We start from the raw sequence: 109,461 nt of genomic DNA, 5'->3' as shown, positions 1-109,461 counted from the left end.
AAGCACCTCTTCGTTTCCGCTCGACTTGCATGTGTTAGGCCTGCCGCCAGCGTTCAATCTGAGCCATGATCAAACTCTTCAATTAAAAGTTTTTTCTGTCCCGAAGGACATGCTCAATGAATTCTGAATTTTGATTCTTTCGAATCGAATTGACTGTGCTGAAACAAGTAAACTTGTTTCCGTTGGTCACTCAGTTCAATTGAGACTCTAAATTTGTTTGCGTCATCTAGCGAACTAGAATCGGCTGTTAGAACTCAATCTGTACGAGTGCCCACACAGATGATTGCTTTATATTGTTAAAGAACGTTGCGACGTTGTCGCTAGGGATGCGTATAATACATCCTTAATTTTTCGAGTCAACACTTAATTTTAAACTTTCCTTTTAGACCGTTTTAAACCGAAGTTTTACTTAACTCTCTGCTACGTTGTTCAGCGTCTTTCGTTGCTGCCCGCCGTGTCAGTGGGGTCGCATTATAGGGAGATGGATTTTTTACGCAAGCACTTTTTGCAGGTTTTTTTGCTTATTTTCAAATTAGCTAGATACCCACCAAATGCAAACAAGTTACTCACAAACAACTGTGGATAACTGACGTTTTTTAGCAGAATAACTAAACTCTCCTCACTTGTTATGGTAACTTGCGCCGCAGATTTTCCACTCGCTCACAAGGCAAGAAAAATGACAGACATTATAAATAGTATAAGTGGCCTCATTTGGGGCCACATTCTGGTTTACCTCTTAATAGCTGCGGGGCTATTTTTTACACTTCGACTTGGTTTTATTCAATTCACGCAATTCCCGCATATGATCAAAGTTATGTTTCAGAGCCGACAAGGTTCTGGCGACGGCATTTCTTCATTCCAAGCATTTTGTACTTCATTAGCAGCTCGAGTGGGTACGGGTAATATGGCAGGTGTTGCCGTTGCACTTTATTTAGGTGGCGCAGGCGCAATTTTTTGGATGTGGCTTATTGCATTAATAGGTATGGCAACAAGTTTTGCAGAGAGTACCCTTGCCCAAGCATATAAAACGGTCGATGAAGAGGGCAACTTTCGTGGAGGTCCTGCTTATTATATGGAATATGGTTTGGGTAAACGTTGGATGGGAGTCATTTTCTCGCTTTGTCTTATTCTTGCTTTTGGTTTGGTATTTAATGCTGTTCAATCAAACTCTATAGCAGCTGCATTTAATGTCGCTTTTGGTATTCCAAACTATGTTGTTGGTATCGCCTTAGTATTAGGTTCTGGCATTATCATTTTCGGCGGCTTAAAAACCATTTCACGTTTTGCAGAAATGGTTGTGCCCTTTATGGCATTGGCGTATTTGTTAGTTGCACTTTATGTATGTGCCATGAACTACGATTTATTACCAAATGTATTTATGCATGTTATTAATAGTGCCTTTGGTATAGAGCAAGCAGGCGCTGGTGCTATTGGTTATGGTGTAATGCAGGCCATGATCCAGGGTATTAAACGTGGTTTGTTCTCTAATGAAGCCGGTATGGGTAGCGCTGCGAACGCTGCTGCAACGGCAACACCGAACCCACCGCATCCTGCCTCACAAGGTTATGTGCAAATGTTAGGTGTATTTGTAGATACAATAATTATCTGTACAGCAACTGCAGCCCTTATTTTATTATCACAACAGCTAATACCTGATTCAGGAGTAACAGGTATTGCGTTAACACAAGCTGCACTTGAAGAACATGTTGGTAGTTGGGGAGCAACGTTTGTTGCAATTGCCATTTTGTTTTTTGCATTTACATCTATTGTTGCTAATTATTCTTATGCCGAAACCAATTTATTGTTTTTAGAGCATAACCATGCATCGGGTATGTTGATCTTCCGATTACTAGTACTTGGTATGGTGATGTTTGGTGCTCTAGGCGAATTGCCACTAGTGTGGACCCTTGCAGATGTTTCAATGGGTTTAATGGCTATCGTTAACGTAATCGCTTTATTTATGTTATCGGGTGTCGTTATTTGGTTAGCGAAGGATTACAATACACAACGTAAAGAAGGTAAATTACCTACTTTTGATCCTTCGCAAAACAAAAAACTCGATCAAACCATTCCTAAAGGCGCGTGGCGCAAATAATCAAGTTTAATTAATGTTTAATTGGGGAGCGTTTGTGCTCCCTTTTTTGTATCTACTAACTTTTCAAAAACAGACAATATGAATGTAATTTGCTGTTCGTTAAGCTTTGACTCGAGTTGCATGACAAGCTGCTCTTTGATTTGCGCTTTTAATGTTTGTCTTTGCTTGGCAGTTAATAATGGCTGCGATTGTTGATGATAAGCTTGCACGGCAGTGAGCGTATCCATCACCACGTCATTATCAAAGTCAATTAACGCTGTTTTAGCATTACTGATAGCCCGTTCAGATTTTTCAAAGACTGTGGATACTTGACCAACAAGCACGCTGACTTCATGAATTTTAAGTACATCGTTAATGTTCGACATAATAATAGCAACAGGAATAAGTACTAATGAGATTGCTAAACATAGCCCAAACACTGCACCAACCCAGAACTGATTTAAACCACCTTTAAATTGCTCCATTATCTTTCCTTGATCCCATTTATTTAATTCCGTTGTACCAGTTCAAAGTTTTATACTGCAAACTTTTTAACTAATTTGAAAAAGAATAAGGAAACTATAAAGCTATTTAGTGAAATAAAAAACAATTAGATTAATTTATAAACTGAAGTGTTAATGAAATAGATAGGAGGTATTGTATATAAATGGTGCCCGGGGCCGGACTTGAACCGGCACGTCCTTACGAACGAGGGATTTTAAATCCCTTGTGTCTACCAATTCCACCACCCGGGCATCGGGTCGCTCGTATGAGCATGTGGAGTATTATATGGAGGCGGAACCCGGAGTCGAACCGAGGTAGACGGATTTGCAATCCGCTGCATGGCCACTCTGCCATTCCGCCTTATCGCTTCCAAATAATTGGAGCGGCACACGAGGCTCGAACTCGTGACCTCAACCTTGGCAAGGTTGCGCTCTACCAACTGAGCTAGTGCCGCAAATTTATTTCTATCAGTGATTTGTCCGTTGGTTCACAACCTTGAAGGTTGCGATGCTAACGTTCTGGCAACTGAACTAGTGCCGAAAACTTGAGTCTTTATCCAATAAACTATTTAAGTTTAAATGGTGCCCGGGGCCGGACTTGAACCGGCACGTCCTTACGAACGAGGGATTTTAAATCCCTTGTGTCTACCAATTCCACCACCCGGGCATCGGGTTTGCTATTTAAAGCAAGTGGATAAAGTTAATATGGAGCGGCACACGAGGCTCGAACTCGTGACCTCAACCTTGGCAAGGTTGCGCTCTACCAACTGAGCTAGTGCCGCATCATATTAACTCTAAAAAAAATATTTTTAAAACTACATTTGGTGTTGTAGTTAACCACAAATGGTGCCCGGGGCCGGACTTGAACCGGCACGTCCTTACGAACGAGGGATTTTAAATCCCTTGTGTCTACCAATTCCACCACCCGGGCATCGGGTTGCTCATAGAGCTGCGTGGAGTGTTGATGGAGGCGGAACCCGGAGTCGAACCGAGGTGGACGGATTTGCAATCCGCTGCATGGCCACTCTGCCATTCCGCCACATTAGATAATTGGAGCGGCACACGAGGCTCGAACTCGTGACCTCAACCTTGGCAAGGTTGCGCTCTACCAACTGAGCTAGTGCCGCTTTCTTTATCTTGGGGGCTATGCCCTCTCAACACGGACGCATTCTACAGAGATTATTAAACGCGTCAATATAAAAAATGCTAGTTTTGAACTGTTTGCTTATTTTTTATCTAAAATGGTGTGTAATTATACGTTTAGGATCAATTTTTGGTCAATTCAGACCATGCGGCAACTAAATACTGCAACATAGAGCTTAGCGTCAAGAATGTTGCAATGTATAAAAGACCATAGCTTAAGTAGATCATCCATGTATCAAACTGCCAAATCAAACCAATAATGGCTAGCATTTGTGCCGCAGTCTTAAACTTACCCATGTTTGATACAGCCACGTTATCACGCTTACCCTGCTCTGCCATCCATTCTCGTAATGCAGAGATTACAATTTCACGGCTAATAATAACTAATGCCGGTATCGTCATATATAAAGTTTGGTAATGACTTGATAAGGCAACTAATGCCGCACACACCATTACTTTATCAGCAACTGGATCTAAGAAAGCACCAAAAGGCGTTGATTGATTTAAACGACGCGCTAAATAACCGTCAAGGATATCTGTGATTGACGCAAGCCAGAAAACAAACGCAGCTGCGAAAAACGCCCATGAAAAAGGCAAATAAAATATCACCAAAAAAATGGGGATAAGAAAAAGTCTAAAGGTTGTGAGTGTGTTTGGAATATTCCACATAACTACTTGGAGATGTCTTTTTTTCTATATTCGCACGAAGGCTACGCCTTGTCATGCAAATGATTAAATATCTTTTCAGCCATTTCAGGGCTGATCCCAGGAACTTGTTTTAATTGGTCTATATTAGCAGCTTTTACCCCTTGCATGCCCCCTAAATATTTTAATAATGCTTGTCGGCGCTTTTGTCCAACACCGTTAATTTCTTCTAATAATGATTGAGTACGTTGTTTTTGACGTTTATTGCGATGTCCAGCAATAGCAAAACGGTGCGACTCATCGCGAATGTGTTGGATTAAATGCAGCGCTGGTGCATCTGAGTCAAGTGGAATTGTTTTGCGCCCACCATCAATTAATAAAGTCTCTAAACCTGGTTTTCGACTTGTGCCTTTTGCAACGCCCACCAGCAAAGGAATCTTATTATGTGGCCAGTTTTCAAAATATTGCTCAGCACGAGATAATTGTCCTTTACCACCATCGATAAATATGACATCTGGAATTTTTTCTTCATCAACTACTTTGTTGTAGCGCTTGTTAAGTGCAAACTCCATCGCTGCGTAATCATCGCCACCAGTTATACCCGTAACATTAAAGCGGCGATATTCTTTATTATTTGGACCTTGTGAATCAAAGACCACACAACTTGCAATGGTGTTTTCACCCATTGTATGGCTGATATCAAAACATTCCATGCGATTAATATCATCAAGACGTAATGTTTCTTTTAGTTGTGCATAGCGTTTATTGATTGAGTCCTGCGTACTTTGTTTTACGCTGATGCTGTTAAGTGCATTTTTATTTGCAAGCTTTAAATACTGCGCCCGCTCTCCACGATTAGCAACTTTTAAACTGACTTTACGCTCAGAGATTGCCGTAAGCGCTTCACTTAAAGGCTCACTTTCTTCAATACTGAATGGTAAGATAATTTCTTTGGCAATGCGCCCTGTTGCACCGGGTGCTAAATAATACTGACCTAAAAAAGAGGTTAGGATTTCTTCTTCACCAGAGTCTTTTGGCACTTTTGGAAAATAGGTTTTACTGCCTAGCACTTTGTGGTCGCGGATCATTAATAAGTGAACCGCATTTAATCCATTTAAGTGAGCAAAGCCCACTACGTCCATTTCGGCATGGTTACCTGAAATAGATTGTTGCTCCTGCATTTTCCTGAGCAACAAAATTTGGTCTCGTACTTTTGCAGCAAGCTCAAATTTAAGTTCTTTGCTAGCTTGTTCCATCTTTGCAATTAAATCGGCAATAACTTCATGGGACTTGCCTAATAAAAACTTACGAACAAAATCCACTTCTTGCTGATACTCATCATCGGAGATTTTATTTACACAAGGCGCTGAACAGCGTTTTAACTGATATTGTAAACATGGACGGCTTCTGGCTCTATAATAAGCATCTTCACATTGACGTACAGGGAAGATTTTTTGCATTAAACGCAAACTTTCAGATACTGCCCCCGCACTTGGGAATGGACCAAAATACTCGCCTTTTATTTTACGGCTACCACGATGAAAAGCTAGGCGTGGGTGTTTGTGAGCAGTTAACAGAATATACGGATATGACTTATCATCTCGCAACAAAATATTGTAACGAGGCTGATATTTTTTAATTAGGTTGTTTTCAAGTAATAAGGCTTCGGTTTCAGTGTTGGTCAGGGTGACTTCAATACTGCAAATATTGCTTACTAGTACACGCGTTTTACTATCAGTAACATTACTTCGAAAATAACTACTTACGCGCTTTTTTAAGTTTTTGGCCTTACCTACATAAATGACTTGCCCTTCACTATCAAGCATTCGGTACACACCGGGTTCACTTGATAGTGTTTTGAGAAAACGGGCTGGTTCGAAATCAGACATTGAGCAAATTAATGCGAGCTATCAATGTCGATCATTTTGTGGCGAATTGCTAAATGTGTAAGCTCAACATCACCACCTACATTTAGCTTTTCAAACATGCGATAGCGATAGCTATTCACTGTTTTTGAACTAAGATTCAAACGCTCTGCGATATCTTGCGCTTTCTCACCTTTGGTGATCATCAGCATAATTTGTAATTCTCGCTCAGACAAACTCTGGAATGGGTTTTCATCTGTACGGCCGCTGACCTGTGCAAGGGCAATTTGCTGTGCTATTTCAGGTGCAATATAGCGTTGCCCTGCATTTACAGCACGAATGGCGTTAACCATTTCATCAGAACCGGCACCTTTGGTTAGATAACCGTGAGCACCAATTTGCATTACTTTACTTGGGAATGGATCTTCACAATGCACAGTAAGTACAATAATTTTTACATCTGGGCAGTAGCGACAGATTTTCTTTGTCGCTTCTAAACCGCCAATACCTGGCATATTCATGTCCATCAACACGATATCAGGCGAATGTTGACGGCAAAATTGCACCGCTTCTTCACCAGTTTTAGCTTCACCCACCACTTTAAAACCACGAACATCATCAAGTATACGTCTGATCCCTGTCCGTACAAGTTCATGGTCATCAACTAAAAGTACATTAATCAATGGAACACCCTCAAATAACCCAAATAGCTGCTTTCGCACAATTTAATGTGCCACATTAGCACAGAAAAAGTGAAACGATAAATCAAAATATCGTTCCACTCATTAATTTTAAGCTGATGCTTTCTCGCTGAAACGATCAACCCATAAAGCAATGATACCATCACCTGTTACATTACAGGCAGTACCAAAACTATCTTGTGCTAAATAAAGTGCAATCATTAATGCAACAGCGCCTTCATTAAAGCCAAGCATACTTGTTAAAAGGCCCAATGCCGACATAACAGCACCACCTGGTGCACCAGGAGCTGCAATCATTACAACGCCTAGCATCATAATAAATGGCAACATACCAAACAATGATGGTACATCCATATTAGGAGATAAGAACATCACAGCCATCGCACACGTCACAATAGTAATTGTTGAACCTGACAAATGAATTGTTGCACATAAAGGTACCGTAAAGTTAGCAACATCTTCTTTTACGTTATTTGCTTTACTTGAGCGAAGTGAAACCGGAATAGTTGCTGCACTCGACATTGTACCTAAAGCAGTAAAATACGCGGGTAGCATGTTTTTTACAAGCTCTAATGGGTTTCGCTTTAGTAGCAGTCCTGTAGATACATATAAAACCGTTAGCCATAACCAATGCATAATTAATGCAGCCAGCAGAACAATACCAAAAGTTTGTAGTGTATCAACCACAGTACCAGCGACTGTCATTTCAGCAAATACACCAGCAATGTAAAAAGGTAAAGCTGGAATAATTACTTTTGCTAGTAAGCCATCAATAACATCACGGCCCTGATCAGACACTTTCTTTAAAGTATCAAGCTGTAACTGGCTCATTCCAATACCAAAAATGAATGCTGCAGCAAGAGCTGTCATTACACTCATTAGAGGTGGAATTTCTAAATCAATAAAGCTACCCACTTCTGTGGCGACTTCAGCTTCAAACGTTAAGCCCCCATCAAACAATGGGATCATAGCGCTGACAAGTAAAAACGCTAAGGTACCTGCAATAACGGTTGAACCATATGCAAAGCCAACCGTTTTTCCTAACAAGTGGCCTGACCCTTTTGGTAAGCCAGCAATACCTGATGCGATAAAAAATAAAATAATTAACGGAATGGTAAAGGTGATCAACTGACCTATTATTTCTTTTACTGTGTAAAGGAGTTCAACACCTGTTAGTGGCACATACAAGCCCACTAAAATACCGGCAACAATACCAGCAATTAATTTTAAAATTAAATTCATAACGATCACTTCAATTTTTAGGTGGTAATCTTTTACCACGTTTTAGTTTACTTTTGTTATAAAACAGCCAAATTAACGTTTAACTGCGCAATTTACCACCAGAGCTTGGCAGAATCTAATTTGAACGTAAATATATGCGGCCTGTCGCGTTGCATTTGTTAACAAAGTTGCAAATTAATAACATGCTCGCAGTTTTGAATACCCATATAGTGCTTATGTATAAATCAATGTTGAGTGCCGCTCTGTTGAGTGTGCCTTTTACTAGCTTGGCCATCAGCCAACCTATCACCCTTCCTTTTATTGCAGAACAGCCAACAATTGACGGTAAGCTTGATGAAGCAAGTTGGCAACGTGCAAAAAAAATTACAATAGATAACGTCACTTGGCCTTATGAGAACAGTAAGAGCCCTGTTACTACCTACGCTTATGTCTATGAAGATGGCGAAACGTTATTTATAGGTTTTGAAGCGAACGACCCTAACCCAGAACTTATTCGTGCTTTTTACCGTGACCGTGACGCAGCTTGGGATGATGACTTAGTCGGGCTAAAAATTGATTCATACAATAACTCTCAATTAGCGTATCAATTTTTTATTAACCCACTTGGCGTACAGCAAGATTCAATAGAAAACGAACTAACTAAACATGAGAGCTCATCATGGGACGGTATTTGGGATAGCGTCGGTGTTATCCATGATAAAGGCTACACAGTTGAAGTTGCTATTCCCTTACGCGTACTAAATTTTGACGACAGTGTCGCAAGCAAAACCATGGCAATGGAGTTTTTACGCTTTTTACCGCGCAGTGAACGGTTGCGTATCTCTAATATGCAGATTGACCACGGTAACAATTGTTGGATTTGCCAAATGCCAAGTTACCAAGGTTTTGAACAAGCCAAACAAGGCAATAACGTGGCGATTATCCCATCTGTGGTGCTTGGCAAAAATGAGACCCGCGATATTGATGGCGCTCGAGTTGATGATTGGGAGTCAGAGAACAATACTGAAGCCAGCCTAGATGTAAAATGGGGGATCACTCCTGATATTACCCTAAATGCGACCATCAACCCTGACTTTTCTCAGGTTGAAGCGGATGTCGCACAATTGAGTGTGAACAATAATTTCAGTTTGTTCTTCCCTGAAAAGCGCGCCTTCTTTTTAGATAACGCTGACTACTTTGCCTCAACTCTCAACCTTATTCATACCCGTAATATTGCCCAACCAGATTACGGAACAAAGATCACCGGCAGCAAAAATGGCCATACATTTGCCGGCTTCATTGCCAATGACACACAAACCAATGTGTTGATCCCTGGCAATTTAGGCTCATCTCTTGTTGCCCTTGACGAGAAAAGTGAAAATGGCGCTATGCGTTATCGATACGATTTTGAGTCAGGGTTATCGCTCGGTTCAACTGCAACACACAGACAAAGTCATGATTATAAAAACACGGTTTACAGTATTGATAGTAAATACAAGCCAACAGTGAACGATGTTTTCTTAGTCCAAGTATTAAAGTCACAAACACAATACAGCCAAGATTTTATCGACGAGTTATGTGATGGTGATAACTGCTTACATCCCGAGCAAGTAATTTGTGAATTAAATAGTGACTGCGACTATAACGAAGGCGTACTTCGTGTTTTAAGTAAAGAACAGCAATCAGGTACTGGCTACTACGTAAAGTATCAACACGACGAGAAGTACTGGCGTGCCTTTGCTGACTATAATTATCGCGATGCTGATTTAAGAGCTGACTTAGGCTTTATCTCACAAGTTGATTTTAAAAAGTTTACGACTGGCGGTGAATACCGCTGGTATGGCGATAAAGGCAATTGGTGGAATCGCGCTAACCTTTACGCCGATTGGGATATTACCCACAACGAAAATAATGAACTTCTCGAAAAAGAAGCACAAACTAGTTTTTCAGTCAGCGGCCCGTTGCAGAGCTTTTTTGAGCTCTCTGTTGAGCACCGTAACCGCACCGGCCTTCGCCACGATAAATCACGTTTAGATATTGATGGTAACACTGACTTGTTTAGCGAAAATGGCGTTGGTTTTTACAGTGACTTTAAACCAACCGCAGGGGTATTTGCCTCTTTATATATGTATACAGGTAATGCCGTTGACTTAGCTAATAATCGTGTTGGTGATAAGTTCCATATACGCCCTGTGCTGAATATGAACCTTGGTAAGCATTTTGAAGTGCGTTTACGCCATACTTATGAGCAGCTTGAAGCCGACGGCAGTGAAGTATTTACCGCCAACCTAAGTGATGTGCGTTTAACTTACCAATTTAATGTGAATAGCTTTTTACGCCTTGCAGTCATTTATACCGATTTAGAGCGCAATCAGGCTAATTACATTGATGATGTAGATAGCCAATATAAAAAGTTAGCCACTCAGCTGCTGTATTCTTACAAGCTGAACCCGCAAACGGTATTCTTTGCAGGTTATTCTGATAATGGCTATCAAGATGATGAGCTTTCATCAATTACTAAAGAGCAGCGTACGTTGTTTGCTAAATTTAGCTACGCTTGGTTGCTTTAATACCTTATTAGCGCATCTTTTGGTGCGCCCTCCCCTTTCTTTGTTTGCTTATTCCTAAACTATACCCAAGCCACCTCAAGATGCAGAATTCAGCGTTTCGCAGGTGCTTAATATCAAGGCGTTATTTGCAAGAATGGCAGTCCCTTTTAAGAAGTAACAACGATGAGAGTAAGTGCCTGTGAAGCGCCCAACGGGTTGGTTTAAAAGCGATTTATACTGCGTTATTGATTTTAGCAATAGAACCACTATTACTTGCAATCAATGCCTTGCCTAAATCGCTTTTAATTTCAACTGAAACTCGCACCTTGAGATGGTTTGGGTATATAAGCCTATTCGCTATATGTTATAGCCAAACTTTACTTTCGTTTTTTATTCACCACAGTAAAGTGTGACTATTACAGATCGCTAGCCTAAGCTATTCGATCACGATTGAATAAATTGCTTCCAAAGGAACACTATGTCTAACATTTTTGAAGATAATTCATTAACGATTGGTAATACTCCAATCGTAAAGCTTAACCGCGTAACCTCAGGTAATGTTTTTGCTAAAGTAGAATCACGTAACCCAAGTTTCAGTGTTAAATGCCGTATAGGCGCTTCAATGATCTGGGAAGCAGAAAAGTCAGGTGTATTAACCAAAGACAAAGAGTTAATCGAGCCTACTTCGGGAAATACCGGTATTGCACTTGCGTTTGTTGCTGCTTCTCGTGGTTATAAGTTAACACTGACTATGCCTAACACTATGAGCCTAGAACGTCGTAAATTGTTAAAAGCGTTAGGTGCTAACCTAGTTCTAACTGATGGCGCTAAAGGTATGAATGGCGCAATTGAGAAAGCAAAAGAAATTCAAGCAAGTGACCCTGAAAAATATATTCTTCTACAACAATTCGAAAACCCTGCAAACCCGAAAATTCACTTTGAAACCACGGGCCCTGAAATCTATGAAGCAATGGATGGTAAAATTGATATCTTCGTAGCAGGTGTTGGTACGGGTGGTACTATTACGGGTGTTAGCCGATACCTTAAACTTGAAAAAGGTTTAAATGTTCAGTCAGTTGCTGTTGAACCAACTAACTCACCAGTGATCAGCCAAACCTTAGCTGGTGAAGAAGTAAAACCGGGTCCTCATAAAATTCAAGGTATCGGTGCAGGTTTCATCCCTGGTAACCTTGATTTAGAAGTTGTTGATGCCGCTGAGCAAGTATCAAATGAAGATGCAATTGCAATGGCGCATGAACTGATGAAAAATGAAGGCATTTTAGTAGGTATTTCTTCTGGTGCTGCAGTTGTTGCTGCAAAACGCCTTGCTGAAAAGCCTGAAAACGCAGATAAAAATATTGTGGTAATTTTACCAAGTGCAACTGAGCGTTACTTATCTAGTCCATTATTCGCTGAAGAGTTCAGCGATAAAGAGCTTGTTCAGTAAGAACGACTAAGTTGTCTAAAAAGGATGCAAAGATGCATCCTTTTTTATTACCTAAAATAGATAAAACCAATAAATTTACCGAGTTAACTTTACATCATGCTAATTTAGTCACACACTTAATATTAAGTTCACTCGTAAAACAACAAAAATGAAAAATATACTCTTAATTTTTATTCTGTTAAGTAGCAGCGTCCTTTTCGGTTGCGGCTCCGAAGACGCTCCAAAAGGCGAACAAAATACGCCAGGTAATGTGGCTACTCTCTATTTTGATGCCTTATATAACCAAAACGATTTGAATCTTGCCATGGAATACTCCACTCCAAAAATGGCGCGTATTATGAAATCTTATGGTACTGCTGGGCAGTTCGCTCGTAACCTTGTCAATATGCAATACGATGAAGTCGTAATTGAAGTCGATATGACCAATATGAGTTTACGCGAGCAATATGGCGATAAAGCCAATATCAATTTAATTTTTACTGGTTATTTTAATGGTAAGAAAGTTGATGATATGCGCAGTGTGAAAATGATACGTAAGAAAGGAAAATGGTACATAGAAAAAATTAATGCCGATCCATTTGCACGTTAATTTAAAACTAAAAAAGGGCCTGATGGCCCTTTTTTAGTATAAGAGTATTGATATTACTCTTCGTCAAACTCTTGATGTTGACGCTGTGCAGGACGCGCTAAGATCTCAACGTAAAACGATGTAAGCCCTTTAGCTTCGATATCGCTAATACACTTATTAATCTCTGCCACGTGAACGACATTGGCCTCATCCGCTGACTCACCAAACTTACAGTCAAATGCCCAATAGTCAGCACCTGCTGGGAGTGTTTTATTACGCTCACGTTTTAAGTATTTTTTTACTTCGTGCTTGGCTGCATCAACCATACGAGGATATTTAATTTTCTCGTGGTTTAGCGTGAATGTTTTCTTCATTATAGTCCTAGTAACTTGGTTCAATGACAATGGCATTAAGCCATAGGCTGCTATTATAACAAGCACATCTTAATTTAGCTGTACTTTTTGCCATTTTACTTAAATATAGTTTATTCAGAGTCTATGACAATTCGATTAAGCCGCTAATACTTAGGCTGTTGCTAAATGTAGAGGTTGATGTATAGCTTCATCATTTAGGCTGTCATAAAAGGCAGCTGCATCTATTTGTGGCCGCTCAACTGGTTTATTCTTTTCGTAAAAACGTTTTCTAACTGCAGGTTCACAGTTATCAATCACTTCAAGTGGTACATGCTGCCTATCATCACGTATATTCAGTGGTTCAGGATTTAAGCAATTACGCAACCTGATATCTGATAAACCACCTTGCAATAGCCTGTAAGCATTTTCTTGACCAATCAGCATGTCAAACTGCTCAGGTGCCAATGGTTGTGCTGGCCCTGCTCCTAATTCAGTTCGCAGAACAGATTCAGACACATCAGGGTTGGTTAATTCAGTTTTTGGTAGGTGAAACTGACTAAAATCGAGCACATCATGAGAAAGCATTGCTAGTAATAAAGCAAACTCCCCAGGGCGTTTCTCTTGAACACTTTTATTTAGACGATTATCGAGTTGACTCTCTGTGAGCAACAAACCATCAATTTGCATAGTCTTTAGCCAAATAGTTTCTTGATTAACCAGTTATCGGCATTTATGTAATTTTCTTTAGTTTTTTTCTTTACTTAAATAACCAGTTTGCTATTATCAGCGCCGTTGCATTGGAGGGGTTCCCGAGCGGCCAAAGGGATCAGACTGTAAATCTGACGGCTCAGCCTTCGCTGGTTCGAATCCAGCTCCCTCCACCACTTTTCTTATTTGAAAAGTGGGGCCAAATGCAATAGTAAAATCTGTGTGGAGGGGTTCCCGAGCGGCCAAAGGGATCAGACTGTAAATCTGACGGCTCAGCCTTCGCTGGTTCGAATCCAGCTCCCTCCACCACTCTTTACTCTTTCTAACTTTACTCTTTCTAACTTTACTCTTTCTAACTTTACTCTTTCTAACTTTACTCTTTCTAACTTTACTCTTTCTAACTTTACTCTTTCTAACTTTACTCTTTCTAACTTTACTCTTTCTAACTTAAGCTACCAACTCAAACTACTACCATTTGCTTTTAGCCAACTTTCTGCTTTTTTATAGTCAGGATAAAAATGGCACACTCGCTGCCAGAACTTAGCGCTATGATTCATATGTCTGAGGTGCGCAAGTTCGTGAATAATGACATAATCAATCACCCATGTCGGCGCGCTTGCTAAATGTAAATTAAATGCAAGCTCTCGGCGCTTATTACAACTGCCCCAACGACGTTTATAATGTTGAATCTTTAACTTTGCAGGTAAAGCTTCAGTCATTTGCAAACAGTAGTCATGAACACGCATTTCAATATAGCTCTCAAGCTTTTCATGTAAAAACCGTTCTAGCAGAGCTAAGTAGTTAGCTTCTTGATATTTGACCCGTGATGAAATAGATAAAGTGAGCCGAGATTGTGCATCTTGTTGCCAAGTGCTTTTAGGGCCTTTAGCAAAAATTATCGGCACACTCTGACCGAATAACTTAATAGTCGCGTTTACAAGAGGAAGTTGACGTCGTTCAGCTTGTGAGGATTGTCTCGCGATTTGTTCTGCGACCCAATCCTGTTTTGTCTTTAGCCAACCATCTATCTCAGTTTGTGAGACATAAAAAGGCGCATAAACAGTGAGTTTCTGCTCAGCAACTTTAATTGCAACTGTTGTTCTGCGTTTACTGCGCTTTAAGGTGTAATCTAACAAATATAAGCCAATTCAATTAATAAAAATGAGAGATTCCATTTTACCCTGCTAAATAGCTGCTAATCTATAAAGATGACTAACAAATAAGTTTTCGTCCTTATGCCTGATAAACCATGTTGTAGTTATACCTCACCAACAGGTAACAAGTGCCAAGAAACAGATATGGGCTCTGGATTTTGCTTTTGGCATGATAGTAAATTTGATAAATCAGGGCTAGACCTCACCCAAAAATTAGAGCGCTATGCAAAAAAAGGGGGATTATTAGAAGGCCTGCAACTGAAAAGAGCGAACCTTTCAGGACTAAACTTAATCAAACAGGATGACGAAGAAGGCTATGATCTCTCTTATTGTAATTTTTACCGCGCGAATTTAACGGGCGCTCACTTATTTAATAACAAAATCTCCAACGCCTCATTGATGAAAGCCAATTTACATAGCGCTAGTTTGCATTACTGTGATTTAAAAAATACCAACCTACTGGGTATTAAACTCAATGACAGCCGTATTGATAATATCGAACTGGGCGATCAATTATTACAAGAAGCGGCTGCATTTAAAGCTCGTAAAAATAAACAATTCGCAGAAGCCCGAGACTTATTTGAACAATCAGAAGAAATATACCGAAACTTAAGGAAAGCCTCAGAACATCAAGGGCTATTTGAGCTAGCCGGTAACTTTACATACAAAGAATTACGGATGCGCCATGCGCAGTACCCTAGAGGTTCAACCAAGCAAATTACTTCAAGTTTTATTGACATGCTGTGCGGTTATGGAGAAAAACCCGAGAATGTTATTCGCTTTAGCTTGTCACTAATTATTTGCTGTGCCTTTTGTTATTTCTTATTTGGGGTAAGTTATCAAGATTCAGTGATGCAACTAAGCGTTGAAAACTCATTTACAAGCAATTTATCGGCATTATTAAATAGTTTTTATTTCAGTGTGGTAACTTTTACAACCCTTGGTTATGGGGATATTACTCCGATTGGCTTTTCAAGGTTGATTGCAGCAATAGAAGCATTCTGTGGCAGCTTCTCGCTTGCTTTGTTCGTTGTTGTCTTTGTAAAGCGAATGACCCGCTAGCGCATAATATATGAGCCTATATGCTCCTTCGCTTGATACATTTTCTTATCAGCACGATTAATTAACTCCTCAGCATCTACTGTGCTATCAAGTGGTGCTGCTATAAGGCCAAAACTTAAATGAAGCTCAGGGTACTGTTGTTCGAATGCAGCTATTAGTTTTTCACAAATATTAACACCACTGTCTATCTCGCAATCAGGCAAAATGACACAAAACTCATCTCCCCCGTAGCGACAAGGAATATCAATCTCGCGTATATTTTCAAGTAAATATTGGCCTATATATTTAAGCACTTCATCGCCTTTTAAATGCCCTTGCGTATCATTTACTGACTTAAAGTCATCCAGATCAAAATACACAATGGTTAATGGTGATTTGTGCCGTCTTGCTCTGGCAAGATCCCGTTGTAATAACTCTTGCATGACACGGCGATTATATAGGTTGGTGAGTGGGTCAAGCTTCGCTAGCTTCTCAAGCTCTTGAGTACGCTGCGCAACTTTTTCTTCGAGGCCTTTTGCGTAAACTTCGGTGCGACGTTTCGCATTTTCAATTTCGCCCACCAAACTATCAATATAAGTGTCAAAGACCAAGGTGGTATCAAAGTAAATTAGCTTATCTATGATGTTTAGCGTTTGATTCAATTCAGCTTGATCGCTTATTGTCGCCCTAAGCACATTAAAAATGAGTTCTTTTAAAGTACACACTGCCGATAAATAGAGTTTTGGTTCAACCCCAATACGCTTATGTACCATGCCAATACGTAAGCGGTTATTAACATATTCATGTTCGTAACGACCACAAAATAGATCAATAATATATTGGCGTTGCGCATCTCTTAGTCGCGTTAAAGTATCCGCATCACCAATTAATAAAGAAATTTCATCAACTTCGGTTTGCTTTTTATAAAATTCATTCACTACATTTTCGATGGCTGATTCGATAATAGGTTTGTAGTTCAAAAGAGATGAGAGACTGTTTGAACTCAGCCCCAATAAGCTCATCCTATGCTGAATTTCGACATCATTAATTTGCATTTGCTCAACTAAAGTCTGCTCAGTTCTTCTCATCTACTCACCTCGGACTACTCCTTTTTAATTAAATATAGTCAAGGTTTTCAATACTACGTACTTAAGTGATAGGTTTTTCTCTAATTTAACAATAATTTGTATTAAACTAGCTTTATAAGCCGTTTCAAAAAAATATTATGCTCGCAAAATTTTTTATTACCAATCAAGACCCCAGCCTAATTGTCAGCGGTGTTTATGATCCAAGCTTAGTTGTACTTTCTATTGCTACCGCTATCTTTGCTGCTTATTTTTCACTCCATATCATTGATTTAGCGAACAGAACTCACTTTAATTCATACCGAAAATTAGGCAGTGCAACCGGTGCTTTGGTTATGTCAGGCGGGATTTGGAGCATGCACTTTATTGGTATGTTAGCTTTTTCTTTGTGCACCAACGTTGAGTACGACCCAACTCTGACATTTTTTTCATTCATACCTGCATTTTTAGCCTGCTACACCGCTTTTTCATTTTTGAGACGCAAAGATTTAAAGCAAATTCCAAAAACAATTAAACTTCTAATTGCTTCTGTGTTGCTGGGGTCAGGTATAGGAACCATGCACTATTCAGGCATGGCTGCCATGCAAATGAGCCCTCTACTTCGCTACGATCCAGTTTGGTTTGCAGCATCAATTGTGGTGGCAATTGCTTTATCTTTTGTAGGCTTATATGCGCGCTTTCATCTTAGCGAACATTTTAAAAAGCTAACCATGCTACAAACCCGTGTCATTTGCGCCATTATTTTTGGCTTTGCAGTCGCAGGAATGCATTACATGGGCATGGCGGCAACACGTTTTGTCGCAACCTCACCTTTGTTATCCGAAAACGTGCAAACGTCGCAACTTACTTTTATCGCCATTAGCGTTTCATTTGCCACCGTATTATTAACCGCTCTGGTTGGGATTATTAATGGCATGGTGCGTTTTCGTTTATTACTTGCAGAAAAATCAGCAGAAGAGTCGCGCCTAGATGCCATTTTAGGCACTGCAATAGATGGCATCGTCACGATTAATATTCATGGCATTATTTTAAGCTTTAATAAATCAGCAGAAACTATTTTTGGTTGGCGCCAAGACGAAGTACTAGGCAAAAATGTAAAACTATTAATGAACGACGATATTGCTGCTCAGCACGATGATTATTTAGCTGATAGTAGCAGGCATGAAGTTAAAAAAGTCATTGGCGTTAACCGAAATGTCTATGCAAAACATAAAGATGGTCACTTATTCCCTATTCGCCTAGGACTTGGTGAAGTAAAACAGCCTAATGCAGAAACACTATTTGTTGGCTTTATAACCGATCTAACAGAGCAACGTGCACTGCAGCAAAGTCTTGAAGAAAAAGAGAAGCAATATCGTACGTTAATGAACAATACCCCCGGCGCTGTATTTCGTTGCTTGTTAGATGAACACTGGACGATGAAATTTATAAGCCCAAGTGTTGCTGACTTAACAGGATATAGCCCTGAAGAGTTTACCAATGGCACAGTTACATTTGCTCAAATCATTAATAATGATGATGTAGTGCATATTGATGAAGTTATTGAAAAAGCCATAGCAGAAAAAAACCAATATGCTGTTGAATACCGCATTCGCCACCGAAGTGGAAAAGTTGTGTGGGTTTTAGACCAAGGAACAATTAACGAAAATAGTGACTCTGACCAAAAGTGGATCGATGGTGTACTCATTGATATCACTACTCGTCACGAATATGAAGAGTCACTTAAACAAGCAAAACAAGAAGCTGAAGCTGCAGCACAAGCAAAACAATCATTTATGGCAAATATGAGTCATGAAATACGCACACCAATGAATGCAATAATTGGCTTTAGCGACATATTAATGGATAGCCCACTCAGTAAAGAGCAACAAAAGCATATTATTACAGTGAATAAATCAGCTCGCTCACTGCTGCATTTACTCAATGAAGTCCTTGATTCTGCAAAATTAGAAAAAGGCAAACTCGATATTCACGCTGAGCACTTTAACTTACAAGCGCTACTCGACAACATCGTATCGACCTTTTGGCTCGAAGCTAAGCGAAAAGATATCCTGCTTGATTTGATCATCGCTGATAATGTTGCGCCTATTTATATTGGCGATGAATCCCGAATTCGCCAAGTGATGAATAATCTCATTGGTAATGCCATTAAATTTACAGAACAAGGTTCTGTAACGATTACTGTAAGTCAAACTCCAGATAAGCAATTACTTTTTGAAGTGCAAGACAGTGGTATTGGCATAGCGAAGCACCGCTTAGATGCTATTTTCCAGCCATTTGAACAAGCTGACGGTACTATGACACGCCGCTTTGGTGGCACAGGTTTAGGCACCACTATTAGTAAACAGCTTGTTGAATTAATGGGCGGTTCAATTGATGCTAATAGTGAAGAAGGAAAAGGAAGTTGCTTTTACTTCACCCTTCCTTTGCAAGAGGGTGATATTAACAAAGTAGATGTATTTTCTTGTAATCAATTGAATTTACCAAAGCTTCAAATATTAGTGGTTGATGATATTGAGCAAAATATTGAGCTGCTCAATATTTTATTATCTCAAGCTGGGCACACAGTAGTTACCGCTCAGAATGGCCTTGAAGCCATTGCTGCATTTGAGCAACAAAACTTTGATGTGATTTTAATGGATATACATATGCCAGAATGTGACGGAATAACTGCCTGTAAGGAAATCCGTGAAATTGAAAAAGTCAGATGCTTAAAAATTACTCCTATCATCGCTTTAACGGCGAGTGTTTTACAACAAGATAAAATTACTACAAAGCAAGCCGGGATGAATGGTTTTGCAAATAAACCTGTTGATATTAACCAGCTGAACCATGAAATCGCGAAAGTGCTTGGTTTAGAAGTAAATAAAGTCACTAGTAATAAAATGCGTGATGAAAGAAAACACATCAACTACGACAAAGGTGTTTTGATGTGGGGAAGCAAAGAGAAGTTAAATATGGAAATTGGCTTATTCCTAAGCAATCATCAACAGAGCATTCTACGACTGAAGGATCAAAAACTCAGTGAAAACGAACAAAAATTAATTTTGCATACTCTTAAAGGAGTCGCAGGTAATTTAGCCCTAGCAAAATTATTATATTTGTTATCAAACGCTGAGAAAGAACGTGAAAAGGAAAGCTTCCCTTCACTCATTGCCGAATGCGAACAAGAATGGCAAACTCTAATTGCATTGCTTGCAGATCAGCAGCAGCCCAGTTCACAACAGCAACGTATACACGAAGTGTCATTGGACGCATTTATTAGCCAAATTGACACACTGCAAGAGCAAGCTGAGCATGCAGAAATAGACGATGATTTATTAAGCCTGGTGCAATCCCAAGCACCTACAACCTATAAAGAGCAGGTTGTTGAAATTTGTGCGCATTTTGAAAACTTTGACTTTGATGCAGCAAGTACCGCTTTATTAACTTTAAAGCATACAGTCCAAGCTGCTAAGGAACACCTATGACACAACTCTCAGAACGTGCAAAGATTTTGGTCGTCGATGATGAACCTGCAAATTTAAAAGTGATCCGTGAAGTACTTGCTAACGATTATCGCTTATCGTTTGCTAAATCTGGGGAACTTGCTCTTCAACTTATTGAGAATGAACCACCTAAGTTGATTTTGCTCGATATTATGATGCCCGATATGAGCGGCTTCGAAGTCTGTAAAGTGTTAAAAGCAAATCCTAAAACAGCGCATATTCCTGTTATCTTTGTTACGGCACTTTCACATGAACAAGATGAATCTGAAGGCTTTGCTCTTGGTGCAGTCGATTATATTACCAAACCAATTAGCCCCGCAATTGTCAGGGCTCGGGTTAAAAATCACTTATCTCTGGTGCAAGCTGAGCAACTGCAATTAGCTCATATTGATTTGATTCAACGTTTAGGTCGAGCTGCCGAATATAAAGACACTGACACCGGTGAGCATATCGCAAGAATGAGCCGCTACAGTAAAGTACTCGCCCTTGCCTATGGCATGAGTGAGTATGAAGCCGAGCAGCTTAAACAGGCTGCCCCAATGCATGATGTTGGTAAAATCGGTATTCCCGACGCCGTGCTTTTGAAACCTGGGCGCTTAAACGAAAACGAATACGAGCACATGAAACAACATGCTTTAATAGGTGCGAAGATTTTAGAAAACTCACCTTCGCCGCTATTACAATTAGCTCATAAGCTTGCCCTTGAACACCATGAAAAGTGGGATGGTACGGGTTATCCGTATGGCCTTAAAGGCAAAGAAATCAGTATTGAAGGACGTATTGTAGCTATTGCTGATGTATTTGATGCTTTAACCTCAAAACGCCCCTATAAAAAAGCCTGGTCGATTGAAGAAGCCCTCGACTTATTAAAAGATGAGGCAGGTAAGCATTTTGATCCGCAATTAGTTGATTTATTTATCGGCCAAATAGATAGCATCATAGAAATCAAAAACACTTATACCAGCTAATGGCGAATTAAAGGCCTCATTTGAGGCCTTTTTTAATTGCTTCATAATCATGCGAAGTAATTTCATGGCTATTACCAGCACAATCTTTAAAATACATTGAGTAAGTAACACCATGGTCGGCAACAACAGTTTTAATATCAAATTGAGCTAAATGTTCAAGCCATTCTAGAAACTGTGCTGCATTTGCGCCAAAAGCAATCCCCTTGCTTCTACCCTCAGCTTCAAACAGTGCCAGACGAATCGTTTTTGCTTGATCTTCTAGGGTTAACGGACCTTTTCCTTCATCCCAAAAAGCAAGCTCAGGAACGACGGTAAAACCAAGTACCTGTTGATACCAGCCAACAGCTTTAGCTAAATCATCAACATTTAAGTGGCAATGGTCAACACCACATAAAGATGGAATAGCCATATTACTCGCCAATTTCTGTTTTTAACTGTTCTAAAAATTCGAGCATATAAGCTGTGCGTCTTTTGGCTTCATCTTTCGCTGATGGCGTGTTCATACTCTCGCTAATGTTTAACAGCTTAATGAAAAAATGATCGAGGGTGTATTTTGTATCATCGGGTTCGCGGTTTAAGCAAAATGGATCGTCTTTATGGTACAGATAGCGACCAATTGAGCCCCCTACCTTCATACAGCGGCTAACACCGATTGCACCTAATGCATCCATTCGATCTGCGTCTTGTACTATTTGCGCTTCGACACTTTCGACTTTGATATTGGCACTAAAGCTATGTGCCACAATAGCATGATGAATGGCACTGAAATACTGCTCTGGATAATTAATTGAGGCTAAAAAACTTAACGCCTTGTCTGCAGCCATGGTCGATGCTTTTGCCCGATCTGGGTGGTTTTTTGCAACCGCAACACAATCATGTAACCAAGCTGCAGGTAACACCACAGCCATGTTGGCCTGCTCTGCAATACATAACTGTTTAGCAACCCTAACTACTCGCTCAATATGGCTAATATCGTGTGCGACATCGGCATGAAGTAAAGACAAAATAAAGTCTCGACACTGAGTTTCTAAAACTGCAAAGTCTATTTCTGGCTGCATATACAGGCTATCACCATTAACTAATTGAAATTATGCTTACTTTAGCGTGGTTGCTGGATTTGTTCAAAACATTCATTGTATGTTTGTCAGCGCTTCATTAAACTATGCCCCCTTTTGTTTGACGCGAGAATCCCTATGTCATCTGCTATTTACCTGCAAGCTGGACGAGAAAAATCATTAAAAAGAAAACACCCGTGGGTGTTCTCAAAAGCCATTAAGAAAGTAAAGGGTAAGCCAGGACTAGGTGATACTGTCACTATCTATGATAATGACGGTAAATTTTTAGCCATTGCTGCTTACAGCCCGCAATCGCAAATTCGTGCTCGCGTATGGAGCTTTGATAAAAACGAAGTGATTGACCAGGCATTTTTTGAAAAGCGTTTACGCCGTGCTTATGATGCTCGACAGCAGGTGATCAGTGAAGGTGGTTTAACAGGTTTTCGTTTAAGTGCCGCTGAATCTGACTATTTACCAGGCATCACGATCGATAAATTTGACAATGTACTGGTTTGCCAACTCCTAAGTGCAGGCGCAGAGCGACATAAAGGTGAAATAGTCGCTGCACTTATGACTATTTTTCCTGGCTGCGATGTCTACGAACGCTCAGACGTTGATGTTCGTACTAAAGAAGGCCTTGAACCAATCAAAGGTATACTTTGGGGTAAAGAGCCAACTGAACCAGTACTAATCGAAGAAAATGGCTTAAAGCTTGAAGTAGACATTATTGAGGGCCATAAAACAGGTTTTTATTTAGACCAGCGTGACAGCCGCGCTGCGCTTGAACGCTTTGTGAAAGACAAAACAGTATTAAACTGCTTTAGCTACACAGGTACATTCTCACTTTATGCTTTGCGTGGCGGTTGTAAACACGTCACTAACGTCGATGTATCACAACCAGCGCTTGATACTGCTAAGCGTAATGTTGAGCATAATAACCTTGATTTATCTAAAGTTGATTTCGTCAAGCAAGATGTCTTTAAGCTGTTACGCCAATACCGTGATGAAGGTGTGCAATTTGATACTATTGTAATGGATCCACCTAAATTTGCTGATAATAAAGCACAATTGACCGGAGCATGCCGTGGTTATAAAGATATCAATATGATTGCGATGCAAATCTTAAAGCCTGGGGGAACCTTACTGACATTTTCATGTTCTGGGTTAATGGAACAAAATTTATTTCAGAAAGTGGTTGCGGATGCTGCCCTTGATGCAGGTAAAGACTTATTGATCATGGAGCGACTAAATCAAGCTGCCGACCACCCGATTGCTGGCAGCTACCCTGAAGGTTTTTATCTTAAAGGCCTAATCTGTAAAGTATACTAAGCAAAGAGATTAGTTAAAATTTACAATTTCTAAACCGGCACTCAAGGAGCCATCTTGCTCCTTGGTTGCTCGTATCACCCGTGCTGTAGCATCAAATGAGGTAATAGCGGTGCTAGTCGAAGCAATTAACACGCGATAAAGACGGCCTATTTCTAAAGCTTCATCAAGATGAATTGCAAGCCCTGTTGCACTTAAGTCAGTGCATATCGCCTCAATTTCTGCGCCATTAGCAACATCTAACGGGATAAGTTTTGCAGGGGTATGAATTTGCATGCGGCGAAAGTCGCGTTTCTCCTCATGAAACATATGGCCTCCTATACCAGTGTTTTTATTTTCTCTATTAATGTTTTAACAGAAAAAGGCTTCACTACATAGGCGTCGCACCCAGCATCAAACCCCGCTTTTTGTTCAAGCTCGGTTTCAAGGCCAGACACCATGACAACAGGGATTTGCTCTGTTTCTGGGGTGTTTTTTAGTAATCGACAAGTATCATAACCATCTAAGCCCGGCATACAAACATCTAACAGTATAGCATCTGGCGGCTCAGCTATGGCTGACGTTAAACACGATGTGCCTGAGTTTGCATAGCTTAACGAAAACTCATCTCCAAGGCTTGCTTTGAGCATTTCAAAATTAAAATATTCATCATCAACGACCAAAATGCTTGGTCGCGGTCGATTTACCGCTCGCTCAGGAACTGAGATCGGTCTTTCCTTTTCAATGCCCACATAATCTCCTTTTAGCATTTGTGTTTGTAACTTAAAGCAAGGAAGCGCTTAGCTCACTGCTCATTCCTTAGTATTATAACTCACATTCTTTGATTGCGTTTAAAACACGTTTAGCAGATACAGGATAAGGCGTCCCTAGTGTTTGTGCAAATAAAGAAACACGTAACTCCTGTTGCATCCAAAATATCGCGCTTATTTCTTCGGGAATAGGCATACCCTTAGGAATTTTATTCGCTAACTTTTGATATTGCTCAGCCACTTTTTCAAGTTCAAGCACGCACAGCCTGTCACGATTAGGGTCGACTGGTAATTTTTCTAAGCGTCGTTCAATGGCTTTTAAGTAACGAATTAAATCCGTCATTTTTGCTGCACCATGCTGGCTGACAAAGCCTTTAAACACCAAGCTTTGTAACTGTGATTTAATATCACCGTGCGCCGTGATCATAGTTAAATCAACACGACCTTTCATACGTTTATTTAAGCCATGAGCTATACTCAGCACTTGCTCTACTTGGGTGGCAATCTCAACAACAGTATCACCGAGCTCTCCGCGAATTTGCTCCTTCGCTTTTTCAAATGCATCTGCAGTACGGATGTTGCCATATTTAGTTAATAGGCTATCCACTGCTGCGGCGATACAATCATTAATTAGGTCATTCACCTTACCAAAAGGGTTAAAGTACAAACCTAATTTAGATTTATTTGGTAAATTTTGCTGTAAATATTTAATCGGTGATGGCACATTTAATAATACTAAGCGACGTAAACCTTGTTGGTGCGCCTGCTGTGCTTTGTATTCATTATCAAATAGCTCAACCGCTGCAGAATCTTTCTTATCCACGAGTGCTGGAAAGGCTTTGATTTCGTATTGACCCTGCTTTTTCACATAAGAGCTTGGTAACTCACCAAAGCTCCACTCGGTCAAATCGGCTTTCTCTATGCCCTTGTCGGCAACTTTCGATAAGGTATCCGTTACCTTGCCTTGTAACTGGGCTTTCAGCTTTGCCAAGTTTAAACCACGAGCGAGTAACTTATTGTGTTCATCACGTACTTCAAACTGCAAGCGTAAATGCGGAGCAAGGGTTGATAAGTCCCACGCATCAGACTCCACACGAACCCCTGTCATACGTAACAAACGAGTGCTGATTGCATCAATTAGGCTGCCTTGCATAGGCTCAATTGCAGCGAGTACGGCGTCGGCGTAGTTTGGTGCAGGCACAAAGTTGCGACGAATTGTCTTTGGTAGCGACTTAATTAGCGCACAAATTAACTCATGTCTAAATGCTGGAATGTGCCAATCAAAGCCTGTTTCTTGTACTTGGTTTAGAAGCGCTACCGGAATTTGTACCGCAACACCATCGACTGCCTGACCCGGATCAAAATGATAAGCCAGAGGTAATAACAAGTTGTCCTGCTGCCAAGTATCAGGGTAGTCAAACTCAGTGACATGATCAGCACCATGCTGCATTAACTCTTCTCGAGACATGTGCAAAAAGCGCTTATCCTTTTGCTTTTGGCCTTTCCACCACTTATTAAATGCGGCACGATTATTTATATCTTGTGGAATTTTCTTGTCGTAGAATTCAAATAAGGTTTGTTCATCGACCAAGATATCACGCCGACGTGATTTATTTTCGAGTACCTGAATATCTTCAATTAACTCTTGATTATACTGTAAAAACCCTTCATTTTGACCCAGCTCTTGTTCTACTAAAGCTGTACGAATAAACAACTCACGACTGACTTTAGGATCAATATTGCTATACACACAGCGGCGCTTATTAACAATTAACAGCCCATACAAGGTTTGCTGTTCAAACGCGATAACTGCACCAGGCTTTTTCTCCCAATGCGGTTCGCTGTAGCTGCGCTTAACTAGATGTTGCGCAAAGCCTTCAACCCATTTCAAGTCTATACGCGCGTTGATTCGAGCATAAAGCTTGCTCGTTTCAACAAGCTCTGCCGACATAATCCATTTTGGGCTCTTTTTAAATAAGCCTGAGCCAGGGAAAATATGGAACTGGCTATTGCGTGCACCTTTATAAAGCTGTTTTTCATCCTTAAAACCAATATGGCTTAACATACCGCTTAATAAAGATTGATGGATTCGGTCACTATCAGCAACATTGGTGGTAGCCTTCATGCCCATTTCATTACAAACCGTCGATAGCTGATAGACTATATCTTGCCATTCACGGATGCGCATATAGGCTAAGAAGTCCTTTTGGCATAACTTTCTAAATTGGCTATTGCTCAATTCTGATTGCTGCTCTTCAAGGTAATTCCACAGATTTAGAAAAGCGATAAAGTCTGAATCTGGATCATCAAAACGACCATGTTTTTCGTCTGCTGCGCCACGTTTTTCTTGCGGTCGTTCTCTTGGATCTTGAATAGACAATGCCGCAACAATAATGATCACTTCACGCAGTGCACCTAAGCTATCAGCAGTTAGCACCATTTTCGCTAGACGTGGATCTACCGGTAATCGACTTAAGCTCCTACCTGACTTAGTCAGTTCGGTTTTCTTGTGACGTTTTGCAGGCTTAATGGCTTCGAGTTCTTCAAGCAACGTCAAACCATCGTTAATATTACGACTATCAGGCGCTTGCACAAACGGAAACTGCTGCATGTCGCCAAGTCCCAAACCGAGCATTTGCAAAATAACAGAGGCTAAGTTGGTGCGTAAAATTTCAGGATCAGTAAACTCTGGGCGCGAATTAAAGTCTTCTTCACTGTATAAGCGAATACAGATACCCGCTTCAATACGACCACAGCGGCCTTTTCGCTGATTGGCACTTGCCTGCGAAATTGGTTCGATCGGAAGCCGTTGTACCTTAGTACGATAGCTATAACGGCTAATGCGCGCAGTGCCTGGATCGATAACATAGCGAATACCTGGCACCGTTAATGACGTTTCAGCAACGTTGGTGGCTAAAATAATATGACGGCGGCTGTGCGGCGCAAAAATTCGGTTTTGTTCAGCGTTTGATAAACGCGAATAGAGCGGTAAAACATCCGTGCCTTTGAGGTTTCGCTTTGATAACGCATCAGCAGTATCGCGAATTTCTCGTTCACCATTCATGAAAATCAGAATATCGCCGGGGCCTTCATCGCAAAGCTCATCGACAGCATCAAAAATCCCCTGTAATTGGTCACCATCCGCTTCCATATCATCTTTGTTGATTTCAGTAGTTGGTCTATAGCGAACGTCTACTGGGAAAGTACGGCCTGATACTTCAATAATTGGCGCATTATCAAAATGTTTAGAAAAACGCTCAGGGTCAATCGTCGCTGAGGTGATGATAACTTTTAAGTCTGGTCGCTTTGGCAGTAAATTTTTTAAATAGCCTAAGATGAAATCGATATTCAGACTTCGTTCGTGGGCTTCATCGATGATAATAGTATCGTACTGATTTAGGTATCTGTCTTGTTGAATTTCAGCCAGCAAAATACCGTCTGTCATCAATTTAATGTAGCTATTGTCAGAGACTTGGTCGCTAAAGCGAATTTTAAAACCCACTTGTTGACCTAGCTCGCACTGCATTTCTTCTGCAATACGATTCGCTACACTGCGTGCAGCGAGTCGACGAGGCTGAGTGTGGCCAATGTATCCATCAACACCTCGGCCAAGCTCTAAACACATTTTTGGGATCTGCGTGGTTTTACCTGAGCCTGTTTCACCGGCAATGATCACGACTTGGTTATTGGCGATGGCCTGTTTAATGTCATCTTTCTTTTGGCTAACTGGTAGTTGCTCTGGGTAAGTCACTTTTGGCAAGGCAGCCAAACGTTGCTCGCGCAATTGCTGAGAACGGCTAATATCTTCTGCTATTTTTTGCGCTATGTTTGCTTGCTTAGTTTCATCGTTGATTTTTTTGATGCCATGAAGGCGTTTTTTGAAGATGAATTGATCTTTGCGTAAACACGTTTTTAATTCGCCGAACAGCGGACCTAGGTTAACCACCCGATACCCTTATATTTCTTAACCAATAGATTGATATTGTATCAAATAATCTATCAGGTGGTCATGGCTTTATTTATGCCAATTCGCTTAATTAAGTGAACCGTTTTGAGGCAATAAAATCTCGTTGATAACAAGGCAAAAATTTCGTTGTTTAATTGTTCTCGGCAATTGCTCCTGCATTGCTCTACTTCCTGCATCCATGCAGTCGTAAATAAGTAATATTTAACGCAGTTAGCGACAGATTTAATCCCTCAAAATGATTAAGGGTTATTGCGAGTTGGCATCACCCTCTCTGTTGGGATTGGCATTGCACAAACATTGATGTAATCAGGGCTTTCAACAAACCACGCTTCAACGCGATTTTTACGCGCTTCAATGAGGGCTATAAACGCATTTGAGTCTGTTTTCATGACCCGAAATTTACTGTTGTCTGTGTCTTTAATATCTGCTAATAGTTGCATATCTGTGATGGGGTTAAATGTCTGACCTTCAGTGGCTTTACGCTGTAAGAGATTAAAATGTTCCATCCCTTCTAAAACGCGACCAAATACAGTGATGTTACGGTCTAAATAGCGCTGGCTATTCCCTATGGTCACATAAAATTCGGTACCACCTGAATTGATATCATTATCGCGAGCCATAGCAAAAACACCAGGGCAATGTACTTGCCATGTTTCAGTTTGGCTTTGGTTTTGTGCCACAGCAAAGCCGTTTAAAAAGCCCGTTTTAGCTGCATAACCATCAGGTCCTTTGAGCTCTGTAATCTTTAGAGAAGTCTCGGTACGTAAGTAAAACTCAGCGGGTAAGGCTTTTTTAGCATTTTTAACAGATTTGCTTTCGCTGACATCGCCTCCTTGTGCTACAAATCCTTCAACAAAGCGATACACACTCAGGCCTTGATAAAACCCTTCTTTGGCAAGCTGTCGCATGTTGTTTGCGTGCGTAGGCGCCAATTTATCGTTTAGTTCAATATAAGCAGCACCCGTAGGTAGGGTTAGTTTAATGATGTTCTGGGCACTAACAGTTCGCCATTCACTATCGCTGGCAGTTTTAATGATTTCGCCAGCAGAACGTTTTTGAGTGGTTTCTTTTCCATGAGTTGGTGCAATTAATACCGCACCAAGACACAAGGTTAATAGTCTTAATTTCATTGTTATTATCTTTTAAGTAATTGACAATTCAGCCTATTAATTTATGCCCCAATAAGCAAGTAAAAGCGACTTATTAAGGCAATGCTCATTATTAATCCCAATCAAATTTATAGAGAATATCAACATTTTGATAAAGGCCACTGGTCACCTCAATGTACAATTGTGACAACAATTGATAGCGCACAGCAACTTCACTTAACGAATCAAAAATACCAACACTGTATTTGACTTGAATGCCCGGTGTAAGATAGCCAGAGATCTCAACTTTTGTATCGTCACCACTACCACTCGAACTTAAGCTTACATCTGACAAACCAAAACTTTCGCCTATCTTAGACACCACCCCCTCACTGCGGTTTACACCTTGGGCAAGCAATAATTGTGTTAACATGGCATCGGTCGAGCTGTCACCTTCATCAAGAGGTTGTCCATTTAGCAAATAAGCCAGGGCTTGACCCTGATCCATCGCTGGCTCTGAAAATACTTTTAACGAAGGCTGTTCAACATTACCTGTTAAGGTGATCCCTGCCACAACACCATTTGAGGTGTTATCAGGGTTACGAATCGCTTTGATATTTAAGTAAGGTTTATCAATTGAGCCACTAAACCCCACCTGACCAGTACGGATTTGCAAGTCTTGTCCAAATGCACGGTATGTACCGTCTACTAGGTTCAATTCACCCGTTGCTATCATAGGAGTGACTTGGTCCATACTTATATTTAAATCACCTTCAACTTTTGACTTAAGGCCAAAAGAATCTATTCGTACATCATTCTCAACCAATACTTTTAAATTTATCGCATAGTCAAATGGCACTTTCTCAGATTGTTGCTGCTCAATATCAACAATCACTTCATCATCGCTGACTTGTACTGCGCCCTCTGGTAGCTCTTCAATAGCAATTCGACCCCATGGCACCACGACTTGGCCATCGAGATTAAACGCATTGTTCTTCAATGACATAGTTAAATCTGGTGATACTTTAAAGGTAACATCTTGCTGGGCACGCACAAAAAACTCTTTACCGTTCAATTTCACGTCAACGTCTGGTAAATCTTGCTGCCAATCGACACCGCCAGATAAGTTAAGTGCGCCCCCTTCAGTGTCTTTCAGCTCACCCGTGAGCTTTGCACTTTGGTTATTAAAGGCAATGTTTACATATGAATTTTGCAGCGATACGGGCAATGTTGCCCCTTCTAGATTGATTTTTTCAACATCAAATTCACCATTGAGTAATGGCTCTTTCAAGGTGCCTGCGATTGCTAAACGGCCTTTAATATCGCCTGTTAATTGTTCAAGTGATGCAATAAAGGGTCTTAAGTTTGTTAACTCAATTTTCTCAATAACCAAGTCGCCCGCTAAGGTCTGTTTATTTTGTATATCATCAATGTTGAGCTGTGAAGTCACTTTACCTAATACGGATGAATCAAGGGTGGCATTAAGTTTACCAACTTGCGCATCACTCATTGCCGAGATATCTAAAACCTCTACCGGTAATTTATAGACATTTGCACCATCAATTAAGGATGCTTCTAGCTGCTGTGTTTTGATATTGGCACGAATCGTTTTCAATGCGCCATTATTCCAATTAGCAACAAACTCCCCGTTTGCATTGCCAATTACTTTCAAATTATCTGGTAAGAAGTGTTTAAATTCAGCAATAGATAACGCAGCAAGCTTTGCATTAAACTGACCTAATTGTTTAGTTTGCTGCAAGGTCTCAAAACATAGTTTTGAGTTATCGCTTTGCCAGCAGTGCGCGGCTACATTAAAGTCAAAGGTTTTGGTATTTAGTTGAATATTAACCGGCTTATTAGTACCAAAGCGCACCTGATTATCGGTTACAAGAATCTGACTTAACGCACCTTGCCAGATTTCTTTATTAAATTTACCGTCAACATCAAATGATGCTTTCCCTTGATCTGCATCGAGTAAAAAAGCTAAATGGTGATCAGTTTTATCTCCACTGGCATCTAACTCAATTTGATTAATTTTATGTTCGCCTACACTTGCAGAATCAAGAATAAGTGACAGGTCAGTTTGCCAGTCTGCGGCATAATCGAATTGCCCTTTTAATGTTAAACCATCGACCTGGATATCTTGATAACTCAACGTATGAAGTACCATATTTAAATCAACCGTTGGCGCGAGTCGCTTTCCACGTAAAGTCAAATCAGCAAACCCCTTACCTTGCATAGGCAAGATATCTTGACCACTTGCATCTAAACGCATTTTACCTTCGACGCGCCATACATCATCTACCTGACCTGATAAGGCTATTTCATTTTTACCACTTTTCACTTCAAGCTTTTTAAAACTCGCATGTAAGCTGCTATCAAGTTCAAAATCCGATAGTAAGGTCACAGGAACTTCATTTATTGAACCATTTAATTGCGTGTTATCTAACGCAAGCTGCCATTCACTTGCCTGTAAATTGAATGAACCATTAAACTCACCGGATAAGTCACTGCTCAGTGCATCCGTTAAGTATTGTGCTTTTAAGTGACTCAAAGTTCCTTTAAATTGACTTTTTACCCCATTTGACCAATCAACCGAAGCGGTTACTACTGCGTTACTGTCATTCGCATTAAGGTTTAATTGCTTCAGTTTTGCACTTGTTAAACTACCCTGTAGTTGCGATTTCACAGTCATTGCCGGTAACGCGTCTAACTGTGTGACTAAGCTCAAATCGACTTCATAAGCATCGGCGTGGCCTTTGGCTTGTAAATCAAAGTCAGTTAATTGCAGGTTTTGTGTATTAGTTTCAATTTGCCACTTTTCTATCTGGCCTGTTAAATCAAATGGAAAATTTGTTTCTCTTAAATTCACAGTCCCTTTTAGCTTTGCTGGGTATGTCCCCTGAGTTACTAAATCTAACTTTAAATTAGCAAGTGGGCCTAAAACAGTTAAATTAGCTTGATGCTCAGTGTTACCTACCGACAGCGAGCCACTAACAGTATTATCACCAGAGAGTTCAGCCGTTAGCTTGGTTTGTAATTGCCATTGCTGATAGCGTGCAGCAAGTTTTTCAAGGTTAATATCACTGCCATTAACTGAAGCGACCAATTCAATATTTTCAACCAGCTGAGCCTCTTCTACCCCAGAAGGTGTAATAGCAACCTTGCTGATTCGAAATTGATTAACTTGGAGGTTAACCGGGAGCGTAGTATCGATTTCTGGTAGTGCCGGTACCTCCTTTAGTGGAGTCGACTTAGGCTGCTCTTTAGTTTCATGCAATAACACCTCTATGTCAGCAATATTCAATGAATTCACTGTGACGTCTGATGCTTCGGCGCGCCCCTCAAGGCTTAATTTATTTACTGTTACGTCGGCACTGGCATGCACTAAACTAAACCGATTAATTGCAACTCGGTTTAGAGTGATTTTTATTGGTAAGCTAATTTGTGTGGCTTGTTCTACTTCTTGCTCTGATTCATTACGAGGTTCAGTTGATGAAGCTTGCTTTTTAATATTTAAATCAATCGACTGGGCGCTTAAATTTTCAATACAAATACCATCACAACGCCACCAGAACAAATCAACTTTTAGTTGCTTTGCATCAAGCATGATACCTTGGTTTTCAAAGAAAACATCAAACGCATCGTTATATAAAAAACGCCCTGATGGCAACTTAATTGTTAAGCCATCAACTAGCTTATTAGCAGAGTATGCAATAAAGTGATTACCGGGTGCTGTGAACAACAAACAAAACACAATGACTGCCAAACTTGTCAATGTAATTGATAGAACCTTGGTTATCTTTTTTAACATCTTCATTAGATTTCAGGCCCTATGGTAATACTTAGTCGAGTGCTTTTACTTTCTTTTGTCAGACCCCAAGCATGGTCGATACGCACAGGACCAACCGGTGTTAAATACCTAAAACCAAAACCAGCCCCAACTTCTACACGATCAGTAAAATCATTTGTCGCGGTACCACTATCAACAAATAAGGCTGCTCGCCAATGCTCGGCAAATTGGTAGTTATATTCAACGGTTCCGCTCATTAAATATTTACCACCTATCAAACGTCCTTTTTCATCTTCAGGCGAAATAGATTCATAAGCAAAACCACGCACACTTTGGTCACCACCCGCATAAAAGCGCAAAGATAGAGGAACTTCATTGATATTATCGACCAGCATTGCGCCTAGGTTGGCTCTTAAAAACAGCATATGGCGATCTGCAAACGTGGTTAACCAAGCATTTTGCAGTTGTAATCGCAAAATGTTAGTTGAAGACATCATATCTTTTAAACCAAATTCGGCTGACATCATCCATTGATAGCCTTTATATGGCGTTGTGCCTCCTTCAGTGTCTTTCTTGGCATAACTGATGCCAGGCATTAACATTTTTGCACTTTGCTCTTCATCACCAATACGGTAAGTTTCATAGTCACGCCTTAAAAATGCAGTGCGTACCCAATCGTCGTCTGTTAGCCATTGGCGCTGTAATTGGCCTGTAAATATGCGGCTATATAAATCATTGGTTAATTCGTCTTCTAGTTTGTAGCCCAAAGAAAAACGCCATAAATCATCGTTAGGGTCATCTACAGGTACCGTATAGCCGATAGAGATATCTTGCTGACGTTCTGATACATTCAGATTGCTCTCTAAGTAATGACCATCTTCAGTGATCCAGGGTTTTGTCCATTTAAAGCGAACTTTTGGCCCAAGGTCGGTGCTATAACCGCCACCCACTTCGAAGCTATTTGCAGGTTTATGTAACACATCAACATTAATTGGCACTTGATTATTTTTACGTTTAGCAATGTCAGCATAAACACGCACACTCGCAAAATAAGGCGTGCTCGACAATGCTAAATTGTAATCAGAAATCTCAGTCGCTTTATAAGGCTGGCCTTGTTTAAACTCCGCTAGTGAGCGAATATATTTTTCAGCGGGAGTCTCACTGCCGATTGTGATATCACCAAACTGGTACCGAGGCCCAGTATCAACATTAAAAATGACTCTCGCGTTATTATTTTTCAAAGACACCGCTAATTTATGCTCATGCCATTTTGCATCAAAGTAACCTAACTCTAATAGTTGGCTTTCAATGCGTTTTCTAGCGGCCTCATATTTACCGTGATTTAAAAAATCACCCTGTTTTATTTTGATGCTGTTGACTACAGACATGAATTCAGCGTCATCTTTACCTGAACCAGTGATAGTCACTTTGATATCTGCAACTCGTGTAACAGGGCCGCGTTCAACATTAACTATCAAAAGCTGCTCTGCGTTATCGAAGCTAATTTTAATGGTAGGTTTATAGTAGCCAAGAGCTTTTAAACTCATTTCAACTTGGCTTTTAGCATGACGCTTTAGAGCCTTAGAGTTTTTTTCATCGACAAGTTGTTTAATGTAAAGCTCAACGTTCCCCTCAAGCTCGCCACTAATCCCTTGTATTTTATAATCTTTAATAATCCCTTCCGTACCAATTGAGTACTGGCTATACGAAGAACAGAAAAGCAAAAAGACAAAATAGAGATGCCGAGTATACAAAAATTATCCTTACTTTTTTGGAAGAGTCATAATCTAAAATGAGTACAAAATGATATTAACACAGCGTTATAGCCACTGACATAATTGAAATGTTAAAATTAGTACGCGTTAAACTTTTATTTTCGCTACAATAGCGGATAATACCTAGATTTATAATGAACGAGCGACTAAATGCACTTCCCTGATGACGAAAACGGTCAATTATTAGCTGAAATTGCTGAAGCTGGTGTCGACTTAACCAGTATGCAAACCATCGATTTCTATATTCTTTTTGAACAAAAACCAGAAGCAGAAAAATTTTCAAAAGTAATTGAAAGTGATGAGCTTGCACCTTCTACGGAATTAAACAAATGCCCTGATACAGGGGTGTGGGAAGTAATTACTCGTGTGAAAATGGTGCCAGATCACACTTTACTTAGCCAAACAGAGCAATACTTAGAGAGCATCGCAAATGGTCACAATGGCTATGGTGACGGCTGGGGTTTAATGGCCGAAGAAAAATAGGTCTGCCCCAATTTCGTAAAGCGAATCAACTCAATTGATTCGCTTTACGGTAACTCCCCTGATAATCAAATAGCTTTTCAGCCACTTTCCAACCGTATTTTTTATTTTTACGGGCAATCACAAAGTCTGGTGCAAGTAGTTGCTTCTGTAATTCAACAACTTGTTCTGCGCTTTGCCATTCAACGGGACTGTAACCGGGTGCCGCTCGTTTGCCAAATTGCTTATTAAAGATAAACCGCCCCGTATCGTTGGTTAAATTAAATACTTCATCACAACTTGCACCGTCTTCATCATAGTAACTAATTTTAAGTAAACCTTTAGCAAGCAACTGTGCCGACAAACCACTACACCTTAATACCAAAGCATCTTTTAGATTAAGCGCTTCTCTTAGTTTATCATCAGGATCTGCCATCATAGCACCACATGACTGACACTGCCTTGCTGCTATGTCATTTTGTTCACCACAGTGCTCACATTCTTTAAAACGAAAACGATAATCACACTGTACTTGCACTTCATCATTTTCCAGCAACCCTTGGCAACGCCTGCCAAAGTGCTCAACAACTTTACCTTCGCTATCAGTTTTACCCCAAAAAATATTCGCAAACCCACAACCAGGGCAGAGTACTTGTACTGGCTCATTATCACTATGTGCTTTGATACTACCTACCTCAGGATAAAACAAATCAAAGCCATTACCAGCATAGTCAATAACTAAGCAATCTTCTTTACCTTCGCTTAAACGAAGTCCCCTACCTACAATTTGTTGGTATAAACTCACCGATTCTGTAGGCCTTAAAATTGCGATGTAATCAACATGAGGGGCATCAAAGCCTGTCGTAAGTACTGATACATTGACTAAATACTTTATTTTTTTTGCTTTAAATTGATTAATAATCCTATCGCGTTCTTGATTATCGGTATCACCAGTAATCAGTGCAGTATTATGCTCAGGTAAGTAGCCTGTTATTTCTTTGGCGTGCATCACAGTTGCAGCAAAGATCATTACACCATGACGCTGCTCACTATATTCTATTACTTGGTTGATAATAGCTTTTGTCGCGCGAGTGTTATCTTTCAATAACGCATTCATATTCTCGACACTGTAACGACCAAATGAATCACTCGGCAGTGATGAAAAGTCATAATGACTAATCGCAGCATCCACCTCGTGAGGCGGCGTTAAATAGCCATTTTTGATCATATATCGCAGTGGTAACTCAAAAATACACTTTTTAAATGGCGCATCGCTATCACCTCTAACAAAGCCATGATAGTGATGATGATAAACCCACCCCATGCCCATTCGAAATGGAGTCGCGGTTAGTCCAAGTACTTTAAGACTAGGATTTTGTTTTTTTAGACTCGCTATCACCCGTCCGTATTGGCTTTTTTCATCACCGCTTACACGGTGGCATTCATCAATGATCAATAATGAATAGGCGTCGGTTAGCTGTTTTGTATTTCGCGCCAGTGACTGCACACTTGCAAAGGTGACTTGTTCAGTTAAAGACTTTTGCTTTAAACCCGCTGAAAATATGCTGGCCTTAAAACCAAAGCTGGTGTATTTCTCAGCGTTTTGCTCTACCAACTCTTTAACATGAACAAGCACCATAATTTTTTGTTTGGCAATACGCGCAAGTTCAGCAATAACAAGACTCTTACCTGCACCTGTTGGTAACACAATAAGTGCTGCATCATCAGTTTGTCGAAAGTGAGCAACTGTCCGTGCTACGGCCTCTTGTTGATAGGGTCTGAGTACGTACTTCATTTTATCTGACTATTATCGACATAAAAAAAGGGAAGCATACGCTTCCCTTCCTATTCTTTAAAGCAAAAATTAAGCGAGGTGTTTTGTTAGATCTACACCTTGGAAAGCTTTAGGACGTTTACCACGGCCTGTCCATTCAACAATTTCACCATTAAATTCGATGCGATATTTTGGTTTTACTTTAGTACGCTTATCAGTTGTTGCTACATCCTGTAGATCTTCTAATGTAAGTCCTTTTTCTTTTAGTAGATCGAGTACTTCTTTTTTAGCTTCTTGCTGTTGAGTATATTTCTCGATTGCTGTGTCAATTAGCTGTTTTGCTTTTTCTAATTCAGATAATGACGCAGATTTCACAAAAGATCGGATTTCTTTCATTGAGAGCTCTCTTAAGTATTAAAAGTTAAGTTAAAAGTTTAACAGTAGCTAGTATATGTGGATTTAATGAAATAATCTATTCCATGTTTATTTTTTATCCTATCTTTTTATTATAGCCATAGCTTTATTTTATCTATTACATCGCTTAGCTCTGCAATTAACTTTTCGACAATTAATGTATCTTGCAGTTGATTAAAACGACTCTCGGTCGTTACGATAAGCTCAGATAAAGGAGGATATTGAAGCATTACAATAGCGCCTTTAAGTTTATGTATTGCGCCAGAAACCTTTTCTAAATTTTGATTTTTTATTTGCTCTTGTAAGGAATTTAAGTCTGCTTGCAAGCTAGTAATAAATACCTCTGCGAGCATTTTTGCATCATTCTCATTGCCGAAAACATTTAACCAATGCTGTTTATCTTTTATACCTTGTAAGCTTAAATCGGGATTATCATCTGTAATTGGCAAATCATCACTACTTAACTCTATAAACTCAGCTAGTCGATTATATAATTCATTGAGTTTATATGGCTTAAATAACACACAGCTCATTCCTGATTTTAATGCTTTATTTAAACACTCTTTAGAATCATCCGCAGTAAAGCCAATAATTGGCAAATTTTTAAACTTCTCTTGACTGCGTAATTGCTCAGTTAATTGAAATCCATCTAAATCAGGCATGTGACAGTCTGTTAATAATAAATCATAATGCCCTGTTTCAAGTGCTCTTAGAGCAGCAATACCATCGTCAACCATGACCGCTTTAATTCCTAGTTTTTGGCATTGTTTTTCGAGCAATAACTGATTTGTTTTATTATCCTCAGCTATTAATATTTTCCCATGTAACGGATAGCTTTGCGTTAGCATCTCATCATCCAAGCGAATGTGTGCACTATTTATAAGCTCTCTCAAAGTATCTGGATACAATGGTTCAATAGGTAGAATATGGCAGCAACAATTTGCTGGTGTATGCACTTTGTTAGCGCATGCTACTAAAATATAATTATTACTTGCATTACTAATTGATTGCTGCCAATTAGCGCCCCACAGTGCATTAACATAACTCTCGTCAATGAGAATATTATCAGCTTGTTCAAATGCGTCTTTATCAATTGGCCAACTTAATTGATAGTGTTTCACCCCCATACTGGCTAGGTTATTTTGTAATTGATCGTGCTGGGTACAAACAGCCCAATTAACTGACAAAGCTCGTAACTTCTGTTTACTTGCGTTTTTAAGTGGTACTGAAATATAAACATTAGTGCCTTTACCATAGGTGCTTGATAGGGAGATTTCACCCTGCATAGCTTCAACAAGTTGCTTTGCCAAGCTTAAGCCTAATCCAGTACCACCATAGCGACGTTGAATAGAGTTATCTGCCTGCTCGAAAGGGGTAAATATATTAGCCAACTGCTCGGCTGTCATACCTTTACCTGTATCTGATACTTCAATCTTTAAAGATTGCTTATCAAATAAAACATCACAGCTTATTGTCCCTTGCTCTGTAAATTTCACGGCGTTATTTAGTACATTAGAAAGCACTTGCATCAAATGACTTATATCGACCAAAGCCAAATTAAAAGTAGCTTTACGCCATAGTACATTGAAAGCGAGCCCTTTTTGCTTAGCGAGGTACTCATGAGCACGCATAACACGGCATAAATGCGCCTCAAGGTCGGTTTCTCTTAAGTCGACTTCGATATTACCTGTACTACTGTTTGCGAAATATAAAATATCATCGACTAAAGTGCGAAGCTTTGTTACTGAGCTCTCTATGTGCTCGATTAAATAGTGTTGCTCTTCATCAAGTGATGATGATTTTAAAAGCTCTATAAAGCCATTTACTCCTGACATAGGTGTTCTTAGTTCATGGCTCATAGTGGCAATAAAACGACCTTTCGCCAACTGAGCTTGATGTGCAAGCTCCGTTGCTTTATTCAAATCTTCCTGCTGACGTTTGAGTATGCTGATATCAAGCAAAATACCATTCCAACGCACACCCTGCTTATTTTCGCGCTTATTAGTTTCTGCATTGGCAATAAAACGACACCAAATTTGCTGGCCTAGGTTGTTTATCCGAAACTCAATATCAATCATTTTGTTGAGTTTACTCGCTGCTTTAAAACTCTTTGCAATTTGCACTCGGTCTTCATCAACAATAAGCGGCGAAATACATCCCGTCATGCCGCGCTGGTTAATCATTCGCGAAGTAATCCCTAATAAACTCTGTGCACCTTTACTAATATAGGTATAACAACCCTCACCGTCATCGTAGTACTCATACTGAAATACACCTCCAGGTATTGTGTCCGTAATGGTTTGTAATAGTTGCTGTACAGATTGATTCTCACGCTGAAGGTGACGATGTTCAGTTACATCAGTGATCACCGTCATAATACCTGCAAATTCACCCCCTGAGCCCAAGTATGGCTTTTTGGTGTAAAGTAACTCCAGCTCTTTACCCGATTTATTCGTGTAATTTATATGCTGATTGATTACCTTGCCTGAATTTAAACTTTGCTCATTTTGCGAAATCAGTTTTTTTACGACTTTAATATCTCCGCGCAAATATTGGTTTTTTTCATCCCATAAGTGAGCAAAATTTTCTTTATAAGCTCTGTTCCACATAATACGCTTTTGGTGCTGATCTTGTATCACCACCATAGTGGGTAAGTCATCTATCAGTTTTTGGGTAAAATTAAGCTTACTTAAAGCCACTTCTTCAGCATCTTTGCGCTTTGCAATTTCACGATTAATAGTTAATCGCCAGCTAATAAAATAAATTACCGACACAGCAATCAAAATTAAAATGAGAATAGCTGTGGTATTAACAGTTTTACGGTCGTAACCACGTTCAATACTAAAAATGCCGTGACGACTAACAACATAGTTAAAATCATTGCTGGTCAATGTTTTAAATAGGCTGTCTAGCAGAGTCGCAAATTCTGAGAAGTGTTTATTCACTAAAAAATAAATAGGCTGGGTATAACGGTATTTTGGATTGATATAAAACTCACCAATATAAAATTGGTTTAGCTGATACGCCGCAATACTTTGCGGTAGTATCACCGCATCTATGTTGTCATTTCTCAATGCATAAAACAGCGTTTTGATTGAATCAAATGAGACTGTTTCGACTAATTCATTGGTCAATAGCTTTTGTTTAGGATCGGCGAACACCTCTAAATAGCCAATTCGCTTGGTTTGACTAGCTCGTTTAGAGATTAACACCATCTCTAAACTATAGTGAGAAGGTAACGCAATTAACACACCTTCTTCTATTTTTGTGGGGTTCATAGTTGGAATTAAATCAATTTTATTAGCTAAAAAGAGCCTTTCTAGCTCTTGAGAGTTGGCAGCTGGTATATATTTAAATTGAAAATCACTTCGTTGTGCTAATAGTTCCAAAGTGTCGTTTAAATAGCCTTTTGCTTCGCCTATATTACTGGTTGCGTGAATTGGAAATAAGCCATCTACAAAAGAAAAAGTGAGTAAGTAATTATTATCTTCCACTTTGTCAATCTGATTGAAATCACGCTTAAATTGGCTATAAGCTTTTGCTGCTAAATACTCTTCACTGGCAGAGCTTTCCCATAGTTGTTTAGTTGTAGGAGAAATAGCAGCTAATACCGAATTAACCTGATTACGTAATGCCGTATTATTTTTATTAAACATAACATGCAGGGTTTCACTGGATAACCAAACTGGACTTACAACTTTCAGGTTTTCTTGGGAAAGGTTTTTAAGTTGGTGAGATAAAACCGAGTAATCACCCATAAACGCATCAAATGAGCCATCAGCTACTTTTTTAAAGGCGTCCTCTGGTTTTATAAAACGGTTGATAAATAGCGCACCATTTTCTACTAGATATTCACAGTGCGAACTCCCCGTAATACACACCCATCGCAGGCTAGCCAAATTTTTTAATGCATCATTCGCGATGGACTTATTCGCAACAATACCTCTTGGCGCTTCCATGAATGGCGTTGAGAATAAAAAGTGCTTTTTACGTTGTGAGGTTTTATTTAAGCCGACGGCAAAGTCAACATCACCAGCTTTAAGGGCATCTAAAAGCTCATCTAGGCTATCATAAACGCGGTATTCGAGATCAGCTTCGGCCAAACGAGCGATTTCATTACTGTAACCAACAATTACACCTGAGAACTGGCCATCAGCGTCGCGAGTATGGTAAGGGAAAAAGTTATAGTTAACGATACCCGCTTTGAGTTGTGTTGCAAACACATCACCAGAAAATGAAAGCGTAATAATAGAAAAGTAAAACAGAAGTAGTCTTATCAGAGCCTGACCATTTAAAAAAGCAATAACTAAATATATTCTAGCAGTGTAATTTGAATACACAATTATTGTTTATAGCTTGAAGTTGAAATTCATTTAGCCAAATTCTTACAATACCAATACACTGTATTATTAAAGCTTACACTCTACACAATTATGTGCTTAGCGAAAGATATCAGTGTTTTTCCTGTAACTTTTTAGCTCTTAATACCCAACAGAACAATTCTCCATCAATTTTTTTGGGCGTAATATCAAAGGTTTCCCAGCTTGAGCTCATATTAGAAATGATTGCCTTTTGATCATCTTCGCTCCAAGAGGCTTCGATTTGCTCATTTATCCGTAATTTATAATTAGCAAGTTCCTCAATCAAACTCTCAACTTGATGAACAGCTACTTCCCTCCAGTTTACTATCATCGGAATAAAACTTTTTGCTAACTGCCCAAACCAATCTTGTTCAATTTCAGAGTTAAAATTAATTTGAACTTTTTTAAAATCTAATAACAGCTTCTCATTATTTTGTAGGAATTCATTTTGTTCTTTTGCCGTTGGCTTTTCTATTAGACGATAATTACTACAGAAATTAACAAAGTTTCTAACTTTATATGCGAGCCCATCTTGATTTACGAATTGTGAAATTACTTTAATTCCTTGTTGGCAATCTTGGGTAATGAAAGAATTTCTATGATGAACTAAAGCAATCAGTTCGCCACCACTTTTAAGTACTCGATTAGCTTCAAGAAAAGAAAAGTTTAGATCTGAATATTCAATGCCAAATTGACTAATGAGGTAATCAAAAGATGAATCGTTAAAGTTTAACTTTTCACAACACATTTCACTGTAAAAATTGATGTTTTTTAGTGAAAGAGAAACTTTTTCATTGTCGTTAAAATGCTTAGTAGGATCTATATTCGCAGCATCAATTGCCGTAATTTCAAATTCATTTGGATATTGTTCAGCTAAAACAGCCAAGGCACCATTTCCGCAACCAATATCTAAAAGTTTGGCTGATGATTGAAATTCTCTAAAAATGGCATTCCAGAAATTTAAAACATCTCCTTGATAACCATCTTTGTGATTACTTTGGGCAAAACTGCTTAAAGTTTCAGTCGATAGCCAATATGAGTCCCAATGTTTCACACTTACTCCAAAAAAAGGTGGGCTTAAGCCCACCCCTCATATTGTTTTATTTAGAATGATTGACGGAAGCGAAGGTATGTAATACGTCCGTATGCGTCATATAAATCGAAGTTATAGTTACGACCGCCAAATGGGCTTAATTGCGGCTCTTTCTCAAAGGCATTTTGCATACCTAGAGAAATCTGCGTACCCGTAGACATGTTATATGTAACTTGTAAATCATGTGTTACCCAAGTTGCAATATTACCTGTCTTATCTAAAGAACCATCATCATTTTGAGTCACGTCTTCATATTGCTTACCAATTAAATTGATATTCCATACAAAGTCAAAGTCACTCCAAGTATACGTATTGTTAAGAACAGCACGGTCTTGAGGCTCACCTGGATCTTTAAGTGTATTACGGCCGCCATCTACAACGCTTTCAAACTGGTGACTCCATTGTAGAGTTTGCTTGAATGTACCCGCATCACCAAAATCAAACGTTGTATTCAAGTTCAAGTCTAAACCATTTATAGACCAGCTACCTTCGTTAGCATAACCTTGAGTGATTAAGTCGATACCACCATTGCTTAAGCGCTCTACACCTAAACCTGCAGGAATTGGGTCACCTGTTTGTTCACGGTTAAGAATAGTTGTTGCGCCAAAGAAACGGATCATATTTGATATTTCAATATCATAATAATCTGCAGAGAAGTTTAACCAATCTGTTGGTTGATAAGCTAAACCTATTGACGTTTGTTTAGATGTTTCAGAACCAATTTCTGGGTTAGCAAGCGTAACTGCGTTAACTTGAACGTCACAACCAGCTTCAAGACCAAAGTTTAGACAAGAAGGGTCATCGCTAACATTTGGGTTGTCAGGTGCTGGCTTAGCTGTCGTGATATCAAGTGTTGGAGCACGGAAGCCTTCCCCATAAGAAGCACGAAGAACTAAACCTTCCATTACATCGTATTTAAACGAGATTTTTGGCGAGAAATCACTACCGTAATCTGAATATTCATCATAACGGCCAGCAAGAGTCATCTCAAGATCATCCATTAACGGGAACAATGCTTCGAAGTAAGCACCTTTAACGTCACGAGAGCCACCCGCACTGTTACCTGATGAACCACCGACTTGACCAGCTTCTGAAAGTGAATCATAAGTATCTTGATACTCTTCTTTACGGTATTCTGCACCGACTACCGCTTGAATCATACCACCACCAATTTCAATGACATCGAATGATGCTGACGCGAATAGCTCTTCTTGATTGAATTCACCAATACGAGAAGTAGTTACTTTAAGACCGCTTAAAAGCTCTTGATAATCGCTCTTCTCAGTATCCGTTGTAAAACGATCACCAAATGGGTCATTTAACATATAAGCGCCACTATCCATTGCAGCACGGGCATTACTACCCATTAAGTAGTTGCGACCGATTTCGTATGTTTTAGTTTTAGTCTTACGTGCACCAAAATCAACAAAAACATCACCAATTGAACCTTCAGCACCGAATAAGAAATCTGTAGACCAGTTATCTACGTTGTTATCACGGTTACCCAATGCAGCAAAGCGGTGACGGATTTGAACTAAACTTGGATCATCGCCATTGGCAATTTCACCAGCTCGTTTGTCAGCCATATAGCTTGCAAATTCTGCATCGTAAAAAGGGCTATTTGGGTTAATAGGGTTGTTAGGGCTATCATCTGATAAGAAAGCTGCATCACCTGCATCATTCAAAGAAGGAGCATATCGACCAAATGATTTTGTTTTAGAAACAAGAGTATGCGAGAAGATTTTCCAATCGTCATTTATCTCATATTCTGCTTTTAGGAAAGCAGATTGGTTACCTGTTGATGCTTCATTAGCATTGGTTGCGTTGAAGTTATAACCACAGGCACCCGTAGAGCCATACATGAAGTTTTCTAAGCTGTCACATTCTTCTTGAGAAATGATAGATCTGTAACCAGCTTCTTTTAAAGCGTTCACACCAAAGCTAGATGCACCAGGTTGAACCCAAGGGTAATCGTGTTCATAAATAATATCGCGGCTATTCCAAGAAATACCACCAATCACTGATGCATTATCGCTTGATGAGCCGAAAACTACAGAGCCTTCCTCACGGTCACCACCTTCTTCAGGAAGACTTACATCGCCCGCACCTAGACGTACCTCAACACCATTAAAGTTTTTTCGAGTAATAATGTTGATTACACCCGCAATCGCATCAGAACCATAAACAGCTGAAGCACCATCAGATAAAATCTCGATACGCTCTACAGCAGCCATAGGGATTGAGTTTAAGTCTTGAGAATTACCAGTTGATGGTGATTTAGGAAGACGACGACCATCTACAAGGATTAAAGAGCGAGATGCGCCTAAACCACGTAAGTTAACTTGCGAAACACCTTGAGCTGAACTACCAGATTGAGGTCGGAATGAACCTGCTGAGTTAAAGCTTGTATTACGGATCAAATCAGAAACTGAAGTTTGACCTGAAAAGTCGATTGAAGCACGGTCAATAACTGTTACAGGAATTGAGCCTTCTAAGTCAGTTCGTTTAATACGTGAACCTGTTACGGCGATACGTTCAACTTCTTCTACACCTTTATCATCAGCAGCATAGCTCGTTGCTGAAAATGCAGCAGTTGACGCTGCACCAAAAGCAATCGCTAAGCGAACTGCTTTTGAAACTTGATTATTTAACATTTGATTCTCCCTGGTCATATCCATGTTATGACTTTATTAATTTATTTTAACCCTTAAAGAGGTACTAGTACCCTATAAGGGAATTAAATACTAATATCAGGGACAACTTTTGGTCAACAGTTTTTTAACCTTTGTTTTTTAATGTAAAATCCAGTAATTCGTTATATCTAAAAATACTCCCAAAACCATTCATACACCATTAACCGCTATTTTAAAAATAGGGACAAACTAATTTTAAAATATCCGACACAGCCTTTTTAATACAATAAAAAAACCATTAAAGCTCTAAAAGATAGTTCCAAAAAACAAAACCAATAAGCTTTCGTTTTTGCGAAAACAACAACACTATTTACTGGGAACTTTATTCGATAACTTAAAGATTTTTCTTAGAAAGAACGACTGTTTGCACAAAATCAGACTAAGACAAAAGGTTTGTAATTAAGTTTTTGCAAACCGAAGCACAGCAGTTTTAACAACAACTAATATTGATGAATCCATTTTTAAGTATTGAGAAACGAGAATTAGACAAAAAAAACCCCGCGATGTCGCGGGGTTTTATTGCTTATACTAATTTGTTTTCAAAGTTTAGAATTTTTGTTCTAAACGAAGGTACATTGAACGACCTGTTTGATCGTATAATGACCAGCTTGAATCACGGTAGTCACGGAAGCCGTCATACCAAGAAGGAGCTTTCTTATCAAATACGTTGTTAACACCTACAGAAATTTTAGTATTTGTTGGTGCAGTATATGTGAACTGAGCATTATGCTTGAAGTATGAAGGTACATCAGCAAGGTAATCAACACCCCACTCTTCATTACCAGACTCTTGTGCACCTACGTAGAACATAGTCCAAGACGCACTGTAGTCTTCATAAGAGTAGCTAACACCTAAATCAGCTTTCCAATCTGGGTAATCTTGAAGACCTGCATAATCAAATGGTTCTGCATCTTTGTCAGCTTTCTCTTCAAATTCCATAACTTTAGAAACGTTTAGCATAACACCGAAGTCACCGAAGCTAGTTTCATGCTTGTAACGAGTTGAGAAGTCGATACCAGACGTTTGTAGTGATGCTTTATTGATATAACCTGTGTAGATGTAATCAATTTGACCATTACCATTAGCACGGTCGATAGCATCTGGCGTAGAACCTAAACCACCCTCTTCTTGTTCAATACGTAGAAGCTCAGTAGTGCTTACGTCATCAATACGGTTCTCGTAGCTGATATCGTAGTAAGTTAATTCTACGGCTAAACCATCAACGATATCCCATACGAAACCAAGAGTCGTAGAATCACCTGTTTCTTCAGTAAGATTTGCATTACCACCGAACCATGTCGCTACTTGCTCACCAGCGTCAGAACAGTAACCTTCTAGTGCTTGACCTGGGTTAGCATCACACCATGCTGTATCACGAACAGTTGGGAAACTTAATGCATAAGACTGGAACATTTCGCCCATGTTAGGAGCACGGAAAGACTCACCCCAAGAACCACGGATTAATAATGTTTCAGTTGGACGCCAAGTAACACCTACTTTTGGAACAACTTTATCGAATGTAGTGCTCTTTTCACCAAGGTTTGTCATACCAGACTGTTCGTATTTCTCATAACGACCAGCAACTGTTACATCAATTTCGTATGGTAAGCTTGCTTGGATTTCCATGTAAGCAGCAGTACGGTCACGAGTTGCATACACGTCATCACCGCCTGAACCACCAGAGATGAAACCATTTGCAGATTCAGGATCAGATACTTGAGTGAAATCAATTTCTTCAAATTCAGCACCAACAACACCAGCAATAACGAAGTCACCGTTATCAACAAAAGTAGTAGACACTAAACCATCAATTTGTTGACTTTCGTAACGACCTTCATAAGTACCAGTGTGCGCTGCATATTGGTATAAATCAGTTAATTGAGTGTTCCACTCATCGTAGCTCATACCAGTAGTATTAAGAATATCGTACTCACCAGAATCAATCGCGTTTTGTAACATTACGTCGTTAACTAGGTTACTACCGAAAACGTTTGTTTTAGAAATGCTATTTTGGTAGTTGATTTCCCAATCAAGGCCATTGCCAATATCAGTGAAACCTTCAAGACCTAATACGATATCAGTTGTAACAACTTCTGTTTTAGTGTCACGGTTACCAATTGGTACAGAGCGCATGTAAAGACGGATGTCTTCGCCTTCTGGGTTATACTGGTTGTCAGCGTCCATCCATACAGCACCCGTAGATACTGGAGTACCAGCATAACGTGAATTTGTTTCGTTGAAACTTGCCATTGCACGGCCAACAAAACGGATGTTATCAGTTAGTTCATAGTTAAAGTTTGTTAAGAATGAGTTATTTTCTACGTCTGGGTAGAATTTTGTAACGTTACCGTAGTTATATAAACAACCGCCAACGCCATTTTCATCCATAGCATTCACTACGTCAGCTGTTTGATCACATAACTCTGGGTTTGAGATGTAGCTACCTGCACCACCAATTCGATAGTTTGGTACATGGCTATAACCACTGTACGCACCGTACGTAGGATCGTCCATCGCCCAAATTTCTTTGTCGAAGATTGCGTTGTCACGTGAGTTCTCATACGTGAAAATGATATTACCTTTTTCAGATGTATAACCTGAAGTAATTGAGAAAGTTTTGCTTTCGCCACCTTCTACTTTAGGTACCTCGTAATCGTATTTAACGCTAACGCCATCAAAATCTTTCTTAGTGATGATATTGATTACACCAGCAACTGCAGATGAACCATAAACAGCTGATGCGCCATCACGAAGGATTTCAACACGCTCAACAACTGCCATTGGGATAATTGAAGTATCTGCTGATGAACCTGAAGATGAACTTGTACCAGGCATACGACGACCGTCTAATAATACAAGTGTCGCATCAGAACCCAGGCCACGTAAGTTGATGTTAGAAGATGCTGCACCACCTGCGCCGTAACCAGATACACCCTTCCAAGAACCGAAAGAGTTAGAAGCAAGGTTATTTAAAACGTCAGCAACTGTAGGCTCACCTGAAAGGCTAATTTCTGCAGCTGATAAAACAGTTACTGGAGAGCTGTTTTCAAGGTCTACTTGTTTGATGCGTGAACCTGTAACTTGAATACGTTCAACTTTTTCTGCGTTTTCTTCGTCTGCTGCAAATGAGCTTGCAGAAAATGCAGCAGTAGAAGCTGCACCAAAAGCAACCGCTAAGCGAACAGCTTTTGAAACTTTATTATTTAACATTTGATTCTCCCTGGTCCATGTTATTCATGGAATATTTATAGTTATTCAAAATAAATGCATATTACACAGTCATTTTGAGCCATGATAATAATACTCGCGACTCTCAAAGGTCAACACTTCAGTAACGCAAAAGTTCAACTTTTAACAATAAATATAAGAACACCCAAATTAAAAAAACAACATTAACACCTTTAAATCCCTTGAATTACAAAGAACATAACAGTGTTTACAACAAGTTATAAAAGAATTTAAAAATCCACATTTTTGGCATTAATATAGGTACAGGCACAAAACCAACCAATCAATTGCAAAAAAAGCAATAATTAAAGCTTTGCTGTTTTAGATTTTTTATCTGGTAAAAAATAAAAATAAAAAAATAAACACCCAGCAATTACGGTCAATTCACAATTAAACAGGTCAAATTAAAGGGTAATGATAAAATCAAGACTTAAAAATGCAAAAGTTAATAGAATGAACATTCTATTAACTACAAACAGGAAGACAACTTAACCAACAATTTACAACACCTCCTTATTTACTAGGGTAAACATTGGATCCAGTTATATATTCGGTACATGTTCACTTGAAAAAAATGTAACAATCAGCAATAGTTAGATTGTTAAAACAACAAGGAAAAACCATGATTAAACAATTATTACTAATTACATTTACTTTTTGCTCACTTTCTTCGTATGCAAAAATAAATGAACTCCCAGAAGAGTTTTCTGACTTTAGTCTCAATCGTGACATTAAAGTCTCGTACGAGGATCTCGATAAGCTACTTGAAATGACCGTAATAGATATGGGGAAATCAGATCGAAGTTCTCGTAAATCTCAATCCTCTATTGGCACACGCATGAAATCCCACAAAAATAATGATACTGCGCTTGAAGCCAATCGTTTTTTCTTCGAAGGGGTTGTTAAATCAGACATAAAAGATGGATTTCACAAAATTAGGCTTAGCTTAGAAAAGGTACCGAGTGAAGTGTCATTAAACGATTTAAGCCTTGATGAACAATTGGCATATTGGCTTAACCTATATAATACAGCGATGGTTGAAAAGTTAATTGAACACTACCCTGTTCGTGATACGGAAGATCTTCTTTTTGGTGATGACTCAATTTTAGAAGATGAGTTTTTAACCGTTGCCGGTTACAAACTTTCACTCAATGATATTCAACATAAAATTGTTTTTGAAAAATTCGGTAAAAAGAAGCCAATTGTTATGTATGGCTTTTATCAAGGTAACATTGGTAGCCCAAACCTTCGAGATGAAGCGTATAAAGGTAGCAAGGTTTACCATCAACTTGTTGAAAATGGTGAAGAGTTTGTAAACTCAAATCGAGGCATGCAAATTAAGCGTAAAAACCGCCTTTATGTGTCTAAGTATTATGAACAAGCTGAGTCTTTATTTTCAGATTTCGAAAATGACTTACGTGAGCACTTAGAAGACTATGCTGAAGGTCAAATGAAAAGCGATGTTAAATACGCCAAGCGCTTCAAAATTGATATTGAAGATTGGAGTATCACTGATTTATATGGCACCGACCGTGACTATGGCGGTTCTGCATCAACTAACCCTGCGGCAATGCTAAATGCTGTTGTAAGCAACTCTGCAGTACCTATCGGCCCTGAAGGTAGTGGCGCTGGTATTGGGGCAGTAAACGTTAGTCACATTACTGATTCAATTATGATGCGCACCATGGATTTTGGTCGTTTTTCTCCTGAAATGTTAGAAAAAATCAAAAAACTTAATTTAAAGCGCCAAGACAACAGTGGCTCTGTTGAGATTAAGGATCTTGATTCAAAGAATTAAAATAAGATAGCCACTCGTCAAAAGAATGTGATGGGTGGCTTTTTCTGAACAGGGAGTTCGCTATGCTTAAACCACTCTTATTAATTACCACAATTTTCTTTACTGCATACTCGTCAGCAAAACTAGACACTCTACCAGAAGAATTTGCCGATTTCGGCTTAGATAATGATTTAACAATATCTTATGGTGATTTAGATCAGTTGCTTAAAATCACTGTTATTGACTTAGGCCGCTCAGACCGAGGTTTTCGAAAAGGCCAATCAAGCATTGGGACACGCACCCGAGCACATAAAAATAACGATACTGCTTTAGAAGCAAACCGTTTTTATTATGAAGAAGTTGTAAAGGCAAACCTGAAAACTGGTTTTAGAAAAATACGTCTGAGCCTTGAACAAGTTCCTGAACAAATCCCTCTTAATGAGCTCGTCCTATCTGAGCAACTCGCTTATTGGCTAAATTTATATACCACAGCATTATTAAAGAAACTCATTGAGCACTACCCTATCTTCAGTACTGAAGATTTATTATTTGGTGATAATTCATTATTTGGTGATAATTCATTATTTGGTGATAATTCATTACTTGATGAGGAATTTATTACTGTTATGGGACATAGCCTGTCTTTAAATGACATACAACACAACATTGTCTTTAAAAAGTTTGGCAAAAGTAAACCGATTGTAATGTACGGCTTTCATCAAGGGAATATCGGCAGCCCAAATCTTCGCCCAGAAGCCTATATAGGAAGCAAAGTGTATTACCAACTAGCAGACAATGGTGAGGAATTTGATAATTCTAACCGAGGTATGCAAATTAAAGGGAAAGATAGGCTTTACCTATCCGTCTACTACCAGCAAACAGAAGCCTTGTTTGACGACTTTGAACAAGGTTTAAAGTCTCATATTGAACACTATACTAATGGCTCTTTAAAAGATGCTGTAGAGTCATCTAAAGGGTTTAAGCTTACAATAGATGATTAGCATATCGTGGATTTATATCGCACGCATAGAGCCTATGGAGCCTCTTCAGCTATTAACAGGGCTCCGTTAGAAGGTATAGGTGGAATAACATATGGATATCGTGCAGCAGACGGAAGCTATATCACCGATCCCTTAATGAAGCGGCTAGCTCAATTTGGTCGATATCCACCACAAGTTTGGAAGAAAATTCGCAAGCTTTATAAACAAAGAGAACGCATTAAAGGTACAGTAGAAATCAAAGACCTTGATGTAAATCAAGAGTAATATTTTACTTTACTGTACGCCCTGTTAACATAAAGCAAAAACAGGGTGTACGAGTGAATAATACATTGCAAAGAGCTTTGCACGCATTCAATCAACAACAATATGTGCAGGCATTACAACTCCTTTCTTTACATACAAATAAAACCGCTGATTGGTATACATTGAATAGCTTATGTTTATCAGCTGTAAACAAAACTATTGAAGCAGAGCAGTGTTATTTAAAAGGCCTTAGCCAATTTAGTAATCATGTTGGCCTTTTAGACAACTACACCAATCTACTTTGTAAACAAAAAAAGTATGCAGAGTGTATTCAGTTTTGTGAATACAACACAGCTTCTTTGTCACTCGAAAAGCCACGACTTAATTATATCGAAAGTCTAATTAACCAAGACGAATTACTGAAGGCTGAGCTGTTTATTAACGAAACATCCCCTTCGCAAACTTCATTAGTTCGATATCACTGGCTCGCTCTAGAGCTTTTCGAGCGATTGGGTGATTTACAACGTATCGAAGACTATTTTCAAACAAAATTACCAGCCCAATTAAAGGGGCAATTTCATTTCGTTTATAAAGAAGCGTGTAATTATCGTAATTTGGGTAAATTTGACAAAGCATTGGAGCTTTTGAAAATGCTTTTAAAACAGCAACCAAGTGCTGAATTACATTATATAGTTGGTTGTACACATTATGATTTACAACAATATGAACATGCACAAGCTCACCTCAAGGCATGCTTAGAGCTTGCTCCTAACTATGTACCTGCACATGAAAGTCTTAATAAGCTCTACTGGGAACACTCACAAAACCAGTTGATGAGTTCATATGCCCATACTTTTAAAAACTATGATGCTAACCCTGTTTTAATCCATTCTCAAATTGGTCAATTGCTGCAATTAGACAAGTTAGAAGAAGCGTTACTTATAAGTAGTAAAGCAACACAAAGCCATCCGCAGAACTTAGATTTACTTCATGCCCATAGTATTCTTCTTGATAAAACAGGAGAAGCAGAAAAAGCATTTTCACTCCTTCAGCAACTAGTCAAAGCAGCCCCACAAAATGCTCGTTACTGTATTGATTTAGCAAACTTTTACATACAACAAGGCGATTACAGCTCAGCGATCTCTCATTTAGAAACCGCAGTAAAATTTAATCCTAATAACCAAGAGCTTTGGGCATATTTAAGTATTGCTTGGCGACTATCAAATAATGATAAATATCATTGGTTAACTAACCTTGATAAATTCGTTAAGGTAATGGAGCTTCCTGCCCCGCATGGTTTTAAAACGTATGGCGATTTCAATAAACAACTGCAAGAGCTAATGATTGGCCTACACACCAATAAACTACAACCATTAGATCAAAGTGTGCGCAGTGGCAGTCAAACGCAGGGTCACCTGTTGCACCGCTCTAATCAACTCATTGATTTATTTAAGTCATCAATGACGACATGCATAAACCAATATCTGCAGCAGCTGCCAGAAGATGTTAACCATCCTCTATTGGCACGTAACCATCAACGCTTTGTTGCCAAAGGTAGTTGGTCTGTCAAACTAGAACAAGGTGGTTTTCATGCTAACCATATTCACCCACAAGGTTGGTTATCGGCTCCGAGCTATATTTCTATTCCTGATGAAATGAGTAAAGATGATCCGACTAAAAATGGTTGGTTAAAACTGGGGGAAACAAGTCTTAACTTAGGTGATCGAGAATCTATTGCTCGTGAAATATGCCCAGAAGAAGGTCATATTATTATTTTCCCTAGCTATATTTGGCATGGCACTTACCAACTCAAAAGTAAGAGTCCTAGGCTAACAATTCCTTGCGATATCATGCCCTTAAAATAGTGAAAAAAGACCATCAAACTGATGGTCTTTTCCTCTAATTAGCTGTTATCTATTTAAAAGCGCTTTTGCATCTAAATAGGATTTCTCATCAGCCTGTATATGCTTTAGATAATTTACAAAACGACCTGACGAAGACTTATAAAGTGGTTTTCTAACCTGCCAGACACTCGCTGTACTTACAGTGCCAGATTTATTATGAAACCGCTGGGCTTCATCAGAGTATTCTAGCCCTAAAAAACTAAACAACTGTTCTAACACTTGCTCAGGTGAGCAAACGAGCTGGTCGTAATTCAGAGTAAAAATATCATCGCCAAAACGCGACTGCCAATGTGACTTAATTCGTTGTTGCTGCTCGTAATGATGCAATGTATCGTTTAGCGATACAGCATAATTTAAACTTGGACCTAAATGCTGGAAAAAAGCTGATAAGCTATTGTCTTTAATATCTCGCTCTGTCCAGATAATCTTAGCTTTTGGATATAGCTGCTTGATAATGTCTAAGTAAAGGTAATTTTCAGGGCGTTTATCTGTTACATAAAGCGCACCTTCAGCTCTTAAGGTTAATTGTTCTTTATAACCATCAATAAATTCAGGCTCTTTAGCCTTATTAGCAAGAGCCTTTTCATCGCCAATTAAATTGAATAACGATGAATGTAAATAGGCAATTTCACCACCTGCCGCTATTTGCTCGTTAGAGCTGATGATTTGTTCAATTAGTGTTGAGCCAGAACGAAACATACCGCAAATTATAATTGGTGTTATTGAGCTATTCGCTTCTTGCAGAACAATATTACGAGCTAAGGTGTAGTCAGTAATCTTCTCAACAGATTGGCGATCATAGGCTGGTAAATACTTTTTATTGTAATGATTAGCTTTTACATAATAATGCCAAGCTTGCTGATAATTTTTGCAATCATTAAATACTTTACCAAGTGCATAATAAATATCAGCACACGCTATATCATCTGATTCCCGCTGTAATATGGCTAAGCTTGCTCGTTCATAGTCAATTGCATCGCGTTCAGTGAAGGTTTCAATATCGGCCAATCTTGCTTGAGCCATCGCATTAAATGCATCTATTTTTAAAACCTGTTGAAATCCCTTCTTAGCCTTGTCTTTATCACCGAGTTGTTCATAAATATTTGCCAATGCAAAGTGGGCTTGCAGATTATTACTATCAGCACTAATTGCCTGTTCTAAATACTTTATTGCTGAATCTGGCTGATGTAGTTGATCATTATGGACAAAAGAGATTTCGATTAAAGCAGGTACTTTAAACTGCTCAGACAAAACCCTCGCTTGATCTAGATAAGTTAATGCTGCATCTGCGTTATCAAGCTTTCTTTCTATTTTACCTAGCTGAAAACAAATATCAGCTTGCTGCGGGTTTGTCTCATATAAAGGTAATAGCGCGTTTTTTGCAATTTCTAGCTCACCACAACTTAAACTTAATTGTACTAGGGTCAGTACGTAATCAAACTTTGTAGGAGCAATTGATACCAGTTGCTGGCAATAAGAAATGGCTGTTTCAGTGTCTTGTTGCTGCATAGCAACTTTAAAGAGAATCTGTAACGCTTTTTCAGCAAACTCACTGTTATGTGTTAACGGTTTTAATAATTCTATCCCCTGGCTAACTTTACCTTGCTGAAGTAAAGCAACAGCTTGGGTAAACGTGTGTTGTTCTGATGTCATTGTTTCCCCATAAAAAAAGCTTCCCCATAAAAAAAGCGAGCCGAAGCTCGCTTTATCATACATTAATTAATTCAAATTAGAATTTTAATGAAACGCTTGCGTGGAAGTAACGACCAAGTGTGTCGTAGTAACCAGCTACTGCGTTACCATTTGTAGATAATGTACCGCCTACTAATGGTGGCTCTCTATCTAATACGTTATTCACACCAACAAGAACACGAGTGTAATCATTGATTGTGAATGAACCCTTAAGGTCAAGGTAGCTTTGTGAACCGATACCGTCTTGAACTAATGTGTCAGAACCAGTGTAATCGTTCACGCCACTAAAGAAGCGCCATTTAGCTGTCGCTTTCCACCAGCTGCCAGTGTCGTAGCTTGCGCTAAGAACATGACGCCATTCTGGTTGTGGGAAACAGCCATTGTCTAGTGTATCAACACAATCATACGGTTCACTTACACCTGGAATATCTTCATATTCTTTAGTCATCATGTAAGTACCGATTAGGCTAGTCGAAAGTGTACCACCGCCAATTTCCATGTCGTAGTTAGCACTTAAATCGATACCTTCAAAGTGAATGTTACCTAAGTTAGTGTTAGTTGCAACAACTTGACCAGAACCAACCCATAAGCTACCGCTACCAGGTGTACGTTCAATCTTATCACAGAACTGTGCATCGCCTGTTAGACCACATTGACGAACGATTAACTCAGGGTCAATTGCACCGATTGCGTCTTCAAGGTCGATATCCCAGTAGTCGATTGAGAAGTTGAAATCTTCAAATGGGTTACCAACAACACCTAGGGTGATTGTGTCTGCAATTTCAGGACGAAGTTCTGGGTTACCACCGAAGAAACCGTTGTACTGATCCGCAGGGCTCTTACCGATGCTACCATACTGAGAAGCTGAAACACCTGTGTTTGCACAAGCTGATTGGCTAAGTTCTGGAGTTGCAGTCGCACATGGATCTACACCACCCCATAAGCCACGGCTTTGTTGAGCAAATAATTCACCATTGTTTGCTGAACGTACTGCACGGTTGTAGCTTGAACGGATTTTCCAGTTTTCAGTTACATCCCAGTTCATTGCTACTTTATAAGTAGGCTCTGAACCTGAAGTGCTGTAATCAGACCAACGATAGCCTAAGTCGATTAATAGGCTTTCAACACCAGTGATGCCTTCAACGATTGGTAAGCTTAACTCACCGAAGAATTCTGTTACATCGTACTCACCGTTAAGGCTCTTAGTTGGACCACCTTGACCAAGTAGTAGACCTTGCGCGTAAACTTCATCCGCTGTACGGCCGAATGTCTCTTCGCGGTACTCAGCACCAAATACTGCTGCAATTGGGTAATCAGAAGAAGGTAGACCAAATTCAAATTCACCTGTTACGAAACCACTTACGATAAACTGTTCTGTTACACCGTTAAGGATCGCAGTACCTGTTAGTGCACCAGCCGCTTCAGCTGAAACACCTTGGTAAGTAAATACTTCATAAGGAATACAACCTGAAGTTGCCGCACAATCTTCACCATTTGCAGAAAGAGCTGTACTGATACGTGGACCGAAGAAGTCATTTTCGTATGCAGAAGATGAAGAAGTTGAACCATATTGCATGAACGCTTCATATGACCAAAGGTCACTAATTTCACCTTTACTACCTAATACTAAACGGAATGAGCTATGCTCAAGTTGGTTAACACGAGGACCACCTTCAACGTTACGTTTACCGATGTAAGTTGCAAATTGGTCACCTGAAGTTAAACCGAAACGGTCAGTTAGGTTTTGACGCTGTGCATCAGTTAGTAATGGGCTATCATAATCCATTACATAATTTTCGTTGAAGAACGTACCAGATTCTGCGATTTGTGCAGAAGTACGGTCACGCATGAACATAGCTTCAATGAACGGGTGGAAGTTATCATTTACTTCATAGTTAGCAAATAAACCAAGTGTATGACGTTCATCTGGACGCATAAAGTGGTTAACTGGCGCATAGTTATATAGGTTGCCGCTTGAAGGAATGAAGCTGCTATCAGTACCTAGTGTCCAGTAATCGTAATCATCCCAATTGAAGCCACCAGCATCTGTAACACCAGCGATATAGAAGTTAGGAACAACTGCGTTACCAGAACCACCACATGAAGTACCTGTAGAAGATAATGCACAAGATGAGTAATCACGTGAACCTTGACGTAATTCGTTTTGTTTGTTGTAAGTAAAATAACCTACAGCATGACCTTTACCGCTATCGAATGAACCACCTAGCGTAGCAGAGAAATCAAACGATGAACCATCAAAACCAGTATTACCGCTTTCGTATTCAAAACCTTTTTCATCCATTAAACCTTGGATGTACTCGTTATCGTTATCATGTTGATAAGCTGTTGAGCCTAAGTTTACTTCGAAACCTTCGAATTGATCGTCCATTACGAAGTTTACAACACCCGCTACTGCGTCAGCACCATAAGTTGATGAACCACCACCAGTCATAACATCAACACGTTTGATAAGTGCTGCTGGGATTTGGTTGATATCTGCAGATTGGCTATAGATACCACCTGCTTGCATACGACGACCATTGATAAGTACTAAGGTACGTTGTGAGCCCATACCACGTAAATCAAGAGTAGCAGTACCAGAAGCACCATTTGATTGGAATGCAGTACTTGAAGCTTCAAGTTGAGGCAAGCTGTTCATCATGTCTTCAACACGAGTAAAACCAGCAACTTCGATATCTTCAGCTGTTGTAACTTGTACTGGGCTTGCAGTCTCAATATCAGTACGTTTGATACGTGAACCTGTAACTTCAATACGTTCAACTTTTTCTACTGCTTCTTCTTCGGCAGCATAAGAGTTTACAGAAAACGCAGCTGTTGAAGCTGTACCAAAAGCAAGCGCTAAGCGAACTGCTTTTGAAACTTTATTATTTAACATTTGATTCTCCCTGGACCACTATGTTGTGGCTATATTTAGCATAAGCTTGTTTATTATTTGTATCGCATCAGGACTGCGACAAACAAATAATAAACAAATAAAACAAAATATCCAGCTCTTTATTTACAATTTTTTAATGAAGCAGCAAAAAGTTTACTTTTTCTGTTTTTGTGAACAAAAAACAGCCAAATAAGCATTTAAACCTGCCCACTTGATCATTCATCGCAATAAAGAATCAAAAAAATGTTAATTTTTTTAAAAAAGCTGTATTTGACGGTCACTTAGAGATGAAACTATAGTACCCAAATCAACAACAATCATTTCAGCTATTGGTAGCAATTGTTTATTAACATAAATGCTATAATCATAATTATGCTCACCTATGAAGTACTCTGCACCACTAGGGGTGTAAACGTATTCAATTATTTGACCACGCTGAAACGCCAGGTGGGGATTGTCAGCTAAATGCTGTTTCGCAGCTTTTACATGGGGAGGGATGTTTTTTTGATAATCAGTTAAATGCTGACCTAAACGCTTACGATAGATAAGGCTTGAATCAAACTCACCCGCATAGAGTTTTTTAACATACCTATCAAAGGCTTGCACTATTAATTGTGGACTGTAATTTTCTGAAAATAAAATCTCAAATAATTCTGTCTGAAACTTATGAGCAAGCTCTGTCCAATCACTTCTCACAGTTTCCATGCCTTTAAAGACTAATTTTGAAGCGCCATTTTTTTCAACTTTTCCTACATAGCGCTTTTTAGAACCTGTTGTTTTTCCTCTAATTGTAGGCATAAAAAATGGACTATAGTGGGTTTCGAACTCAATTTCCAAGAAACTGTCTATTTTATAATCTTGTAATAATTTAATTTGCCAACATTTGTTAATTTTTTTTGCCAGTTTCGTACCGATTTCATTACAGTTATGCGAATTTAGATCATCATCAAGCCTTACAAAGGTCGAATCTGTATCACCATAAATGACTTCGTAGCCCCACTCTTCTATCCACTGCTTGGTGGTTTGCATAATTTCATGACCACGTAAAGTGATAGAGCTAGACAATCGAGGATCATAAAAGCGACAACCTTTTGAACCAAGTACACCATATAAACTATTCATAATGATTTTAATCGCCTGTGAGAGCATAGGCTGATCTTTGTCTTTGGCTATTTGTCTTGTCGCTGCAAGTTCACGGATCAGTTCAGGCAGGTGGTGTTCAGTGCGTGAAAACTGTGCTTGGTTAAATCCTTCGATTGCATTATCTGGCTTTTTTAATCCCTCTATAAGCCCAAGAGGATCTATACAAAAGGTCCTCATGATCGATGGATATAAGCTTTTGTAATCAAGCACAAGTATATTCTGATACAAGCCTGGCTGCGATGACATAACATAACCACCTGGGCTGTCAAAGCTTAGCCCGTGATCTCCTAAATTCGGGGCAACATAGCCACTTCTATGTAACAGTGGTAAATAGAGATTAGTAAAGGCAGCAACTGAACCCCCCATTCTCTCTAATTCGAGGCCTGTGAGCTGGCTTCTTACAACCGCAAAGTCGAGCAGTTTAAGCTTCTCAAAGATGCGTAGTACCAATATACAATCTTGTCTGTTGTAGTTAGCAAGCGAAAGCTTCTCTTCATTAAACTGACGAATAATCTCTTCAAGGCGATTATCAGTGCTAATCAGCTTTTCTTCGCCAAGTTCAATGCTTGCTACATTGGCAAGGCTAAAACTGTCGTAATGATAAGTGGCATTTTTTAAGGTATCAATACCATCAACCACAACGCGACCAGGTATTGTAATGCGGGTAAAGTTTCCCTCACGCAAACGCATTTTTTCTTTATTACGCCCAAGCTTTAGTGAAATACCTAGTGCCTCAGCCCTTGCATGAAGTACACTAAAGTCAAATTCAATAACGTTCCAGCCAATCAATACATCTGGGTCAATTCGCTGAATTTCAGTCTCAAACTGAGAAAGCAGGTCAATTTCATCTTCACACCAGTTAATTTGATAATCTAATTCGGCAGTAGATTCTGGGCGCCCTATCATTAACACTTTGTCTATGCCGTCTCCGACTAAGCCAATAGAAAATAGTACGCCATCACCATTACACTCTATATCAATAGAAATGAGCTTAAAATTAGGTTTAAATTCATTGTTTGGTTTTAATTTTGCTTTCTTTAGCAGTCTAAAATCGCTTCGTGTATGAATTTCACCTTTAACCCATACAGAGCCTTTTATAAAACGTTCCATCAAAAATCTGTCAATTGGCCTAACATCATCTTCAAACGTCACTATTTGTGAACTTTTTAAAATTTTGATGGCACGGTAATAGTCTTTTAATGAATTAAAATAACAACAGATCACCGATTGATTTTGAAAGTTTTTTAATTTGGCATCTGCAAAACGAACATAAATGTTTTGACTTTGCAAAAGCCTTTCTGCAGCAGACACTTGATTGTCAGGGATGAAAAACACCACTTCTTGCTGTTCAACGAGCACTTTTAATGGGCCGTGTTTACACCACAACCAAAACACAAAAGTAACCCCTGTTGAGCTATCGAAGGCCTCTTTTGAAAGGATAAAACCTGTATCTGTAACCATTTACTTCAAATATCTATCACGGTAGAGGTATAGTACACCCTAACTATAAAAAATTATAAGAGCCAATTATGAGCCCAATTAATGCAATTAAAAGCGCAAAAACACTCGTTGCTACTGAACCACATAAGGCAAAAGCTTTGTTGCTAGACATACTCAAACAACACCCTGAATATCATGATGGCTGGGCATTACTCTCTGAAACTCACAAAATGCTGCAAGAGCACGAACAACAGCAAAGTGCTTTAAAACAATATGAGATGATTTTTTGGTTTAACAAACAATTAGAAACTGCTAAACAACAGTTAAATAACCATAACCCTCGCCAAGCAGAGCAAATCACTAAGCAACTACTACAACTCGTGCCTAATGAGTATAGAGCACTTCAAACGCTGGCTGATATCGCACTAAAGGTGGGAGATAGCAAAGCGTACTTGGACATATCAAAACATAACCTCGAGAACAACTCGCAAAAACAAGCAGTCCTAGAAAACTACTGCCAAGCCTTACTCAATACCAAGCAATTTGAAGAGTTACTCACATTTTATCGCACATCGATCCCCTCTCCTACTTTATTTATTGAGAGTTTAATTGCTATCGCTCATGTAAAAATGATGCAATTTGATAAAGCAAAGGCCATCTATAACAAGTTACTCGATGCAAACTATTACGCAGCCCATTGCCACCTTCGACTTGGTAACATAGAAAAAATCAAAGGTGATACTGAACTTGCTATAACGCACTATAAACAAGCACTCCAACTAGATAACAGACTAGGTGAGGCCTATTGGAATTTAGCTAATTTAAAAACATATACATTTAATAATAGGGATATAGACAGTTTAGTACAACAAACACAATCTGCTGTTCAAAACCTCAACAGTGCTCAACTTTACTTTGCTCTCGCCAAAGCCTATGAACAATGCCACAACTACGAACTCTCATTTAAGACATTAGAAAAAGCAAACAAAATTCAAAAAGCACTAACACCATACAAGCCAAGCAACTTTACTTTTCGTTGTAAAAAATATTTAACTCAAAGATCTATTAATAATCTTACATCTAATGAATCGCTACAGCTGATTTTTATCGTCAGCTTACCGCGAAGTGGCTCTACCTTAGTTGAGCAAATTTTAGCAAGTCACCCTGATGTTGATGCAAGTTACGAGCTCACAGAAATAAATGCAATCGCTCGAGAGTTAGAAAGTAAAAAACTCTCAGATGTTCCTTATGGCCTTGATAAGCTAACTGATAAAGATAAAGCACACTACGCTGATAGATACCTAAAATTTATTGCTCCTTTACGTGGAAAAAACAATATATTTATCGATAAGCAACCAGTGAACTTTCATCATATCGCGTTAATTAAAACGCTCTTCCCAAATGCGAAGATACTCGAAGTAACGAGAGATAAAGCCGCAACTGCGTGGAGTTTATACAAACACTCTTTCTCTGAGGGTCACGCCTATAGCTACGACTTTACATCTCTTGCAGAATATATAAATGATTACACTGATTTAATGTCGCACTGGCATTGCTTATATCCTGACGAAATATTTAAAGTCGACTATCAAAATCTTGTTAATGATTTTTCCAACACCGTGAGTGAGTTACTAACTTACTGCGATTTAGAAATGCATGAAAGCTGCATGAATTTTTATAATCATAAACGCCCAATTATGACACCAAGCTCAGAACAAGTAAGGCAACCCATTTACAAAGATGCATTAACAGAATGGTCTAATTATCAGGTTCATCTTGAACCTCTATTAAAGCTAATAAAATAATAATCGAACAAGTCGCTTGTAGTTGCCCAGTTAAATCTCTAAAATTCATTACTGTAATTATATACATACTTTAGGTTTTCTGGGCATGCTATCTGACTCTTTAAAAAAAACAATTCGGCAAATTCATAAGCATGTTGCTGATAACCTTACTGACTACCGCCCTAGAAGCAGTCAAAACTATTTAGTTGCCGAGATAGCAAAAACCCTTGCCGGTGAGTATCACAAAAGTCAACGTATCTGTGTCATTGAAGCTGGCACAGGGACCGGTAAGTCACTCGCTTATTGTTTAGGTGCATTACCATTGGCGATGGCCAAAAAAAAGAAATTAGTGATTTCGACGGCAACTGTTGCCCTACAAGAACAGTTAATTAGTAAAGAACTGCCGTTTTTTAAAGAGCACTCTGGGTTAGATATTAAATTTGATTTAGTTAAAGGTCGTCAGCGTTATATCTGTGCACAAAAACTTAGTGCTGCAGTTAATGGCGACAGCCAAACGCAAATGGAGTTTATGCCAACCCTGTCATCACCACTTTCAGATATGGAAACCAAGTGCTTAAAGCAACTTTATGATGCTTATTCAAACAAACAATGGCAAGGCGATCGCGATAGTTGGGCTGATACTATTCCGGATAAAGTTTGGAATTTAATTGCCTGTGATAAACACTCATGCCAACGACAAATGCGCGCTCATCAGCTCTGCCCTTTCCATATGGCGCGTCAGCGTCTTATGCAAATGGATGTGCTAGTGATCAACCATTCTTTGTTACTAGCTGATCTTGATTTGGGTGGTGGTAAGATTCTACCTGAACCTGACGATACTATTTATGTTATTGATGAAGCCCATCACTTAGCGCACATCACTCGAGACTTCTCATCTGCTGCGGCAACAATCAAAGGCACCATCGACTGGCTCGACAAGCTTGTTAAATTCGCAGGGAAAATGGCGAATGTACTCGTGGGTCAAAAAGCGATTGGGCAAAATTTTAAACTCAGTGACAGCATCAATGATGCGGGCAAAAACCTAAAAGTAGTCCGTGACATTCTTGATAATGCCGACTTTAACTACAATAGTGATGATACCTATCGCTTTGAGCATGGTGAGATTCCAGCGGCTTTGCATGCTAAAGCAAAAGATATTAGCGATGCCACCCTTGATGCACTAAGAGCACTTAACAAGATGCACGACACCCTAGTGCAAGACGTGAGTGATGGCGATATTAAACCTTATGTGGCCGATCCAATATTGGCTGAAAGTGGCCAGTACATTAATCGCCTAGAGTTATTAAACAAGCTATGGTTTAGTTACGCTACAAAAGGTGAAGGTATTCCCCATGCTCGATGGATAAAACGCCTAGAGTATAAGAACCATCACGATCATTTACTCAGTGATTGCCCTATTGAAGTTGGCTATTACTTAAAAGATAAATTATGGAACCAATGTGCAGGTGCTGTTCTGTGTTCAGCGACATTAACGGCACTTGGCTCATTTGATCACTTTGCATATGAATGTGGCCTTGCCAAAGAAGAAGGTGTCAAATACATTAAAGTTCCTTCTCCGTTTGATTATCCAAAACAAGCCACGCTGCATATTCCTGCAAGTCATATTGAGCCTACAGAGAAAGCCTTTAGCGACCACTTAGCTGAACAGTTACCTAAATTCCTTAACGATAAAAAAGCTAATTTAGTGTTATTTGCCTCTTATTGGCAAATGGACCATGTCGTCAAAGCGTTGAGAAGCAAAGGGATTAATGTATTAGTGCAAGGTGAAATGTCGCGTGAGGCACTTTTGAAAAAGCATAAAGCGAATGTAGATTTAGGCCGTGCTAGTTATTTATTTGGCACTCAAAGCCTGTCAGAGGGTCTTGATTTACCGGGTAAATACTTAGAAAACTTAGTTATAACAAAGATTCCATTTGCGGTGCCGACCTCCCCAATAGAAGAAGCGCAGGCTGAGTTTGTACAAAGTAAAGGTGGCAACCCGTTTCTTTCGATAACCGTTCCTGATGCTGCAAAGAAATTAGTACAAAGCTGTGGTAGACTGCTTCGCAAAGAAAATGATCAGGGTCGTATTACTATTCTTGATCGCCGATTAGTGACCAAGCGATATGGCAAAGCCATGCTCGATACCTTGCCACCCTTTAAAAGACAAATTGATTATTAATGTTTGAATTAGCTTTAGACCCAACAACATGGGCACTATTATGCGCAGTGGCGCTGGCAGCTGGCTTTATTGATGCTATCGCAGGCGGTGGCGGCATGTTAACTGTGCCGGCGCTATTAACTGCGGGCTTACCTCCCCATCTCACATTAGGCACAAATAAACTTGCAGCAAGTTTTGGCTCATTAACAGCCAGCGTGACCTATTTTCGTAAAAAGTTATTCAACCCTCGATTTTGGGCCGCGTCAATCCTAGCAACAGCCATAGGTGCGCTTATAGGTACCCTTGTGGTTGATTACTTAAGTATTGAATTTCTGAATAAATTATTGCCAGTGGTAATTATTCTAGTAGCTTGTTACAGCTTATTTGGCAGTTTGAGTACTACCGAGCATAACGAATTACCAGAACTTGATGGCAAAACTAAAATTAAACAGTGGCTGCAAGGGCTTGGGCTAGGCTTTTTTGATGGTTTAGCAGGCCCAGGGACTGGTACGTTTTGGACTGCTTCAAATAGCCTATTATATAAGATGAGCTTGTTACTTAACTGTGGGCTTGCTCGCTCGATGAACTTCGTTTCAAATTTTATTTCTTTGATCACCTTTGTTGCGTTAGGGCATGTGAACTTTATACTTGGTATCACGATGGGCTTTTTCTTGATGCTAGGTGCATGGTTAGGTGCGCATTCGGCAATTAAGTTTGGCAGTAAAATGATCCGCCCCGTGTTTAACACTGTGGTTATTGTTTTAGCATTAAAGTTAATCTATGAGGCTTATTTATAAATGCAATCGGCTGCTTTTGATAAACTGCGTTCACAAATTGAAAGGCTAAAGCAATTAGCTACACAATTTGATAAGGGTAATTTGTTTGCGAAAAATCGTTATATGCAAGCCCAACCAAGTTTATTTGATAAAGCAGTATTTAGCACAAAAAGTATGAAGCTGGCAGATTATGTCATAGAAATCGAAGATGAGCTTAACAGCCTGCCACCTGCTGAGCATCGTCACGCATACCAATATGCTCTTGAACGAATTGCCCTTCAGGTAGAAGCTGTATTCAATGTGATCAAATCAACCCCTGTGTGGGCTAAAGAAAATAAGTACAGTTTTAAACCAAAAACAAAACCACAAGTTTATAAACAAGCAGTAAAAAAAATCATGCAGTCGTCACATGAACTGTATGATGAACTAAAGCAAAATCACGAGTTTGAGCGCCGCTTAGTTTTGATGATTGAAGAGCGAAAACTTAAGCTCGAAGCTGCAAATACGCAGCAAGCAGCCGAAATCAATAAAGAAATACTTGCATTGCATGCAAGGTTGGGCCGTTGCCGTAAGGCAATTTCAGCCACTGAAGACAAAATTCAACAGGTCGAAAAACAGCAGCTCAGATAATGTTTTACTATCATCCAAGTTATTCAGCGTTAGCTTTACCTGAGCGTCACCGCTTCCCGATTGATAAATATCGCTTGTTGAAACAACTTATCAGCGGCTTTATTGATGAGCAGCATTTCATTACCCCACAACAAGCCACTCGAGCACAGCTTGCTCTGTGCCATGACCAAGATTATGTCGATGCTTTTTTAACTGGCAGCCTTGATACAAAAGAGATAAAAAAAATGGGCTTCCCTTGGTCACATGAATTAGTTGAACGAACACTTTATTCTGTAGGGGCGAGTATTCATGGCGCAGAGTATGCCTTGCAACATGGTGCAGCTTTTAACCTAAGTGGTGGTTATCACCATGCATTTACAGGCTATGGCAGTGGCTTTTGTATTTTCAATGACTTAGCGATAGCAGCTGCGCATTTAATTAATACAGATCAAGCCGACACCGTGTTAATCTTTGACTGCGACGTTCACCAAGGTGACGGTACCGCTGAAGTGACACAAGCGCACCCTCAGATCATTAGCTGCTCAATTCATTGTCAACAAAACTTCCCGCGAATTAAACAGCAATCAAACTACGACTTTTCCCTAGAGCATGGCACAAAAGATACTGAATACTTGGAAACAGTGAAACAAGCATTAGCCTTAACGATGAGACTCCACCAGCCAGATATCATTTTGTACAACGCCGGCGCAGACATTGCAACGAATGACGAATTAGGACACTTTCAAGTCAGTATGGAGGGAGTGTATCAACGTGATTATTTTGTATTAAACCAAGCGAAAGAAGCAAAAATCCCTGTCTTTGCAGTCATGGGCGGTGGCTATCAGCGAAATGTAAGCCGTTTGGTTGATGTTCATGGTCAGCTTTTTAGGGCTGCTGTCGATTTATTTTAAAGCTTGGTATACACTTAAAGTGACTTTTTAATTGGGTTCACTTTGTATGAAATTGCATGACGACATTCACAACTACTATGAAAAACTGGTTGTCGAAGACATCACAAAACGTAACTTAGAAACGACCTACAGTGATGATGTTATGGCAGATTTATGCTGCACTGTATTAAATCAACTCCCTGCCCGCTACATACGCTATGATGTTGATATGGAATTTTATTTACCGCAAACAGAGCGTATAAAAATGGAGCAGCAAGTACAAACGGCAATCGATGTGGCAATCAGTCAAGTTGCTAAGAAAAAGGAACTACAATCATGAGTAGTGAGTTAGAGCATGCGCCTGACTATATAAAGATTGCTGTTGACCTAATTATGCTCTTAGAGCAAAACGACGTACCTGCTGAAGATGTATTAGCCGCACTAGAAATCGTAAAATCTGACTTCGAAAAGAAACTCTCAAAATCAACTAATTAATAGTCCGAAAATGGCGAGTATTAGGGCATAAATTTGTTATGCTCAGGTTTTATAATTAAAGAATGTAACACCATGTCATTGCCAAGTTTTTTGCGCTTATTCATCCTTGCTGCTATTTGGGGCGCTTCCTTCTTATTTATGCGTATGGCAGCTAATAGCTTAGGCCCTGCGGTATTAATAGAGCTAAGAGTTGGCTTTGCAGCAATAACACTCTTTATTTTTGCTTTATACTTACGAAAGACACTCGCTTTCACGACACATAAAAAACACTTTTTTATTATTGGCGCACTTAATTCCGCTATCCCCTTTTTACTGTTTGCCTATGCAGCACAAACAATCAATGCATCAACCTTATCAATACTAAACTCAACAACCCCAATTTGGGGCGTGATTGTTGGTATTATTTGGAGTAAAACTAAACCCACTAAAAGTATGCTGCTTGGCTTACTATTAGGTTTAACGGGCGTAGCAATTTTAGTGGGTCAAAATAGCCTCACTATCGATACCCAAGCAGTTACAGCAATCTTTGCAGCACTTTGTGCTTCACTAAGTTATGCCATAGCATCCCATTACACTAAACATGCACCAAAGTTGTCTGCTTTTGATAATGCTCATGGCAGTATGTGGGCAGCAAGTATTATGGTACTACCGCTTATTTTTGTTATTCCTGCCAGAGAAATGCCAAGTAATGAAGTGATGCTTGGAGTGGTCGCTCTCGGTGTGCTTTGTACAGCTGTGGCGTATATACTGTTTTTCCGCTTGATTGATGACATTGGCCCAACTTCTGCGTTGACTGTTACCTTTTTAATCCCACTCTTTGGTATTGTATGGGGTAATTTAATTTTAGATGAACAAATAGGGCCAAATACCTTAGGCGGCGCACTTTGTGTTATCGCTGGCACCATGCTGGTCACAGGCTTTATCCGTATAAAACCATTTTTAAAACGAAACACCTTGTAACAGAATGCAAATTGCATTTTTAAATACAATCTATACTCTATTAGGTACTAAATATGGAAGGAGAATAGTATGTCAGGTACTACCATGGTGGTGTTAATCGTGCTGATATCAGTCGGCTCTGGGGTAATTTATGATATGTATAAAAAACACCTTGAGTTTAAATCACGGACTTTAAAAAATTCAAAAGAAGCAAACGAACATGTTGCCGAAGTGACAAAAGAACTACAAGAGTTAAGAGAACGTGTACAAACGCTCGAAGCCATTGTCACTGACTCTAGCTACAGCGTAAAACAAGAAATTAATAAACTTTAATTACAATAATAAAGCTGAGTACTCATCAAGCACTGGCTGATAATAAGCCGCGTCTTGATTTAACATGCGTTGGTAATGAGCACATAACTGCTTTAAATAGGCTTGGTGCTCTTTACTTGTTAGTTGCCACATTTGCTGCCCAACTCGAGTAACCTGTTTCGATGATGACGCACTCATAGCTATGATTTCATAAAAGCGTTTATTTTCACAAATCAACTGTTCTGATACGAGCCCTAATGAGAGTGTTTGCAAATAGCGGCGAACTTGATAACTGTGATGTACAGGGCAAACAATAAAGTCAATATGAATACCTGGGTGATGACCCACAATCTTCGCTAAAAATTGCACCAATAGCTCACCACCAACACCCGCAATAATAACAAGATGACGTTTATTTGGATCAGGGGAAATCATCGCAACATCCTGACAATGAACTTGCCAGCGACCGCATTGCTCGTTAGTGGCAAAGCGCACCAGTTTGTCATTTAGTGCTTGCATCAACTCAGGCACAATATCAACAAAATGTATAAGCTGTGCTTTATTTTGCTGTAAAAGCTCAATTCCTAACAAACCGTGGTCGCAGCAGCAATCCCAGATTTCGTCATAGCCTGAATCAACCACATCAACGATGGCTGATAGTCGTTTACTCAATGCCATTAATTTGCTGTTTTATAGACTAAGGCTTTTAAACTTCGATCACTGTCTACTTCAACAAAGCCATCTGTCGGTTTTAAACGCTCAACAAAAAAAATAGCCCCTTGCGTATGCTCAGCAATTAGCTCTTTAAACGCCTGCTCTGAAAGCTCAGGGCTATTAGCACAAAGCAATAATTGGGTGTTTTCATTTAACAGTTCAGGTAAACGACGCAGGATTTTTTGATAATCCTTAGTCAATATAAAGCTTCCTTTTTGAAAGCTCGGTGGATCAACAATGATCAATTCATAAGGTGCTGATTTTTTTAACTTGCCGAATGACTTTAAAATATCGTGTGGGAAATAACTAACTCCTTGAGCAAAACCATTTAACTGATGGTTTTGTTTACCCGTTCTAAGCACGCCTTTATTCATATCCATATTAATAACTTGGTCAGCACCACCCTGCATTGCAGCAACAGAAAAGCCACAAGTATAAGAAAACAAGTTTAGCACTTTTGCGTTTTTACTATTAGCTTGGACAAACTCTCGACCACGGCGCATATCAGGGAATATACCGGTATTTTGGCGACTAAGTAAATCTACTTTAAACTTAATACCATTTTCACTAACAAGATGCTCTTGTGGTAATTCACCAAACAGAAGAGAATTTCGGGTATTAATCCCACAGCGTTGTTGGTAAACCAATGCAGTCACAAGCTCTGGTGCGTTTACTTGCGCCCATTGCCACACTGTATTAGTTAATTGCTCAAGCACTTGTTCATCTATTTCTTCATATGAAACTAAAAAAAGTGCTGGCGGATAAAAGTCTAAGTTAATGTGACTAAGCTCAGCCACGGAGTGGCCACGGCCATGAAATACACGGCATAATTCATTTGTAGCGAGAGGAGCCTCTGCTAAAGCATTTAAAATGGCAGAAAAATCGTTTGTCATAATCTTTAGTTAATTAACTGTTGTTGTAATTCGTGAATTTCATCACGCACAGATGCCGCTTTTTCAAATTCAAGATCGCTAGCATAGGCATGCATTTTCGCTTCAAGCTCTTTAATTTGGCTGGCAATTTCTTTTGCACTGAGTACTTGTTTAGACTCTTTACGCACCAATTTAAGGTTGTCTTTAGGGCTTGCTTCTTCGCCCACATCCATAATATCGGTGATGCTTTTAACCAAAGCTTGCGGCTCAATACCATGCTCAAGATTATAAGCTTGTTGTTTTTCACGGCGGCGATCTGTTTCATCAATGGCTTGTCTCATTGATTTAGTAATGCGGTCACCATAAAGAATCGCTTTACCATTTAAGTGACGTGCAGCACGACCTATGGTTTGGATCAGTGAACGAGTAGAGCGTAAGAAACCTTCTTTATCGGCATCAAGTATCGCTACTAAGGATACCTCTGGCATGTCGAGACCTTCTCGTAATAAGTTAATGCCCACTAACACATCAAACACACCTGCACGTAAATCGCGGATAATTTCAACCCGTTCGACGGTATCGATATCTGAGTGCAAATAACGAACTTTTACGTCATGGTCATTTAGGTAGTCGGTTAAATCTTCAGCCATACGCTTGGTTAAAGTAGTTACCAATACCCGTTCGTTGACCTCAACTCGTTTGTATATTTCAGAGAGTAAGTCATCTACTTGTGAGCCCACTGGGCGCACTTCAATTTCTGGGTCAATAAGCCCGGTTGGACGAATGACCTGTTCTGCAACCTCCCCTGACGAGCGTTCAAGCTCAAAGTCACCTGGGGTGGCTGACACATAAATAGTTTGCGGCGCGATTGCTTCAAATTCTTCAAAGCGTAATGGGCGGTTATCTAACGCCGATGGCAAGCGAAAGCCATACTCAACAAGATTTTCTTTACGGCTTCTATCACCTTTATACATAGCACCGATTTGCGATACCGTAACATGCGATTCATCGATAATCATTAATGCGTCATCAGGCAAATAGTCAAGCAATGTTGGCGGCGGATCGCCTGGCGTTCTGCCAGATAAGTAACGCGAGTAGTTTTCGATTCCTGAGCAATAACCAAGCTCGGTCATCATTTCGATATCGTACTGAGTGCGCTGAGCAATACGTTGCTCTTCTACAAGTTTATTGGCACTAAGTAGCTGAGAACGACGGTCTTTAAGCTCATCTTTTATTTTATCAATAGCATCGAGAATTTTTTCACGCGGCGTAACATAGTGCGTTTTTGGGTAAATAGTAGCGCGTACAATGTGCTTTTCAACAGCCCCAGTAAGTGGGTCAAAAATACTTAAACGCTCTATTTCATCGTCAAACATCTCCACACGAACGGCATAAGTATCAGATTCTGCAGGAAATATATCAACCACTTCCCCACGAACACGATATGTACCACGGCTAAATTCAATATCGTTTCGAGTATATTGCAATTCAGCAAGACGACGCAGCATGTCGCGTTGATCGACAGTTTCTCCAACTTTAAGCAGTAGCATCATTTTCATATATGAGTCTGGATCGCCCAAACCATAAATAGCAGACACCGAAGCCACAATGATCGTATCACGACGCTCAAGTAGCGCTTTAGTAGCGCTTAAACGCATTTGCTCAATATGCTCATTGATAGAGGCGTCTTTTTCAATGAATGTATCACTAGCAACAACATAGGCTTCTGGCTGGTAATAATCATAATAAGAAACAAAATACTCAACCGCGTTATGAGGGAAAAACTCTTTCATTTCCCCATAAAGCTGAGCTGCGAGTGTTTTGTTGTGTGCCATGATAATGGTTGGCCGATTCAAATCATTAATGATATTGGCCATAGTGAAGGTTTTACCCGTTCCTGTAGCCCCTAATAATGTTTGATGTGCAAGCCCAGCCTCAAGACCGTCTTTTAACTGTGCAATCGCCGTTGGTTGGTCACCATTTGGCTGAAATTTAGAAACTAGCTGAAAATGGTCGCTCATGAATGACACTCCTTCACATAAGACTCACTTAACCCATCAACTTCTTTGATAAACCATCTATAGGCAACCACCGCAGTAAATAGGTTACCTATAGCCGCGCCAATAAATAACCCTTTTAACCCAGCAAACTCACTGCCGATATAAGCAAAAGGCACGTAAAAAACAAACAGACGTACTACACTTAAAATAAGCGCATTCATCGGTTTATGTAATGCGTTAAATGAAGAGTTCGATAGAATAATTACCCCTTGTAGGCCATAACTTAGCGGTAGGATATAAATGAACAGCTTAATAACATCCATTACCGCCTGCTCTTTACCAAATACATTAGCTATCAAGCCAGAAGTTAATAGCAGTAAAATATAAATAGCAAACTGCCAAATCATCACGAATTTTAAGGTTTTAGTGTAGGCTTCTTTTACACGTTCAAACTTACCGGCACCAAAGTTTTGACTAACAAATGGCGGTAAAGTCATCGATAAAGCAAGCACAACAAGACTTGCGATAGACTCAATTCGACTTCCAACACCAAACGCTGCTACAGCTTCAGGACCATGCTTAGCCACTAATGCCGTAATTACCGCCATTGCTATTGGTGTAAGCATATTTGCCCCCGCCGCTGGTAAACCAATTTTAAGAATTTTTTGAATTGAGCTAAATGGTGTTTGCAAACCAGCATGCAAACTCAATAAGCCATTTTTAATTGCTAGAATATATAAAATGATAACCACTGCAACCGACCACGCAATAACGCTGGCAATTGCTGCGCCTTGTATACCTAATGCGGGAATAGGCCCAAAGCCAAAAATAAGCATGGGGTCTAAAATAGCATTAATCAGCCCCGCTCCACCCATAACAATGCTCGGAGTTTTGGTATCACCACTTGCTCTAAGTACTGAGTTGCCAACCATAGGTGTAATTAAAAACACGCTGCCAAGGAACCATACACTCATATACTCATGAATAAGCGGTAATACTAATTCACCAGCACCAAGTAACTTAAAAATAGGATCTATCAGAAGATAGCCCATCACAGAAAGACTAAACACCATCACAACCGATACCAACAATGACATACTGGCATCAAAGCGAGCTTCATCTAACTTATCACTACCGAGGGCTTTAGCGATAACCGCTGAAGTGCCTATACCTAAACCAATTGCAAGGCTAATAACAGTAAAAGTAACAGGAAAGGTAAAACTGACAGCGGCGAGAGGTTCAGTGCCTAGTAAACTAATAAAGAAGGTGTCAACAAGGTTAAACATCATTAGGGTGATCATTCCAAAGATCATCGGAATGGTCATTTTTTTTAAGGTTGGCAGAATGGGTGAGTTTAAAAGATCAGGTTTAGTTTTGCTCTGCGGTTTCACGCTCATGGGGATACTTTGCCTCTTTTTCTGAACCTGTTAGTTTAAAGCATCCTTCTCTTGCAAGCTATGCTTTATTAGCAGAATCAAAATTGATACACAAAACTATCACTTTTGACACTTTGACATAAAAATAACCACTAACCCTCATAAAATACAATATAAAAACAACTTTAATAGCTTTGTTACAATTAAAAGGCAGTTTTCGCTGTTTTTTTACACAACAAATCGCGCTATTTCATCGTCACGAATAAATTTACTTATCAATTCAGCATGGCTTCAGATAAAAATACTAAGCAATTGATTTATAACAAAATAAAAAAACTTAATTAAATGCTTGAAATTGCTGTAGCGCCCTAAAATCCTAGTACTATAGCTGTTCTTAAAGTTTAATAAACAGAGTTATCCACAGAAACCGTGGATAACTCTCTAGAAGCCGCAAATATAAAGGCTTCTAAGGTGGATGTTCATCTCTGTATAGGAAAAGTAACAAAGCCTATTGTTTTAACCTTTTTATAAGTTTCTAGAAAAGAACGCGTAAAAATTGTTCTACCCTATTATAAAGTTAAGTATGACAATTAAAGTTCTATAAAATTTCATATGCTAAGCATATGAAATACAGCACTAAAAATGAGTTTACTTCTATTGAATTCAGATCATTTTTGAGTTTCTCTGCAAAGAATAGAAAAATCTTTACTAGTCCTACACAGTAAATACAAAGAAAAAATTACGCTCGGAGAACTTCAAACAAAAAGAATTAGATCTGATTTTCATAGTTAGAATAAAACATTGGATAAATGATGATTTACTCAACTTGGTAAAGAATATCTAAGCAAAGAAACTTTTTTATACTTTTAAAATGATGCTTCTGTTTAAAAAGCATGCAAAAAATAAAAGCTTTCGACATAGGTCCCCTACTACAAGCTAAAAAATGCAGTGGTTTTCAGCTACATTTTGCGCAGATCGAACATAAAAACATCGAATAAGCTTCTTTTTTGAATTTATGAAGTTTTTATGTTGACACTTTGCAATGCTGTCATTAATATTTCGCCCCGTTGAAAGGCATGACGCTTCCCCCTTAGCTCAGTTGGTTAGAGCGACGGACTGTTAATCCGCAGGTCCCCCGTTCGAGTCGGGGAGGGGGAGCCAAGTTTTTCAATCATAAACGATTCCCCCTTAGCTCAGTTGGTTAGAGCGACGGACTGTTAATCCGCAGGTCCCCCGTTCGAGTCGGGGAGGGGGAGCCAAGTTTATGAATATGATTGTTCCCCCTTAGCTCAGTTGGTTAGAGCGACGGACTGTTAATCCGCAGGTCCCCCGTTCGAGTCGGGGAGGGGGAGCCAAATCATAGCACCCTACTACTCTATTTAGTTCCCCCTTAGCTCAGTTGGTTAGAGCGACGGACTGTTAATCCGCAGGTCCCCCGTTCGAGTCGGGGAGGGGGAGCCAACTCACAGAAAATAATCAGGTTTATCTACTACTATTCTTCGATTGTATTAGACTTTAAAGCGCTTATAATCTACCCTACATTAAAGTTATTTCTAAAGTTTTTTCTATTTTTTACGATAGAATGTAATGACTGTAATTAAAGCGATCAATCAAGGAATTGATTCCTTCCGTTAGGCTTTTATAAGATAAGAACATGGCTGGCTTTAAAAAACTTATATTTATACAACTCATATCTTGGCTGCTTTTTGCTTTATTAGGTGGTTATTTTATTGCCCTTAGTTTCGACAGTGCTGTCAGTGATGCTCAGCAAAAAGCACAAAATGTCGTTAGTGCTTATATAAATACTCAGACATTAGATGAACTAGCACCAGAAAAAATTAAACACGCGCTTGCCGATGGCAGTACTTTTTCTAAGTTTGTGATCCGTGATCAAGCGGGCCAAGTAGTTAGCTCAGTTGAATCAAGTCAACCCCTACCCATATTTGCTGAAATTGTAAATGCTACGTTTAACTCAATTCGCCCTCAATTTGCCGTTAACCAAGCATCTGATATAAAGGTTGAATTCACAATTAATGCGCATAATCTCGCAAGCTTATTACAACAGGCTCTATTTGTTGTTATTTTAATTTCAGGCTTGATTGCCCTACTTCCTATTATCTATATGAAGAGCATGTTCCGCCGCCTTAATCGTAAAATTAGCACTACAGTTGCAGATATAGTTGATATTTATATTAATCAAAACCAAATTGATGATGACCTAGAACAATCAATTGATACAACTAGCCTAAAAAAGTTAAGCAAAGATTTAATCCCTTCATTCAACCGCCTTTCTCACTTTTTACAAACTAAACACGACGATATTCAAAACAATGCGCTGAACATCAAAAAAGAAGCTTATAAAGATGTAGTGACTAACCTTGGCAACCGTAATATGTTTGTTGAGTACTACGAAAAGAATATCGAAAACGCAGAAAAAAGTACTTTTGGTTCACTTGCGATGGTTCGCTGTAGCGAGCTGCAAGCCATCAACCAAACTCGTGGTTACCAAAAAGGTGATGATTATGTTAAAAGCGTGGCCGATATAATTAAACATATCAGTGGTACTTATACTGGTAGCCAAGTGTTTCGTTTAAACAGCTCAGACTTTGCAGTTGTGTTGCCCAATACCCCACTAAAAGAAGCGGAACGTTTTGGTGATAACTTACAGTCTCGATTTACTCAGTATCAACAAAATCAAGAATTAAGCTCAGTCGCGAACACAGGTATTGTCGGTTACGAAAAAGGTAAACCTTTAGGAGAGTTATTATCTATTGTTGATAATGCGATGAGTATGGCGCAATCAAAGCAAGCTAACGCATGGCATGTTCAACGCGAGACTGACCTTGTAAATAATGCTAGCGCTGGTTTTGGTAACCAAAACTGGCGTAAAGTGATTAACGAAGTGATCGAAACCAAACGTGTTCACTTGGTCATGCAAAACATTATGCCAATTGGTAAAAGTGTGAAGGCCTATGCAGAGATTCAGGTTCGTTTCAAAACCGCAGAAAATCAAATGCTACCAACTGCCTCTTTTCTTGCTATGACCGAAAAGCTAGAAATGGCTATGGAAATTGACCGCTTAATCATTGACACCAGCTTAGAAAAAATTAAAACCCGTAATTTTTCTGAGAAATTCTTTGGAATCAATGTTACCGCATCAAGCGCCCATAATGATCAATTTGTGATCTGGCTTGAGCGCCGCCTACTAAAAGACAGTAATATCGCCTCTAAGCTTATATTTGAAGTGAGCGAGTTTGGCTTGCAACAAAATATTAAAGCAAGTAAGCGCTTTATCGATATGGTGCATCGTGTCGGTGCGCGTATCACTGTAGAGCGTTTTGGTGTTGGTTTAACGTCATTTAAATTCTTTAGAGATTTAAAACCTGATTTCATCAAAATGGATGCAAGTTATACCCGCGGCCTTGAAGAAGATAAAAATAATCAATATTTTATGCGCTTAATGGTTGATCTTGCCCACCGTATTGGAGTGAGTGTATTTGCTGAAGGTGTAGAGAGCCAAGAAGAAAAACATATCATTGAAACTCTGTGTCTTGATGGTGTGCAAGGCTATTACATCGAAAAACCAAAAGACATTTAACCCCCCTATTAAAGGCCCAAAAAACCTTACTGTTTTTGGGCCTATTCTATCTATTAACTTAGCTTTAACACTTTAATCGTAAACAGCTTTGTTAATTTTATCTATTCGTCCCTCATGTGTTGTGTCAGCCCCCAGAAAAAAGGATAATAGGGTCGTTTTTATTCTCGTGAGGCACGCATGACAGAGTATGTCTTGTTATTGATTGGCACCGTGCTAGTCAACAACTTCGTTTTAGTTCAATTCTTAGGTTTATGCCCATTTATGGGCGTGTCGGGTAAGTTAGATACCGCTATTGGTATGTCCTTAGCCACAACCTTTGTACTTACACTTGCCTCCGTGACTAGTTATCTAGTAAATCATTATATTTTGATCCCGCTGGATATCGAGTTTTTGCGTACCATGAGCTTTATTTTGGTTATCGCTGTTGTCGTGCAATTTACCGAAATGGTGGTTAGAAAAACCAGCCCGACACTTTATCGCTTATTAGGGATTTTCTTACCGCTTATCACCACTAACTGTGCTGTATTAGGCGTTGCCCTACTTAATATCAAAGAAGACCACTCATTCTTGCAATCCGCTGTTTACGGCTTTGGTGCCGCAGTGGGCTTTTCTATGGTGTTAATACTGTTTGCTGCATTACGTGAACGCTTAGCTGCGGCTGATGTCCCTGCTCCTTTCAAGGGTGCTTCTATTGCGATGATCACTGCAGGCCTTATGTCGATGGCCTTTATGGGTTTTACAGGATTAGTGAAGTTTTAATATGACCTTGTTTTATGCTTTGATAGCGTTAGGTTCATTAGCGCTAATATTTGGTTTAATTTTAGGTTTCGCTGCCGTGCGTTTTCGCGTAGAGAGCAACCCTATAGTTGACCAAATTGATACCATTTTACCGCAAACACAATGTGGCCAATGTGGTTACCCTGGCTGTCGCCCATATGCTGAAGCGATTGCCAACGGCGATGAAATAAATAAATGCCCACCAGGCGGCGAAGCAACTGTAAAAAAATTAGCTGATTTAATGGGTGTTGAAGCAAAACCACTTGCAGGCGGTGAGCAAGCTGATCCGATTAAAACAGTCGCCTATATTCGTGAAGATGAATGTATTGGCTGTACCAAATGTATTCAAGCCTGCCCTGTTGATGCCATTGTCGGTGCAACGCGTCAAATGCATACCGTGTTAATTGATGAATGTACCGGTTGTGACTTATGTGTAGAACCCTGCCCTGTAGACTGTATTGATATGTTGCCCGTAAAAGAAACTAAACAAACCTGGAAATGGCAATTAAACGCAATCCCTGTGACTCAGGTAGATTAGGAGCACAGATGGAAAAGCTAATAGATCAAATTAAACAAGGTAAAGTGTGGCCATTTCCTGGAGGTATTCACCCACCGGGTCAAAAGCAGCAATCAACTACGCAAGCAATCGTAAGACTACCACTACCTGACAAACTTGTTGTATCACTAAAACAACATATTGGCGCTAACGGCAAACTCATTGTTGAAAAAGGCCAACAGGTACTTAAAGGCCAAGCATTAACGAAACCAAGCGGGAATTGGTCAGTGCCAGTACACGCACCAACATCTGGGCTGATCAGCGATATTTGCCCAATGCCATCTGCTCACCCATCAGCGCTGCCAGAACTTAGCGTTATCATTGAACCTGATGGTGAAGATAAATGGTGCGAGCTTCGTTCTGTGTCTGATACCAAAGCACTTTCGCATGATGAGCTTGTGGATATTATTCATCAAAGCGGTATTTCAGGTATGGGCGGCGCTGGCTTCCCTACTTATGTCAAAGCAGATATACGTAAAGACATTGAGTTTTTAATTGTCAATGCCGTCGAATGTGAGCCATATATCACCGCTGATGACATGCTAATGCGCGAACATGCTGATGGTATTATCGCGGGCATTGAATTAATGCAGCAGCTGTTAAACCCGCAGCTCACAATTATTGGTATTGAAGATAATAAGCCAGAAGCCATTGCTGCTATGAAAAAAGCAGCTGAACATAACGACAGCATAATAGTGCAAACAGTGCCAACGGTTTACCCTTCTGGCGGTGAAAAACAACTGATTAAATTGCTAACTGGCAAAGAAGTCCCGAGTGGCAGTATTCCAGCTGATATTGGTATGTTAGTGCAAAATGTCGGTACCTTGTTTGCAGTAAATCAAGCTGTGCATGAGGGTAAACCTCTGATTGAGCGTGTGGTGACTGTAACTGGTAACACCATTCATAAACAGGGTAACGTGTGGGCTTTACTGGGCACTGAAATTAAACATTTATTAGATTGCCAAGGTTTTTCACCAGTACCACAACAACGTGTTGTAATGGGCGGCCCGATGATGGGCTTTACCCTACCAACAGTGCGAATTGGTGTCGTTAAAACGACGAACTGTATTTTAGCGCCAGATCACCAAGAGCTTGCTGAGCCGGGTGAGGAAAAAGCCTGTATTCGTTGTAGTGCCTGTGCTGACGCCTGCCCAGCTTCATTGTTACCGCAGCAATTACAATGGTTTGCTAAGTCTAAAGAATACGACAAACTCAACGAGCACAATTTATTCGATTGTATTGAATGTGGCGCCTGTGCTTATGTTTGCCCAAGCGAAATCCCACTCGTTCAGTACTATCGTGTTGCTAAAGCAGAAATAAAAGAACAGCAAGCAGAGCAAATCAAAGCAGAGCGTGCAAAGGAGCGTTTTGAAGCACGTAAAGAACGTTTAGAGCGCGAACAAGAAGAACGTCAAAACCGCCACAAACGTAAGCCAGCTGCTAAGTCAGATAGCGAAAAACAAAAAGTGGCCGATGCACTAGCACGAGTTAAAACTAAATCTGATGACAAAGAGAGTAAATCAGCTGTCGCTGCTGCTATCGCGCGTGCTAAAGCGAAAAAGCAGGGTGCAGAGCTTGAGCCTGATAACTCTGAAATAGCTAAAGAGCGTGCTGCGCGTAAAGAACAAGCACGTAAATATAAAGAGCAAAAAGCACTAGAGCAAGGTGAAGAAGGCGTCGATAAAGACGATAAAAAGTCTGCTGTTGCTGCCGCTATTGCCCGCGCTAAAGCGAAAAAGGCCGCGCAAGCTAAAGAAGATAACGCAGAAGTAGACTTAGCACCAAAAGATGACAAAAAAGCCGCTGTTGCAGCTGCTATCGCTCGTGCAAAGGCGAAGAAAGCCGCTCAAGCTGCTGAAAACCAAACTGAAGCTGAAGAAGATAGCGCACCAGTTGATGACAAAAAGGCTGCCGTTGCTGCAGCCATAGCTCGCGCTAAAGCTAAAAAAGCCGCGCAATCTGCTAAAAACCAAACTGAAGCTGAAGAAGATGGCGCACCAGTTGATGATAAGAAAGCCGCTGTTGCTGCAGCCATAGCTCGCGCTAAAGCGAAAAAAGCCGCTAAAGAGCAAGCGCAGAGTGACGGTTCATCAGAGAAAACGAATGATTCAAGTGATGAGGCAGATGCCAAGCCGCAGTCTGATACTACTGAATCTAGAGAAGACAAGAAAAAAGCCGCCGTTGCTGCAGCTATCGCTCGCGCCAAAGCGAAAAAAGCCGCTAAAGAGCAAGCGCAGAGTGACGATTATTCAGAGCAAATAAATGATTCAAGTGATGAGGCAGATGCCAAACCGCAATCTGATGAACCTGAGTCTAGCGAAGATAAGAAAAAAGCCGCCGTTGCTGCAGCTATCGCTCGCGCCAAAGCGAAAAAAGCCGCTAAAGAGCAAGCGCAGAGTGACAATTATTCAGAGCAAATAAATGATTCAAGTGATGAGGCAGATGCCAAACCGCAATCTGATGAACCTGAGTCTAGCGAAGATAAGAAAAAAGCAGCAGTCGCCCGTGCAATTGCAAAAGCTAAAGCTAAAAAGTTACAACAAGAAGGAAACGATAAGTCATGAAACTAACCATGGCGAGTTCGCCGCATAATCATAGCCATAAATCATTAAGTCGATTAATGATGACGGTGATTGCTGCGTGTATTCCTGGCTTAATTGCCCAAGTGTACTTTTTTGGCACAGCCGTTTTAATTCAGCTTATTCTCGCACTTATAACAGTAAGCGCCTTTGAAGCCGCTGTATTGCTTCTTCGTAAGCGCAAAGTTTGGCCAACACTCAGTGATGGCAGTGCTTGGTTAACGGGCGTATTACTGGCGTTGAGTATTCCACCTTTAGCGCCTTGGTGGATTATCGTAATTGGCTGTATGTTTGCAATTGTTATTGTAAAACAGCTTTATGGCGGCCTTGGCTTTAATTTATTTAACCCTGCTATGGCGGCTTATGTATTACTACTTGTATCGTTTCCGGTGCAAATGACTAGTTGGTTACCTGTGAGTGATTTACTTGCATCTCCGATTAGCTTCTCACAACAGCTGTCTGTTATTTTCAATGGCTTTACCAGCGCTGGGTTTAGTGTCGATCAATTACGTGTAGCAATTGATGGCACAACTATGGCAACACCGCTTGATACCGTTAAAACAGATGTCGCCCATCACCTAACGGTGGCTGAAAGCATGAGTAAACCAATTTTTAACGACTGGTTTGGTCTTGGCTGGGGCTGGGTTAACCTCGGCTTTTTAATCGGTGGTCTTTATTTATTAAAAGCTAAAATCATTAATTGGCATATCCCTGTTAGCTTTTTAGCCTCGATAGCCGTGTGCAGTGGTATAGGTTATATCGCCGCCCCTGGCACAGAACCAGGTGTGGTATTTCACTTATTCAGTGGTGCGACTATGTTAGGGGCATTTTTCATTGCCACGGATCCTGTTTCTGCATCAACAACTAATAAAGGGCGTTTAATCTACGGCGCGTTAATTGGTTTGCTTGTTTACTTAATTCGTACTTTTGGTGGTTACCCTGATGCAGTGGCATTTAGTGTATTGCTGTTAAATATGGCGGTGCCTTTAATTGATTACTACACGCAACCACGAACTTACGGCCATGGGATGAAATAATGATCCTTTCCTCAATGACTAAAAACGGCGCTATTCTTACTGCATTTGCGCTCATTACCACAGGCACTGTGGCCCTGACTCATAGCCTGACCGCTGAGCGTATTGAAGAGCAAGAAAAGCAACAACTTGCAGAGCAGCTACAGCAAGTACTTGATGCCCATCATTACGACAATCAGCTCTATAAAGATTGTGTTGTGATCACCGATGAGCGCTTAGGTCCACGCCCAGAGCAAGTTATTTACCGCGCCTACAAAGACAATAAGCCTTATGCTTTAGTGATGCGCCATGTAACACCAAGTGGTTATAGCGGCGATATCAACTTATTAACAGCAGTTTTTGCCAATGGCGAAATAGCCGGTGTCCGTGTCACTAAACACGAAGAAACGCCGGGTCTTGGCGATAAAGTCGAGATCAAGAAGTCTGACTGGATCACCCTTTTCAAAGGCCAAAATGTACTGGGTGAAGATGACAACCGCTGGGCGGTTAAAAAAGATGGCGGCCAGTTTGATCAATTCACCGGTGCTACGATCACACCCCGTGCTGTTGTCGGCTCAGTTAAACAAGCGGTACTTTTTGCCCAAGCTGAATTTGATAATCTGTTTGCTGCACCAAACATCTGTCAAGGAGCCAAGTAATGAGCCAAGTTAGAACCTTGTTTAAAGATGGTATGTGGGCCAATAACCCTGCCCTTGTTCAGTTATTAGGCTTGTGCCCGCTACTTGCCGTTACATCAACGATTACCAATGCGTTAGGCCTTGGATTAGCGACTTTATTGGTACTGGTTGGCTCTAACGTAACCGTATCGATAGTACGTAACTGGGTGCCTAAAGATATTCGTATCCCTGTTTTTGTGATGATCATCGCAGGCTTTGTAACCATTGTGCAGCTGATGATGAATGCCTATACATTTGGGCTTTACCAATCACTGGGGATTTTTATTCCGCTTATTGTTACTAACTGTGCCATTATCGGTCGCGCAGAAGCATTCGCCTCTAAAAATACCGTGCCACTTTCAGCCTTTGACGGACTGATGATGGGTCTTGGTTTTATGCTAGTTTTAGTGGTATTAGGGGCGATGCGAGAGCTTATTGGCCAAGGTACGCTGTTTGATGGTGCCGATTTACTATTAGGACCATGGGCTGCAGCACTTCGAATTGAAGTATTCAGTTTTGATAACCAATTTTTATTAGCTATCTTACCTCCGGGTGCCTTTTTGGGACTTGGTTTATTGATTGCTGCAAAAAATGTCATTGATACACAAATAAAATCTAAGCAAGTTGTTACTCCAGAAGTAGAAAAAGGCCCAAGAGCCCGAGTAACGAGTTTAACTTAAAGGAGAGCGCGCACCGTCACTGCGTGCTTTACGCCACCATGAATAAAGAAAAACGCTACGAGATCTTATCTCGTCTTCGTGAACAAAATCCGCACCCAGAAACAGAGCTTGAATATTCAAGCCCGTTTGAATTATTAGTTGCTGTTACCTTATCAGCACAAGCAACAGATGTGGGGGTTAATAAAGCCACACGTAAGCTTTTCCCTGTTGCTAACACGCCTCAAGCGATTCTTGATTTGGGCCTTGAAGGCCTTCGTGATTACATTAAGACCATTGGTTTATTTAATTCTAAAGCTAATAATGTCTATAAAATGTGTGAGATTCTGGTCAATAAACATAACTCAGAAGTACCAGAGAATCGTGAAGCACTCGAAGCATTACCGGGTGTTGGCAGAAAGACCGCGAATGTTGTTTTAAACTGTGCCTTTGGCTGGCCGACCATTGCTGTAGACACGCATATTTTCCGCGTTTCTAACCGCACTAAGTTTGCCATGGGTAAAGATGTAGTTGCTGTAGAACAAAAATTAGAAAAAGTAGTACCTAAAGAATTTAAAGTCGATGTGCACCACTGGCTCATTTTACATGGTCGTTATGTATGTACTGCACGTAAACCCAAATGCGGCAGTTGTATTATTGAAGACTTGTGTGAGTTTAAGGATAAAACTGAGTAATCAAAGACTTCATTGTTGTATTACTCAAACTCAGTCAGCACCTTTAGACCACCCATTAAGGGGCGGCTTCGGTAAGTAAGTGATGGGCATACAATCACCCCTGACGTGATAACACCCCTCAATAAGCACAGTACTTCTAAATGAAAGCTTCTCTTCATAAAAAGTAGATGCAGCTCACTCTCGGTTTTTCGAAAAACGCAGCCACAATATTTCTTCAGGCAGTACAGTTTACCTTATTTCGACCTGAGGCTTTAGCTTGGTAAAGCACAGTATCTGCTTGAGCTAAAATAGAGTCAAAACTTTGTTTATAATCTGGCTGCTGGGCGACACCTATTGATAAGGTAAAACGAATAGTTTGTTGCTCAAATTTTACTTGGCATTGTTCTACATGTGCTCTAAGACGTTCAGCCATGTCTTTTGCCTCTTCTATTTCAGTTTCAGGTAGCATCATCGCAAACTCTTCGCCGCCTATTCTCCCGATAACATCGGACTTTCTTATAATTTTTCGCACTAAATCGGCAAGTGAACAGAGCACCTTGTCACCAGCAGCGTGGCCGAAGGTATCGTTAATAGACTTAAAGTTATCGATATCAAACATCATTACACAATACGAATGACAATAACGTACAGCTTGTGAATGCTGACATTCAGCCATTTGATAAAAAGCTCTACGATTAGGAAGCTGTGTTAATTCGTCCGTTAAGGCAAGTGTTTCAGCTTTTTTCTTGGCTATTTCGATCTCTGCCGTACGGGCTTTAACCTGCTCTTCAAGACTATGATTATATTTTTTTAATTTGGCTGCCATTTGCTCAATATCAATCACATAGTTCGCTTGGCGAATTGCAATTTCAATGTAAGAAGTAACTTCTTTTATTATTTCAATTTCACTGGCCGACCAGTGTTGAGTTGATGCACTGTCCAAGCAAAATAAACCGACGACATTATTTTTTACATTGATAGGAGCATCCAGTACAGCTCTGGTCTTTCCTTCTATCATAGCGTCTTTTAATGGCGCTATAAGTGAGTTGGTTTCGACATCATCAATCGCCAATATTTTTTGTTTTTTTAGCGCTGCGAGGTATTGCGGAGCAATAGTTAAATCAGCTTCTATGCCTTCGATAGAGGGTGAGTTTTCAGTGGGTATACAGCTATGTACGGATAAAATCCCTTGAGGTGAAATAGTAGAATAGGATACACGATACATAGGGAAATATTGGGCTATATCCTTTAGCGCAATGGTTATTATTTGATTCGGCGCTAATTCAGAGCTGATACATTTTGCTATTTTATTAACGATGTCAGCACGCTGTTTATCGAACCTAGCAGCACGCACTTCTATTTGATACTGTCTAATTTTTATAAAGGTAAACAACAGTGTCAAAACTAAAATTATAAAAATGATGCTCACATTCACTCACCTATTAAGTCACTATCATTATAACGATAAAACAGCGATAGGTTACTAAATAATTAACAAATTGATCACATTACTTTCTATACAGGAATCGAAAGAATCGATTTTTAATCAACCAAACACTGAAGTATCTAAGATTATCAAACAAATAGACTAGACAACTTAATCGTTAACAACGGCCATTGGCCTCTCAAAGCAGCCTATTTTAGCGCAATCATCTAAATCTACTTTCAGTATACTTCGGCGGGCCGACAATTGCTGTTGATACGCATTTTTTCCGCGTTTCTAACCGCACTAAGTTTGCCATGGGTAAAGATGTAGTTGCTGTAGAACAAAAACTAGAAGAAGTGGTACCTAAACTTGTTAATCCTGCATGGCCGCTATGTGTGTACTGCTCGTAAGCCTAAATGCGGCAGTTGTAATATTGAAGATTTGTGTGAGTTTAAAGAAAAGACTGAGTAGTTGAAGTCTACTCGAAAGCAAATAATCTAAAGGTGATGTTCCCCACTTCTTCTTTTTCTATCCCCATGCAAACTCATTTTGCACATTGTGCCAAACAAAGGGTTTGGCACAATCTGCCCAGCCGTTATAGTGGATTTCGGCTCACCTGCTTTTTAATAAACTCTCGCGTATCATTTAACAACGATAATCTTGCTGGTTCGTGAACATACATCATGTGACCGCCGTGATAATAGTGATAGTCAATTTTATCAGCGTATATACCGTGTCTATTTAAAGTGTATTCAGCATCAAAAAATGGGGTAACAATATCGTAATATCCAGAGGCAACCATCACTTTCATCTGTGGATTACTACGAAGAACATAAGATAGATCCGGTGCTGTGTTGACGTATGTTGGCTCCCAACCTTGTCCGTCAGGAGCAGTTCGCCAGCGCCAATTATCAGATAACTCAGGGTCGCCAGGATTTAAGTATTTTCTTTTCCACTGCACGTTTAAGTCTGTGTGCATGTATTTCATCAGTGCCGCTTTATATGCCGGCCCTATAACTTTCGAAGCGTCTTGCTTAGGAGCTGCTGTTAGATCATCTCTTTCATCAAGCTTATAACGTCCATCAAGAAAGCCAACGGCAACGCCCTCATCACGCAATAATTCTTTTGCAAATCTAAAGGCGTTAATGCGTAAATCAGCCTGTTCAATATATTGTTTACTTAGCCCTGTATAACGGTGAAGTCCATCAACAATTAGCGCTCTGTCAGCTTTACTGAGCGCATTACCCTTAAATAGTGCAGGCAGTAATTCATCTACAGCAAATTTTCGGCTAGCATCAATGAATGCTTCAAAATTTCCTGATGTGTCTACTTTTTTATGATACCAAGCGGTTGCAGCAAGTGTGGGTATGTAAGTGACGTAAGAAATGATATTGTCATCTACATAAGGGCTTGAACCTTGATAGTCTAAAGCTTGTGAAACAAAAATAATGCCATTTACATTAATCAGGTGTTTATCCATAAGCACTTTAGAAACCGCTGCTGCTCGAGTTGTACCATAACTCTCTCCCAATAAAAATATTGGTGCATTCCAGCGATTTTCTTTCGTCAGCCACTGGGCAATAAAATCAGCGATAGAAGATGCATCTTCATTCAAGCCCCAAAAGGCTTTGCTTTCAGTGTCACCTAATGCACGTGAGTAACCTGTACCAACAGGGTCCACAAACACCATATCAGTCACATCTAGAATCGTCTCAGGCGCTTCTTTTAATTCGTAAGGAGCCATTCCAGGAGATGTTGCATCGCTTGGTACAACAACTCGTTTGGGGCCATAAGCCCCCATGTGTAACCAATTAGACGATGAGCCAGGGCCACCATTCCAGATAAATGTAACAGGTCTATTTTTGTTGCCGTCTGAGGCTATGTAATCAAACGAAAAAATAGCAGCTGTTGGCTGTTCGTTTTTGTTTAATAAATAAGTTTCACCTGCTACAGCTTTGTATTTCAGCTTTTTGCCATTGAAAGTGCCTTTATGCTGCGTAACAAATTTTGTGGCTTCGGGTATCGACTTTTTACTGTTGTTTGAATCTGAAATTTCATCTGCATTGACCGCGTTTGTACAAAACGCAAACAATGTCGAGATGACTACGGTTTTGAAATTGGCAACATACGCCATGTTTTATTCTCCCTTGGAAGCTTGCCTTTATTTTTAGCTGTATCTGGCTTGAGTGGTTTTATCACTCAGTGCTCAATTAACCTTTTACTTTAGCGATTACTTTTACAGTAAGAACATGTAATTTCAACTATCTGCGATTAACACGCAAAAAAGCATACCCTGTATCGAAACAAAAATATCAATGTATTAATTTCACAAGCTTCCATCCTTTCGTTATGCTGTTGAGTAATGTGAATTTTTTATGAGAGTTGCTATGTTACCTTTACTTCGTATCTTATTAATTGAGCAAGATCCTGCCACCTTAAAAGAGCTTTCAACGAACCTAGCAAGAACAATCCCTAACTTTGAACGTACTGATGTTGATATCGAGATTGTTGAGTGCATTGAGCTCAAGCAGGCGTTGAATTATGTAGAGGAAGATGGTGATATTCAAGCTGTAGTGCTTAGTTGGGATGTATTAAACAATGGCGAACGCACCTATAGTCGCTTTATCGAGCAACTAAAAGGCATCCGTCTTGAACTGCCAGTCTATGTTATCGGTGACGATACGAAAGGCTTGGAAATAGTCAACGAGTCTGAAGAAATTGAATCTTTCTTTTTTAAAGACGAGGTCATTTCAGACCCTGAAGCAATCTTGGGCTATATGATCAATGACTTTGATGACAGATCAGAAACCCCATTTTGGACCGCTTACCGTCGTTATGTAAGTGAATCAAACGATTCATGGCACACACCTGGGCACAGTGGCGGTGCTAGCTTTAGAAACTCTCCCTATATTAAAGACTTTTATCAGTTTTATGGCCGTAATGTGTTTGTTGGCGACTTGTCTGTTTCTGTCGATTCGCTTGGCTCATTGTCAGACAGTACCAACACTATAGGCCGCTCTCAAGAATCAGCAGCGGCGACATTTGAAGTAAAACATACCTACTTTGTTACCAACGGCTCATCTACTTCAAATAAAATTATTTTGCAAACTTTGCTACGTAAAGGCGATAAGGTGATAATAGACCGAAACTGCCATAAGTCAGTGCATTATGGCATTTTGCAATCGGCTAGTTTACCTATCTACTTGTCGAGTATTTTGAATCCTAAATATGGTATCTTCGCACCACCGTCACTGGCTGACATTAAGCAAGCAATTGAACAAAATACCGATGCTAAATTATTGGTTTTAACAGGCTGTACTTACGATGGCCTGCTTAGTGATTTAAAGCAAGTGGTTGAATTTGCGCATCAGCACGGTATTAAAGTGTTTATCGACGAAGCCTGGTTTGCTTATTCACTTTTTCACCCGAGTTTACGCCACTACTCGGCGATTAATGCTGGCGCGGACTATGTTACCCATTCGGCACATAAAGTGGTTTCAGCGTTCTCTCAAGCATCTTATATTCATGTTAACGATCCTGATTTTGATGCCGATTTCTTTCGTGAGATCTACAGTATTTACGCCAGTACCTCGCCAAAATATCAGCTCATTGCTTCGCTAGATGTATGCCAAAAACAATTAGAAATGGAAGGTTATAAATTACTGAATGCCCTACTGAATCACGTTGCAGAATTTAAGCAACAAATGGCTTCCCTAAAACATATAAAAGTGCTCGATAAGCAAGATTTCATGGATATATTCCCACATTTTCGTGGCGATAACATGGGCCACGACCCACTAAAAATTCTTATAGATATTAGTGAGCTACCTTATTCATTAAAGGATATTCATAAATTCCTATTAGATGAAATTGGCCTTGAAATTGAAAAGTATACTCACAGTACTATCTTAGTTTTACTAACTCTTGGCGGTACACGCTCAAAGATCATTCGTCTTTACAATGCACTGAAAAAACTCGACAGTGGTAAAGTGAAGCTAGCCACCACAATGAGGCGCACTCGCTTACCAGAAAACTTACCTGCTATAGACTTGGCTTGTATCCCAAGTGATGCGTTCTATGGTGAACGTGAATCTGTGCCGATTAGTAAAAGTAACAACCGAATCTGTGCCGGATTAGTGACGCCTTACCCTCCTGGTATCCCACTGTTAGTCCCGGGGCAACATATCACTAATGAGCATATCGAATATCTTAAAGAGTTGGCGGGACAAGGTCTGACAATCCAAGGGAGTTTTGATGGCGAAATCTATGTACTGAAAGGTAAAGTGAAAAGCTAAACGTACGCTTATATCTCAAATACCTCATTGTTATGCAGCAATAGCTCTCCCATTGCTGCATATCATTACCTTCTTTATACCAAAGCTTAGTTATTAATTTTACAGCATGGACTTTGCGATTTGTCTCAATGCTACTGTGCAAGCAATCGAAATAACTTATAATCCATTTTTGATAATTTTAACGCGCAGCCTTATACCACACTGCGTTATTAGAATTGTGCGAATTTAAAGACAAGAAAGAGGATGCTAAAAATGCGCTTATTACACACAATGCTTCGCGTTGCTGATTTAGACAAATCAATTGAATTTTATACGCAGGTATTAGGTATGAAAGAGCTGCGTCGTGCAGACAACGAAGAGTACCGCTACACCCTTGCTTTTGTCGGTTATGGTGATGAAAAAGATTCGACAGTGCTTGAGCTTACTTATAACTGGGATACAGACAGCTATGATTTAGGTAATGCATACGGTCATATTGCTATTGAGTTTGATGATATTTATAAAGCTTGCGAAGACATTAAAGCTGCTGGCGGTAATGTGAGTCGTGAGCCGGGTCCTGTTAAAGGCGGCACAACTGAAATCGCGTTTGTTAAAGACCCAGATGGTTATGCGATTGAGTTAATTCAGAAAAAAGATAACAACACTTTTTGATTGATAGTGGCTATTTCAGCAATTGCTGAGATAGCCACTTTGCGAGTACTTTTTCCAGTTCAGTAAAATTAATTGGCTTTGCGATATGGTCGCTGATACCAATTTTTGAACTTCTTTCGATGTCGTCTTTCATTGCATTGGCACTGACTGCAATAATTGGTGTATTAAAACCTGACCTTGCTAATAAATTTTCACTGGCAGTTAAACCATCCATCACCGGCATTTGGATATCCATTAAAATCAGTGCGTAGTCTTTTGTTAGGGTTTTCTCACACGCAATTTGTCCATTTTCGGCCAATTCATAACTTAGACCTAATTGAGTTAAATACTTAGTGATAACAATTTGGTTAATTGGGTTATCTTCGGCAATTAATATAGGCTTATCGACTGAGTTAAAATCAAATTGAGAGTCTTTATCTAACTGATCCACTTTAGCGCTTACACCTTCTGGATATAGCGTTTTAAAACTGACATTAACCGTAAACTCGGTTCCTTTGCCAAGCTCACTAATTATCGCTATATTCCCTGCCATTAAATCAATCATCCCTTTACTAATTGCAAGCCCAAGGCCTGTACCGCCATATTCACGGGTGATATTACTTTGCGCCTGAACAAATGGATTAAACAGTGCTTTAATTTTATCTTCTGCGATACCAATTCCTGAATCTTTTACAGAAAACTCAACGTCTGTGACGCGTTCGTCTCTATTTAGCAAAGTAAGTGAGAGTACAATTTCCCCTTGGTTAGTGAACTTAACTGCATTCGAAAGCAAATTAATAAGCACTTGTTTAACACGTATTTCATCACACTCAACGATCAAAGATTGTATTGAGGGGACATCTAGATTGCAGCGAATCCCTTTGTTATCACAACTAGGCTTGAATAATAAAATAAGGTCACGACAAAGCGCGACTAAATCACATTCACGCGACTCTAGCTCTATTTTTTTTGCCTCTATTTTTGAAAAATCAAGAATGTCATTAATAACGGTCAATAAAACATCGCTGCAGTTATTAATTTGCCTAACGAACTCTGCTTGCTCTTGCGTTAATTCGCTTTTATTTAGTAACTGTAAAAAGCCCACGATACCATTCATTGGAGTGCGTATTTCATGGCTCATATTCGCTAAGAATTGGCTTTTAACTTGCTCAGAACGCTCAGCCCGATGTTTTTCTAGCTGCAAAGAAGTAATTTGAATATCAATGGTTTCAGCCATGCTATTTAGCGACTCAGCAATATCTTTAAACTCTTGGTAGTGAAAGTCGTCAGTATTTTGTTTGTAATTCCCTAACGCATACTCGCGGCTAAGGGCAGTTATACGATTCAGCGGGTTATGAAGTCGCGCAGTCAGCCAACGGACGAGAATAAATGAAATAACAGAGAGTCCAAAAATTAGTAGTCCTGCTAATACGGCTGTTTGTTTAACGGCGCTGGTGTAACTTGTTTTGGTTTCGTTAATTTGAAACTGTAAGTTCGTTGGTTTGCCTTCGAAGTAAACATTATTAATCGTTGCTTGCCCCATTAGTTTCCCATTTTCGCCCGCATCACCCAAACTAAACAAAATATTTTTTTCTGCTGTGATTTGTACTTGCTTGCCTTCTTGATAAACTGGCTGCTCATTATGTATTGCAAGCCACTTTAACGCTTCGGATAAGGGGACAAAAGACACTAATACGCCCGTTTTGATAATTGGCTCGCTCAGTGAATCTTGCTCATGGAGCAGTGTTGATGTAATAGCCAACAAGGCATTTTGTTTTGCTTGTGCAGGAACAAACAACTCACTCACTTGGGGGTTATCAATAATTTGAATTGTGTTCTGTTGTGTCGATGTTTGGGCGCTATCGAGAATGCTTTTTGTGAGCTTATAGTTCAGATTTAAAGAGGTAATAGGATAACCCTCAACTATAAACCCTTGGTTATCAATAACAATTGCAGCTTTGATTTGCGGGTTTTGGGCGACAAACTCCTGTAGCTGTACTAGCGCGAACTGTGAGTATACAACTTTATTAGGCAATTCAGTAATCGCCTTGATACTACTAAGTAATTGGCTGTTTTTCTCAAGCTTAAATAATAGTTGCTCAAGACTAGCCGCATTATTTCTGGCTTGCCACTGTAAACTAGTGTTTGCCTGATCAATCGAGCTTAAATAGAAACGCCCTGTCATCAAACCTGCAAGTATCAATAAAGGTATAATTACCAGAAGTAAAACACTGATAAACAAGGCGCGACTAAAGCGTGGACTGCTCATTCATCCCCTTCATTGGCAATCGAACGCTCTGCCAACCCTTGCATAAATAACCCCGCTTGCTCAGCAGTTAAGGCTCCACTCCCATAGCGAATAAAACCTTTATTTAATACTTCCCATACAATGATCATAGATGGCGTTGATAGCATAGGTTTTGTGAATTGCATAGCATCAACTAAGGTTGATAACCATGAACCTTGTTGTGCTTTTAGCTTATTTAAAACCTCTGTATTGATAGGAATATCTTGGAGCTGTTGCCAAATCATTGTTTGGAACTTTTCTGATTGAACCAATTTAGCAAATTTGAATAAGTTTTCTTTATTTGCACCATTTAGGCCATCATTTGGAAACGCCAGTACAAAAGTAGAGTAATAAGGCTGCATATACTCACCATTGAGTTTCGGTAACTGTTGCATCCCTAAATTATCACCAAGCGCCTGATCATAAGTTTTTAATGCCCATGCACCATCAATAGTAAATGCGGCTTGCTGCGCTTTAAATGCGTTATTTGAACAAGTGTAATCGCACTGTCTGTCAACGAGGTTTTGTTTACTTAAATCCCAAACAAATTTGAGAGCAGATTGCATTGCAGGCGTGTTTAGCTGAGCTTTATTATCTACAATTAGATCACCATTAAAAGCCGATAAAAACGGAATAAACCAGTACATCTCCATAAAACTCCATGTAACTAGTTTAACCTCTTCAGGCAAGGATGATTTAAAGCTATATATATCCTGCCAATTTTCTATTGGCTCTTTAACGTACTGCTTATTATAAAAAAGTAGCAGGTGATTACCTTGAATAATGGGAATACCCAAGAGCTGATTGTTTAGCTTAGCAGTGTCTAAGGTTCGCTTATCTGTAGTGTCAGCAATGAGTGAGCTTGGAATAACACTGTAGTTGGCATATTTATCAAGACCTAAATGATCTGCAGGCACAATAATAACGTCTGTTGAGGTGCTGGTACTGGTGTTTTGTACCAGTCTTACTTTTAGAGCTTTTTGATCAACCGACACAGAATTAACCGTCAAACCACTTTGCTCAGCGAGTGTGCTTAACAGTTGATCAAAATGCTCATGTTTCATGGTATGGGCTAGGTTTATCTTTGCCGCATAGCTATCAAATGTAACTATTAGCATCACTACCCAAAATACTTGCCACACGCTAAGGTTTGCTCATAAATAATGAAAATTATATTTTAGTTAAGCACATATGCCGTACATTGCCTAGCTTAATCAAGGGTTTTCTTGAACCTAAGTGCAGCCATAGCCAAGCCTAAAATAGTAAAGATCAAAAGCCAAATTAAGTCACTGCTCATACTCATTAGATTGACATCTTTTAGTACTATTCCTCTTATTAGCCTTAAATAGTGCGTTGCTGGTAAGCATTCAGCAAGCCACTGCGCCGCCATAGGCATTCCTTCATAGGGAAATACAAAACCAGACAATAAAATGGAAGGTAACAGAATAAAAATAGTCATTTGCATTGCTTGAAGCTGGTTTTTAGCGATGGTCGAGAGCACTAAACCTAGCACTAAACTGGCGCATATAAAGGCAAATGTTGCGACAACCAGTGCCATTAAACCACCGCCAAAAGGAATATGAAATAATATCTTGCCCATTCCTAATATAATAAATAACTGAATAAAACCAATGAAGATATAAGGCACCACTTTACCTATCATCAACTCAAGTGAGCTTAAAGGTAAGGTTATTAAGAGCTCCATATTGCCTCGCTCTTGCTCTTTAACAATTGCAGCAGAGGTAAACATAATCATAGTCATGGTCAAAATGACAGCTGCTAAACCTGGCACAATATTAACCGCAGAGCGCTGCTCAGGGTTATAAAATAAGGTTGTTTCAAAGGTAGGATAAGTTCTATTCGCGGGCTTATCGAGCAGCTCAGCAAGCGGCATGTTGCGAAGCGATTTAATGCTCGACGCTACCATTGTATCTGAGCCATCAACTAACCAATGCGCAATTGGCCTGACTAACGACTCATTACTACCATCTGGTAAACCAAAACCGACTGTTGGGTGTTGAGCAAGCCGGTTTGCTACATCGTGGGGTATAAAAAGCACGGCGCGCACTTTAGCACTGGCTATTGCTGTTTGTGCTTGCTCTATACTGTTATAGTAATCTGTCACTTTGACCACATTTGTGGCTGATACTGTTTGTACTAAAATGCGGCTGAGAGCAGTGTGACTATGATCGACTACTGCAACAGGGATATCCTTAACATTAGTGTTAATAGCATACCCAAATAGAATCAGCTGGATAAGGGGGATCATTACCACCATAGCAAATGTCATTCTATCACGGCGTAATTGTAATAACTCTTTGCTTACAATAGCTTTTATACGGCTTAAAGAGGTAACAATATTCATTGTCTGCCCTGCCCTGTACAAGTTACAAACACGTCCTCAAGGCTTGGGCGAACAATATTTACTTGCCACGTATCCTTACAAAATGATTGCTGTTTTATAAACTCAACGGGATCTTGAACATCTTTTTTCACTAATACTCGCAATTGTGCGCCTAACTGAGTCGCCGAGATAACTTGATCGATTGTTGCGAGCTGTTTTTTTAATTCTCTAGTTTGCGCCCCAGCTATTTCTACAACATAGGCATGCATGTCTGTCATTAATTGTTTTGGTGAGCCATCGGCGCGTTTAATACCGGATTCTAAAATTGCTAAACGATGACAGCGCTCCGCTTCATCCATGTAGTGAGTAGTGACTAATATTGTGGTACCGGCATTACTTAAATCAAAAAGTGTTTCCCAAAAGTCACGGCGATTTTGTGGATCGACTGCCGATGTTGGCTCATCAAGAAATAAAATTTTCGGTTTATTGATCACTGCAGCAGCCAATGCCAAGCGCTGCCTTTGGCCCCCACTCATACTTCCGGCCATTTGTTCCGCTCTTTGATCAAGACCGTAGGTATGGAGCAATTCATCAATTCTTTGTTGTTTTTGCCGCTTTTTTAAAGGGTAAAGCGCAGCCATGAACTGGAGGTTTTCAAGTACAGTTAAGTCGCTATAAAGTGAAAACTTTTGAGTCATATAACCAAGTTGTGTTCTCAGCTTTTCTGCATCTTTTGGCAGGCTCAAGCCAAGCACATTGATATCACCGGCGGTTGGCTTCAATAAACCCGTAAGCATACGTATTGCAGTCGTTTTACCACAACCATTGGGGCCTAAAAAGCCATAAATTTGGCCTTGCTGAACGTCTAGATCAAGGTTATCAATCGCTGTTAAATCGCCAAATTGTTTTATCAAGCCTTTGGCATGGATCACCGACTCAGTCATGGCATAACCACTTGGGCAGGTACGCCTGTTGGTAAGTTATTCTCAGTTGCAGGTAGTGTTACCTCAGCAAGATACATTAAACGCGCGCGCTCTTCCTGATTAAGGGCATAAAAAGGAGTGAAAGCAGGCTCTGTGGCGATCCAAGTAAGTTCGCCTTCAATCTCTTGATCTATGCCGTCTACGCGAACCATGAGCCTCATGCCCTGTTTGAGCTTGGCGCGATATGGTTCTGGGATATATACGCGTGCGTATGGTGCGCTGTTCGCTTGAATAATAACCACAGGGCTTCCTTTAGTAACTCGCTCACCTACATGCCAAGGCAAATTATCGACTCTGCCGGAACGCATCGCTTTAATTGTCAGATCTGAAAGATATTTTTGTTGTACTTTTAGCTCAGCTTCTGCGGCTTGAACTTGCGCCTTTGCACTATTAATATCTTCGACACGAGAGCCATTTGTTAGCTCTTTTAGGTTCTGCTTTGCTGATTCTAAATTTGCAAAAGTTTCATCCCGTGCGGCTGTTGCGCTGTCTAAGGTTTCTTGGCTTGCGAGCTTATCTTTAACTAACGTTTTTGCTCGGCGAAAATTAGCTTCGCTTTGTGTGTATGCAGCATTTGCCGCTGCTACTTTGGCTGATGTCGCAGCAACCTCTTCTGGGCGAGCACCATTTAAAGTTTTATCAAGAAATGCTGTTGCTTGAGCTAGTTGCGCTTGAGCTTTGGCTACAATGGCTTGTTGAAGCTCAGCATCGAACTGTGCAATTACCTGCCCTTTTTCAACTAACTGACCTGCTGAGACGGGTAAATCAATCAGTACTTCGTTAGTCGTTGCAGGATGGATCACACGTTCACGCTCAAGAGTCCCTAGCGCTACTCCCTCATTAGAGTCTGAACAAGCTGAAATAACTAAAGAAATAAATATGAGTACAACACGTTTAGCTAACATTTTAATTTCCTTACGGTTAGCTGATGAGTTGCTAAATACTATAAAGTAATAAAATGTTCAGTAAAAGTGTTCTGTAAAAATTGATTTTTTAGATATTAAAAAAATAATATCGCAGAGATATGTTGGAGAGTTAAAGCGATGAAATTCTAGATATGTTTATCTAACCATTTGAAGTTAGATTACAAGGTGATTATTCCTACTTAACATAAGATTATGTCAATATGTGGCATCGCGCTAAGAGATTAGTACTCTTGATAACGTCTTGCATAGATTGTTCGGAGTTCACCGAACCGCTACACATAACCTACTTAAGTAAGTGGCGTCCCCAAGGGGATTCGAACCCCTGTTACCGCCGTGAAAGGGCGGTGTCCTAGGCCTCTAGACGATGGGGACGCAGAAATTGGTTTGCAAATCACCGATTTGCTATTTCTGTGTAAGATGAGACCGAGCCTGCGAGGAGAATGGCATTAGCTTAAACAGAAAGTTTCTGTGTCACTAGGACAACTGAATAATTAGACTCGATTCAGACGAGTGTTAATAACACAGCACTTTTAGTAAGTGGCGTCCCCAAGGGGATTCGAACCCCTGTTACCGCCGTGAAAGGGCGGTGTCCTAGGCCTCTAGACGATGGGGACACATAATGTGTCACTAGGACAACTGAATAGTTAGACTCGATTCAGACGAGTTTTAATAACACAACACTTTTAGTAAGTGGCGTCCCCAAGAGATTCGTACTCTTGATAACGTCGTGCATAGATTGCGCGGTGTTCACCGCCCCACTACACATAACCTACTTAAATAAGTGGCGTCCCCAAGGGGATTCGAACCCCTGTTACCGCCGTGAAAGGGCGGTGTCCTAGGCCTCTAGACGATGGGGACACATAATGTGTCACTAGGACATTAAATGATAGTTTGACTCATATCGGAGTTAAGGTTACTAAATTAACATGTAAGTACTCGAGACTAACATATTTATTTTCTTGGCAATTGCTCACTTACTTGAAGTAAGTGGCGTCCCCAAGGGGATTCGAACCCCTGTTACCGCCGTGAAAGGGCGGTGTCCTAGGCCTCTAGACGATGGGGACGCAGAAAACTGCAACCCTAGGACAAACACTATGCAAATCTGGTGGAGCTATGCGGGATCGAACCGCAGACCTCTTCGCTGCCAGCGAAGCGCTCTCCCAGCTGAGCTATAGCCCCGACTTGCATACACACTACCAATTAATGTTGGCTGTGTATCGCTGAGTGCGGGGCGCATTCTATGCAGCCCCCCAAATAAAGTCAACAGTTTTTTATCTAAGTTTATTTAAATGATTTAAATTTCAACAAGCTGACTAAATATCAATCCGTTACGGTGGTGTTTTAAACAAAGTGCTATCAAATTCGCTATTTTGAGCTACTTGCAGTACTGGTTTCTCATTTAAAGGCTTCCTGCCTATAAACTTGCTTATTTAAATAAGGTATACATTTATATGCAAAACAAAGATCGCTACCTAAAGCTTTAAATAAAGAAACTAAGCGTACCCTATGTTGTTTTTTAATATACAAAATAGGTCGCTTTTAACTGATGCAAACTTATTGATACGAAGAAACTGCTATAAAGCTTTACTGTTTTCATATCACTTCGATCATTTTACTAAGGTCATAGAGCTATAGATCAACTTATAAATACAAGGTTATGAATATAAATTGCATATTTGTTCACCAAAAAATGCTTAAATGCCATGTCATTGTTTATAAAAGCTGCATCTAACACATTTTTACTCATTCAAGTGTTGACACATTTACAACTCTATCTATAATAGCGCCCCACAACAACGCAGCAATGAGTTGTTTTAGATATGGGTCGTTAGCTCAGTTGGGAGAGCATCGCCCTTACAAGGCGAGGGTCACTGGTTCAAGTCCAGTACGACCCACCATTATTCACTAATGGTGTTCATATCTAAATTCTTAATGGGTCGTTAGCTCAGTTGGGAGAGCATCGCCCTTACAAGGCGAGGGTCACTGGTTCAAGTCCAGTACGACCCACCATTAAGAAATAGGGCTGCATGTAATATGGGTCGTTAGCTCAGTTGGGAGAGCATCGCCCTTACAAGGCGAGGGTCACTGGTTCAAGTCCAGTACGACCCACCATTATTCACTAATGGTGTTCATATTACAAAAAATCTAAATGGGTCGTTAGCTCAGTTGGGAGAGCATCGCCCTTACAAGGCGAGGGTCACTGGTTCAAGTCCAGTACGACCCACCATTAAACACATTTTAGTGGTGTTCTCATTTAGATTAATCTTCGCGGGTCGTTAGCTCAGTTGGGAGAGCATCGCCCTTACAAGGCGAGGGTCACTGGTTCAAGTCCAGTACGACCCACCATTTTCACCGATGGTAAGCGAAGAAAAAGATTATATGGGTCGTTAGCTCAGTTGGGAGAGCATCGCCCTTACAAGGCGAGGGTCACTGGTTCAAGTCCAGTACGACCCACCATTTAATCTTTAAGCCACTAGGCAATTTATATGTGGGTCGTTAGCTCAGTTGGGAGAGCATCGCCCTTACAAGGCGAGGGTCACTGGTTCAAGTCCAGTACGACCCACCACATATAAACACTTCATTAAATATATTTCCTTATTTACCCTTAGCTTTCAAAAGCATCGCCACCATTAACAAAACACACGCTCGATGGTTCTAGTCCAGTACGACCCGCCACATATAAACACTTCATTAAATATATTTCCTTATTTTACCCTTAGCTTCTAAAAGCATCGCCACCATTAACAAAACACAGGCTCGATGGTTCAAGTCCAGTACGACCCACCACATATAGACACTTCATTAAATATATTTCTTTATTTTACCCTTAGCTTTCAAAAGCATCGCCACCATTAACAAAACACAGGCTCGATGGTTCTAGTCCAGTACGACCCACCACATATAAACCTCTAGTATCTAGTTCCTTTTATCTGACATTTGAGATTTAAACTCTAATACCAACCTCCCCCACTATTGATATAGCCTAAAAGTAAATTTTAAATCGCTGCAAAAGCTGTAATTTGCCTTGTCAGCAGCTAGACTGTTTATTATAGTCGTTGTTAATGTCACTTAGTCGCAAGTCCAATGCCTGCAAAGATTTTTTCGAAAGCCAAAATTTTAATAGTTGAAGAGCAGCCTCTTGCTCAAAGCTATATGAAACAATCCTTAGAAGGGTTGGGCTTTCGTCAATTGCGTTTTGCAGAGCATGCCATTGCAGCAAAAGAACAATGTCAAATTGAGCAATTTGACCTCATCGTTTGTTCATTTAACTTAAGTAAACATCAAGATGGCTATCAGCTTTATGAAGAGCTGAAAATGAAGCGCCTTATTAAAAATTCCACGGGCTTCATTTTTATCTCAGCTGAAACAAGTGGTTCTTTGGTTCACAGTGTGCTTGAGCTACAACCAGATGATTTTTTAGTTAAACCATTTACAATTTACGAATTAAAAAATCGTATAGAAAAAGTACTATTACGCAAGAACAACCTCCACCAAGTTTATCAACTTATTGATGATGGGAATGACTCCAAAGCAATTAAACAAATTGATGCTTTGTTGCAAAATAAAGGCAATAGTTATAGCGCGATTCTATTGAGATTAAAAGGTGATGCCCTACTTCGCCTCAAACGCTTTGAAGATGCAAAAACATTCTTTAAATCAGTGCTCGATATTCAAAAATTCACATGGGCAAAAGTAGGTTTAGTAGAAGCACTCATTGCCAATAATGAACACACACTTGCACATCGTATGCTGAAGACAATGTTGCAGCGCAGTGAAACTCGACTCGTTGCTCTTGATTTACTCGGTCGATTAGAAATAAAGCTGCATAAGTTTGATGAGGCTCAGCAGTTTTTTAGTCAAGCTGTTGAAATTGCGCCACGTAATATTGACCGTCAAAAAACCTTGAGTCATGTATCGTTACTTAATCACGACTACGAAAAGAATTATCTAACTCAAAAAGACATTGCTAGTTACGCAAAGCACTCTATTCACGACAACCCTGATGTGTATTTAAATGCGGCTCGTGCCGGTATTGATTTTGCTTTAACTACAGATCAGACCGATCAAGTTAATCGTATTTCAAGACAGACAAACCAATACTTGAGTGATTTAAAAAAACAATTTCCTAATAGTAATAACCAAACACAGATTGACGTTCTCAATGCGCGTTTGCATTACTTAAAGGATGAACATCAAAAGGCCAAAGCACTCATCAATCAACTGGATGAAAGTGACAGCCAAATTCGTTCGGTAGATGGAGCCCTCGATAAAGCGAAAGCGTTTCATGAATTGGGCTTCCACCACAAAGCACAAACATTGTTTAACCAAATTATCAATCACTGTGAACGTCACCCATCAATAAGCGATCCGGTATATTTACGTTATATTCAACAGCAACAAACTGAGCGGCGTGATATTAAGTTAGGTCCAAAAGAGCTCAATAACCACGCTGTGACGCAGTTTAATAAAGGCCAGCTAAATACTGCACTTGAAGCATTCACACAGGCATTTAGAATAATGCCAAAAAATGCCAGCATCGCCTTAAATTTACTGCAGTGTTTATTCGATACAAATAACCAAGGCCAATCATTTAATTTAGCACTCGCGAAAAAATGTTTTGCCTTGTTAGATGCTCAAACATTAGAAGATGAACAAGCAATCCGCTTTGAAAAAATTAAAGCACAGGCTGCAAAATTAAAAATTAAACTTGCAGAGTAACTTCTTTATGGCGTTTCGTTTGTTAAAACTTAAAAATCTCACCCTCAGCGATGCGCTTTTGGTTTTTTGTCAATGTAGCTTTGCCTCAGCAACATTACAACATTGGCAGCAAGCAGCTATAAATTGGCAAAGTGAAGCGGGTAGCCATATAAATATCTTGGCTGACGAGCAACCCGCATTTATGGCTTTAAAACCCTACATTCCTTTGTTTGAAAAGCTAACAGGAATTTCTGTTGGTTTTCATGCCTTAGAACAATCGCAAATGCGTGCTCGTCGACATCAAGATTTAAGCGAAGCCACAGGTCTTTATGATGTACTGCCTATGGGAATCACATTTTTAGGTGAAGCTCAAAGCCAAGGCTGGGTTGACCCTTTACAGCCATACATTGAAAACCCTAGACTTACAGACAAAGCGTGGTATCAGTTAGAAGATATTAGTGAGCGTAGCCTAGCCCTTTGTAAGATCGACGATACACTATATTCGTTACCGTTTGATTTTTCTGCGCCGATATATTTTTACCGTAAAGATCTTTTCGAGCGCTTCAACCTAGAAGTACCCAATACCTACGAGCAACTGCAAGCGACTAAAATTAAGCTGCAAAAGGCTATTGACCGCATCCCTTCTTTGAATGGTATGCACGCATTTGCCTCACGCACACTGCCGGGGGCAGGATTAAACACCTGGACAGTCTTACCTATTATGCGAGCTTATGGTGCTGAGGTTATCAATAAGCAAGGTCAATCTGTTTTCGGTAGTCCTCAGACAGCAAAAAGCTTACAAGTGTATCGTGATCTAGTCACGGGATTCGGCACCCCTGATAACAGCCGCTTACTTCACTTTTATGAAATTCGTCGCCTTTTTAAAGAAGGCCAACTTGCCTCGGCCTTTTTGGCCTCTCATTTTTATAATGAAATAGATACCGCAGAAGAGTCTGATATTTGGAATAAATGGGAGGCCGCCCCCTTGCCTGCTGGCCCAATAGCCCGAGAAACATCGCCATGGGCATGGGCGTTCGCGATAAATAGCAAATCAAATGAAAAACATGCTGCATGGTTATTTATTCAATGGGCAACAAGTGAACAAACAGCCGCACTACTGAGTACCGGTGGTTCACCACCAAGGCAAAAGGTGTGGCACGAAAAACTATTTACTTTAGTAAACAAGCCTGGCTTTAATAAAACCATGTTATGGGTATTTGATCACGCAACTCCGGACCGCCTGCAGTCTGGTATGGTCGAGTTTCCTGTTATTGGCAAAATTATCTCGCAAACCTTTAGCCAAATTTTCTATGGTGCAGATATAAAGCAATCTATTAAAACTGCTGACGAAAAAATAAACACTAATATGCAAGCGCTAAAAGTACGGAGCAATATTCAGCAATGAGAATTAGTATTGCCCATAAAATTTTAATGATCATCGGCTTTACCATTACCCTTATTTTAGGGGCAAGTACGTCTTTGCATGTTATGGAGCTAAAAGAACAAACACTTTTAAACATGAGTGAAAAAGCTGACGCTATTGTCTCACCCATGTTGTCAGAAATAAAAAGCTTAACTAAAGACAATACGGTAGGTAGTTGGGTACTTAAAATTCAGGGATTAACATTAAAAAATATTCTAAAAAATAATACCTTTGATGACTTACAGACGATTTACTTTATCGATCAAAATAACTTTATTGCTGCCCATCCTGATAACAGTAAAGTTGATACCCTTGAAACTAACCAAATGCTATTAAAGCAGCTTAATCCAAAGCAAAATACCATTGTAGCTATGGAGCAACAATATGCTGTTGCTGTACCAATTAGCAACTTTCAGGGCGAAAATATCGGTTATGTTATTGTGAGCTTTTCAGATAAAGACTTAGCATTAAAAACTAAATCTATCATTAGTAATGCTGTGTCACTATTTGCAATCTACCTTTTAACTGCACTCATCATCGCCTACATCATTATTCGCCGTATTATCTTGCAGCCAATTGATCAGCTTGTTGAGTTTTCTCATGCTGTGACCACTGGTGATCTAAACTGCCCTATTAACATAAAAAGCCAAGATGAGATTGGCACCCTTGCCAGTGGCTTTAAAATGATGCGTGCTGCGGTTAGGCAACAGATTAACAGCATGCATGAACAACATAGTTTACTCGAAGATACCGTTGCTAAACGTACTCAAGAGTATCTTGATGCTAAAGAGCAAGCTGAGCAATCAAATCAGGCTAAAAGCCGCTTTTTAGCCAATATGTCCCATGAACTTAGAACTCCGCTTAATGCAGTGTTAGGCTTCAGCCAGTTACTGCAAGATAGCGAAACAGATAAAAATAAACGTCGTTACTTAGAAGCAATTTCAATCTCGGGTAATTCCCTGCTTAATGTATTGAATGACATTCTCGATTTATCAAAAATCGATGCTGGTAAAATGCAACTCGATATTGAGCGTGTAGAAATCCCTAAAATGTGCCATGAACTCAATATGATGTTTTTACAACTCAGTGCACAAAAAGATCTCGACTTACAGGTGATTTCTAACCCAGCGCTAAAAACGCCCGTGTTACTTGATAGTAATAAAGTGCGCCAAGTACTCACAAACTTGATCAGTAATGCTATTAAATTCACTGCACAAGGCAGTGTCAAAGTGTATTTCGATTTTAAAGCCCACGATGACAACAGCAATATTGATATCAAAATTCATGTCAAAGACACAGGTAAAGGTATTCCTAAAGATCAACAAGATCTTATTTTTAATGATTTTGAACAAGTACAAGGCCAACGTAGTTCTGAGTTTGGCGGAACCGGATTAGGTCTAGCTATTTCTTTGCGCTTTATCAAGCTAATGGGTGGTGATTTATCAGTGATCAGCGAAAAAGGCCGAGGTAGTGAATTTATTGTATCGTTACCAAACGTTGAATTGGCCGAATCAAAAACCGAAGTTGAGCATCGTAATTACCCTGCCATTTCAAGCTATCATTTTAATCCTGCACGTATTTTAATTGTTGATGATATCCCTTATAACCGAGACTATTTAGAGTCCTTCTTATCACGCTGGAGCTTTACTATAGATACAGCTATCAACGGAGAAGATGCGCTTAATAAAATGGAGCAACATCAACCTGACTTGATCATTATGGATTTAAAAATGCCCGTAATGGGCGGTTTAGAGGCAAGTCAATTAATTCGTAGTGATGATCGCTTTAAACATATTCCAATCATTGCAGTTACAGCGTCAACGCTAAAAGATGATAAGGCGCAATCGAATATTTTGACAGACTACATTATTAGTAAGCCAATTTACCGCGAGCACCTTATTTTTATCATCGCTCAATATTTAGATTAGTCGCGTTTTTTCATCGCTATGGCATTCATACAATAACGTAAACCAGTTGGTGGTGGACCGTCAGGGAAGACATGGCCCAAATGCGCGTCGCAAACATTGCAAATAGCTTCTATTCGTTGCATACCATGACTAGAATCAGCCACATAAGCAATACTTTCAAGACTGCTAGGCTGTGTAAACGAAGGCCAGCCGGTGCCACTATCGAACTTTTCATCGCCGTCAAACAATAAATTGTCACAACAGGCACACGCATATTGACCAGGTTCAAATAATGTACATGAATCAGAGCTGTGCGGGCGTTCTGTGCCTTTTAAGCGAGTAACATAAAATGTGTCTTGTTCGAGCTCAGCTTGCCACTCAGATGGCGACTTCTCGACTCGACGTGGAGGTGTTGGGTTACCATTATGGGCAAACTCTAGAATATCTTGCCAAGTTAACATAGTGTTCCCTCAGGGTTGAATACAACAGTTGCACAGTACAACACAAGCACTGCAATGGGCAAGCAACATTAGTTTAATTGTAAACGGATATCTATTTTAGAACGCTCGCGCTCAGAGAGTAGTTGCTCTAAATGACTTTTAATTATATCGCTGCGAACACTTAATATTGCGGTTGATTTCTGCTCATTGATATCAGTTACATGGATGATACCTTCACCAATTTCAATCTGCTTTATTTGGCCAATTAATACAAACTCAGCTTTGCGTTTGAAATCGAATAAACCCGCTAAGCTTATTAGTGCTAGCTGATTCACATCACGTTTTAATAAGTCAGTAATGGGATTGCGTGCTACAAATAACGGCGTAACTCGATAAAGGCTTGATAGGGTTATAAAACCCCATAACATCACAAACAACGAGAATGCAGCACTGTGCCAAAGTGGTGTAAATACCCATAAAGCAATTAAAACGAGCGCGATTGCGAATGATATTTTTGCTAAAAGCTTATTAATTACCAGCATTGTGCTGCCCTATTTTTTCTCTATTGGATCTGGCCAATCATTAAAAAAAACTGATAGATATCTGCTTTTTAATAAATATAACAGCACCCATAACACCAGTACCATTTGGCTGGCTAAAAACAACGAAAACTGATAATGGCTGTGCGCTGCCTGATAGGTTAACCAGCTTAAATCTGTAATTGCACACAGAATTAATGGCCAGCGCATAAACCGCCAAATAGACGCTAAACGTTTTGCACTTATGGCGTTTTCTTGTGGCCTGCGTAAGCAAAAGATCACTGCCGGTAATAAGGCAATCGCAGCAATCGCAATTGCTGTAAAGAAATCGCTTTTAGCTTTAAAAAACAGCGACATTATATCTAAATCAGGGCGGCGACTCAGCGCCGCTATTATCCAGATAAAATAACTTCGCAAAAGCACTAGTAAGGTTAAATGAAACGCTAATGGGGTACGATAAGCACCGTGTTTATCCCAGTATTCTGGGCCATAGCGATTCATATTTGGTTCTTCTTATCGGCAATCACGCCAAGTATCAAAAAGGCTGCTATTAGTGTTAGCGCTAGCCATTTAACACCAAGTAACATTAATAGCTTACTTAAAAATGGAGTTACAAACACCACAAGTAAGCCCATGCCAAACCCGGTGACTAGCACAAAGCAAAGCACACGGATAATAAAGTGACGACGCGCAACAAAGCGCTTGGTCACTTTAATAATGTCGTTTGCATACAAGGATAAAAAACACACCACCAGCAATAATGAAATATTGTAAAGGTGTGGTTGCAGCCAGCTGCCGATTGTTAAAGCAACTGACGACAATGCCTGCAATACACTATCCATTGTGCTCACTTAAAAGTGCAATGAGATCTGCCTCGGTTAATACATCAATACCTAAGTCTTGTGCTTTTGTTAATTTTGAGCCTGCTTTTTCACCCGCAATTAATGCATCCGTTTTTGCCGAAACACTGCCCGACACTTTAGCACCTAGAGCTTGCAAACGTGCTTTTGCATCATTACGGTTAAGCTCACTCAATGTGCCGGTCAGTACGTAAGTTAAGCCAGCTAATGGCTGTGCATCGGCACTTGGAGCCGTTAACTCTGGCCAATGAATACCTTGTTCAATCAGCGCATTTACAACAGCCATATTGTGCTCTTCGCTAAAGAAGCCACGTACATGCTTGGCAACAATCTCACCAACATCACTTACTTCAGTTAACGCATCAACGCTTGCTTGCGTGATTTTCTCTAGCGTTAAAAAATGGTTTGCTAAGTTTTGCGCTGTTGCTTCACCCACTTCACGAATGCCTAACGAATATAAGAATTTAGCTAAGGTTGTTTGTTTAGCATCTTGTAGTGCGTTTACTAAGTTCTTAGCAGATTTAGGGCCCATTCGCTCTAGGGATTCAAAATGCCCTTGTTTTAGGATAAATAAGTCAGCAGGCGTTTTAATAAGCTCTCGATCTACAAGCTGGTCAACAATCTTATCGCCTAAGCCATCGACATCAAGCGCTTTACGTGACGCAAAGTGCTTAATTGCTTGCTTACGCTGCGCTTGGCAAACTAAGCCACCTGTACAACGAGCAACCGCTTCACCTTCGATGCGTTCCACATGTGAGTCACAAATTGGGCAAGTAGCTGGAAATTCAATTTCTTTAGCATCGTCTGGACGACGTTCAAGTACAACTTGGGTAATTTGCGGAATAACATCACCCGCACGGCGAATAATCACAGTATCGCCAATTTTAACGCCTAAACGGGCAATTTCATCGCCGTTATGAAGCGTTGCATTAGACACTGTAACGCCCCCCACAAATACAGGCTCTAGTCGTGCAACTGGTGTAATTGCGCCAGTGCGACCTACCTGAAACTCAACATCAAGTAATTGTGTGATTTCTTCTTGTGCGGGAAACTTAAAGGCAATTGCCCAGCGTGGTGCACGTGCCACAAAGCCTAAACGCTCTTGTAGCTTTTTGTCGTTTACTTTGATAACAACACCGTCAATTTCGTAGGCAAGATCACTACGACGCGTCAAGATGTCTTGGTAATAATCAAGAGCAGCTTGCTGACCTTCAACGAGTTTTGTTTCTGGGCACAGAGGTAACCCCCAATCAGTAAGTTTAGCAAGCTGTTGATAATGATCTTCTGGTAGCTGCCCATCCGCAACAAGGCCAGTACTGTAGGCATAAAACATCAGTGGACGTTTTGCTGTTACTTTAGAATCAAGCTGGCGTAGGCTACCGGCAGCAGCATTACGTGGGTTTACAAACACCTTGTCGCCGCGTTTTTCAGCTTCACTATTAAGCTTGGCAAAACCAGCGCTGTCCATAAATACTTCACCGCGTACCTCTAGTTCTGCGGGGAAGTCATCGCCACGTAACTTCAGCGGTACATTGCGAATCGTTTTTACATTCTGGGTGATATTTTCGCCCACCATGCCATCGCCACGAGTCGCGGCTTGTACTAAAACGCCATTACGATAAATAATTGATACCGCTAAACCATCAAGCTTTGGCTCACAGCAAAAGGTTAGCTCTTTGTTATCCATTACACGTTCTTTTATACGACGATTAAAGGCAGCAAACTCTTCTTCTGAAAAAGCATTATCAAGTGACAGCATAGGCACTTGGTGAGTTACTTGTTCAAACTTATCAAGTGCAGCGCCACCGACTTTTTGCGTGGGTGAATCTGGGCTTTGAAACTCAGGATTCGCTTGCTCAAG

77 protein-coding genes, 26 tRNA genes, 1 rRNA gene and 1 pseudogene (1 of these 105 only partly in view) are annotated in these 109,461 nt (G+C 39.9%); 49 read left to right on the top strand and 56 right to left on the bottom strand.

Going from position 1 to position 109,461, the window contains the following annotated elements; translation table 11 throughout:
• A 16S ribosomal RNA gene (locus J3455_RS06130) occupies nt 1–85 on the bottom strand; the annotation flags it as partial.
• A 591-nt stretch (nt 86–676) separates the two neighbouring features.
• Here J3455_RS06130 and J3455_RS06125 point away from each other — a divergent pair.
• Entirely contained in the window at nt 677–2,095 is a 1,419-nt protein-coding gene (locus tag J3455_RS06125; RefSeq protein WP_349561352.1) for an alanine/glycine:cation symporter family protein, read from the top strand.
• 17 nt (nt 2,096–2,112) lie between these two features.
• Here J3455_RS06125 and J3455_RS06120 read toward each other — a convergent pair whose 3' ends face one another.
• The 13 genes from J3455_RS06120 to J3455_RS06060 form a co-directional block, all read right to left on the bottom strand.
• The gene (locus tag J3455_RS06120; protein ID WP_250661887.1) at nt 2,113–2,559 is read right to left on the bottom strand and encodes a hypothetical protein; all 447 of its coding nucleotides are present in this window, start codon (nt 2,557–2,559) and stop codon (nt 2,113–2,115) included.
• Between the two features lie 183 nt (nt 2,560–2,742).
• A tRNA-Leu gene (locus tag J3455_RS06115) sits at nt 2,743–2,829 on the bottom strand.
• 35 nt (nt 2,830–2,864) lie between these two features.
• Nucleotides 2,865–2,938, bottom strand: a tRNA-Cys gene (locus J3455_RS06110).
• 18 nt (nt 2,939–2,956) lie between these two features.
• Nucleotides 2,957–3,032 (bottom strand) — tRNA-Gly (locus J3455_RS06105).
• A 125-nt stretch (nt 3,033–3,157) separates the two neighbouring features.
• A tRNA-Leu gene (locus J3455_RS06100) sits at nt 3,158–3,244 on the bottom strand.
• A gap of 39 nt (nt 3,245–3,283) precedes the next feature.
• A tRNA-Gly gene (locus J3455_RS06095) sits at nt 3,284–3,359 on the bottom strand.
• A gap of 62 nt (nt 3,360–3,421) precedes the next feature.
• Nucleotides 3,422–3,508 (bottom strand) — tRNA-Leu (locus J3455_RS06090).
• Nucleotides 3,509–3,542: 34 nt separating this feature from the next.
• Nucleotides 3,543–3,616 (bottom strand) — tRNA-Cys (locus tag J3455_RS06085).
• Between the two features lie 12 nt (nt 3,617–3,628).
• Nucleotides 3,629–3,704: transfer RNA gene (locus J3455_RS06080), tRNA-Gly, on the bottom strand.
• Between the two features lie 139 nt (nt 3,705–3,843).
• Nucleotides 3,844–4,389 (bottom strand): CDP-diacylglycerol--glycerol-3-phosphate 3-phosphatidyltransferase, encoded by a 546-nt coding sequence (gene pgsA / locus J3455_RS06075; RefSeq protein WP_130051801.1) that lies wholly within the window; start codon nt 4,387–4,389, stop codon nt 3,844–3,846.
• A gap of 41 nt (nt 4,390–4,430) precedes the next feature.
• Entirely contained in the window at nt 4,431–6,254 is a 1,824-nt protein-coding gene (gene uvrC / locus J3455_RS06070; RefSeq protein ID WP_256855178.1) for an excinuclease ABC subunit UvrC, read from the bottom strand.
• Nucleotides 6,255–6,262: 8 nt separating this feature from the next.
• Nucleotides 6,263–6,913: a UvrY/SirA/GacA family response regulator transcription factor gene (uvrY, locus tag J3455_RS06065; RefSeq protein WP_054553647.1), complete on the bottom strand. Its 651-nt coding sequence runs from the start codon at nt 6,911–6,913 to the stop codon at nt 6,263–6,265.
• Nucleotides 6,914–7,021: 108 nt separating this feature from the next.
• Entirely contained in the window at nt 7,022–8,173 is a 1,152-nt protein-coding gene (locus tag J3455_RS06060) for a dicarboxylate/amino acid:cation symporter (RefSeq protein ID WP_054553767.1), read from the bottom strand.
• Nucleotides 8,174–8,388: 215 nt separating this feature from the next.
• Here J3455_RS06060 and J3455_RS06055 point away from each other — a divergent pair, with 215 nt between their 5' ends.
• The 3 genes from J3455_RS06055 (at nt 8,389) to J3455_RS06045 (ending at nt 12,737) form a co-directional block, all read left to right on the top strand.
• A complete protein-coding gene (locus J3455_RS06055) occupies nt 8,389–10,722 on the top strand; it encodes a carbohydrate binding family 9 domain-containing protein (protein WP_502935090.1) in 2,334 nt (777 codons plus the stop codon).
• A 457-nt stretch (nt 10,723–11,179) separates the two neighbouring features.
• On the top strand, nt 11,180–12,148 hold the full coding sequence (gene cysK, locus J3455_RS06050) for a cysteine synthase A (RefSeq protein WP_130051804.1): 969 nt from the start codon (nt 11,180–11,182) through the stop codon (nt 12,146–12,148).
• 148 nt (nt 12,149–12,296) lie between these two features.
• Nucleotides 12,297–12,737 carry a hypothetical protein gene (locus tag J3455_RS06045; RefSeq protein ID WP_130051805.1) on the top strand — a complete coding sequence of 147 codons (441 nt, stop codon included), beginning with the start codon at nt 12,297–12,299 and terminating at the stop codon, nt 12,735–12,737.
• 53 nt (nt 12,738–12,790) lie between these two features.
• Here J3455_RS06045 and J3455_RS06040 read toward each other — a convergent pair whose 3' ends face one another.
• Nucleotides 12,791–13,090, bottom strand: a complete 300-nt coding sequence (locus J3455_RS06040; protein ID WP_130051806.1) for a DUF6172 family protein — start codon at nt 13,088–13,090, stop codon at nt 12,791–12,793.
• Nucleotides 13,091–13,240: 150 nt separating this feature from the next.
• Entirely contained in the window at nt 13,241–13,756 is a 516-nt protein-coding gene (locus J3455_RS06035; protein WP_250661885.1) for a VC2046/SO_2500 family protein, read from the bottom strand.
• Nucleotides 13,757–13,868: 112 nt separating this feature from the next.
• On the opposite strand from J3455_RS06035, the gene J3455_RS06030 reads away from it, so the two are divergent.
• Nucleotides 13,869–13,953: transfer RNA gene (locus tag J3455_RS06030), tRNA-Tyr, on the top strand.
• Between the two features lie 48 nt (nt 13,954–14,001).
• Nucleotides 14,002–14,086, top strand: a tRNA-Tyr gene (locus J3455_RS06025).
• Between the two features lie 143 nt (nt 14,087–14,229).
• Here the strand turns inward: J3455_RS06025 and J3455_RS06020 are convergent.
• Nucleotides 14,230–14,913, bottom strand: a complete 684-nt coding sequence (locus J3455_RS06020; protein WP_205987934.1) for a M48 family metallopeptidase — start codon at nt 14,911–14,913, stop codon at nt 14,230–14,232.
• 99 nt (nt 14,914–15,012) lie between these two features.
• Between J3455_RS06020 and J3455_RS06015 the strand changes: the two genes are divergently transcribed.
• Complete coding sequence (locus tag J3455_RS06015; RefSeq protein WP_130051809.1) at nt 15,013–15,993, top strand: ion channel; 981 nt, start codon at nt 15,013–15,015, stop codon at nt 15,991–15,993.
• Here J3455_RS06015 and J3455_RS06010 read toward each other — a convergent pair.
• Nucleotides 15,990–17,060 carry a GGDEF domain-containing protein gene (locus tag J3455_RS06010; RefSeq protein WP_130051810.1) on the bottom strand — a complete coding sequence of 357 codons (1,071 nt, stop codon included), beginning with the start codon at nt 17,058–17,060 and terminating at the stop codon, nt 15,990–15,992. The genes J3455_RS06015 and J3455_RS06010 overlap by 4 nt on opposite strands.
• Nucleotides 17,061–17,197: 137 nt before the next feature.
• Between J3455_RS06010 and J3455_RS06005 the strand changes: the two genes are divergently transcribed.
• Nucleotides 17,198–20,527, top strand: a complete 3,330-nt coding sequence (locus tag J3455_RS06005) for a PAS domain S-box protein (RefSeq protein ID WP_167658873.1) — start codon at nt 17,198–17,200, stop codon at nt 20,525–20,527.
• On the top strand, nt 20,524–21,513 hold the full coding sequence (locus J3455_RS06000) for a response regulator (protein WP_167658872.1): 990 nt from the start codon (nt 20,524–20,526) through the stop codon (nt 21,511–21,513). Before J3455_RS06005 ends, J3455_RS06000 begins: the two co-directional genes overlap by 4 nt.
• 16 nt (nt 21,514–21,529) lie before the next feature.
• On the opposite strand, the gene J3455_RS05995 is transcribed toward J3455_RS06000, so the two are convergent.
• Nucleotides 21,530–21,922, bottom strand: coding sequence for a VOC family protein (locus tag J3455_RS05995; RefSeq protein ID WP_130051813.1), 393 nt, complete (start codon nt 21,920–21,922; stop codon nt 21,530–21,532).
• 1 nt (nt 21,923) lies between these two features.
• Nucleotides 21,924–22,571, bottom strand: a complete 648-nt coding sequence (locus J3455_RS05990) for an HD domain-containing protein (RefSeq protein WP_167658871.1) — start codon at nt 22,569–22,571, stop codon at nt 21,924–21,926.
• Nucleotides 22,572–22,706: 135 nt separating this feature from the next.
• Between J3455_RS05990 and J3455_RS05985 the strand changes: the two genes are divergently transcribed.
• Nucleotides 22,707–23,897, top strand: a complete 1,191-nt coding sequence (locus J3455_RS05985) for a class I SAM-dependent methyltransferase (protein WP_348708709.1) — start codon at nt 22,707–22,709, stop codon at nt 23,895–23,897.
• A gap of 9 nt (nt 23,898–23,906) precedes the next feature.
• Here the strand turns inward: J3455_RS05985 and J3455_RS05980 are convergent, their stop codons facing one another.
• The 6 genes from J3455_RS05980 to J3455_RS05955 form a co-directional block, all read right to left on the bottom strand.
• Entirely contained in the window at nt 23,907–24,203 is a 297-nt protein-coding gene (locus J3455_RS05980; protein ID WP_130051816.1) for a PilZ domain-containing protein, read from the bottom strand.
• A gap of 8 nt (nt 24,204–24,211) precedes the next feature.
• Nucleotides 24,212–24,625, bottom strand: coding sequence for a response regulator (locus J3455_RS05975; RefSeq protein ID WP_256855174.1), 414 nt, complete (start codon nt 24,623–24,625; stop codon nt 24,212–24,214).
• A gap of 73 nt (nt 24,626–24,698) precedes the next feature.
• Nucleotides 24,699–28,589, bottom strand: coding sequence for an ATP-dependent RNA helicase HrpA (gene hrpA, locus J3455_RS05970; RefSeq protein ID WP_349561346.1), 3,891 nt, complete (start codon nt 28,587–28,589; stop codon nt 24,699–24,701).
• A gap of 260 nt (nt 28,590–28,849) precedes the next feature.
• A complete protein-coding gene (locus J3455_RS05965) occupies nt 28,850–29,740 on the bottom strand; it encodes a peptidylprolyl isomerase (RefSeq protein WP_349561345.1) in 891 nt (296 codons plus the stop codon).
• 91 nt (nt 29,741–29,831) lie between these two features.
• Nucleotides 29,832–33,518 carry an autotransporter assembly complex protein TamB gene (gene tamB / locus J3455_RS05960; RefSeq protein WP_349561343.1) on the bottom strand — a complete coding sequence of 1,229 codons (3,687 nt, stop codon included), beginning with the start codon at nt 33,516–33,518 and terminating at the stop codon, nt 29,832–29,834.
• On the bottom strand, nt 33,518–35,245 hold the full coding sequence (locus J3455_RS05955; protein WP_502935089.1) for an autotransporter assembly complex protein TamA: 1,728 nt from the start codon (nt 35,243–35,245) through the stop codon (nt 33,518–33,520). The genes tamB and J3455_RS05955 overlap by 1 nt, the downstream gene beginning before the upstream one ends.
• Before the next feature lie 171 nt (nt 35,246–35,416).
• On the opposite strand from J3455_RS05955, the gene J3455_RS05950 reads away from it, so the two are divergent.
• Nucleotides 35,417–35,749 carry a ribonuclease E inhibitor RraB gene (locus tag J3455_RS05950; RefSeq protein ID WP_130051822.1) on the top strand — a complete coding sequence of 111 codons (333 nt, stop codon included), beginning with the start codon at nt 35,417–35,419 and terminating at the stop codon, nt 35,747–35,749.
• Nucleotides 35,750–35,774: 25 nt separating this feature from the next.
• Here J3455_RS05950 and radD read toward each other — a convergent pair whose 3' ends face one another.
• From radD to J3455_RS05920, 6 genes are all read right to left on the bottom strand, one after another.
• Nucleotides 35,775–37,520 carry a DNA repair helicase RadD gene (gene radD, locus J3455_RS05945; RefSeq protein WP_349561342.1) on the bottom strand — a complete coding sequence of 582 codons (1,746 nt, stop codon included), beginning with the start codon at nt 37,518–37,520 and terminating at the stop codon, nt 35,775–35,777.
• A gap of 69 nt (nt 37,521–37,589) precedes the next feature.
• Nucleotides 37,590–37,895 carry an H-NS histone family protein gene (locus J3455_RS05940; protein ID WP_063707100.1) on the bottom strand — a complete coding sequence of 102 codons (306 nt, stop codon included), beginning with the start codon at nt 37,893–37,895 and terminating at the stop codon, nt 37,590–37,592.
• Nucleotides 37,896–38,005: 110 nt separating this feature from the next.
• Nucleotides 38,006–42,136 (bottom strand): ATP-binding protein, encoded by a 4,131-nt coding sequence (locus J3455_RS05935; protein WP_349561340.1) that lies wholly within the window; start codon nt 42,134–42,136, stop codon nt 38,006–38,008.
• 229 nt (nt 42,137–42,365) lie between these two features.
• Entirely contained in the window at nt 42,366–43,328 is a 963-nt protein-coding gene (locus J3455_RS05930) for a class I SAM-dependent methyltransferase (RefSeq protein WP_349561339.1), read from the bottom strand.
• 50 nt (nt 43,329–43,378) lie between these two features.
• Complete coding sequence (locus J3455_RS05925; RefSeq protein ID WP_167658865.1) at nt 43,379–46,021, bottom strand: TonB-dependent receptor; 2,643 nt, start codon at nt 46,019–46,021, stop codon at nt 43,379–43,381.
• Nucleotides 46,022–46,606: 585 nt separating this feature from the next.
• On the bottom strand, nt 46,607–49,270 hold the full coding sequence (locus tag J3455_RS05920; protein WP_167658864.1) for a TonB-dependent receptor: 2,664 nt from the start codon (nt 49,268–49,270) through the stop codon (nt 46,607–46,609).
• A gap of 640 nt (nt 49,271–49,910) precedes the next feature.
• Here J3455_RS05920 and J3455_RS05915 point away from each other — a divergent pair.
• The 4 genes from J3455_RS05915 (at nt 49,911) to J3455_RS05900 (ending at nt 54,174) form a co-directional block, all read left to right on the top strand.
• Entirely contained in the window at nt 49,911–51,086 is a 1,176-nt protein-coding gene (locus J3455_RS05915; protein WP_130051828.1) for a DUF547 domain-containing protein, read from the top strand.
• 62 nt (nt 51,087–51,148) lie between these two features.
• Complete coding sequence (locus tag J3455_RS05910; RefSeq protein WP_349561337.1) at nt 51,149–52,066, top strand: DUF547 domain-containing protein; 918 nt, start codon at nt 51,149–51,151, stop codon at nt 52,064–52,066.
• A gap of 135 nt (nt 52,067–52,201) precedes the next feature.
• The gene (locus tag J3455_RS05905; RefSeq protein WP_349561335.1) at nt 52,202–52,330 is read left to right on the top strand and encodes a hypothetical protein; all 129 of its coding nucleotides are present in this window, start codon (nt 52,202–52,204) and stop codon (nt 52,328–52,330) included.
• A gap of 53 nt (nt 52,331–52,383) precedes the next feature.
• Nucleotides 52,384–54,174, top strand: a complete 1,791-nt coding sequence (locus J3455_RS05900) for a putative 2OG-Fe(II) oxygenase (RefSeq protein WP_286257893.1) — start codon at nt 52,384–52,386, stop codon at nt 54,172–54,174.
• Between the two features lie 45 nt (nt 54,175–54,219).
• On the opposite strand, the gene J3455_RS05895 is transcribed toward J3455_RS05900, so the two are convergent.
• From J3455_RS05895 to J3455_RS05885, 3 genes are all read right to left on the bottom strand, one after another.
• Nucleotides 54,220–55,866 carry a tetratricopeptide repeat-containing sulfotransferase family protein gene (locus tag J3455_RS05895; RefSeq protein ID WP_167658861.1) on the bottom strand — a complete coding sequence of 549 codons (1,647 nt, stop codon included), beginning with the start codon at nt 55,864–55,866 and terminating at the stop codon, nt 54,220–54,222.
• 76 nt (nt 55,867–55,942) lie between these two features.
• Nucleotides 55,943–58,801 (bottom strand): TonB-dependent receptor domain-containing protein, encoded by a 2,859-nt coding sequence (locus J3455_RS05890; protein WP_130051832.1) that lies wholly within the window; start codon nt 58,799–58,801, stop codon nt 55,943–55,945.
• 255 nt (nt 58,802–59,056) lie between these two features.
• The gene (locus J3455_RS05885) at nt 59,057–61,405 is read right to left on the bottom strand and encodes a DNA polymerase II (RefSeq protein WP_349561332.1); all 2,349 of its coding nucleotides are present in this window, start codon (nt 61,403–61,405) and stop codon (nt 59,057–59,059) included.
• Between the two features lie 68 nt (nt 61,406–61,473).
• On the opposite strand from J3455_RS05885, the gene J3455_RS05880 reads away from it, so the two are divergent.
• From J3455_RS05880 to J3455_RS05840, 9 genes are all read left to right on the top strand, one after another.
• On the top strand, nt 61,474–63,189 hold the full coding sequence (locus J3455_RS05880; protein WP_349561330.1) for a tetratricopeptide repeat-containing sulfotransferase family protein: 1,716 nt from the start codon (nt 61,474–61,476) through the stop codon (nt 63,187–63,189).
• A gap of 85 nt (nt 63,190–63,274) precedes the next feature.
• Complete coding sequence (gene dinG / locus J3455_RS05875) at nt 63,275–65,350, top strand: ATP-dependent DNA helicase DinG (protein WP_286257887.1); 2,076 nt, start codon at nt 63,275–63,277, stop codon at nt 65,348–65,350.
• Nucleotides 65,350–66,126, top strand: a complete 777-nt coding sequence (locus J3455_RS05870; protein ID WP_130051836.1) for a TSUP family transporter — start codon at nt 65,350–65,352, stop codon at nt 66,124–66,126. The genes dinG and J3455_RS05870 overlap by 1 nt, the downstream gene beginning before the upstream one ends.
• Complete coding sequence (locus J3455_RS05865; RefSeq protein ID WP_286257884.1) at nt 66,127–66,735, top strand: primosomal replication protein; 609 nt, start codon at nt 66,127–66,129, stop codon at nt 66,733–66,735.
• On the top strand, nt 66,732–67,625 hold the full coding sequence (locus tag J3455_RS05860; RefSeq protein WP_205987945.1) for a histone deacetylase family protein: 894 nt from the start codon (nt 66,732–66,734) through the stop codon (nt 67,623–67,625). Before J3455_RS05865 ends, J3455_RS05860 begins: the two co-directional genes overlap by 4 nt.
• Nucleotides 67,626–67,671: 46 nt before the next feature.
• The gene (locus tag J3455_RS05855; RefSeq protein ID WP_130051839.1) at nt 67,672–67,944 is read left to right on the top strand and encodes a late competence development ComFB family protein; all 273 of its coding nucleotides are present in this window, start codon (nt 67,672–67,674) and stop codon (nt 67,942–67,944) included.
• Entirely contained in the window at nt 67,941–68,099 is a 159-nt protein-coding gene (locus J3455_RS05850) for a DUF2496 domain-containing protein (protein ID WP_130051840.1), read from the top strand. Before J3455_RS05855 ends, J3455_RS05850 begins: the two co-directional genes overlap by 4 nt.
• Before the next feature lie 72 nt (nt 68,100–68,171).
• Nucleotides 68,172–69,059: a DMT family transporter gene (locus J3455_RS05845; RefSeq protein ID WP_130051841.1), complete on the top strand. Its 888-nt coding sequence runs from the start codon at nt 68,172–68,174 to the stop codon at nt 69,057–69,059.
• 69 nt (nt 69,060–69,128) lie between these two features.
• Nucleotides 69,129–69,371 (top strand): hypothetical protein, encoded by a 243-nt coding sequence (locus J3455_RS05840; protein WP_054563649.1) that lies wholly within the window; start codon nt 69,129–69,131, stop codon nt 69,369–69,371.
• Here the strand turns inward: J3455_RS05840 and J3455_RS05835 are convergent, their stop codons facing one another.
• From J3455_RS05835 to J3455_RS05820, 4 genes are read right to left on the bottom strand one after another with little or no spacing between them, the layout of a single operon-like run.
• Nucleotides 69,372–70,028 carry a tRNA (adenine(22)-N(1))-methyltransferase gene (locus tag J3455_RS05835; protein WP_286257878.1) on the bottom strand — a complete coding sequence of 219 codons (657 nt, stop codon included), beginning with the start codon at nt 70,026–70,028 and terminating at the stop codon, nt 69,372–69,374.
• Nucleotides 70,028–70,957 (bottom strand): class I SAM-dependent methyltransferase, encoded by a 930-nt coding sequence (locus tag J3455_RS05830; protein WP_349561325.1) that lies wholly within the window; start codon nt 70,955–70,957, stop codon nt 70,028–70,030. The genes J3455_RS05835 and J3455_RS05830 overlap by 1 nt, the downstream gene beginning before the upstream one ends.
• Before the next feature lie 5 nt (nt 70,958–70,962).
• Nucleotides 70,963–72,957: an excinuclease ABC subunit UvrB gene (gene uvrB, locus J3455_RS05825; protein WP_130051844.1), complete on the bottom strand. Its 1,995-nt coding sequence runs from the start codon at nt 72,955–72,957 to the stop codon at nt 70,963–70,965.
• Complete coding sequence (locus J3455_RS05820; protein ID WP_130051845.1) at nt 72,954–74,333, bottom strand: MATE family efflux transporter; 1,380 nt, start codon at nt 74,331–74,333, stop codon at nt 72,954–72,956. The genes uvrB and J3455_RS05820 overlap by 4 nt, the downstream gene beginning before the upstream one ends.
• Nucleotides 74,334–75,396: 1,063 nt before the next feature.
• On the opposite strand from J3455_RS05820, the gene J3455_RS05815 reads away from it, so the two are divergent.
• The 12 genes from J3455_RS05815 to nth all read left to right on the top strand — a co-directional run bounded on the left by J3455_RS05815 (nt 75,397) and on the right by nth (nt 84,863).
• Nucleotides 75,397–75,473, top strand: a tRNA-Asn gene (locus J3455_RS05815).
• 21 nt (nt 75,474–75,494) lie between these two features.
• A tRNA-Asn gene (locus J3455_RS05810) sits at nt 75,495–75,571 on the top strand.
• A 19-nt stretch (nt 75,572–75,590) separates the two neighbouring features.
• Nucleotides 75,591–75,667, top strand: a tRNA-Asn gene (locus J3455_RS05805).
• Nucleotides 75,668–75,696: 29 nt separating this feature from the next.
• Nucleotides 75,697–75,773: transfer RNA gene (locus J3455_RS05800), tRNA-Asn, on the top strand.
• Nucleotides 75,774–75,966: 193 nt separating this feature from the next.
• On the top strand, nt 75,967–77,910 hold the full coding sequence (locus J3455_RS05795; protein WP_130051846.1) for an EAL domain-containing protein: 1,944 nt from the start codon (nt 75,967–75,969) through the stop codon (nt 77,908–77,910).
• A 177-nt stretch (nt 77,911–78,087) separates the two neighbouring features.
• On the top strand, nt 78,088–78,669 hold the full coding sequence (rsxA, locus tag J3455_RS05790) for an electron transport complex subunit RsxA (protein ID WP_054553689.1): 582 nt from the start codon (nt 78,088–78,090) through the stop codon (nt 78,667–78,669).
• A 1-nt stretch (nt 78,670) separates the two neighbouring features.
• Complete coding sequence (gene rsxB / locus J3455_RS05785) at nt 78,671–79,225, top strand: electron transport complex subunit RsxB (protein ID WP_054553690.1); 555 nt, start codon at nt 78,671–78,673, stop codon at nt 79,223–79,225.
• Nucleotides 79,226–79,233: 8 nt separating this feature from the next.
• Nucleotides 79,234–81,807 carry an electron transport complex subunit RsxC gene (rsxC, locus tag J3455_RS05780; protein WP_349561321.1) on the top strand — a complete coding sequence of 858 codons (2,574 nt, stop codon included), beginning with the start codon at nt 79,234–79,236 and terminating at the stop codon, nt 81,805–81,807.
• Entirely contained in the window at nt 81,804–82,859 is a 1,056-nt protein-coding gene (gene rsxD / locus J3455_RS05775; RefSeq protein ID WP_349561320.1) for an electron transport complex subunit RsxD, read from the top strand. The genes rsxC and rsxD overlap by 4 nt, the downstream gene beginning before the upstream one ends.
• Nucleotides 82,859–83,494: an electron transport complex subunit RsxG gene (gene rsxG / locus J3455_RS05770; RefSeq protein ID WP_239977959.1), complete on the top strand. Its 636-nt coding sequence runs from the start codon at nt 82,859–82,861 to the stop codon at nt 83,492–83,494. Before rsxD ends, rsxG begins: the two co-directional genes overlap by 1 nt.
• Nucleotides 83,494–84,192 (top strand): electron transport complex subunit E, encoded by a 699-nt coding sequence (locus tag J3455_RS05765; RefSeq protein WP_349561318.1) that lies wholly within the window; start codon nt 83,494–83,496, stop codon nt 84,190–84,192. The genes rsxG and J3455_RS05765 overlap by 1 nt, the downstream gene beginning before the upstream one ends.
• Before the next feature lie 38 nt (nt 84,193–84,230).
• A complete protein-coding gene (nth, locus tag J3455_RS05760) occupies nt 84,231–84,863 on the top strand; it encodes an endonuclease III (protein ID WP_130051851.1) in 633 nt (210 codons plus the stop codon).
• A gap of 214 nt (nt 84,864–85,077) precedes the next feature.
• Here the strand turns inward: nth and J3455_RS05755 are convergent, their stop codons facing one another.
• Entirely contained in the window at nt 85,078–86,271 is a 1,194-nt protein-coding gene (locus J3455_RS05755; protein ID WP_167659215.1) for a sensor domain-containing diguanylate cyclase, read from the bottom strand.
• Between the two features lie 230 nt (nt 86,272–86,501).
• Between J3455_RS05755 and J3455_RS05750 the strand changes: the two are divergent.
• Nucleotides 86,502–86,739 (top strand): annotated as a pseudogene (locus tag J3455_RS05750) (endonuclease III domain-containing protein); the annotation flags it as partial.
• Nucleotides 86,740–86,863: 124 nt separating this feature from the next.
• On the opposite strand, the gene J3455_RS05745 reads toward J3455_RS05750, so the two are convergent.
• Nucleotides 86,864–88,402: a S10 family peptidase gene (locus J3455_RS05745; RefSeq protein ID WP_286257855.1), complete on the bottom strand. Its 1,539-nt coding sequence runs from the start codon at nt 88,400–88,402 to the stop codon at nt 86,864–86,866.
• A 253-nt stretch (nt 88,403–88,655) separates the two neighbouring features.
• Here J3455_RS05745 and J3455_RS05740 point away from each other — a divergent pair, with 253 nt between their 5' ends.
• Together J3455_RS05740 and gloA are read left to right on the top strand one after the other, a co-directional pair.
• Nucleotides 88,656–90,563, top strand: a complete 1,908-nt coding sequence (locus tag J3455_RS05740; protein WP_167659214.1) for an aminotransferase class V-fold PLP-dependent enzyme — start codon at nt 88,656–88,658, stop codon at nt 90,561–90,563.
• Between the two features lie 252 nt (nt 90,564–90,815).
• Entirely contained in the window at nt 90,816–91,214 is a 399-nt protein-coding gene (gloA, locus tag J3455_RS05735; protein WP_054553771.1) for a lactoylglutathione lyase, read from the top strand.
• Nucleotides 91,215–91,224: 10 nt separating this feature from the next.
• Here the strand turns inward: gloA and J3455_RS05730 are convergent, their stop codons facing one another.
• From J3455_RS05730 to J3455_RS05685, 10 genes are all read right to left on the bottom strand, one after another.
• Complete coding sequence (locus J3455_RS05730) at nt 91,225–93,462, bottom strand: ATP-binding protein (RefSeq protein WP_167659213.1); 2,238 nt, start codon at nt 93,460–93,462, stop codon at nt 91,225–91,227.
• Nucleotides 93,459–94,598 (bottom strand): sugar ABC transporter substrate-binding protein, encoded by a 1,140-nt coding sequence (locus J3455_RS05725; RefSeq protein ID WP_250661866.1) that lies wholly within the window; start codon nt 94,596–94,598, stop codon nt 93,459–93,461. The genes J3455_RS05730 and J3455_RS05725 overlap by 4 nt, the downstream gene beginning before the upstream one ends.
• 92 nt (nt 94,599–94,690) lie before the next feature.
• Nucleotides 94,691–95,839 carry an ABC transporter permease gene (locus tag J3455_RS05720; RefSeq protein ID WP_130052306.1) on the bottom strand — a complete coding sequence of 383 codons (1,149 nt, stop codon included), beginning with the start codon at nt 95,837–95,839 and terminating at the stop codon, nt 94,691–94,693.
• A 2-nt stretch (nt 95,840–95,841) separates the two neighbouring features.
• Nucleotides 95,842–96,768, bottom strand: coding sequence for an ABC transporter ATP-binding protein (locus J3455_RS05715; RefSeq protein ID WP_167659211.1), 927 nt, complete (start codon nt 96,766–96,768; stop codon nt 95,842–95,844).
• Nucleotides 96,765–97,712, bottom strand: a complete 948-nt coding sequence (locus tag J3455_RS05710; RefSeq protein WP_130051858.1) for an HlyD family secretion protein — start codon at nt 97,710–97,712, stop codon at nt 96,765–96,767. The genes J3455_RS05715 and J3455_RS05710 overlap by 4 nt, the downstream gene beginning before the upstream one ends.
• Nucleotides 97,713–98,029: 317 nt before the next feature.
• A tRNA-Glu gene (locus J3455_RS05705) sits at nt 98,030–98,105 on the bottom strand.
• Nucleotides 98,106–98,271: 166 nt separating this feature from the next.
• Nucleotides 98,272–98,347: transfer RNA gene (locus J3455_RS05700), tRNA-Glu, on the bottom strand.
• 168 nt (nt 98,348–98,515) lie between these two features.
• Nucleotides 98,516–98,591: transfer RNA gene (locus tag J3455_RS05695), tRNA-Glu, on the bottom strand.
• Nucleotides 98,592–98,721: 130 nt separating this feature from the next.
• A tRNA-Glu gene (locus J3455_RS05690) sits at nt 98,722–98,797 on the bottom strand.
• A 39-nt stretch (nt 98,798–98,836) separates the two neighbouring features.
• A tRNA-Ala gene (locus J3455_RS05685) sits at nt 98,837–98,912 on the bottom strand.
• A gap of 643 nt (nt 98,913–99,555) precedes the next feature.
• On the opposite strand from J3455_RS05685, the gene J3455_RS05680 reads away from it, so the two are divergent.
• The 10 genes from J3455_RS05680 (at nt 99,556) to J3455_RS05635 (ending at nt 105,782) form a co-directional block, all read left to right on the top strand.
• A tRNA-Val gene (locus J3455_RS05680) sits at nt 99,556–99,631 on the top strand.
• Between the two features lie 36 nt (nt 99,632–99,667).
• Nucleotides 99,668–99,743 (top strand) — tRNA-Val (locus J3455_RS05675).
• Nucleotides 99,744–99,769: 26 nt separating this feature from the next.
• Nucleotides 99,770–99,845 (top strand) — tRNA-Val (locus tag J3455_RS05670).
• Between the two features lie 39 nt (nt 99,846–99,884).
• Nucleotides 99,885–99,960, top strand: a tRNA-Val gene (locus J3455_RS05665).
• 43 nt (nt 99,961–100,003) lie between these two features.
• Nucleotides 100,004–100,079 (top strand) — tRNA-Val (locus J3455_RS05660).
• Nucleotides 100,080–100,114: 35 nt separating this feature from the next.
• Nucleotides 100,115–100,190, top strand: a tRNA-Val gene (locus tag J3455_RS05655).
• Between the two features lie 33 nt (nt 100,191–100,223).
• A tRNA-Val gene (locus J3455_RS05650) sits at nt 100,224–100,299 on the top strand.
• Nucleotides 100,300–100,817: 518 nt separating this feature from the next.
• Nucleotides 100,818–102,452, top strand: coding sequence for a response regulator (locus J3455_RS05645; RefSeq protein WP_130051859.1), 1,635 nt, complete (start codon nt 100,818–100,820; stop codon nt 102,450–102,452).
• 7 nt (nt 102,453–102,459) lie between these two features.
• The gene (locus J3455_RS05640; RefSeq protein WP_349561315.1) at nt 102,460–103,836 is read left to right on the top strand and encodes an ABC transporter substrate-binding protein; all 1,377 of its coding nucleotides are present in this window, start codon (nt 102,460–102,462) and stop codon (nt 103,834–103,836) included.
• Complete coding sequence (locus J3455_RS05635; protein ID WP_130051861.1) at nt 103,833–105,782, top strand: ATP-binding protein; 1,950 nt, start codon at nt 103,833–103,835, stop codon at nt 105,780–105,782. Before J3455_RS05640 ends, J3455_RS05635 begins: the two co-directional genes overlap by 4 nt.
• On the opposite strand, the gene msrB is transcribed toward J3455_RS05635, so the two are convergent.
• The 5 genes from msrB to ligA all read right to left on the bottom strand — a co-directional run.
• Nucleotides 105,779–106,222 (bottom strand): peptide-methionine (R)-S-oxide reductase MsrB, encoded by a 444-nt coding sequence (gene msrB / locus J3455_RS05630; protein ID WP_167658506.1) that lies wholly within the window; start codon nt 106,220–106,222, stop codon nt 105,779–105,781. The two genes, J3455_RS05635 and msrB, sit on opposite strands and share 4 nt — an antisense overlap.
• A gap of 68 nt (nt 106,223–106,290) precedes the next feature.
• Nucleotides 106,291–106,743 carry a hypothetical protein gene (locus J3455_RS05625; protein ID WP_239977607.1) on the bottom strand — a complete coding sequence of 151 codons (453 nt, stop codon included), beginning with the start codon at nt 106,741–106,743 and terminating at the stop codon, nt 106,291–106,293.
• 9 nt (nt 106,744–106,752) lie between these two features.
• Nucleotides 106,753–107,241 (bottom strand): DUF2919 domain-containing protein, encoded by a 489-nt coding sequence (locus tag J3455_RS05620; protein ID WP_178926797.1) that lies wholly within the window; start codon nt 107,239–107,241, stop codon nt 106,753–106,755.
• Nucleotides 107,238–107,582: a DUF3392 family protein gene (locus J3455_RS05615; protein WP_130051865.1), complete on the bottom strand. Its 345-nt coding sequence runs from the start codon at nt 107,580–107,582 to the stop codon at nt 107,238–107,240. Before J3455_RS05615 ends, J3455_RS05620 begins: the two co-directional genes overlap by 4 nt.
• A protein-coding gene (ligA, locus tag J3455_RS05610) for an NAD-dependent DNA ligase LigA (RefSeq protein WP_256854709.1) crosses the window boundary here: on the bottom strand, nt 107,575–109,461 show its 3' portion. It continues 135 nt past the right edge of the window; the window shows 1,887 of its 2,022 coding nt (coding positions 136–2,022); the start codon falls outside the window, past its right edge — the gene reads right to left on this strand; the stop codon is at nt 107,575–107,577. Before ligA ends, J3455_RS05615 begins: the two co-directional genes overlap by 8 nt.

It is taken from the genome of Pseudoalteromonas sp. NFXS39 (assembly GCF_040148775.1).
Taxonomy (GTDB): Bacteria; Pseudomonadota; Gammaproteobacteria; order Enterobacterales; family Alteromonadaceae; genus Pseudoalteromonas; species Pseudoalteromonas apostichopi.
The sequence above is the reverse complement of the archived record's forward strand: the minus strand, read 5'-3'. Positions and strand labels throughout refer to the sequence as shown.

Bases quoted from the DNA above. Each gene is read 5' to 3' on its own strand.
- J3455_RS05710 (WP_130051858.1), bottom strand. From the start codon at position 97,712: ATGTTAGCTAAACGTGTTGTACTCATATTTATTTCTTTAGTTATTTCA.
- J3455_RS05880 (WP_349561330.1), top strand. From the start codon at position 61,474: ATGAGCCCAATTAATGCAATTAAAAGCGCAAAAACACTCGTTGCTACT.
- rsxC (WP_349561321.1), top strand. From the start codon at position 79,234: ATGGAAAAGCTAATAGATCAAATTAAACAAGGTAAAGTGTGGCCATTT.
- J3455_RS05995 (WP_130051813.1), bottom strand. From the start codon at position 21,922: ATGGCTATTCCATCTTTATGTGGTGTTGACCATTGCCACTTAAATGTT.
- rsxA (WP_054553689.1), top strand. From the start codon at position 78,088: ATGACAGAGTATGTCTTGTTATTGATTGGCACCGTGCTAGTCAACAAC.
- J3455_RS06060 (WP_054553767.1), bottom strand. From the start codon at position 8,173: ATGAATTTAATTTTAAAATTAATTGCTGGTATTGTTGCCGGTATTTTA.
- J3455_RS05920 (WP_167658864.1), bottom strand. From the start codon at position 49,270: ATGTTAAATAATAAAGTTTCAAAAGCTGTTCGCTTAGCGGTTGCTTTT.
- J3455_RS05940 (WP_063707100.1), bottom strand. From the start codon at position 37,895: ATGAAAGAAATCCGATCTTTTGTGAAATCTGCGTCATTATCTGAATTA.
- J3455_RS05845 (WP_130051841.1), top strand. From the start codon at position 68,172: ATGTCATTGCCAAGTTTTTTGCGCTTATTCATCCTTGCTGCTATTTGG.
- radD (WP_349561342.1), bottom strand. From the start codon at position 37,520: ATGAAGTACGTACTCAGACCCTATCAACAAGAGGCCGTAGCACGGACA.
- nth (WP_130051851.1), top strand. From the start codon at position 84,231: ATGAATAAAGAAAAACGCTACGAGATCTTATCTCGTCTTCGTGAACAA.
- J3455_RS05865 (WP_286257884.1), top strand. From the start codon at position 66,127: ATGCAATCGGCTGCTTTTGATAAACTGCGTTCACAAATTGAAAGGCTA.
- J3455_RS06035 (WP_250661885.1), bottom strand. From the start codon at position 13,756: ATGCAAATTGATGGTTTGTTGCTCACAGAGAGTCAACTCGATAATCGT.
- J3455_RS05635 (WP_130051861.1), top strand. From the start codon at position 103,833: ATGAGAATTAGTATTGCCCATAAAATTTTAATGATCATCGGCTTTACC.
- J3455_RS05620 (WP_178926797.1), bottom strand. From the start codon at position 107,241: ATGAATCGCTATGGCCCAGAATACTGGGATAAACACGGTGCTTATCGT.
- J3455_RS05615 (WP_130051865.1), bottom strand. From the start codon at position 107,582: ATGGATAGTGTATTGCAGGCATTGTCGTCAGTTGCTTTAACAATCGGC.
- J3455_RS06005 (WP_167658873.1), top strand. From the start codon at position 17,198: ATGCTCGCAAAATTTTTTATTACCAATCAAGACCCCAGCCTAATTGTC.
- J3455_RS05885 (WP_349561332.1), bottom strand. From the start codon at position 61,405: ATGGTTACAGATACAGGTTTTATCCTTTCAAAAGAGGCCTTCGATAGC.
- J3455_RS06010 (WP_130051810.1), bottom strand. From the start codon at position 17,060: ATGAGAAGAACTGAGCAGACTTTAGTTGAGCAAATGCAAATTAATGAT.
- J3455_RS05745 (WP_286257855.1), bottom strand. From the start codon at position 88,402: ATGGCGTATGTTGCCAATTTCAAAACCGTAGTCATCTCGACATTGTTT.
- J3455_RS05895 (WP_167658861.1), bottom strand. From the start codon at position 55,866: ATGACATCAGAACAACACACGTTTACCCAAGCTGTTGCTTTACTTCAG.
- J3455_RS05730 (WP_167659213.1), bottom strand. From the start codon at position 93,462: ATGAGCAGTCCACGCTTTAGTCGCGCCTTGTTTATCAGTGTTTTACTT.
- J3455_RS05890 (WP_130051832.1), bottom strand. From the start codon at position 58,801: ATGTTAAATAATAAAGTTTCAAAAGCAGTTCGCTTAGCGCTTGCTTTT.
- tamB (WP_349561343.1), bottom strand. From the start codon at position 33,518: ATGAAGATGTTAAAAAAGATAACCAAGGTTCTATCAATTACATTGACA.
- J3455_RS05740 (WP_167659214.1), top strand. From the start codon at position 88,656: ATGTTACCTTTACTTCGTATCTTATTAATTGAGCAAGATCCTGCCACC.
- J3455_RS05990 (WP_167658871.1), bottom strand. From the start codon at position 22,571: ATGCAGCCAGAAATAGACTTTGCAGTTTTAGAAACTCAGTGTCGAGAC.
- uvrB (WP_130051844.1), bottom strand. From the start codon at position 72,957: ATGAGCGACCATTTTCAGCTAGTTTCTAAATTTCAGCCAAATGGTGAC.
- msrB (WP_167658506.1), bottom strand. From the start codon at position 106,222: ATGTTAACTTGGCAAGATATTCTAGAGTTTGCCCATAATGGTAACCCA.
- J3455_RS05645 (WP_130051859.1), top strand. From the start codon at position 100,818: ATGCCTGCAAAGATTTTTTCGAAAGCCAAAATTTTAATAGTTGAAGAG.
- J3455_RS06125 (WP_349561352.1), top strand. From the start codon at position 677: ATGACAGACATTATAAATAGTATAAGTGGCCTCATTTGGGGCCACATT.
- J3455_RS05915 (WP_130051828.1), top strand. From the start codon at position 49,911: ATGATTAAACAATTATTACTAATTACATTTACTTTTTGCTCACTTTCT.
- cysK (WP_130051804.1), top strand. From the start codon at position 11,180: ATGTCTAACATTTTTGAAGATAATTCATTAACGATTGGTAATACTCCA.
- J3455_RS05725 (WP_250661866.1), bottom strand. From the start codon at position 94,598: ATGCTAATAGTTACATTTGATAGCTATGCGGCAAAGATAAACCTAGCC.
- J3455_RS05980 (WP_130051816.1), bottom strand. From the start codon at position 24,203: ATGTTTCATGAGGAGAAACGCGACTTTCGCCGCATGCAAATTCATACC.
- dinG (WP_286257887.1), top strand. From the start codon at position 63,275: ATGCTATCTGACTCTTTAAAAAAAACAATTCGGCAAATTCATAAGCAT.
- J3455_RS05850 (WP_130051840.1), top strand. From the start codon at position 67,941: ATGAGTAGTGAGTTAGAGCATGCGCCTGACTATATAAAGATTGCTGTT.
- rsxB (WP_054553690.1), top strand. From the start codon at position 78,671: ATGACCTTGTTTTATGCTTTGATAGCGTTAGGTTCATTAGCGCTAATA.
- J3455_RS05715 (WP_167659211.1), bottom strand. From the start codon at position 96,768: ATGACTGAGTCGGTGATCCATGCCAAAGGCTTGATAAAACAATTTGGC.
- J3455_RS05765 (WP_349561318.1), top strand. From the start codon at position 83,494: ATGAGCCAAGTTAGAACCTTGTTTAAAGATGGTATGTGGGCCAATAAC.
- rsxD (WP_349561320.1), top strand. From the start codon at position 81,804: ATGAAACTAACCATGGCGAGTTCGCCGCATAATCATAGCCATAAATCA.
- J3455_RS05905 (WP_349561335.1), top strand. From the start codon at position 52,202: ATGAAGCGGCTAGCTCAATTTGGTCGATATCCACCACAAGTTTGGAAG.
- J3455_RS05835 (WP_286257878.1), bottom strand. From the start codon at position 70,028: ATGGCATTGAGTAAACGACTATCAGCCATCGTTGATGTGGTTGATTCA.
- J3455_RS06040 (WP_130051806.1), bottom strand. From the start codon at position 13,090: ATGAAGAAAACATTCACGCTAAACCACGAGAAAATTAAATATCCTCGT.
- J3455_RS06045 (WP_130051805.1), top strand. From the start codon at position 12,297: ATGAAAAATATACTCTTAATTTTTATTCTGTTAAGTAGCAGCGTCCTT.
- J3455_RS05640 (WP_349561315.1), top strand. From the start codon at position 102,460: ATGGCGTTTCGTTTGTTAAAACTTAAAAATCTCACCCTCAGCGATGCG.
- J3455_RS05625 (WP_239977607.1), bottom strand. From the start codon at position 106,743: ATGCTGGTAATTAATAAGCTTTTAGCAAAAATATCATTCGCAATCGCG.
- uvrC (WP_256855178.1), bottom strand. From the start codon at position 6,254: ATGTCTGATTTCGAACCAGCCCGTTTTCTCAAAACACTATCAAGTGAA.
- gloA (WP_054553771.1), top strand. From the start codon at position 90,816: ATGCGCTTATTACACACAATGCTTCGCGTTGCTGATTTAGACAAATCA.
- J3455_RS05925 (WP_167658865.1), bottom strand. From the start codon at position 46,021: ATGTTAAATAATCAAGTTTCAAAAGCAGTTCGCTTAGCGATTGCTTTT.
- J3455_RS05795 (WP_130051846.1), top strand. From the start codon at position 75,967: ATGGCTGGCTTTAAAAAACTTATATTTATACAACTCATATCTTGGCTG.
- J3455_RS05985 (WP_348708709.1), top strand. From the start codon at position 22,707: ATGTCATCTGCTATTTACCTGCAAGCTGGACGAGAAAAATCATTAAAA.
- J3455_RS06055 (WP_502935090.1), top strand. From the start codon at position 8,389: ATGTATAAATCAATGTTGAGTGCCGCTCTGTTGAGTGTGCCTTTTACT.
- rsxG (WP_239977959.1), top strand. From the start codon at position 82,859: ATGATCCTTTCCTCAATGACTAAAAACGGCGCTATTCTTACTGCATTT.
- J3455_RS05820 (WP_130051845.1), bottom strand. From the start codon at position 74,333: ATGAGCGTGAAACCGCAGAGCAAAACTAAACCTGATCTTTTAAACTCA.
- J3455_RS05870 (WP_130051836.1), top strand. From the start codon at position 65,350: ATGTTTGAATTAGCTTTAGACCCAACAACATGGGCACTATTATGCGCA.
- J3455_RS06120 (WP_250661887.1), bottom strand. From the start codon at position 2,559: ATGGAGCAATTTAAAGGTGGTTTAAATCAGTTCTGGGTTGGTGCAGTG.
- J3455_RS05950 (WP_130051822.1), top strand. From the start codon at position 35,417: ATGCACTTCCCTGATGACGAAAACGGTCAATTATTAGCTGAAATTGCT.
- J3455_RS05965 (WP_349561345.1), bottom strand. From the start codon at position 29,740: ATGAAATTAAGACTATTAACCTTGTGTCTTGGTGCGGTATTAATTGCA.
- pgsA (WP_130051801.1), bottom strand. From the start codon at position 4,389: ATGTGGAATATTCCAAACACACTCACAACCTTTAGACTTTTTCTTATC.
- J3455_RS06015 (WP_130051809.1), top strand. From the start codon at position 15,013: ATGCCTGATAAACCATGTTGTAGTTATACCTCACCAACAGGTAACAAG.
- J3455_RS05910 (WP_349561337.1), top strand. From the start codon at position 51,149: ATGCTTAAACCACTCTTATTAATTACCACAATTTTCTTTACTGCATAC.
- J3455_RS06000 (WP_167658872.1), top strand. From the start codon at position 20,524: ATGACACAACTCTCAGAACGTGCAAAGATTTTGGTCGTCGATGATGAA.
- J3455_RS05830 (WP_349561325.1), bottom strand. From the start codon at position 70,957: ATGACAAACGATTTTTCTGCCATTTTAAATGCTTTAGCAGAGGCTCCT.
- J3455_RS05855 (WP_130051839.1), top strand. From the start codon at position 67,672: ATGAAATTGCATGACGACATTCACAACTACTATGAAAAACTGGTTGTC.
- J3455_RS05840 (WP_054563649.1), top strand. From the start codon at position 69,129: ATGTCAGGTACTACCATGGTGGTGTTAATCGTGCTGATATCAGTCGGC.